This is a genomic window from Aeromonas sp. R5-4, assembly GCF_040908215.1.
GTDB lineage: Bacteria > Pseudomonadota > Gammaproteobacteria > Enterobacterales > Aeromonadaceae > Aeromonas > Aeromonas veronii.
The window spans coordinates 57,672-173,014 of the sequence record NZ_JBFODG010000001.1 but is presented as its reverse complement, the minus strand read 5'-3'; the positions used below and the strand labels follow the sequence as shown (position 1 = coordinate 173,014).

Here is a 115,343-nt window from a genome sequence, read left to right as displayed (position 1 = left end):
CGGGTGATCGTGGCTGGCTTGCAGAAAGTACGACCGGGCGCCGTGGTCAATCCCGCCGAGCAGGGTGCTGATGCAGCGTCTGCTCAAGCTGCGTCCAACACCCCGGCCAACAAGTAGGATGGAGTAGTCGCCTCATGGCTCGATTTTTTATAGACAGACCCATTTTTGCCTGGGTGATCGCGCTGGTGATCATGCTGGCGGGCAGCCTGGCCATCATCAAATTGCCGGTCGCCCAGTACCCGAGCATTGCGCCGCCCGCGGTCGGTATTTCCGCCAGCTATCCGGGCGCATCCGCCAAAACGGTGGAAGACTCGGTGACCCAGATCATCGAACAGAACATGACCGGGCTGGATCACCTGCTCTACATGTCCTCTCAGTCTGACTCGGCGGGGCGGGTGTCGGTGACCCTCACCTTCCAGCCGGGGACCGATCCCGATATTGCCCAGGTTCAGGTGCAGAACAAGCTGCAGCAAGCGATGTCGCTGCTGCCGCAAGAGGTGCAGCAGCAGGGGATCCGGGTACAGAAGACCTCCAGCAGCTTCCTGATGGTTGCGGCGTTCATTTCCAGCGATGGCAGCATGAACAACGACGACCTGGCGGACTATGTGGTCTCCAATATCAAGGAGCCCCTGAGCCGTCTGGACGGGGTAGGGGATATCACCTTGTTCGGTAGCCAGTATTCCATGCGGGTGTGGCTCGATCCCAACAAACTCAACCGGGTGCAGATGACCCCGGGGGATGTGCAGGCGGCCATCAAGGCGCAGAACGCCCAGGTGGCCTTCGGCAAGCTGGGCGGTACTCCGTCGCTGGAAGATCAGCAGTTCACCGCCACCATCATGGGGCAGACCCGTCTCTCTACCGTGGAGCAGTTCAACGACATCCTGCTGCGGGTGAATCAGGATGGCTCCAAGGTACGGCTGAAAGATGTGGCCCGGGTCGAGCTGGCGGGCGAAAGCTATGACGCCGATGCGCTCTACAACGGCCAGTCCACCGCCGCGGTCGCCATCAAGCTGGCGACCGGCGCCAACGCGCTGGATACCGCCGAGAAGGTGCGTGCCAAGCTCAATGAGCTGTCGGATTACTTCCCGGCCAACATGGAGATCGTCTACCCCTACGACACCACGCCGTTTGTGAAGATCTCCATCGAGGAGGTGGTGCAGACCCTGATCGAGGCGATCTTCCTGGTGTTCTGCGTCATGTATCTGTTCCTGCAGAACTTCCGCGCCACCCTGATCCCGACCATCGCGGTGCCTGTGGTGCTGCTCGGTACCTTCGGGGTGATGGCGGCGTTCGGCTTCTCCATCAACACCCTCACCATGTTCGGTATGGTGCTGGCCATCGGCCTGCTGGTGGATGACGCCATCGTGGTGGTGGAGAACGTGGAGCGTCTGATGAGCGAGGAGGATCTCTCCCCGCTGGAAGCGACCCGCAAGTCGATGACCCAGATCACCGGCGCGCTGGTGGGGATCGCGTTGGTGCTCTCCGCCGTGTTCGTGCCGATGGCTTTCTTCGGCGGCTCGACCGGTGCCATCTATCGCCAGTTCTCGCTGACCATCGTCTCGGCCATGGTGCTGTCGGTGTTGGTGGCGTTGATCCTGACCCCGGCGCTCTGTGCCACCCTGCTCAAGCCGATGAAACATGGCGAGTTTGGTGCCAAGCGCGGCTTCTTTGGCTGGTTCAACCGCGCCTTTGATGCGGGTACCAACCGCTATCAGAGCGGCGTGCGCAAGGTGATCAAACAGGGCGTGCGCTACAGCCTGATCTACGGTGCCATGCTGGCGGTACTGGCAGTGCTCTTTATGCGGATGCCCACCTCCTTCCTGCCGGAAGAGGATCAGGGGGTTATCATGTCCATGGTGCAACTGCCGGTGGGGGCGACCAAGCAGCGCACCGAGGTGGTGCTGGCGGATATGCGCGACTACTTCCTGAAAAACGAGAAGGATAATGTTGACTCCGTACTGACCGTATCCGGCTTCAGCTTCGCCGGTAGTGGCCAGAATGCGGGTATGGCCTTTATCAAGCTCAAGGACTGGAGCGAGCGCAAGAGCCCGGATCGTAGCGCCAATGCCATTATCGGTCGTGCCATGGGCTATCTGTTCAGCATCAAGGAGGCGCAAGTGTTCGCCTTCAACCTGCCTCCGATCCCGGAGCTGGGGACGGCGACCGGTTTTGACTTCTTCCTGCAGGATCGCGGCGGTATCGGTCACGACAAGCTGATGGCGGCGCGTAACCAGCTGCTCGGCATGGCGGCGCAGGATCCCACCCTGGTGCGGGTACGCCCGAACGGGATGGAAGATACGCCGCAACTCGACATCAAGATTGACTACGAGAAGGCGCTGGCGCAGGGGCTCTCCATCGCGGATATCAACAACACCTTGGCTACCGCTTGGGGCTCGTCCTACGTCAATGATTTCGTTGACCGTGGCCGGATCAAAAAGGTCTACATGCAGGCGGATGCCCCCTTCCGGATGAACCCGGAAGATCTGAAACTCTGGTATGTGCGCAACAGTGCCGGTCAGATGGTGCCCTTCTCCGCCTTTGCCAGCACCGAGTGGAGCTTCGGCTCGCCGCGTCTGGAGCGTTATAACGGCGTGCCAGCGATGGAGATCGTCGGTGAAGCGGCGCCTGGCAAGAGTACCGGTGATGCGATGGCCGCCATCGAGCAGATGGTGAAACAGCTACCGGAAGGGGTGGGTATCGAGTGGACCGGGCTCTCCTTCCAGGAGCGTCAGGCCGGTTCACAGGCACCTGCGCTCTACGCCATCTCCTTGTTGGTGGTGTTCCTCTGTCTGGCAGCCCTCTACGAGAGCTGGAGCATTCCGTTCTCGGTGATGCTGGTAGTACCGCTCGGGGTTCTGGGGGCCATTGTGGCTGCCACCCTTCGCGGATTGGAGAACGACGTCTACTTCCAGGTTGGTCTGCTCACCACCATCGGCTTGTCGGCGAAAAACGCGATTTTGATCGTGGAATTTGCCAAAGAGCTCTACGACAAAGGGATGGGCTTGGGTGAGGCGGTGGTGGAGGCGGCACGCCTGCGTCTGCGTCCGATCCTGATGACCTCGCTCGCCTTTATCCTCGGGGTGCTGCCGCTGGTGATCAGCTCCGGCGCAGGTGCCAGCAGCCGCAACGCCATCGGTACCGGCGTGATGGGGGGGATGATCAGTGCCACCGTGCTGGCCATCTTCTTCGTGCCGCTCTTCTTTGTGTTGGTGATGCGTTACTTCACTAGCCACAAGAGTAAAGAGGCGTGCATGGCTGCAGCAGTTGAGTCAAAAGGTGACTGATGGCATGCAGGTTTAGCTAATCTGAACAGAGTCCAATAAATCGCCAGCCAGCTTTGGTTTGGCTGACAATCAAACAGGGCAACCCCATGGGTTGCCCTGTTTTTTGTGAAAAATGTAAGCAAAAATTGCGTGGTTGTAATTGAAAAAGCGAGGTATGAGAAGGCGTTTCGCGCTCTTGATGTTGTGATGAGCCTCAAGTTGCCCCCATCACAAATTACTTTCAACTGTTCATCCTTGGGAAAAACGGGATAGAATTCCCTATAAAATCGGGCTGGTGCAGTGTGCCAACTCGCGGCGTGCCCGTGAGAGGGGGTTGCGATCAACGCTGCCAAGACATAACGATGCTGGAGGCATGATGACCAAAGGCGTGAGCAATATGATAAAAAGCAGCAAGCTGGGGGCTGTAACCCAGGGGCGGTAGCCATGATGTTTACCTGTTATCAATGTAACTTTTGCTTTGTTTAAAATGTCAGATCCCCGGATCTCGGATATTGAGTGAATTTTAGACATTGCCTCAACTCTTCAGCGTTTTACTCCATTTCAGTCCGCACCTATCACATATCAACTCTTTGCAAGAGATAACATATCTATGAAAATTCTCGTTACCGGTGGCGCAGGCTTTATCGGCTCTGCTGTAGTGCGCCATATCATCCGTGATACCCAAGATTCCGTTATCAATCTCGATAAACTCACCTATGCTGGCAATCTGGAATCCCTGGCCGATGTATCGACAAGCGAGCGTTATGCGTTTGAGCAAGTGGATATCTGCAACCGTGCCGAGCTGGATCGGGTGTTTGCCCTGCACCAGCCGGATGCGGTGATGCACTTGGCCGCCGAGAGCCATGTTGACCGCTCTATCACAGGTCCTGCTGACTTTATCGAGACCAATATCGTCGGCACCTATATGTTGCTGGAAGCGGCTCGCGCTTACTGGAACGGTCTGGATGAGGTACGCAAGGCGGCCTTCCGCTTCCACCATATCTCCACTGACGAGGTATATGGTGACCTGCCCCATCCGGATGAAGTGGCTGCCAATGAGCCATTGCCGCTCTTTACCGAAACTACTCCTTATGCCCCCAGCAGCCCCTATTCTGCCTCCAAGGCTTCCAGCGACCATCTGGTGCGCGCCTGGCGCCGTACTTACGGCCTGCCCACCATCGTCACCAACTGCTCCAACAACTACGGCCCTTACCATTTCCCCGAGAAGCTGATCCCGCTGGTCATTCTTAACGCGCTGGATGGCAAACCGCTGCCGGTCTATGGCAAGGGCGACCAGATCCGTGACTGGCTCTATGTGGAAGACCACGCGCGCGCGCTCTACAAGGTCTTGACCACGGGCTTGGTGGGGGAGACCTACAACATCGGCGGTCATAACGAGAAGCAGAATCTGGATGTGGTCCACACCATCTGCGATCTGCTGGACGAGATGGTGCCGAAGGCGGGCTCTTATCGTGAGCAAATCACCTATGTGGCGGATCGCCCCGGTCACGATCGCCGCTATGCCATCGACGCCAGCAAGATGAGCAGTGAGCTTGCTTGGCAACCGCAAGAAACGTTCGAGTCGGGCATTCGCAAAACCGTGCAGTGGTATCTGGATAACCAGCAGTGGGTGAGTAACGTCAAGAGCGGTGCCTACCAATCCTGGATTGAGCAGAATTACGGGGAGCGTGCCTGATGCATATCCTGCTGTTTGGCAAAAACGGCCAGGTAGGCTGGGAGCTGCAGCGTGCACTGGCCCCGCTCGGGCGCATCACTGCCGTTGATTTTGACTCCACCGATTATTGTGGCGATTTCAGCAACCCGGCAGGGGTGGCCGATACGGTACGTCTGGTCAAGCCGGACGTGATTGTCAACGCCGCGGCCCATACCGCAGTCGACAAGGCGGAGAGCGAGCGGGAGTTTGCCGAGCTGCTCAACGCGACCAGTGTAGCGGCGATCGCCAAAGAAGCGGAAGCATTGGGTGCCTGGTTGGTGCATTACTCCACCGACTATGTGTTCGATGGCAGCGGTGAGCGCCCCTGGGTTGAAACCGATGCAACTGCACCGCTTAACGTCTACGGCGAAACCAAGCTGGCGGGTGAACAAGGTGCGTCCCTCTGCTCCCGTCATCTGATCTTCCGTACCAGCTGGGTCTATGCCGCCCGCGGCGCCAACTTTGCCAAGACCATGCTGCGCTTTGGCAAAGAGCGTAGCGAGATGTCAGTGATCAATGACCAGTTCGGCGCACCGACCGGCGCCGAGTTGCTGGCTGATTGCACCGCCCATGCGATCCGTATTGCGCAGAGTAAACCCGAGGTCGCCGGGTTGTACCATCTGATTGCCTCTGGTACAACAACCTGGTTTGACTACGCCCAGCTGGTGTTTGCCAAAGCCAGAGAGGCCGGCATTGAACTGGCAGTGACGCAACTCAACGCTGTGCCGACCAGCGCCTTCCCGACTCCGGCCAAACGCCCTCATAACTCCCGCCTTGATACCGGTAAATTCCAGCGCACCTTCGATCTGGTGCTGCCTGACTGGATGGTCGGGGTAGAGCGTATGTTGACCGAGATCCTCGGCAAATAAATCACTGGTCAGGGGGGAGTGACTGCCTCCCTGGCTGGCAGGGATAAAACATAAAAGGCATGGCCACAAGCCACCCTTTTCTTTTGCAATTTAAAAATAAGAAACAAGCATCATGACCAAACGTAAAGGCATTATTCTGGCCGGTGGCTCGGGCACCCGTCTCTATCCGGTCACCATGGCGGTGAGCAAGCAGCTGCTGCCCATCTATGACAAGCCGATGATCTACTATCCGCTTAGCACCCTGATGCTGGCGGGCATTCGTGATATTTTGATCATCAGCACGCCGCAAGATACTCCCCGCTTTGAGCAATTGCTGGGTGATGGCAGCCAGTGGGGTCTGAATTTGCAGTACAAGGTGCAGCCAAGTCCGGACGGGTTGGCACAAGCCTTTATTCTGGGTGAAGAGTTTATCGGGTCAGACCCCTGTGCGCTGGTGCTGGGGGACAACATCTTCTACGGCCACGACCTGCAGAAACAGTTGGAAGCCGCAGCGGCCAAAGAGAGTGGCGCTACCGTCTTTGCCTACCATGTGCATGACCCCGAGCGTTATGGGGTGGTGGAATTTGATAAAGAGGGTACCGCTATCTCTCTGGAGGAGAAGCCACTGGAGCCCAAGAGCAACTATGCGGTGACCGGCCTCTATTTCTACGACAGCAGCGTGGTGGAGATTGCTAAGAGCCTGAAGCCATCGCCCCGTGGTGAGCTGGAGATAACCGATGTAAACCGTATCTACCTGGAACAAGGCAATCTGTCGGTGGCCATGATGGGCCGTGGTTATGCCTGGCTTGATACCGGTACCCATGAAAGCCTGATTGAGGCGAGTAATTTCATTCAGACCATCGAGACCCGTCAAGGGTTGAAAGTGGCCTGCCCGGAAGAGATTGCCTATCGGAAGAAATTCATTGACGCAGAACAAGTGAAACGTCTGGCGACGCCACTTGCGAAGAATGCCTATGGGCAGTACCTGATGAAGCTCATTGCCAGAGCCTGATGTATTCAATAGATAATGGCTCGGTTCATTTCTCTCTAGCATCATAACTTGTGGGTAATCAAATGAATGTAGTTAAGACATCTATTCCTGACGTGCTCATCTTTGAACCACGTATATTTGGTGATGACAGAGGTTTCTTCTTCGAGAGTTTTAATCAAAGAGTCTTTGAAGAGGCGGTAGGGCGAGTGGTGGAGTTTGTCCAGGATAACCACTCACGCTCGAGCCGGGGCGTATTGCGTGGGCTCCATTATCAGCTGGCCCCCCATGCACAAGGGAAATTGGTGCGCTGTGTCGCCGGTGAAGTGTTTGATGTCGCGGTGGATATCCGAAAAGACTCGTCAACTTTTGGGCAATGGGTTGGTGTCAACCTCAGTGCTCAAAACAAACGACAGTTATGGATCCCCGAAGGGTTTGCACATGGTTTTCTCACCCTTAGTGAACACGCCGAGTTTCTCTACAAGACTACAGATTACTATCAGCCCACTGCTGAGCGCAGCATCTTGTGGAATGATATCACCTTGGCCATTGCTTGGCCTGAGATCGGAACGTTTCCAACCCTGTCGTCTAAAGATGCGTTTGCTGCTGCGTTCACTGAGGCGGAGCTTTGTTAGTTATTGCGCCCTGCGGGGCCGCTTTCGAACGCTGGTTGCTTATCTATTATTTGGTGAGCAAATAAAATAATCTCTTGTTATCAGGAAACTAGTTTAGAAATAATCTATTAAATGCTTTTTGGGGTTAGTTGAAATTAAACGCTCTATTTATTCAATGGGTTAAGTTAATGGATCTATGAGTTATGACTTGCTTGGAACTCTTTAGGTACAACCGCGTCCTTTTTGAATGATGAGTACTGTAATAAATCCAATGCCGGATTTGCCGATGTTTTATAGGACGTGTCATGAAGATTGGTGAGAGACTGATCGCCAATAGAGCGATCGGGCGCGAAGACTTAGAGCGAGCCTTGGAAGTACAGCGTCAGGCCGGCGGACGTCTAGGTTCCATCCTAGTCAGGATGGGGGCTGTCTCTGAAGATGCGGTATTGCGATCGCTGTCAGAGCAGTTGGGTTATCCCTGTGTCGAGCCTTCTCACATGCCTGCTCCCTTGGATATCTATCAGTGCCTGCTGCCTTTGCCGGTCAGGTTGGAGTGGTGGCTCGATAACGATGCTCTGTTGTGGGAGGTGGACGGTCAGCTGCAGCTCGTTGCAAAAGATCCGTTAGAGACGCAGCTGCAGGATCTCATCGCCTACCTGTTTGCGGGGCGCCCGGTGCAGTACTGGCTGGCTCGAACCCAGGACATCGACACATTGGTGGACCAAGTCAGACGTGAGAGTGCCGTCACCGACCTGTTCAGTAACAGCGAGCATTCGCTACAGGCTTTGATCGAAGAGGCGCCGGTCGTGGAGCTGGTCAATAACCTGCTGGCACAGGCTGTCGACAGCGGTGCATCCGATATTCACGTTGAGCCCGAAGAGCTGCGCTTCACGGTACGCATGCGAGTCGACGGCGTGCTTCATACTCATATGGTGCAACCGGCCGAGCGTTACCCGGCGATAGGGTCACGGATCAAGCTGATTGCCGGATTGGATATTGCCGAGAAGCGCTTGCCACAGGATGGCCGTATCACCTTGCGCCTGAGTGGTCAGGATATGGATATCCGTGTCTCGACGGCACCGGGTGTTCATGGTGAGTCGATCGTGATGCGTCTGCTGCCCAAGAACAGGGGAACGCTGTCGCTGGAAAAACTCGGGTTTGAGCCTGACCATCTCAGTTTGCTGCACAGCTGGTTGGCCTGTCCCAACGGGATCGTGTTGGTCACAGGCCCGACGGGCTCCGGTAAATCCACCACGCTGTATGCCGCGCTCGAAGCCATGCGCGATGGCAGCAACAAGATCATCACGGTAGAAGACCCTGTTGAGTATCAAGTCTCGGGTGTGACCCAGATCCAGGCGCACAACGAGATTGGTTACACCTTTTCCCGTGCACTGCGTGCCATCTTACGTCAAGACCCCGACACCATCATGATCGGTGAGATCCGGGACTTAGATACGGCTCAGATAGCCATTCAGTCAGCCCTTACCGGTCACTTGGTGCTCTCAACGTTGCACACCAACGATGCCGCCTCAGCTTTTACCCGCCTAGTTGACATGGGGCTTGAGCCCTTCCTGGTGGCGGCGTCGGTCCGCGGTGTTCAGGCACAGAGGTTGGTTCGTCGCCTCTGTGAGCAGTGTGCCGTTGATGATGACCATCCGCTCTTGCCACAAGGGTGGTCAATCAGCCAACCAGCGTTTGCTGCCGCTAATTGGAAGAAAGCGATGGGATGCTCGCACTGTCATCATACTGGTTATCGTGGGCGATTGGGGATTTATGAGCTTGTTGCCCTAGATGGTGAATTGCAACAGCTGGTCAATCGACAAGCTCCCCTTCAGGAGATCAAGTCGCTGATCCGGCAACAAGGCCAGCGGACACTGTTTGAAGATGGCCTGATCAAGGCCAGCAGGGGATTAACCAGTATTGAAGAGGTGATGCGGGTCGCCTATGTGGAACATGACTGATGATTTTTCAATATGAAGGCGTAGACGCGCAGGGCAACAGTCTGAAGGGAGAGCTGGAGGCAGTCCATCATCATGCTGCATTACGCCAGCTCAGGGACAAGGGGATCATCGTCATTGAGCTAACTGAACAGGCGGTAGTGGCTCGTGCTCCCTGGTTTACTCCGCGCTTGACCCGTGCCCAGTTGCTGCAGGCACTCCATGAGTTGACCACCCTGATCACTTCTGGGGTGACGCTCTCAGAGGGGATCGATGCCCTGATTGAGGGGGGACACCATCCTCAAATTGAGCAGGCATTTCGCATCATGGGCAGGGCTTTACAGCAGGGGGAGAGTTTTTCCGCAGCTCTTGCCCAAAGCAAGTTACCGCTTCCCGACTACCTGTTTCATCTGGTGAGAGCGGGTGAGGCCACTGGCGAGTTGGGTGAGGCGCTCAGTCGCGCTTTGGAGAAAATGCAGTTTGATCAACGAACCGGCAATGAACTGCGTAATGCCTTGACCTATCCCATCGTATTGGTACTCGCAGGCTTGTCTGCGGTCGTGCTGATGTTTGCCGTGGTGGTGCCTAAATTCACTGGCATGTTGGGTCACGGTAAGGTGACGTTGCCCTGGTTGGCCGAAATGGTGCTCTCGACAGGGGAGTGGTTTAACGCCAACTGGGATCTGCTGCTTATTGCACTCATCCTCTGTATAGCTGGCTTGGCCCTGGCGTTACGCTCGCGCGATGTGCGGCAACGTCTGCTCAACGGTGTGTCACGCCTGCCAGTAGTGGGGGAATGGCTCTACCAGAGCGATGTTGCCAGCTGGTCTTATACCCTGGCGGCGATGCTGGGATCCCGGGTCGAGTTACTGCAGGCGCTAGAACTATCGCGCGGCTCTTTTCGCATTCCGTTTCGTCAGCGTGGGATGGGAGAGGTGATCCGTCTGGTGCGCTCGGGCAAGAGCCTGTCGGAGTCTCTCGCCGAGACGCGATTGATCGCTCGCTCCGGGGTCAATCTGGTGCGGGTCGGAGAGAAAAGTGGCCGTCTTGCCGAGATGTTCTCCTCGCTGGCCGCCATGTATGAGGAGAACAGCAAGAACCGCATCAAGAAGGTGCTTGCGTTGATCGAACCCCTTGCCATTCTGCTAATTGGCTCTATCATCGGCGTCATTATTCTTGGCATCATCCTGGCCATTACCAGTGTGAACGAAATGGCCGTATAGTAACTCTGAGGACTCTTCATGCAATCCCAACGTTTCTCCCGCCACCAAGGCGGTTTTACCCTGATCGAGCTCTTGGTCGTGCTGGTCATTCTGGGCATGCTGGCCGGTTTGGTGGGGCCGCGCCTCTTCTCTAACGTGGATAAATCAAAAGTCAAAACGGCAGAGACTCAGGTCAAGATGCTGCGCGGGGCCTTGCAAACTTATCGCCTCGATGTGGGGAGCTATCCCACAACAGAACAGGGGCTTGTCTCTCTGATGAAGGCCCCAGCCGATGTGCCAAGCTGGCAGGGACCCTATCTGGAAGATCAACTCCCTAAAGATCCCTGGGGCCGTGACTACGTCTACAAGAGCCCTGTCAGCAACCTGCAAGGTTTTGCCCTTTATTCCCTCGGTGCCGATGGCAAAGAGGGGGGGGACGGTATGGATGCAGAAGTCGGCATATTGGAGAAGTAAGAATGCCGCAACGGGGTTTTACCCTGCTTGAGCTGCTTGTGGTGTTGGTGTTGGTTGGCATGATAGCGGGGATGGTAGGTCCCCGTTTTATCGATCTTGCTGAACGTCTGCGTCATCGCAATGAGTGGCAGACACTGCAGCAACGCATCAATGGTTTGCCAATGGAAGTACAGCTGAGCGGACGTGGCATGGCGTTGCAGGAGTTGCCATTGGTGCTACCGTCTGGCTGGCAGTTCAAAACGGAGTGGCCGGTACGTTATTTGTCCAATGGCGTTTGCCTAGGTGGGCAATTGGAGTTGTTACAAGATGAAGAGGTTAAGCGCCGGATCGTGCTTACGCCTCCCTATTGCCAATGGGAGGGGCAGGCATGGTAAGGCAGCATGGATTTTCGTTACTTGAGGCAATCGTTGCCTTGACTATACTGGCCGGCGCATCAATGGCGCTGTTTGGGTGGATTGGTGGAAGCCTCAGACAACTAAGTCGCTCGGAGTTCTATATCGAGTCAACGCCAGCTCTGACCAGCGCACTTGAATACTTGAAGTTTCAAGACTTGGCCTCAAAACCTTCAGGTGATTTTGTCAGTGGCGATCTATTGGTGCATTGGCAGGCGGTTGCGATTGAAAAGGATATTGCCGGCGTCCAGGGCAGTAACTTCTTACTCTCGCTCTATGATGTCGAGTTGCAGGTCCGAAAAGGACCGCAGAGCCTGCCGCCTCTGAAGACCCGTGTTGTCAATTATCATCGCTTGCCCGGTATTGCTGAGCGCCAAGATGTCAATTAGCCACCAACGGGGGATGACCCTGCTCGAGTTGCTCGTGGTGATGGTTTTGCTGGCTGTCATCTCGACCCTGCTAATGCAAGGCCTGTCCGTCACACTGTCGACCTATGAGAAAATCCAGCGACGGCAATATGAAGGTGTGCCACGCATGTTGGCGTCTTCCTGGTTTGTTCAGTCGGTCGCGGCGATGGAGGCCAGGTTGGATGTAGACTCTCAGTTTAAGGGCAATGCGTCGAGCATGAGTGGCATGTCACACTCCGCTCTGGTGAGCCGTAATGGCCAAATACAGCCTGTGACTTGGCGCATCAATCAGATGCCCGATGGCCGGGTTTCGCTTCAATATGAGCAGCCTGGGATTGCTTGGACGTTGGCGAAGTGGCCAGCGGGTACCAAGGCGCAGTTTCTATATCGCGATCACGATGGTACACCGCAGAGACTTTGGCCACCCTCCGAAAAGCTGGCATCTCTGGTGCCCGATGGCCGAGTGCCCTCTGCCGTGCTACTGGAAGTAACGGCTCCTTCTCACCCCCCTTTACGTTGGTATGTCTCTCTTACTGGGAGACGGCTTCCCAGAATGGACTATCGAGACTTGTGATATCGCATCGGCTTACCCATAAAAAAGAGCAGGGCTTTGTTCTGATTGCAGTGTTAGGCCTGCTCATGGTCATGAGTCTTGTTGCTGCCTTTGTCGCGGCATACGCCGAGCAGCGCACGCAGCAAGCTATTTATCTTCGTCAAAGCTGGCAGACTAAGCTGGACCAGCAGTCAACCATAGCGACGCTGCTGCATCTGGTGGCGACCCGTCCCAGAGTAGCCCAGGGATATGCGCTTGCTTTACCCGTAGATTTGAATCTGACCGAGCAAAATGAGCTGGCTATCGCTGCCGATAGTCGTGTCTATCAGGGAATAGGCAAGAGCCAGTTTGCGATTCAGGATGAAGGGGCGTTGGTCAGCCTGCTCGACCCGGATCGCGATCGCTGGCATGCACTGCTCAAAGAGAGAGGGCTTGCCCCCATCGAAGCCGATCGAGTGCTCGACCAGCTCCAGGATTACACCGATCAGGATGATCTGCGGCGACTAAATGGTGCAAACGATGCGGACTATCTGGCGAAAGGTTTACTTAAGCCTACTCATCGACTGATGATTGGGCCTGGGGAGTTTTTCAATTTGCTGGAAGCAAACCAGTGGTCTTGGGCGCCGTCGTTGTTACCTATGTTGACGACTCGAAGCGGACAATTGCTCAACCTTAACACTATGCCTCTTGAGGTACTTGGGTCATTGAATGGGATTGATAGAGAGACGGCTGCAATGTTGGTGTCACTGCGCCAACAGCGGCCTTTTTCATCTCTGGCCGATGCCAATACCAGAGTTGGTAAACTTCTCCCTCTCACTGATGAACAGGTCCCTGGTATTGTATCTATTTATACCCGATTGATGGTGTGGAGTGGTGATAACGAGTGCAGACAGCAAAAATGGATTGGGATATCATTGTCGCCCTCTTCAACACAGGCGCCTTGGGAAATAGATTATGCCTTTACCTTTGACCATGAGCAGAGTTGTGGAGCGCCTCAGTCGTTGGTGGTGGCACCGCTATTCCCAACCCCAGTGGCGGGTTGATCGCCTCACTGTCACTACTGAACGATATCCTGGCTGGCGACCACGCGTTATCGTCGCTCGCTCTCTGTGTCTCTATTATTGCTGGGATTTAAATTCTGTCCCTCACAGCCGCCGTTCTAAAGCTTTGTATCAACAGGTGTCGCTACACTCGCCTTTTTTGTCGCCCGGCTATCATGTGCATTGGAAAGGCGGGGTTGCCCAGACTTGGATATGGGATAAAGAACGCCTGCAACCTCGCCTGCCGACTAATTTTCAGGGCAACATTATTCCGGAAAGCATGCTCTCCCCGGAGATCGAGAATGGTGAACGTTGGCTGCAGGGCATCGATGGATGTGAATGGCAACTATGGCGTGATGGTGTTTTAGCCGAGAGTCGCCTAAGTGAATGTCGCGATAAGGCGGTCACTGACTGTGATTACAATCTGCGTCTCCCATTACAAGGGGCCGAACGTACATGGCTGATGATGTGTTTGACGGCGGCAGTGGCTATGTTGTTGCTAGCGAGCCTAATGTTGCAAGGCGGGATGGCGCTGCGCCATTGGCAGACATTGACACAGCTGGAAGAAAAGCTATCTGCCCAGGATGAGTCTGCCGTTATGGAGAAACAGGCTCGCCTGAGAGCAGAGCGGCTACGTCAGCGGCTGCTGGCGCAAAGATCGTTGCTGCAGCAAGAGAATAGTACACTACTCAATCGCCTACTTGAGCTGATGCCTACAACGGTGAGCAATCTCCAGCAACTGGTAATCCAGCCTGGTCGTATCGAGATGTCATTAAATGACAGTCATCCAGATCCAAGAGACTACGTGACACGATTTGATGGCATGCAAGTGGGAGCAATAATGCTGCGTAATGTGCAGATCCAACTCAATAGCAATGGGCAAGGTGTTCGCTTTACTGCAGAGATAGATAGAGTCACCCCTGCGGGGAGAGCTCGCTCATGAGTCTGCAGCTACAATGGCGCCAGCTTGTGGCAGAAAGTAAAGAGCAGTGGGACACTAACTCAAGGGTTCGTTATGGAACCATGGTGATCGGTTTGATCTCTTTGCTCTGGCTTAATCTGGTGATGAGCGATCTGCGTACGGATCTGCAGAGCCATGAAGCCTCGGCCCTCAACCAGCTGGCTGAATATCAACAAAGCTCCGGTAATGAAAGTTGGCCCGAACGGCTCGAGCAAGTACGTAAGGAGCTTGATGCTACATCCCGTCACTTTGGTCGAGCTCAGAGTGAGGCATTGGCCCGCGCCGACTTGCAGAGTCGTATTGCTGCACTGCTCAAGGAAAATGGTTTGGCCCAGGGCCAAATTGAAGTCTCGAGCGCACCGTCTGCCGATGCTGTAATGGCGTTGACGCCGCTACAGCTGAGGATCAATGGCAGGGCCAAGGCTTTGGGGCTGCTCAAGGTGATCAACCAACTCGAACGCACTGATCCTGTACTGCGTGTTGAAAATTTAACCATTAGTAATCAGGTAGGAGATGAACTGATTTATAACCTTATCGCTACCGTTTGGTTCCATCCCTTCGGAGCAACACCATGATAGTCAGGCAGAAGCATCTCATGGTAATGAGCCTGAGCTTTCTGTTTTCCGCCTTGCCACTAGGTTATTTCACTGCACCTGAAGCGGAAATTGAGAATAACCTGGCAGCCATTCGCTGGCAGTTACCTACGGCGTTACCCGCTCTAGCCGTAACGACACCTGACCCATTGAGTTTATCGAGATTCTGGCCTGTCGAACCTTTGCCAGATGTAGCCAATAGTGCTCAAAAAGAGCGCCGACAAGGTCTGGCTGCAGAAGCAACTGAATGGCGTCTGGTCGCCGTGATCCGTCAGGGAAGTCACCCCCAGGCTCTGGTGCTCAGTCCAAAAAACAAGCTGTTGACGGTGTCGGTGGGTGCCGAGCTTGACCCACAGCAACAAGTGACTGGCATTGAGCCGGATCGAGTGAGATGGACAACCAACACGGGCAAGCAGGGGTCCTTGGTTCTCTACCCTAAACCATAGGCAGCTCAGGCTAATACAACACAACTCTAATTCATGGCATAAAAATAATATGGATCTTCTGTTTAAATCCGATTCCCGTGCAAGACTTTATCCCCTGAAGACAGCTGCGCCCCGATTTACACTGCTCGCGCTTTCTTTGGGCATGCTGGCAGGCTGTACGATCAATACCGATCCGACGGCGCTGCCCAAGCCGATCCGTGAGCCACAGTCGCAATTGGTTATAAATGAAACATTACAAAATGAGCAGGCGCAGGACCCTGCTCAACGTAAGCGAGATCGCTTCGGTGTGACCCCCAACCAACGTCAGAGTGTGAGGGTCATTACCCCTGATGACTCAACTCTGGGAGAGGCGCTTCAGGGTGATGCCATCAGCATGAACGTGAACAATTTTCCGTTACCAGCCTTTATCAACGAGGTCTTTGGCAACCGGTTGGGACTCTCGTTCACAATGACTCCTGAACTGCAGAAGAAAGGCGATCTGGTAACGCTTCGCATGAGCGATCCCCAGCCGCCAGCAGTGCTGTTCAATACGGCGCGCAATGTACTCGCTGATTATGGAGTAGAAGTCAAGTTACGCGATGGCCTCTATACCTTCGGTGTGGCCCAGACCGTGGCTAATGATGCCTTGCCAATAATGGTGAGTGGCGGTGCATTGCCTGATGTTCCCATGTCCCATCGGCCGGTGTTTCAAATAGTGCCGATGAAGGTGGTTCGCAGCGATCAGATGGCCGCATGGCTCGCGGAAATGTTTGCGAATTCGCAGCTAAAGATAAAAGATGATCGCGTTATCAATGCCCTGATGCTGCGAGGTCCGGTTGAGCTGGTTAAACAGGCGAGCGAGGCAATATCTCTGTTCGATCAGCCAGCGCTCAAAAGTAGCCACAGCTTGGCCATTAGCCCTGTTTATTCAGATGCCGAGCAGCTGGGTAATGCCCTCATGAAGGTGCTGCAATCAGAAGGGTATGATGTCTCTGACTCTCCGCCGTTTGGTGGCGTCTTGGTTTTGAAGATGAAAGAGTTGCAGCGCATCATCGTCTTTGCTGCCGAACCTCGTGTGCTCAGTCATGTTCGCCAGTGGGTCGAGGTGCTGGATCGCGAATCCCAGGAGAAGGTTGAAAACGGGCTCTTCATTTATCAGGTACGTAACACCCAAGCCGCTGCGATTGCCACCATGTTGGGGGCACTCGGTTATGGGGCTAACATTCCTGCCACCGGGGTTAACAGTGGCAACACCGTGAGTGCAACTGGCGAGCAGAGTGGGACCGGTAGCCTTACTGCTGCTTCGCCGGCTACATCGACGCCGACTAGCATCGCCGCCAAGGGAGACCAGGGGAGCGTTGTGGTAGATGGCAACCGCAATGCCCTTATCTTCAAGGGGAGTGGCCGTGAATGGGTAACATTGCGTCCGTTGTTGGATGAGCTGGACAAGCCGGTGCCTTCCGTGATGATTGACGTACTGCTGGCCGAAGTGAATCTGAATGACAAAGAGGGACTTGGGGTTGACTGGAGTAATATCCACACCGATTTGGGCGCCAAAGACCTGATCATCGGCACGGCCAACGGGATAGGCAACAGTGGGCTTAACCTGACACTCAACAGCGCTGGTCAGACCCGTGCCAAGCTCAATGCCTTTTATGAGAACAAGCAGGCGGTTATTCGCTCAAGTCCCAAGTTGATGGTTCGCAGCGGGGAAGAGGCGAGAATCGAGGTGGGTAATGAAATCCCTGTGGTGACTGGGACCAGCCAGTCAACAGATAACCCGGATGCTCCCATCAACAAGACAGTGCAATATCGCAAGACCGGTGTGATCCTGACCATCAAACCGACGGTACAGGCGAGTGGCGTTGTTGATCTGACGATTAGCCAGGAGCTTTCGGAGCAGGCGGATACCTCCACCAGCACCGATGCCCTTAGCCCAACGATCATGAATCGCAAGGTTAATACAGCCCTGACCCTCCGTGATGGCGGCTCTGTGATGTTGGCGGGACTGATCTCCAGCACCAAAGGTGAAGGGGATACCGGCGTTCCTTTGCTAGGGGATATTCCCTGGATCGGCAGTTTGTTCAAATCAAAAAGCAATAGTCAGAATCGTACCGAACTGGTGGTGATGATCATCCCCTATGTGCTTCGTGATTTTACTGAGGCTCAGAGTTTGACCGAACGCTACCAGCAGCAGCTCGAGCTGAACAACGCACCGACACTGCAGCGTCGCTTCTTGCCCGGCATGGAGCCGAAAGAGGAAACGCAGCCGGTAGGGCAGTAAATATAACCATACCGCCTGATATGATGTCACCGGCACAGTAATCCCGGCCGAGCTTGTTCATCACCAAAGACCCCCTCCAGCATTGGAGGGGGTCTTTTTTTATCTCTCTTCGCCCAATTTGCAAGGTATGGGTGTTGTTGATGTGGCTATAGAGGCTGTTATAGGCATGTCAGGAAGGCTGCTTTATATAAGAAGGGTTTCCAGGTGACGAAGCACCTCCTTGGCAGGCGCCGTGTGTGTGCTGAACCGCGATATATATGGTCATGTCGCGCTGGTGTCGGGCGGCTGCCTCAGCGGCATGCTACAGATGCGGCACCTTGAATTGCTCATCAGTGGCTATTCGCCGCGAAGGCTACTTGTTGATTGAATAGCCTGATGCAAGCCGCATTGGGGGGCCATGGTACGGTTTGATACAAAAAATGGCAGGTTAAAGGATTGTTGATTTCGTTTGGGGGGCTAAGGCAAGCCATCTTGAGGGGGAGGAGAAAAATGCGGCCTTTTTGCCACTAATTATTTTTTTGTCATTTTGCAACCCCGTTAATTAATTTTCGTGATAGAAGCCTCAATAGCGGTGGGCGTACGAGTCTGTATAGAGAGATTGCGTATGGTTTCCATTGAATACACGCATGAGATGAACCGGATCGCATTGAAACCTTGTTGCTGATTTAGTAATCAGTAAGGGTGTCAAAAGAGGTTAACTTTGTGTGATTTTTCCCACGCTTTGGTGCGTTTGGCGCTTTTATGCGCAGCCAAGCCGCTGACAGCGCTTGATTATTTTGCTGCGACAGATATGATCAACAGGCTTTTAAGCAATAGAGCCTCATTTTTCCTGTGCTTGATTCTTCTTTCCGGAAAAAGGGCATCAGGCTGGAAAACAGGTTTTAGTCTTACCTGAGGGAGCTCGGGTTAAACTAGTTTAATTTTGGAGAATGATTCTAATGAAAAAGACACTGATTGCACTGGCCGTTGCTGGTCTGAGCTTCAATGCTGCTGCAGTTGATCTGAATGCTGCTGTTTCCGATGCTGCTACTTATGCATCTGAAATTACCCTGCCTGCCAAGCTTAATGACGCGGCTAACAAACTGGACGTAAATGTTCAGATCGGTTTCTCCGCTACTGCTAACGTTAAACGTTACGTGCGTATCGACCTGACCAACGCAGAGTTTGAAACTGCCGTTGTCGCCGCTGATGTTGCGACCCTCGCCCTTGACGGTGGTAGCCCTGCCGCGCCAATCGCTCTCGCTCCTTCAGTATCTGCTGGTGGTAATAAAGGTGATAAATTTGTCATCGTTGAAATCACTCCAGCTCTGGCTCTGAAAAATACCGATGTTTTGGTATTCAAACTTGCTGATATCAAAGCACTGGGTGGCGACGCATCTGTTCAATACCGTCTGTATGAAACTGGCGTTGCTGCTGCGGCTGGTAACAGTGAAACCCTGGCTGCCAAATCAGGCAAGCTGTTTGGTTTTGCTTCTGGCTTGGTTGCCAAGGTTGACACCAAAGGCGCCAAACGTCTCATCGATGTGACTCAAGAGTCCAAGTTCTTTAAAGATGAAACTAATGCCAATGTTCAAGGCCTGAGTGCTAACGAAATCGGTTCAATCAAGATTGAAAAAGCCGCCAACGTATATAGTGCTCTTGGTGCGCCGATCGAAATTGCTGACATGGTTAACACTGCCAAGCTGGAAGTCGCAGGTAACTTCTCTGCTGGTCTGAAAGATAACGATAACAAGCTGGTTGCTGGTGCAACTGTATTTGCTGGTATCGACGCTGCTGATACTACTGTTACCGATAGTAAGGCAACATTTGTGTTCGACCCGTCTGCAAACTATGCCGGTGCTCTGACCTTTAACGTAGACAAAGTTACTGCCATTGAAGCTCAGGATATGACTGTCAAGTTTGTGCCTGTTGCAAAAACTGGCTACACCATGTCAACTGTTGATCTGGGCGTGATCGGTACTCTGGCCAAGAATGGCTCCAGTGCTATCGCTAACCTGGTACTGGCTCCGGATACCTCCTACACCAACCTGGTGCGTATCTCCAACACCTCCGGTATCGCTGGCAAGTTCTTTGTTACCGCGTTTGCTGATGACGGTAAGAGCGTAACCTTCCCGCTGTCTGACGTAGCTGGCCAGCCGGCTTCTCTGGCTGCCGGTGCTTCTACTCAGCAGATGAAAGTGGCTGATATCTATGCTGCCGCTCAAGCCAAAGGTCTGGCTCTGACTGGCGACAAGAAACTGCGCCTGAAAGTAGAAGGTGAAGTAGGTTCCCTGAGCCTGCAGAACTACACCGTCTCCAAAGACGGCAACGCACTGAACACCATGAACGCATTCTAATCGTTCCTGATGCCAAAGCGTCGAGCGGGCAGCGTAAGCTGCCCGTTTTTTTTGGGTGATTTTCAACCGTCGTCAGTGGATGTCGCACCCCATGATTGGTGAAGGGATGCTGCGCAAGGATGGATAGTCTCATCTGGCAGGTTATGTTATTATCGCGCCGCCTCGGTTTCAGCCGGGGCGCAGTTTTTTAAAGGAGTCCTCATGATCCGAGATGACAGCATTCATCCGCGTCGTTTACTTGCCTGCTGGTCCCAACGCCATCTTATCGCTACCTTGGTGCGACGCGAGGTTGCCAGCCGATATCGTGGTTCACTGTTTGGCAATTTGTGGGCGCTGTTTACTCCACTCTTTATGCTGGCTGTTTATACCTTTATTTTCAGCGTGGTTTTCAAGGCACGCTGGAGTGGTGGCAGTGATTCTCGCAGTGAGTTTGCCCTGGTGTTGTTTGCCGGCTTGATGGTTTTCAACCTCTTTTCCGAGTGTTTTAATCGAGCTCCTCGTCTTATCCTGGAGAATGTCAACTACGTCAAGAAGGTAGTATTCCCTCTCGATATCCTGCCTTGGGTTGCATTGGGCAGTGCCATGACCAACCTGCTGATCAGTTTTCTGGTATGGATTGCATTTTATATGATTGCCTTCGGCATGCCGTCTGTCACCGCATTGCTTTTCCCCATTGTGATTTTGCCGCTGGTATTTTTGGTCATGGGCATCTCATGGGCGCTGGCTGCAATGGGGGTCTATTTGCGAGATCTCTCGCAACTGGTCGGGGTGATCAGCACCATCCTGATGTTCCTCTCGCCAATTTTCTACCCTGTTGAGGCGCTGCCGGAAGAGTATCGCCATTGGTTGAATGTCAATCCACTAACCCCGGTGATTGCACAGGTGCGTGATGTTCTCTATTGGGGAAAATTGCCTTCTTGGGAGTCATACGGCATGACATTGATTGCCGGTATGGCGGTAATGTATGCAGGATTTGCCTTGTTCCAGAAAACGCGTAAGGGGTTTGCCGATGTGCTCTGACAAAGTCGCGATTGAAGTGCGTGGTTTGAGCAAGTGTTATCAGGTTTATGAGCAACCGGTCGATCGACTCAAACAGTTTGTCATTCCTCGCTTATCCCGCTTGTTTCGTGGTGCTGCCAGACAATATTTTCGCGAGTTTTGGGCGCTCCGGGACATTGATTTCACGATTAAAAAGGGTGAGACCGTTGGGATTATCGGCCATAACGGGGCCGGGAAATCCACGCTGCTCCAGCTGATCTGCGGCACCCTTAATCCATCTCATGGTGAAGTTAACGTCAATGGCCGTATTGCCGCCTTGCTTGAGCTGGGGGCTGGATTTAATCCGGAGTTCAGTGGGCGTGATAATGTCTATCTCAATGCCAGTGTCCTGGGATTGAGTAAAGAGGATATTGATGCAAGGTTTGATGAAATTGCTCGTTTTGCCGACATTGGCGATTTTATGGAGCAACCCGTCAAGACCTATTCCAGTGGTATGTACGTGCGTTTGGCGTTTGCGGTACAGGCGTGTATAGATCCTGAAATTTTGATCGTCGATGAAGCGCTGGCAGTTGGCGATATCGGTTTCCAATACAAGTGTTTCAAGCGTATGGAGGCCCTGAAAGCGAAGGGGGTAACCATTTTGATGGTGACCCACTCAACAGGCAGTATCCTGGAGTATGCCGATCGTTGTCTGGTAATGGAAGGTGGGCGCCTGATTGGTGATACCACTGATGTGCTAGCTGCGGTGATGGCTTATGAAAAAGGGATGATCCTGTCGCAGGAGCAAGCCGATACCTTGGCATTGCCAGACATTGAAAGTGATGGCGATTGTCCATCGCAGTCAGTCTTACTTGAAAAGCAAAAGAGTGAGGCCAATCTGGCGCTGGGTGAGAAGCGATTTGGTTCTGCCCGTGCGATTATCGCCAGCCTGACCATTGTCAAGGCGGATGGTACACCTTTTCATGAAGAACCCCTTGTGAAATCAGGTGAAACACTGACGCTACGTTTTGAACTCTGGTCGAGCCAGAGCATTGAAGATGTGGCATTGGGACTCTCATTAAGCCGGGCCCAAGGTGGTGACATTTGGGGTGATAGCAATATTGCCGCTGGTCACCCCATAACCTTGAAACCCGGTCGCCAACTGGTGACTTATCAAGTGACCTTGCCAATTAATAGTGGCGATTATTTGTTGCACTGTGGTCTGGCATCCCTCAAGGGAGGGGAGCGTGAGGAACTTGATCAGCGTCGGCCGATGCAGGCAATAAAGTTCTGGTCTTCCAGAGAGCTGGGCGGCGTCGTACACGCGCCTATTACCGTTCTGGCCTGAATTATTCGGAGTTATCCATGCTGGCTGCTTTTCTACCTCCTTATCCTTTTCGCGCCCAAGCTGCACCTTATCTTTGGTGCTATTACCGTTTACTTTGTGAGTGGGCTGATGAATCTGCTTTCTTCATCACTGGGCGTGATTATGTCCGCGCTCCTAGTGATTGGGACGGTCGCTGGGAATGTGATCAGGCGGTACAATCTCGGTTGGGATATTCCTTGCCAGTTAACGCCATGCCTGAGCAACATCATTACGCATGGCTGAATGAAAATAGATTTGATGATTGGCTGAATAAGCTCAATGGTAATCCCATAGAGGCGTTTCGGCGCTTCTTGTGTGAGCGCGATGCGGCTTTTGAGCGTGAACTGGAGGGGTTACTGGATACAGCTCCGGCTGAACTTGAAGCCATCGTCACTATATGTAATGTCGCTTCACTGGAGGCTGTGTGTGCTGCCCGTGGTATTCCTGTCATCCATATTGAATTGGGCCCACTGCGTGGCCCCTTGTATCGTGAGACCGGGTATGTCGATTTTCGCGGTGTCAATGGCAACTCTGAGTCAGCACAACGTTATTCCCTCTGTGATGATTGGCAATTGTCACTCACAACACGAGAGCTATTGCATTTTTTCTTGACTCATCCCGAAACTTGCCAGAGTTTGCCTGCTCAAACCACTTATGAATGTGGGGCGGTGTTGCAAGTTGAAGACGACTCTAATCTGGTCGCTTATGGCAATGGAATGAGCAATCTCGCACTGCTTGCTGCAGCACGTCAGAAAGTGGCAGCAAATGGTCTGCTTGTTCGTACCCATCCTGGAAGTCCATTTGCGCTTAAAGATGCGCATATTAATCTCGATAAGTCACCTAATAGTCTATATTTTGTTGCTTTGTGTCGACAGATATTAACTATCAACTCTAGTGTAGGACTGGAGGCGCTTTTACTAGATAAGTCACTCACTGTCTGGGGTGATAACTCTTACAATTTTATATTGGAAGCAGATGATGAAGCTGAACGTCTAAGACGGCTTAGTTTCTATCTATTTGGATATTTGGTGCCTTTCTCATTGCAATTAAAACCTGCATATTTACGCTTTCGATTGGGCCAACCTGAACAACACGATATAATTCTTTGTCATGTGAGCGAATACATGCAACAAGATCACCTTGATCCAAAAATATTTGACGGTCTACCCTCTTCGGTTCAAGCTGCAGTTTCTATACAGTTTGCCAATCTTGCTCGTGAGCATCAGGCTGATGCTCGGGCATGGCAAGAGCGTAATGCTGAATTGGCAGCTGCGTTGTCTGAACAAGCAGAGTTACATGCCAAGCATCTATCTGATTATGAAGCTGAGATTACTCGTCAATATCAGGAGTCTCTTTCTATCATTGAGAGACAGCAGCAAAGTATTGATGAAGCACAACAGCAGGCCACTAAACAAAAGGAAATGTTCTCTGAGCGATTGGTAACTATCTCTGAACAAGCCGAGTTTTCATCTCGCCAAGTCAATGCTCTTGAAAATCAACTTCAGCATCAGGATGCGCTCTTTCAAGCTTGGCAACAACAAGTGACAACCAGTTTGTCCTGGCGGATAACAATGCCTTTAAGAGTGATGGGTCGGTTGATGCGTGGTGATGTTGTTGCATTACAACATGGCTGGCGACAAGTATGCAGCGAAGGTGGCCGGCGTGGCAAACTGGCGCGAATGATCCGCCCGTTAGTGCATCCTATGATTATTCTTGCCAGAGACCCATCATTATTAATGAAAGGGTGGCGTAGTTTGCGACATAATGGAGTCAGAGAGACGTTACATCGCATTAGTCATGTATTGGGTCATCAGTCTCACTATGCCATGCCAGAGGTTATTTCTCTGGGAGATAAAGATACTGCTGAGTTAGTTATTCTAACAACTACGCATTGTGGTTATCTTGCCGAATTGATGTGTGCAAGTTTGAAGAAAGTGAATATTCAGGCTGTAGTTCAATATCAAATGCCTGAAGAAGGTTACTTGGATGTCTTGCATATCGTCATCTGTCCACAGATGTTCCCTGTTTTACCTGGGCAATATATCGCTTATCAACTTGAGCAGTCAGTAAGTTCTCGTTGGTTCACTGACGATTACCTTGCTCGTCTGGAAAATTCCCTGGCCATTTTCGACTACTCTTTAAAGAATATTGCCTTTTTGCAAGATAAAGGATTGAGCTATCGCCAGATCTATCATCTGCCTGTGGGTTTTCTTCCGCGCGAGCTTGCCGACTCGGTTCCTGAGACGGTTGATGTGTTATTTTATGGTGATATTAATAATGATAGACGTAGAGCCTATGTTGCGGAGCTAAAAAAGCATTTTTCAGTGAAAATCATCAATGATCTTTTTGGTGATGCGTTGTATGCTGAAATGGCAAAAGCAAAGGTGATTGTTAATATTCATTATTATGAAGGCGCGCTACTGGAAACAACCAGAATATACGAGTGTTTGTCGCAAAATAAAATAATTGTATCTGAAGAAAGTGCAGATATGGATGAGTATTCTGAACTGTTACCTTTAGTTGACTTTGTTCCTGTGAACGATATTCAAGCAATGGTGGAAAAAGTTGAGCATTGGGTCTCCAGTGATGTTGCCAGAAAAGAGCGAAATAATGAAATAAGAAAAGGCTGTGCTGACATGCCTGATATGTTTTCCTATTATTTCTTGAGGTTGTTTTTAGCACACGACCTTATCACTTATGATGATTTTTATAAGGCTGTGGGACATGTCATTCAGTTTGATACAGATATGATTTGCTTAGGTTTACCTGAGACGACAGCCCGAAAAGTGGATTTTGAAAAAGATAATCACTATGGTATTCAGTATATTCCGGGCCTGAGACATCGACTTGGATGGATAGGATGTGGATTAAGTTATAAATTCCTCATTAATAGGGCGAAAGATCTCAATTTTCCACAAATTACTATCTGTGAAGACGATGTTCTCCTTCCAGATGATTTTTCGAGCAGACTTAATGAGATTAAAAAATATTTATCTGGAAAAGAAAACTGGGATGTATTTGCTGGTTTGATTGCTGACTTGCATGATGATGTTAAAATATTAAATATCGAAGATGTTGACAATGAGTGTTATGTTCATATAGATAAAATGGTAAGTATGGTCACAAATATTTACTCGAATAAATTCTATGATAAGCTCTTGGCTTGGGATAGCTGTAATCACGATCCACAAAGTAATACCATTGATCGTTTCATTGAGCAGCATGATGATGTTCACACAATTGTGACATCCAGATATTTAGTTGGTCATAAAGAAGACCTGAATTCTACTTTGTGGGGTATATCAAATATGACTTATAAAAAATTAATACAAAATAGCGAAAATAAGTTGCAAGATAAAATTGCGGCTTATAAAGCCAACTAATTATGTTGAGCCATATTGAAAAAGAAAATCACTGGCTCGACATTTGTCGAGCTAGTGCTATCCTTTTAGTGTTGCTTTCACATGGTCGTCGTCTATTGTTTCCTGTTTTTCCAGATGCTCAACTTTTTAAGTTTGGTGGTTTTCTCGGGGTTGAGATATTCTTTGTATTATCTGGTTTTTTAATAGGCTCAATTATTATAGAAAAGAGTTCTAAAAGTGATAGCCGTTGGCGCTGGATTCCTAAATTTTGGGGGCGTCGTTTTTTACGGACCTATCCCAACTATTTATTGTTCTTACTCTTAAATTGGCTGATTATTGACACATGGCGACCTGAATCGGTACCAGAATTATGGCGTTATATGACATTTACGCAAAGCTTGTTATCGCCCCATCCTGGTTTTTTTGGTGAGGCTTGGAGCTTGGTAGTTGAAGAAATTTTTTATTTTTTTATACCAATACTAATGCTTTTTACTTGGCAAGGTTCTCCTGTGCGGACATTGTTGGTTACTCTTTTTATATTGCTAGTGTTTTCTTTGATGATGCGCATAATATTTGTGTGTTTAGAGCCTGGTTTAACATTTAATCAAGTCAGATCGACAGCATTATTACGTCTTGATTCAATTATGATTGGGGTCTTAACCTCTTATTTTTATTACCATGGTAAACTATGGCGAGATATAACAATTAAGGCAGCACCTTTCTTAGCTTTGTTGCTAATACCCGTTATTATTATCTCGATGCAGCCAGATGAAGTTATGGATGACAGCTTGTTATTAAAAATTTTATTATTTCCAATAGCGAATCTCGCTGCTGCTGGTCTGCTTGTTTTTGGTATTAACTTAAGGGTTAATAATTTATTCTATAGATTTGTAAAGCCAATTGCCAGATGGTCATATTCTGCGTATCTCGTAAATTTATTAGTGTTAAGTGCTATGGGTTTCTATTTGCCAAATGTGACTGAGGATACTGCTATTTTATATTGGCTTGGTTTTATACTTGCTACGCTAATTGTCTCGGCGGTTATTTATAACGTTTTTGAACGCAATATTTTACTGTGGCGTGATCACTGGATTAAATAGCATGTGCCAATATCATTTATCTATTTCCGTGGTTGCTTATTGCACTGAAAAGTCAATGATAACAACAACTTTCAAAAAATTACAGAGAGCAGTAACTGATGCTGGGGTTGTGAGTTCCTTGATAGTTGTAGACCACTCACCATCGAGTGATTTTGCTATTAAAAATGAAGATGTAAGCAAGAGTTTTATAGATGATCATGACTTGATTTTTGCACAGTCAAATCCAGGGTTTGGGGCTGGTCATAACCGTGCATTACAGACTGATGCTAAATATCATCTTATCCTGAACCCAGATCTTGAAGTTGCTCCAGATGCACTGAAAAATGCGTTTGAATTTATGGAGCAACATCTGGATTGCGGATTATTGACGCCTTTCGCTACATGGGAAGATGGTGAGGTACAACGGCTTTGCAAACGCTATCCAACCGTATTTGATTTACTGTTGCGTGGTTTTGCACCCGCGTTTGTGAAGACGTTATTCCAGACGCGCTTGGCGAAATATGAGATGGCAGATCAGCTCAACAATCATGACGTGCTGTGGGACCCACCGATTGTCAGTGGTTGTTTTATGCTGTTCCGCACAGATGTTCTGCAGCAGCTCGGAGGGTTTGACCCTCGGTTTTTCCTCTATTTTGAAGACTTTGACATCAGTTTGCGGGCAGGAAAGATCAGTCGGATTGCTTATGTCCCTCAGGTGAAGGTCGTTCATCACGGTGGGCATGCATCCCGCAAAGGCTGGCGCCACATCTGGATGTTTGGGCGTTCCATGGTGACTTTCTTCAATATTCACGGTTGGCGTTGGTGGTAATGGCAGATATCAAAAGTACAGTCTTGGTCACAGGTGCCAACGGATTTGTAGGCAAAGCGGTCTGTGAACACCTGATTAGATGTGGAGCCAATGTGAAAGGCGCGGTGCGAAGTCACCCGCTGGCTTCTTACCATGTTCAGGCTCCCTCTCTGACTGCGGATGCCAACTGGACAGCCCAATTGCAACAGGTGGATGTGGTTGTTCACTGTGCTGCCAGGGTGCATGTGATGTCGGATACAGCGACAGATCCCCTGGCAGCATTTCGAGCGGTGAATACAGAGGGCACCCTCACGCTTGCTCGGCAGGCGGCAGAGGCCGGTGTAAAGCGCTTCATCTTTATCAGTTCGATCAAAGTGAATGGCGAGCAGACCGAGCCAGGCAAGCCATTTGATGAGAATGTGCAAAGTCCGCCAGAAGATCCCTATGGACGCTCGAAGTATGAGGCTGAGCAGGGGCTGATGGCACTCGCGAAAGAGAGTTGTATGGCTGTAACCATCATTCGTCCTCCTCTTATCTATGGAGAAGGAGTGAAGGCTAACTTTGCCAGTATGATGACGTGGGTGCGCAAAGGGATCCCGCTCCCTTTTGCCCGTTTGACCAATGCGCGTAGCCTGTTGGCGTTACCTAATCTGTGTGACTTCATTGCCCATGCGATGGCGCACCCTGCCGCAGTGAACCAGGTCTTTTTAGTCGCAGATCCTGTCGCAGTGTCGACGTCTCAGTTGTTGGTGGCGATTGCAGAAGCAGAAGGAGTTAGCTGTCGGCTCTTTTATCTCCCACCAGGAGTAATAAGAGTGCTTGGACGCTGTTTGGGGATTGATGCCAAGCTACAACGGATTTATGGCTCTCTGGAAATGGATACCAGTAAGGCTCAAAGCCGATTACAATGGTCGGCATCCTATTCGCTCTCTCAGACCCTATCTCTGATGTCGTCGATCCATAGTGAGTCGTCTTGATGCTGGCATTTGTTTTGTTGTCGATATTTTGTCTGTTTCTTTCAATCACCATGACCGGCCTGCTCAGGCGTTACGCCCAGACCCGCTTGCTTGACCAACCCAATCATCGCAGTTCGCATCTGGTGCCTACCCCGAGAGGCGGTGGAATGGCTATCGTGATGACCTTTCTGTTGGCAGCCCCGCTGTTTGTCACCCTGCTCCCACTGCCCTCCACGGTATCCCAGAGCAGCTTCGCATTGATATGGGTTGCGGCTCTTGGCATTGCACTGGTTGGTTTTATCGATGATCATATATCTCTCAAGCCCCGAACCCGCCTGATTGTGCAGAGCATGGCGGCAGCTTTGGTGGTATCTGCGGTGAATGGCTTGTCAGAGTTGACCATCTTTGGCTGGCAGCTTGATCTTGCCTGGTTTGGTTACTTGCTGGCCTGGCTTGGGGTGATCTGGTTTATCAACCTGTACAACTTTATGGATGGCATCGATGGCTTGGCGGCCAGCGAGGCCGTTGTCGTCTGTCTGTTCATGGCGTTATTTCACTATCTGGTTGGGGGAGAGTGGTCGTCTGCCAGTTTGATCCTGCTACTGGGAATTTCTGCGGCGGGCTTCCTGTGCTGGAATTTTCCACCTGCCAGGATCTTTATGGGGGATGGTGGCAGCGGATTTCTTGGCTTGATGCTGGCTTCCCTGATGCTGCTGGATGCCGTTTCTGCACCTCAATTCCTGTGGGGCTGGCTCGTCATGCTCGGGGTATTTGTGGTTGATGCAACCTGGACGTTGCTGAATCGTTATCGTCTGAAATGTCGTCTGAGCGAGGCGCATCGTACTCATGGCTATCAATATCTGGCGAGACGTTGGCAAAGTCATCGAAACGTGACATTGGCTGTGCTTCTTATAAATAGCCTATGGCTTGCGCCGATCGCTGTCATGATTGTATTGGGCCAGCTCGATGGTGTGATCGGTCTGGTCATTGCCTACTTGCCGTTAGCCTTTCTTGCGTATCACCTGAATGCAGGAGTACCAGAATGAGAAATGAGCTTTTACCCGGAGGGGGTTGGCTACTGACTTGCCTGGGCTCCTTATCACGAGCCAGTAAGCGTGTCATCTCTGTCGCCGTTGATATGCTCTTGATCACCATGACCTATTGGGGAGCGTACTGGATCCGGCTTGAACATAACTGGCCCATCGATAGCCCTCATCACTGGGCACTGCTTGGCGCAATTATCGTTGTCAGCATCAGTTTGTTTGTACGGCTGGGGCTCTATCGCGCAGTACTCCGATATGTCAGCTTTCGGGTCTTATGGACAATCTCGCTAGGGGCATTTCTTTCAACCTGTTTCTTTGTTCTCTCTGCGTTTTACTTTGATATCTTTCTGCCCAGAACGGTATCTGTTATCTATCTCTCCTTTTTGGTGCTGCTGGTCGGTGGTGTGCGGCTGTTTTTCCGGGCGCTGCTCAATACCACCCGTCTGGCTCGTACCCAGGTATTGATCTATGGAGCGGGTTCTTCGGGTCGACAGCTGCAAATGGCCTTGTTGCAAGGTAATGAGTTTTATCCCGTCGCCTTTATTGATGACGATCCCGCTAAACAGGGATGCGTGATCCAGGGCTGTACCGTTTATCACAGTGCTCAGTTACCAGCCCTGATTGACCACCATGGGGTACAGAAGATCTTGCTGGCAATGCCGAGCAGCACCAGAGCGCGTCGCCAGGAGGTGATCAATGCACTTGAGCCCCTCTCTTGCGAAGTGCTCTCCATCCCTGGGATGGCCGATCTTGTCAATGGCTCGGCTCGCATAGATCAGCTCAATGAGGTTTCCATCGACGATCTGTTGGGCAGAGACCCGGTAGAGCCGGTGACAAAATTAATGGAAGCCAATATCACAGGAAAAGCGGTTATGGTGACAGGTGCCGGTGGCTCTATTGGTTCTGAGCTATGCCGCCAGATCTTGCGGTGTCGGCCATCCACCTTGGTACTGTTCGAACTATCCGAATACGCCCTCTATGTCTTGCACAAAAACCTGCGGGAGCAGTGTCATCGTGAAGAAATCGAAACGGATCTGGTGCCGTTACTGGGGTCAGTGCAGCGCCAGCATCGCCTCAAGACTGTGATGCAGAGTTTTCGGATCCAGACGGTCTACCATGCAGCAGCTTATAAACATGTCCCGCTAGTCGAGTTCAACATCATTGAAGGAGTGCGCAACAACGTATTTGGAACACTGTATGCTGCACAGGCTGCCATTGAGGCTGGGGTCGAGACATTCGTGCTGATCTCCACCGACAAAGCCGTGCGGCCGACCAATACTATGGGCGCCAGCAAGCGTATGGCCGAGTTGATCTTGCAAGCCTTGACCCGTGAAAAGCATCAAACCCGTTTTTGTATGGTGCGTTTTGGCAATGTGCTTGGATCTTCGGGTTCTGTGGTACCGTTATTCAGACAGCAGATAGATAAAGGAGGGCCCATTACCCTTACTCATCCCGACATCATCCGTTACTTCATGACAATACCTGAGGCTGCCCAGCTGGTGATCCAGGCTGGCGCAATGGGGGAGGGGGGCGACGTATTTGTTCTCGATATGGGGCAACCGGTACGGATCATGGAGCTGGCGAAGCGCATGATACGCCTGAGTGGTCTGACACTGCGTGATGAGCAGCGGCCCGATGGTGATATTGCCATCGAGGTGACGGGGTTACGGCCGGGTGAAAAGCTCTACGAAGAGTTACTGATTGGTGATGATGCCAGAGGAACCGAACACCCCAGGATCATGGTGGCACAAGAGAGTTGGCTGCCTTGGTTTCGTCTGAGGCCCTTGCTGGCTTCGCTGGATGAGGCTTGTCACCGTTTTGATCACCAACAAGTACGTGACATTCTTATGTATGCCCCTGCGGCCTTTGAGCCAACTGATGGGATTTGTGATCTTGTGTGGCTAGCGAAGCAGCAGCATACAATAACGGAGAACATCGTGAAGCTACCGGTACACAATGTTCATTTTTTGCTGGCTAGAAATTGAGTTACCTGTTTCTATAATGAGGCAACTTGGATGCGATTAGGCCAGATTGTGGCATTTTATCGAGAATATGCCGCAATTATTACTAATGTTAGTATTCTATTATTTGAAAAAATGGTGACCATTGGGTTGGTTTTTTTTTGCGAGGGGGTAATTAGTCATCTACTCGGTGTGTCATTATATGGGAAATGGCTATATTCGCTCAATGCCGTCATTTTATTGTCATCAGTTACATTGATTGCCGGCTCGGAAGTTGTTGTTCCGGCGTTAGTTCGGCATCCTCATTTGCGTTGGAAGATACTATCTTCAGTATTTGTTTTTCGTCTACTTTTCGCTTTGGTTGCTTTGTTTGTCACATTAGTCTACGCAAATTTTATTGTCGCAGATCAAGATGTAAGATTAATGCTGATGCTATTGGCACTGTCGCTCATTTTTAATGAACCATTTTCAGTAATAGCCAACTACTATCAAGCTACCACAAATATAGGCATTGTTGTTGCAATTCGTCTTGCAATTTTATTATTAAGAGTGCTTTTGGTCAGCCTCGCTCTTGTATTTTCATCTTATTTCATCATCTATTCAAGCCGGGCAATAGAAGCAATGTTTTTAGCTATGTCTCTGAGTTGTGTTATTTATTTTAGAGGTGGCATCTGGGACTGGCATAAAAAAGTGGCAGTGATAATGTTAAGTCGAGGTGGGGCGCTCTGGGTACCATTAATGCTGATGCTGATTTATATGAGGATTGATCGCTTTTTCATCGAGCATTACTTAGGGTATGAACAACTAGCCATGTATGGTGTAGCTAGTCAAATGCTCGAGCAGGGAGTACTTTTACTTGGTATAGTTGTGCAGTCTATAGCGCCAATGATGTTATATGGGCGCAGAGTAAAAAAAATACATACGGTCTGTTTAGGACTGTTATTAGTTGCATGTATCTTGCAATTAATGGGTTGGTTATGGCTACATGAAATTGTTTATTTTATATTTGGAAAAGATTATGAGTTAGCTGCAGAATTAGCTATTATGATGTTGCCTGCGCTTTCTTTTTTCGCTGTGGATAGCGTTTTAATGCAACGATTATACCGTGATAAAAAATATTTATTGATAATGTGCAAGTGGTTCTCTCTATTAATTATAAGCATATTCAACTATTGGCTGTTGCTAAAAGTATTTCGCTCCGATGACATTTATATCGTTTACATAACTAATGCTTTTTTGTTGATGGCTGCGACGATGTCGATATACTTCATTCATCAATATAAAGGTTGCGTGTGTAAGGTCGTGCAATGATAACAATAATGACGCCAACTTATAACAGAGCATATGTTTTACCAAGGTTGTATGACAGTTTGTGTCAGCAGACAAGACGGGACTTTGAATGGCTCGTAATCGATGACGGTAGCACTGATGGTACCGCCGAGCTTATTTTTAATTATAGAGTTAAATCTGACTTTCCAATCAATTATTTTTATAAAGAAAATGGAGGGAAACATCGCGCTATAAATGAAGGTGTGATTCATGCGACCGGTGAATGGATTATTATTGTGGATAGTGATGACTTATTAACTGGTGATGCTCTTGTCAAGCTATATGATGTTATGAATCATATTGGATCGGAATTTGTTGGGATGTGTTTTAGAAAAGCAACATTATCTGGTCACATAATTGGTATCTCTGGTACAGCATGGAACAAGTCAATGGTAATGCAGCCTATCATGGCTGGGCATATATTAAAAGGTGACTTGGCTTATGTTTTTCGCACTAATGTTATGCGCGAGTGTCTTTTTCCAGAGTTTCCGGACGAAAAGTTTGTACCAGAGTTATATATATGGAATAAAATTTCCGATATAGGTAAGATAGTTTTTTATGTAGACCAAGTAATATACTTGTGTGAATATCTTCCTGATGGCTACACCTCAAATTTTAAAAAAAATCTAAGAAGTAATCCATGTGGTTTTGGTTTGTTTTATCGAGACCAGGTGATCCGAGATACTCGATTGTCCGGCAAGGTCAAAGCATGTGTCAGAAGTCTCCAGTGTATTCTTTACTGTTGGTTGAAGAAATAGCATGAAAATTGCGATGGTAATCACAGGCCTTGGTATGGGAGGCGCTGAACGACAATTGTGCGATTTGGCAGATCAATTTATTAGGTTGGGCCACCATATATTAATTATCTCGATGACCGATGAAATTATAAATCGCCCACATTCGACTGCAGTAGACATCGTTTCACTGCAGATGAGGAAAACTCCACTTAGTGTTTTCAAAGCATACTGGCAGGCGATCAGGTTACTTAATCAATATAAACCGGATGTAGTGCATAGCCATATGGTGCATGCAAATATTTTTGCTCGGTTATTACGATTATTTGTATCATTTCCGAAGCTTATCTGCTCTGCGCATAGTGTTAACGAGGGGAGAGGGTGGCGTATATTGGCATACCGGCTTACCGAAAGGTTATGTGATCTTAACACAAATGTAAGCCAAGAGGCAGTTGAGGATTTTATTAAACAAGGTGCGGTATCTGCTGGGCGAATTAAAGTCATGTATAATGGTATTGATACGGAACGTTTTTATTTTAACGCCATAGTCAGAAATAAATTACGCACTCAGCTTGGGATTGATGACAATAACATATTGTTAATTTCGGTAGGTAGACTGACCGCTGCCAAGGACTATAAAAATTTGCTTGTTGCATTTGCGATGTTATCTTCGAGATTCAGTAATGTTAAGTTGGTCATCATAGGTGAGGGTGAGGAAAAAGAATGCTTAACCACAATCGCTAGCGCACAAGGGATTAGCGAGCGAGTTCATTTCTTGGGGCTGCGCTATGATGTTGAAGATTGGATGAGTGCAGCAGATATATTTGTGTTGTCATCAGCTTGGGAGGGGTTTGGTTTAGTTCTGGCTGAGGCTATGGCTACTGAGCGGGTAGTGGTTGCCACCGATTGTGGTGGAGTGAGGGAAGTGGTTGGCTCTGCTGGATTGCTTGTCCCCTCTAAAAATAGTCAGCAGCTATTTACCGCGATTGAGCAGGCTATGATGCTCTCGCCGCTTGAGAGAGAGGTGATGACCAAGGAGGCTCGGACTCGGGTTATTAACCATTATTCAATAGAGACTATCTGTCTGCGTTGGTTAAATTTGTACAAGGACTACACATGAGCAAACATCTTTGTATGGTGAGCAATACAGCGTGGTCAATGTGGAATTTTCGCCGCGGATTATTATCTGCACTTATACAACATGGATATCGCATAACCATTGTTGCGCCACCTGATAATACAGTTTTTTCGCTCTGTGATTTGGGGTGTTCATTTATACCGTTGGCACTATCCCCTAAAGGAGTCAACCCAATTGTTGAACTAAAACTAATATTTGATTTCGTAAGAATATATAGGAGAATTAATGCGGATTTAATTATCCATTATACGGTAAAACCAAATATATATGGTTCTTTTGCTGCACATCTTTGTCGCACACCTGCCTTGGCTATAACCACTGGGTTAGGATATGCTTTTATGAATGATGGTTGGGTGCCTAAAGTAGTAAGATTGCTTTATAAATTCGCGTTTAAATATCCTAAGCTAGTCATTTTCTTAAATGAAGATGATCGCCTTGAATTTGTATCAAGACAGTTGGTATATGAAAGAAAGACTCTGTTACTACCTGGCGAGGGTGTTGATTTGAGTTTTTTTTATCCTTCAGCGAAATTTGCTGAAGATGACTCGGTTAGTTTTTTGCTCATTGCGCGGTTGTTATGGGATAAGGGGATTGGAGAATATGTAGCAGCCGCAAAGCAGATTCACATTAGTCATCCAAACATAAAGTTTAAATTGTTAGGCGATGTTCAGGCTGATAACCCAAGAGCGATCGGATATGCACAGTTGCATGAATGGGTCAATGAAGGTGTGCTGGAATATCTCGGTACTACACATGATGTTAGGCCTATCATAATGGAAAGTGATTGTATTGTGTTACCTTCTTATCGCGAAGGATTGCCAAGAACTATGATCGAAGCTGCTGCAATGGCAAAGCCAATTATTGTTACTGATGTCCCTGGATGTAGAGATGTACTGCTACATGAGAAAACCGGGTTACTCTGTCAAGCTAGAAATGTTTCATCATTGGCTGATGCGATGATGACATTCATACGAATGACTACAGCTCAAAGAACCTTGATGGGTAATGCTGGGAGGCAATTTGTCAGTGCCAGATTCGATGAAAAAAAAATCATTGGCATATATTTTGATATATTGGCTCAGCATATCGATGGCGTTCACCCCTGTGGTTGATGACTAAATGAGTTTTTCATGATAAATAACAGCTATTATCCATATGGTGGTCGTTGGTATGACCTTGTACGGTTTAATTATACTATAATGTTCTTTTTTACATCTTTGGTATCAACAGTACTACCTGCATTTTTGTTTTGGGGAGGGGACTTTTGGAATATCCTTGATGATGTAAAGATAAATTCACTTTTAGGCATCTTTATAACATGTATTACGGCTGGTTTTTTCCTGAGTCGAGTGCTTTGCTATCCTGGAGTTAATGCCTTATCATATATGATTCCAACAGTAACTGCAGTGTATGGTATATTATTCGGTGTGTTGCTTCTGTTTCGTCTTGAGTATAGTAGACCAGTAATTATAAGCTCGTATATATTGGCTTTAGTCTCTTGCTGGATTATTTATGACTTAGGGGTACGATCTGGCAAAGTTAAGTATTCTATCATCCCGGTTGGCAATTATCAGAAACTGTGTGCCTTGACTGCTGTTGAATGGAATATTCTTCACAAACCTGATATATCTCTGTTTTGTGGTAATGCCGTAGTTGCTGACTTTCACTCATCTGATTTGACGAGTGAATGGCAAAAGTTATTAACTGATTTCGTTTTGTTAGGGATACCAATCTATCACAGCAAAACTATATATGCATCATTAACAGGCCGAGTCAGCGTAGAGCAATTATATGAAAATGACTTGGGTTCTGCTATTCCCTCGTTGTTTTATTTCTTTTTAAAAAGACTTGCTGATTTTTTGATTGTTATAATTGCAATTCCCTTTTCTATACCGGTGATAATTATAACGGCAATTTTGATAAAACTGGAAAGCCCCGGCCCTGTTTTCTTTAAGCAAAAAAGAGTTGGGTTTGGTAATAAAGATTTTGTAATATATAAATTTCGTAGTATGCATGACAGTTCATCATTAGACAATGCATGTTTTGCTCAGGAAGCTGACAAACGGATTACTCGTGTTGGTCATTTTATTCGTAAATATAGAATTGATGAGCTCCCGCAATTTTTAAATGTTCTTAAAGGGGATATGAGCTTGATTGGTCCACGACCTGAACAGCGTTTTTTTGTAGAGAGGTTTGAGTCTGAGTTACCATTCTATATGTATCGTCATATGGTCCGTCCTGGTATAAGCGGATGGGCTCAGGTTATGCATGGCTACTCAGCTGATACAGATAGTGCTCGTATAAAATTAGAATATGACTTTTATTATATTAAGAATTTTTCGCTTTGGCTTGATCTATTAATAGTAATCAAAACTATGAAAACAATGCTGACAGGGTTTGGGGCTCGTTGAGTATACGGAAATAATATATGAGCAGCTTGTATTGGATTTTATCTTCATCATATTGGTTACTTGGAGTGCATTTTTTTATGCACAACCCCGGAGGCGCAGGGCTGTATCTGCCCTTTAACGCATGGGGATGGGTGTTTACCTCGTTGGCTATTGGATTGGGATTGTGGCAGGTGACGTTACGCCAGTGTCTGATCTTTTCTCCATTGCAGGCTGGCTTATGGATAGGGGCACTCTTGATGCTGCTCCCCATGCTCTATCTCGGGTTTGCGCTCAAGGATTATGCCATCCCCAGATTACTGGGGCTTTTTGCTGGTCTGTTGTTTTTGTTTGGGCTCTATCAATGGTGCTTTAATCGGTTACAGCGTGATCGCTTGCTCTACCTCATCCTGATTGCGATCGCAATCGAAGCTACTCTTGGTCTGGTGCAGTACTATCTGTTGACGCCAGGTAACTGGATTGGCTATGACACTAAAGCCAATCGCCCTTACGGGATTTTTCAACAGCCAAACGTGATGGCGACGTTTATGGCAACTGGCCTTGCCCTTGCTATCTGGCTGGAATTACGCCGAGAGGGTGGTCGATTGCTGATGGCGTTGCGTTATGGCGTCATTCTATCAGCAGTACTGCTGCTCGTTGTTTTGCAATCCCGAGTGGGGCAGTTAGGCGGTCTGCTAGCACTGTTTTTACTGATGCCTCAGCTTTATCGACAGCGACTGCTATGGCGGATATTGGGTCTGGTTATTTTGGCTGTAGCGATTGGTCTGTTATCACAATATTGGCTGGCTGGAGCAAAGCGCGGATTAGAGATCTACCAGTCCGGTGGTATGCGCTCTATTTACTGGCCCTATGCTGCCAAACTGATTGCACAGGCTCCCTGGAGTGGTTGGGGATACGGCAGTTTTGAATCTGTTTTTCTCCATCACTATATGGCTGATAAAGCGCTGAATCCGTCCATGGTGCAGATTGAGTACAATCTTGACCACCCCCACAACGAGTTTCTCTATTGGGCTGTTGAGGGCGGTATTGCACCCATGGTCGGCATGGTGATCATGGGAGGTGCATTATTATGGCGTCTGGCGAGTGTGCGCTGGGTGCATGCCATGGGGCTGCTTGCCTTGGTTACCCCAATATTGCTTCATACCCAGACGGAATACCCTCTCTACCATGCGATCGTGTTATGGTGGCTGTTGCTGACGCTGATTTATATCATCGATACCGAAATTGAGGAGACCAACCTGGCGAGTCAGGGTTTCTCATCATGGTGGGATATGGAGTGCCGCCCATGGTTGTTACTGCGATTTATGGCGATCGCTATCCCGCTGCTGGTCGTTCCCTTTATGCTTACAGCCATTCACACCGCATGGGTAGTCACCAAATATGAACGGGGTGGGTATAAAGAGCCGACCTTGCTACTTGATATCGTCAATCCCATGGCCTGGTTGACCCGAGTCGAGTTTGATGTGAACTCAGTTCGTCTGATGGTGGGCTTGCAGACAAATAACAAGACCGAACTGGAAGCTTATCTGGAGTGGGGGCAGGCATTCGTACGCCATACACCGCGTGCCAACATATACGCCAATATGGTGATCGCGCTTAATGCATTGGGTCGTACAGAGGAAGCCAATGCGATGCGAGCTGAAGCACTTAAGCTCTATCCAACCGAGCCCCTTTTAACTGGGTCTGCTTCACAGGCAGTGATTACCGGTGTTGACCAATCAGGCAAGAATATAACCAAAAATAAATAGTGCTATTTGGATACATAGAAAGCCAGCCCTTAAAAACGGCTGGCTTTTTTATTGTTTACCTTCTGGACGGCCAGTATCCGAACAGTCTGTTTTCGGACGCATACCTCTGTCAAGCGGGCTACAAAAAGCATATTTGAAATGTCATGTTTCGCTCTCAACCAATTGATTAATATGTAATTTTATTGATGGTGTCGAATGGGTTGATAGTCAATTAGGAGTATCCCCCTCATCATCGGGTGAAGGGACAGGTTCTAGACGTGCTCATTGCTAAACAGATAGGCATAGTCTTGTCACATGATGTTGAACGTATGGTAGAAATGTGCGCTCAGGCTTATAAAGCAGGTTACATAGCTCGTTTGTTGGATGCTGAACTGGAAATTAATGAGTCTTGAAATACCGATGTTCTTGAACGCAAGATGGTAATCACCACTCTACCCAGAAGATCTGCATTCCAGCCAGTTTGTTATTGATAGTGGCAAGCATTCGATCTTGATGGTGAAATTTAAGAAAAAAAGAACGTTAATATAGAAAAACTGTATGTTCTCGCGAATTGTCCATGCTATTCTGAAACAGTTATCCCTGTAACCGACTTTTTTGTGAGGAAATAATGAACGAGTTTCTGAAAGTTCTGCTGAACATTCGCAGTTTGCGTGCGGCTATTCGTGAGCTGCCGTTTGAGCAACTGCTGGAAGCTAAAGAGAAGTTTGACCTGGTTTACCAAGAGCGCGCCGATTCTGTTGAACAGGAGCGTGCTGAACAGGAAGAGCGTCAGCGCAAGCTGAATGAATTCACCGAAATGCTGCAGCAGGCTGGTATTGATCCTCGCGAGCTGCTGGCAACTGCCGCTGCTCCGGCTGCTGCGACTGGCGCAGCCAAGAGCAAGCGTGCTCCGCGTCCGGCTAAATACAAGTACGAAGAAGATGGCCAGGAAAAAACCTGGACCGGTCAAGGCCGTATGCCGAAAGCCATTGCCGCTCAAGTAGCACTGGGTAAAGACCTGAACGATTTCCTGATCTAATTCGTCAGGTTCAGAGATTGAATAATGCCGCCTTTGAGCGGCATTATTTTTGCCGTTTTGCTCGTGGTTATCCAATCTGCCCCTTCGCCCCATTGTTATCTACATCCTCGCTTGTATCCTTTTTACCGTCGTTTCACTTTACTGTTGCTTTACTCAATATCACTCATTGTTTGCGATTAATTTTGTCGTGCAGAATTAACTGCGTGATATCGCTATTTGTATGCGTCGTGCAGATATGCGCTTCGGATATGTCTCTCACGATTCACGGGGCGCCGCTCGGCGAGAGTCGAGCTCTCTGCTGATGGAATATCCGGTAATCGTTATCTCCACAGGGTGCGTGAGGGATAGAGAGAGCCGCAAGGTATAGCCGGGATATTCAGGGTCGCCGATGCATGTAATTGGCTGCGCTGCCATGACTGCCCCTGATAATGGGCAATGAAGTTCGGCTGCAGTGTGGGAGAGGAAATTCTGTATGGTCTATGGCGATGATATTCCCCACTCTGTAGGCAGAGTGGGGAATAGCCAGGTGAAGCGCTATCGGGGCGTCACGCTATCGCTGCCACCCAGGGCGCGATAGATTTTGGCAGTGGTGGTGAGCTGCTCTTTTTGCTGGGCCAGCAGGCTCTGCTGGGCATCCCACAGCCGGTTCTGCTCATCAAGCCAAGCCTGTACACCGGTCGCTCCCGCCTGGAAGCGAGCCTTGGCCAGGCGTTCGGCCTCCCGGGCATAACTCAGCTGCTCCTGCAGATAATCGAGTCGCTGCTGGCCATAGTGGCGGGCGGCCAGATTGTCTTCCACTTCCACCAGTGCGGTGTAGAGCTGTTTGCGAAACTCGGTTTCAGCAATCTGGTAATCCAGCTCTGAGCTTTCGATGGCGAGCTGGGTGCGGTGGTATTCAAGGAAGGGGAGGGCGAGGCTGGCCCCTAGCGTGCCGACCGGATTTTGCAGCACCTGCGCCAATCTATCGGATGCGGTGCTGGCACTGCCGGTCAGGGTCAGGCTGGGGTAGAAGCTGGTGCGGATCTCGTCCCCTTTTGCCAGCGTCTTGCGCAGCCGCAATTCGGCCGCTTTGACATCGGGGCGGCGAGCCAGCACATCGGCCGGAATACCCACCGCAAGTTCTGGAATGGTCTGGGTTGCAAGGGAAGCGGGTGCATACTCCAGCGGCCCGCTGCTGCGGCCCAGCAGCAGACGCAGGGCATTGCGAGCCTGCTCCTGCTGCGCCTTGAGTGAGGCCAGCTCAGCCTGTTTTCCTGCCAACAGTTGGCGTGCCTGCGCCAGATCGAGCCGGGTGATGGCGCCTGCCTGGTATTTGGTCTGGGTCAGCAGCTCGGTACGGGTCAGGTTGGCCAGCTGCTGTTCTCCGAGTGCGATGGCAGAGCCGAGATAGCCGAGCTGCCAATACTGCTCCAGGGTATTGCCGATCAGCAGTAGTCGGGTGCTGGCGAGATCCTGCTCGCTTGCTGCCGCCTCCCAGCTTGCCTGATCCCGCACCGAGGCAAGTTTGCCCCACAAATCCATTTCGTAACTGAGGCTCAGCGAGGGGCCCAGACTGTTGGTGTCTTTGCCGGTTTTCAGATCCTTGTTGCCACTGGCTGCGATAGTGCCATTGACCGAGGGGGTGAGGTTGGTATCGGCCTGCTCGGCGCCCAGTCTGGCGCTTTTGAGTTTGAGGGCCGCCACATGCATGTCCGGGTTGGCGGCCAGTACCGCCTCGACCAGTTTGTCGAGCTGGGGATCATGAAATTCCCGCCACCAGAGGCCAGCCTGCGTAGCCAGTTGGGCGCCCTCTGCCTGTTGCCATGCAGGGGCGATCGCCAGCTCGGGTCTTTGATAGGTGCTGTGCTGACTACAGCCGCTGAGGGCCATGCAGAGAGCCAGCCAGGAGAGTTTGTGCATTGTTATTCCCTCGCCAGTGCGACAACAGGGTCGAGCCGCGCCGCATTGCGTGCCGGCAGGTAACCAAACAGGATCCCGATGAGTGACGAGCAGCCAAAGGCCATCAGGATGGAGAAGAGCGAGAACTGCATCTTGATGGAGTCCACCAGCAGTGAAAAGAGCGCGCCAATACCGAGCGAGAGGCCGACGCCGAAGATCCCTCCCAGCAGGCTCACCATCACGGCTTCAATCAGGAACTGCTGCAGAATATCCGACTGGCGGGCGCCTACTGCCATGCGAATGCCGATCTCGCGGGTGCGCTCCACCACCGACACCAGCATGATGTTCATCACGCCCACCCCACCGACGATCAGCGAGATAACTGCGATGGCCGAGACCATCAGGGTCATGGTGGCGGTGGTTTTTTCCACCGATTTGATGATGCTGTCGCTGCTGAAGGTGAAGAAATCCTTCACCCCGTGGCGCTTGGTGATCAGCTCGATCACCGCCTGCTCGGCCAGTGCCGGTTGTACCCCGTCCTTGACTCGTATAGTGATCTGGCTGAAGTGGTGCTGCGAGATGAGGCGACTCATCACCGCACTGTAGGGTAGCCAGATATTGACCGACTGGCTGGTGGGGCCGAAGCCGGTCTCCTGCGAAACCACACCGACAATCCGCACCGGCAAGGTGCCGACCAGTACCACCTTGCCGACCGGGTCCTCCTTGCCAAGCAGGCTGGTGATACTCTTCTTGTCCACCACGGCAACGGCAGCACGCTGCTGGATATCTTGCCACTCCAGTAAGCGACCACTGACCAGCGTCATCCCCTTTACCTTGAAATAGTCGTTACCGACCCCGGTCACGTTGCCGCTGTTGGTCTTGTTGCGATAGCGCAACTGGGCGGAGCTGCCTATCTCGGGGCTGGCGCCCGCAAGATAGGGTTGCCCCAACAGGGCATCGAGATCCCCCTTGTTGAGGGTCTGGATGCTGGCCATCTTCTCATCGCCCCATCCTTTACCCGGGAAGATTTCGATGGTGTTGGTGCCCATCGCATTGATCTGGTCGATCACCTTGGCGCGCGCCCCTTGCCCCAGCGCCACCACACTCACCACGGCGGCGATGCCGATGATGATGCCGAGCATGGTGAGGAAGGTGCGCATCCGGTGGGCGAGCATGGCATGGATCGCCATCCGTCCCGCTTCCCGATAACGATCCCAGTCGTGGCCCATGGCACCTTTAGTGGGCACTATTTTTTGAGGGGCTGTGGTTGTGGCGGTGGTTGGAGCCAACACGGCCGTTTGGCTGGGGCCGCTATCTTGTTCAATCCGACCATCTTTGAGAGTGATGATCCGGTCGGCATGGCTGGCCACGTTCATATCGTGGGTGACCAGAATGATGGTGTGGCCCTGAGCGTGCAGCTCCTTGAGGATCGCCATCACCTCCTTGCCGCTCTGGCTATCCAGTGCGCCGGTTGGTTCATCGGCGAGGATTACTTCGCCGCCATTGGCCAGCGCCCGGGCGATACTGACCCGCTGCTGCTGACCGCCAGAGAGTTGGCCCGGGGTATGGTGACTGCGATCGGCCAGACCCAGTCTGCCCAGCAGCTGACGCGCACGTGCCTGGCGATCCGGGCGGCTGGTACCGGCATAGACAGCCGGGATCTCCACGTTGGCGGCGGCATCGAGATGGGGCAGCAGGTGGTAGCGCTGAAAGATAAAGCCGAAGTGGTGGCAGCGTAGTCGGGCCAGCGCCAACGCATCCATGGTGGCGGTGTCCTGACCGCGAAACAGGTACTGGCCGCCGCTCGGGCTATCCAGACAACCCAGCAGGTTCATCAGGGTCGATTTGCCGGAGCCAGACGCGCCGACAATGGCGATCATCTCTCCTGCCGAGATGGTGAGATCAAGAGGGTGGAGCACGGTGACTTCGCTGTCGCCACTCTGGTAGCGTCGCTCGACCCCTTTCAGCTGGATCAACGGCAGCTGGTTCAGGGGCTCACTCATAGCATCACCGCCATCTCATCATTGTCGGCGGGGGCACCGTGATTGAGCTGCACCTCCTCCTTCTCGCTCAGCCCGCTGATCACCTCAATGCGGATCTCATCCTTCATACCAGTCTTGATATGGCGGGTTTCGGTTGTTTCATCGTCCTTGATCACGGTGACTTCATACTCGTTGTCACCCAGCGACTTGCCGAGAGCGGTTTGCGGCACAGTGAGCACCTGCTTGCGCTCGCCGAGCACTATGGTCACCTGGGTGGTCATTGCGACCCGCAGGGTATGGTCGGGATTGGGCACATCGAACAGGGCGTAGTAGTAAACGGCCGCATTGCTGGTAGTGGTACCGGTTGCAGCCTGATCGTTGATGTTAGTGGGCGCTAACTCCACGGCGCGAAGCGTACCCTGATAGCGGGTATCCGGATCGCCGATCAGGGTGAAGTAGACCGGCATGCCGGCTTTGACCTTGGTGACATCGGCTTCGGAGATCTGCGCCTTGACCGTCATGGTCTCGAGGTTGGCCAGCTTGAGTACGGTCGGTACCGTCTGGCTGGCAGCCAGGGTTTGGCCCTGACGGGTCACAATGCTGATGACGGTGCCATCCATCGGCGCCAGGATCTTGGTGTAGCCCAGCTCGGTCTTGGCCCGATCAACCTTGATCAGGGCATTGTCGATATTGGCCTGGCTGTTTTGCAGCTCGGCGCGGGTGACCGCCAGCAGTGCCTCGGCACTCTCCAGATCGGCTCGTGAGCTCGCCTCCTGCTTGAACATCTGCTGCTGGCGCCGCCAGGCGAGCTCGTTCTGTTTGAGTTGCGCCTGCTTGATCTTGAGCTGGGCGCGGTTGCTGGCAAGCTCCGCCTCGGCCGTCTTGAGGTTGTTCTGGGCAATCAGGGGATCGATCTCGGCCAGCAGGTCTCCCTGTTGGACCTGATCACCGGCCTCGACGGCCAACTTGGTAACCTGACCGGAGACCTGAGCCCCCACATCCACCTGCTCCACGGCCTGCAGCACACCACTGGCCAGTACGGTCTGGGCAATATCCTCGCGGGTCACCTGAGCGGTCAGCATCGCCTTGGGTGGTTGACTGGGCCAGAGCAGCCAGCCGAGGAGCACCACGGCGATCAGCATGGTGATGGCCAGGGTTCTCTGCTTGGGGGTTATGTTCATCGATCACCTGAATGGAAACTGAAAAGATTGTGCGCGGCGATTATCCTGCAGCAAAGCCCTGATAAATAACAGCCGCAAATATGTAAGCAAAGTTATGGCGTTAACTGTCAATAAGCCGTGAAAGGAGTAAGCGAGAGACTGCAGTGGTGAGCAAGATGGTCAGCAAGAGGGGGGAGTGCGACTGGCGGTTGCGATGAAAAAGCCCTGCGCAGTGGCAGGGCTTGGGAATAGGTAATGACGAGTGAGGATCAGGCCTTGGCCAGCAGATCCATCACCCAGGGCAGACCCTGCTTCTTGCGGCTGACAAAGCCCGGGTGGTAGCTGGACTCGGCCGGTACTTTGGCGTGCTCGGTAAAGTAGATACGGCTGGCTGCGGCTGTCAGGTCAGTCACCATCAGCACGAAGAAGTCGAGCCCTTCGCTTTCAACACGGTGTGCCATCTCTTGCTGCAGAGTTTCGATCTGGTCGGCAAGCTGTTGTTCGCTGCCCACTTCAATCTGGCTCATGATGAAGTTCAGACCTTCGGCCTGGAATGCTTTCTCATCCTGCTGCAGCAACTGCGCAGGAGTGAGACCGCTCAGATCGGTTTTCGCCATCAGCAGCTGTTGACCAAACTCGGCCAGCGACACCTCGGCCAGCGGCGCAAGACGCTCGCAGGCGATCTTGTCCTGCTCGGTGGTGGTTGGCGAGGTGAGACAGAGGGTGTCGCTCATGATGGCACCCAGCATCAGGCGAGCCTGGCTGCGGGTCACAGTGCCTTGCTGGCTCAGCAGATCGAAGGCGATGGTGCAGGTGCAGCCGACGGCCCGGATCCATGCATCCAGCGGAGACTGGGTGACCAGAGTGCCGAGACGGTGGTGATCCACCAGGCCCAGTACATTGGCTTGTGCCAGTGTGGCAGGGCCCTGTTCCAGATCACTGAAATCCACCAGCCAGACATCTTCACCGGTCAGATCTTTGGTCAGCAACTCGGGTTCGCTGACGCCAGCCTGCTCCAGAATAAAACGGGTTTCGGTGCGCAGGTCACCCAGACGCCATGGGGTGGCCTGACGGCCCTGGCCATTGAGCCAGTCGGTGATAACCAGCGCACTGCAGATACTGTCGCTATCAGGATTCTTGTGACCAAAAACGTGGATCATAGACAAAGCCTCACAATTGGATACCCATAAAGGGGGGCAACACTATGCGAAATCCGCTACATGAAGGCAACCGGATCCACGCCCATGTTGCTGCCAGCTTCGCCTAACTCGCCATTTTATTGATCTGGGTCGGTAATCCTGACGCGAGTTCAGTTATCACAGTTGGCTATTGGCTATTGGCTATTGGCTATTGGCTATTGGCTATTGCTGACTGTGCAGGCTATGGCACTCGTCCATGCCTGCGCAGTCAGCATGTCTGGTCAGCGCTATCAGTCGCCATCACTGCAAATGGGCTTTATTGCCTGATTTAGCGACGCAGCAGCTCGCGGGCATTGGCCAATGTGTTGTCGGTGATCTGGTCGCCACCGAGCAGGCGTGCCAGCTCATTGAGACGGGCGGTCTCATCAAGGGCACTCATTTGGGTTTCGGTGGTTTTGCCATCGGTATGCTTGCTCACCACCATATGCTGGTGGCCGTTGCCTGCCACCTGAGGCAAGTGAGTGACCACCATCACTTGAGTGGACTCGCCGAGCTGGCGCAGCAGGCGACCCACCACGGCGGCAGTCGGGCCGCTGATCCCCACATCCACCTCATCGAAAATCAGGGTCGGAGTGGAGATCTTGCGGGCGCTAATCACCACGATGGCGAGACTGATGCGCGACAGTTCACCGCCTGAGGCCACCTTGCCAAGCGGCTGGATCGGTTGGCCCGGGTTGGTGGTGACCATAAATTCCACCTGATCTATACCCAGCGGAGAGAGGCTGCTCTGGGCATCGGGGCGCACCTCAATGGCAAAGCGGCCATCGGGCATCGCCAATTCGTGCATGCTGCTGGTCACCTTGGCGCCCAGCTCCTGGGCGTAACGCTGACGGCTCTGACTCAGGGCTTCGGCGGCCTGGACAAAAGCCTGACGGGCCTCGGCCAGCTCATCTTCCATCCCCTCTAACCGCTCTTCATCGGAGTTGAGGCGAGCAAGATCAGAGGCCAGCTCCTGATGGTACTGAGCCAGATCTGCCGGTTTGACATGGTGCTTGCGGGCCAGATTGATCGCCTTGGAGAGGCGGGCCTCCAGCTCGTTAAAACGCTCGGGATCCAGTTCCAGCCGATCGAGGTAGCTACGCAGTTCGCTGTGGCTCTCCTGCACCCCAATCAGGGCTTCGTTGAGCATCTCGAGCACCGGCGTGAGGCGGCTGTCCATGCTGACCAGCCCCTCGGCCCGATCGACGGCCGATTGCAGCAGCCCTGCGATAGTGGTCTCTTCGTTGTCATAGAGCAGATCGAGGCAAGCGCCGCACTCCTGCATCAGCTCGGTGCCGTTGGCGAGACGCTGGTGCTCCTCCTCTATCTCTTCAAACTCCCCCGGCTGCAGGGCGAATTCGTCCAGCTCCTGCACCTGATACTCGATCAGTTGGCGACGGGCCTCCCGCTGCTGCTGCTCGGCCTTGAGCCGGTTGAGCTCGTTTTGCAGTTGACGCCACTGCTGATAGTGCTGGCGCACCTCATCGAGCAGCAGATGGTGGCCGGCGTAGCCGTCGAGCAGGGCGAGCTGGTAGTCGGGTTTGAGCAGCATCTGGTGGGCATGCTGACCGTGTACGTTGACCAGCAGCTGACCCAGATTCTTGAGCTGGGTGAGGGGGACGGGCACGCCGTTGATATAGCTGCGTGAGCGGCCCTCGGCGGAGATGACTCGCCGGACGATACACTCACCTTCGTTTTCCAGTTCGTTGGTGGCGAGCCAGGCGCGGGCGGCCGGGTTGTTGTCTAGCAGGAAGCGGGCGCTGACCTCGCTTTTGTCGCTATCGGGTCGCACCATGCCGGCTTCGGCCCGCTCTCCGAGGCAGAGACCGAGAGCGTCGATGGCGATGGATTTACCGGCACCGGTCTCACCTGTGATGCAGGTCATGCCCGGTTGCAGATCGAGTTCGAGAAACTTGACGATGGCGAAGTTGTTGACGGTCAGCTGGGTCAGCATGGTCTCATCCTGTATAGGTCAACATTACTGTGTATGCATCCAGTATATACTGGTCTTATATACAGTAAAGAGGGCACCGTCATTTTTAACAAAGGAAAGCCGCGCCAGTGCGGTATGGCTATGAAAATGCGGTACTGATATGAGAGTGCGGGGGACGTTGCTACGACAGAAATGAGAAAGGCGCCAATTCAGGCGCCCTCTCTGGCAATGCCGTTGTCGGTCAGCGCCGATTAAAACAGCTTGCTGCCCCAGCCGAGCTTGTTGCGCAGCACGTGGAAGTAGCTGTAGTCGAGGGGATGCACCAGATGAAGCTGGTGGTGGCTCTTCTTGATCAGGATCTCGTCCCCTGGGTGGACCGCCAGCGTCACCTGGCCATCACAGCTGACCTGCATGGCATCGTCCTGATTATCCGGCGAGACCAGCAGCCGTACTTCGCTGTCGGCATCGAGCACTATGGGGCGACTGCTGAGGGTATGCGGGAACATGGGCACCAGCGTGATGGCGTTGAGCTTGGGGGTGAGGATGGCGCCGCCCGCTGACAGGGAGTAGGCGGTGGAGCCGGTCGGGGTGGCGACTATGATGCCGTCCGAACGCTGGCTATACATAAAGCTGCCATCGATATAGACCTCGAACTCGATCATGTGGGCGATCTTGCCCGGGTGCAGCACCGCCTCGTTGACCGCAAGATTGCTCGACTTGCGCTCGCCGTGGCGATAGACCGAGGCCTCCAGCAGGAAGCGGTGTTCGCTCTTGTAGTGACCGGAGAGCACCTGCTCCAGCGGCAATAGATAATCTTGCGGCGAGAGGTCGGTCAGAAAGCCGAGGTTACCCCGGTTGACCCCGATCACTGCCACATCGAAGCGCGACAGCACCCGTGCCGCCCCCAGCATGTTGCCGTCACCGCCGACCACGATGGCGAGATCGGCCTGCTGGCCCAGTTGCACCAGATCCATCACGTTTTCATCGAGGATGCTCAGGGTCTGGGCGACCCGGCTCTCCACTAGTACCCGAAAGCCGCGGGCGGTCAGGTATTGATGCAGGCCGGTCAGCGTCTGGTTGGCCCCCTCATGGTGGGGTTTGCCAATCAGGGCGATGGTTTTGAACGGAGAATCCATAGTCAGTCAGATCTGGGATGGGTATTGCGGGCCAGTATACAGTGCTTTGCTCCGCTTGTGACGCTCTCCCGTGTGACGGGGCCGGCTATCCCCTTGAGGCTACTGGTTAAACGGTGAGCGGTAACCCGGATAAACCGACGGTTGCGGCTATTCAGCAACCCTGATTGCCCTTTACCCCTTGAAAGCCGGGGATGCATCCCCATAATAGCGCCAACATAGTCGGTCTGTTGTCGTCCGGTCGCTCAACCAGACGTCAGGGCCCTCATAAGTAACCCCGGAATTGGAGATGTCATGAACCACGAAGAGCAAAAGGTTGAAGCGATGGAGCAAGTGGAAGCCCAGCCAGTCGAGCCGACCGATGTAGACAGTGAAGTGACAGCCGAGCAGGCCCGTATTGCCGAACTGGAAGCGCAGCTGGAAACCGCCATCCAAAAAGCGGCGGAAGAGCGTGAACGCGCCCTGCGTACCGCCGCCGAGATGGAGAACCTGCGTCGTCGTACCGAGCTGGATGTGGAGAAGGCGCACAAATTCGCTCTGGAGAAGTTCGCCAATGAACTGCTGCCGGTGCTGGACAACCTTGAGCGAGCCATCGAACTGGCCGACAAGGAGAACGAAGCCCTTAAGCCGATGATCGAAGGTGTCGAGCTGACCCTCAAATCCATGCAGAGCGGCGTGGCCAAGTTTGGTCTGGTAGCGCTCGACCCGATCAACCAGCCGTTTGACCCCAACGCCCATCAGGCGATGAGCATGGTACCGAGTGCCGATGTGGCGCCGAACACCGTCATTGCAGTGATGCAGAAGGGCTATGACCTCAACGGTCGGGTGATCCGTCCGGCCATGGTGATGATCGCCAAAGCGGTCGACTGATTGGCTGTGGGTGCCCGAGCCCGCCCTGTGGCGGGCTTTTTGTTTCGCAGTGCAGCACCTGTTCATCTTGCCCGGTTTTACGGCTCAACGTGACCGCGCAACCATGACAAAGGGTGTGGTTTTTTAGGGTTGGGGCTTGAAGCTGCGTCTGGCGACCCCATATAGGTAGCAAGGCCGCGGCGGCACAAAAAATTTGATGCCGGGAGCTTGAAAGCCAGATAGGCAGCCCCCACCTAGCCGTTAACGCATTAAGGCGAGTTCCTCGCCAGTTTATTCAAAGTATTTGGAGATTCGTCAAATGGGTAAAATCATCGGTATTGACCTGGGTACTACCAACTCCTGCGTCGCTATTCTGGATGGCGACACTGCTCGCGTGATCGAGAACGCAGAAGGCGATCGTACTACTCCGTCCATCATTGCCTATGCCGATGATGGCGAGATCCTGGTTGGTCAGCCGGCCAAGCGTCAGGCCATCACCAACCCGAAAAACACCCTGTTCGCCATCAAGCGTCTGATCGGTCGTCGTTTTGAAGATGAAGAAGTGCAGCGTGACCTGAAAATCATGCCGTACGCCATCGCCAAAGCTGACAACGGCGACGCCTGGGTTGAAGTGAAGGGCAAGAAAATGGCACCGCCGCAGATCTCTGCCGAAGTGCTGAAAAAGATGAAGAAGACCGCTGAAGACTACCTGGGCGAGCCGGTAACCGAAGCAGTTATCACTGTTCCGGCCTACTTCAACGACGCCCAGCGTCAGGCTACCAAGGATGCCGGTCGCATCGCCGGTCTGGATGTAAAACGCATCATCAACGAGCCGACTGCTGCTGCTTTCGCTTATGGCGTGAACAAGGTCAAGGGCGAGCGCAAGGTTGCCGTATATGACCTGGGTGGCGGTACTTTCGATATCTCCATCATCGAGATCGACGAAGTCGAAGGCGAAACCACCTTCGAAGTACTGGCGACCAATGGTAACACCCACCTGGGTGGTGAAGACTTCGACAACCGCGTTATCAACTACCTGGTTGACGAGTTCAAGCGTGAGCAGGGCATCGACCTGCGCAACGACCAGCTGGCTCTGCAGCGTCTGAAAGATGCCGCCGAGAAAGCCAAGATCGAGCTCTCTTCTGCCCAGCAGACCGACGTCAACCTGCCGTACATCACTGCCGATGCCACCGGTCCGAAGCACATGAACATCAAGGTAACCCGCGCCAAGCTGGAATCCCTGGTAGAAGACATGGTGAAGGACTCTCTGGAGCCGGTTCGTGTTGCCCTGAAAGACTCCGGTCTGGCAGTTGGCGAGATCGACGACGTGATCCTGGTTGGTGGTCAGACCCGTATGCCGCTGGTTCAGAAGACCGTTGCCGAGTTCTTTGGCAAAGAGCCGCGTAAAGACGTCAACCCGGACGAAGCCGTGGCCATGGGTGCTGCCATCCAGGGTGCCGTACTGTCCGGTGACAAGACCGACGTACTGCTGCTGGACGTTACCCCGCTCTCTCTGGGTATCGAAACCATGGGCAGCGTGATGACTGCGCTGATCGAGAAGAACACCACCATCCCGACCAAGAAGTCCCAGGTGTTCTCCACTGCCGAAGACAACCAGTCTGCCGTGACCATTCACGTGCTGCAGGGTGAGCGCAAGCGCGCCAGCGACAACAAGTCTCTGGGCCAGTTCAACCTGGAAGGCATCCGTCCGGCTCCGCGTGGTCTGCCGCAGATCGAAGTGACCTTCGACATCGATGCCAACGGTATCCTGCACGTCTCTGCGAAAGACAAAGAGACCAACAAAGAGCAGAAGATCACCATCCAGGCTTCCTCTGGTCTGTCTGATGACGAGATCGAGCGCATGGTACGTGAAGCCGAAGCCAACGCGGCCGAGGACAAGAAGTTTGAAGAGCTGGTACAGGCTCGCAACCAGGCTGATGGTCTGGTCCACTCCGTACGCAAGCAGATCACCGAAGCCGGTGAAGCCCTGCCTGCCGACGACAAGACCAAGATCGAAGCTGCTCTGAGCGAGCTGGAAGTTGCCATCAAGGGTGACGACAAGGCTGCTATCGAAGCCAAACAGCAGGCTCTGCTGGAAGCATCCCAGAAGCTGATGGAAATTGCCCAGCAGCAGGCTCAGGCCCAGGGTGCAGCCGGTGCTGATGCCGGTCAGTCCTCCTCTTCTGCCAAGGCTGACGACGACGTAGTCGACGCCGAGTTCGAAGAAGTGAAAGACGACAAGAAGTAAGCCCTACCCAGATGGGCGAAGTCCGCTTCGCCCATCGGCTTGGTCAATGAATTCACGGGCGTTGGGTAACCAACGCCCGTCTGCGTAACCACAGGATGAGTATGTCGAAGCGCGATTTCTACGAAGTACTGGGTGTGGCGAAAGATGCCGACGATCGCGAGATCAAGAAGGCGTACAAGCGCCTGGCCATGAAGTATCACCCGGATCGTAATCAGGGTGATGCCGCATCCGAAGAGAAGTTCAAAGAGGTCAAGGAAGCCTACGAGGTCCTGACCGATGCCAACCTGCGTGCCCGTTACGACCAGTATGGCCATGCCGGTGTCGACCCGAGCCAGGGTGGCGGTGGCCACGGTGGCTTTGGCGGCGGTGCCGACTTCGCCGACATGTTTGGTGACGTATTCGGTGACATCTTCGGCGGTGGCCGTGGTGGTGCCCGTCGTGGCCCTGCCCGTGGCTCCGACCTGCGTTACACCATGGAGCTGACGCTGGAAGAGGCGGTGCGCGGGGTCTCCAAGGAGATCAAGGTGCCGACTCTGGTTCACTGCGAAGTCTGTAACGGCTCCGGTGCCCACACCGGCAGCAGTGCCCAGACCTGCCCGACCTGCCACGGCTCCGGCCAGGTGCAGATGCGTCAGGGCTTCTTCGCGGTACAGCAGGCATGTCCGCACTGTCACGGCCGCGGCAAGATCATCAAGGATCCGTGCCGCAAGTGCCACGGTGAAGGTCGCTACCAGCGGACCAAGACCCTGTCGGTGAAAATTCCGGCGGGCGTCGATACCGGCGATCGCATCCGTCTCTCCGGCGAAGGGGAGGCAGGGGAGGCAGGGGCTCCGGCAGGGGATCTCTACGTACAGGTGCACGTCAAAGAGCACGAGATCTTCGTGCGTGACGGCAACAACCTCTACTGCGAAGTGCCCATCAGCTTCACCGCAGCTGCGCTGGGTGGCGAGATTGAAGTGCCGACCCTGGATGGCCGCGTCAAGCTGAAGGTCACTCCGGAGACCCAGACCGGCAAGATGTTCCGCATGCGCGGCAAGGGCGTCAAGTCCGTGCGCTCCGGTCAGGTAGGGGATCTGATGTGCAAGGTGGTGATCGAGACGCCGGTCAACCTCACCGAGCAGCAGAAAGAGCTGTTGCGCCAGCTGGACGAGTCGTTCAGCGGTGCCGCTGCCAAGACCCACAAGCCGAAATCGGAAGGCTTCTTCGAAGGGGTGAAACGCTTCTTCGACGATCTGACCAGCTGATTTCAGCGACCCGAATAAACAGAGCCGGCCTTGTGCCGGCTCTTTTTTTGCCCGCCGTTTCGCCAGGATCCGCCCTATTGAGTGGATCCTGATGAGGGATCCTCCTCACAACTCCCGCCAATTCCTGCTGTACAAATGTTATCCCGCTCACACTGTTGCTGAAACGGTTTAGTTGCTGTATTGAGTTAGCTAAAGCGGTTTAGCTATGCTCCATCTGTCGATAACAACAGCGCCCGTCCGGGCCACAGATGACAGGTGAGGAAGATGATGATGTTCAAGAGCAAGTTGGCGCTGGCGGTAGCGCTGGGATTGGGGATGAGCAGCCCGCTGTGGGCGGCGCAGGCGAGTATCGCAGGTGAGAGTGTCGAGGCCAGACTGGCGGCGCTGGAGGCACGGGTGCAGGCGGCCGAAGCGAGAGCCGAGGCGGCAGAGAGCCGTGCCAGTCAGGCGGAAGTGAAGGCGAGCGCGGCCAGCGAGCAGGCGCAGGTGGCTGACAACCGCAGCCAGAAGGTGGATGAGAAGACAGCAGGCGCCCAGGGTTTCGAGTTTCATGGTTACGCTCGCTCGGGCCTCTTGGTCAACAGCAATGGTAACGGCGGGCGCGGCGGCCCCTACCTCACCCCAGCCGGTTCGGTGGGCGGGGCAGTGGGTCGCCTTGGCAACGAGGATGACACCTACATGGAGGCCAACTTGCTGAAGACCCAGACCTTCGAGGATGGCAGCTGGGCCCGCTACAAGCTGATGCTGGCAGACGGGGTGGAGACCAGCAACGACTGGACCGCCAGTGATTCGAGCCTCAACACCCGTCAGGTGTTTGCCGAGATCGGCAATCTGGCGAGCTTCGACGGCCCGTTCAAGAATGCGGTGCTGTGGGCGGGCAAGCGCTTTGACCGCGACAACTTCGACATCCACTGGCTCGACTCCGACGTGGTGTTCCTGGCCGGTACCGGCGGCGGCGTCTACGACGTGCAGCTTGCCGATAGCTGGAAGGCCAACTTCTCCCTCTATGGCCGCGATTACGGCGACATCAGCGCCAGCGGTCTCTCCGATATCGAGAGCTACATCCTCACCATGAACAACCGCGTCGGTAACTGGCAGTGGATGGTGAACGGCCTCTCGGCCAAGGACAATGACGCCCGCATCAATGACAAGGGGGCGGGCAGCGAGGCGGCGGACAAGGGGGCACACACCCTGCTGGCCTACCACGGCGAGAGCTTTTTTGGCCTCAACCCCGGTTTTGCCAAGGCAGCGGTGCTGTACGGTCATGGGTTGGGGGCCGAGGTCAAGGGGCTGGGCTCTGACAGCGAGCTGTTGCCGGACGCCGATGCGGTGCGGGTCGCCGTGTTTGGCGCTACCGATCTTAATCCGCGCTGGCGTTTTGCCCCGGCCCTGCTGGCCGAGCAGAGTCAGGATCGCTACGTGAAAGGAGACGAGTACCGCTGGCTCACCTTCAATACCCGGGTGGCGCAGGTGCTGAGCCAGAACGTCGAGCTGGTCTACGAGGCAGCCTGGCAGTACATGGATCTCGACCCCAAGGGCTACAAGGGACGCCAGGCGGTGAACGGCAACTTCACCAAGCTCACCTTTGCCCCCACCTTCAAGGCGCAGACCGCCGGCTTCTTCGAGCGGCCTGAGCTTAGGGTGTTCGCCAGCTGGATGGACTGGTCCTCCGAGCTCGACAACTACGCCAGCGACGATGCCATGGGCCAGAGCAACTTCACCGCCGGTGGCGAGTGGAACTTTGGCGTACAGATGGAAACCTGGTTCTAGTTCGTTATCCCGATCACAAAAATGGCAGCCGGTGCCGAGATCTGTTGGTTGGCTAAAACGGTTTAGCTGATAATGCCAGCCAACAGAACAGAGTTCGGGTTTGACCGTGGATCCGATGCAGCAGTGGAGTAGCAAGGTGACGAATCGTGTGTGGGTAATGGGGGATGCAGTGGTGGACTTGATCCCGGAAGGGGCGTTGCACTACCTCAAGTGTCCGGGTGGCGCGCCCGCCAATGTGGCGGTTGGCGTGGCACGGCTGGGCGGCGATGCGGCCTTTATCGGCCGGGTTGGTGCTGACCCGTTCGGCCGCTTTATGGCCGACACCCTGAGCGGGGAGGGGGTGGATATCGGTGCGCTACGGCTCGATCCTGACCATCGCACCTCTACCGTGCTGGTGGCACTGGATGATGAGGGGGAGCGCAGCTTCACCTTTATGGTGCGCCCCAGTGCCGACCAGTTCCTCACCCCGGATGAGTTGCCCCGCTTCGATGCCGATCAGTGGCTGCTCACCTGCTCCATCGCGCTCGCCAACGAGCCGGTACGCACCAGCTGCCTGCAGGCCATGGCGGCCATCAAGGCGGCTGGCGGGCGGGTCTGCTTCGACCCCAACCTGCGCCCCGAGGTGTGGGGCAACCCCGCCGAGATGCTGCCGCTGGTGCGTCAGGCAATTGCACAGGCGGATGTGGTCAAGCTCTCCATCGAGGAGCTGCAACTGCTGAGCGGTGAGGATGATCTGGCCGCCGGGCTCGCCACTCTCTCTGGCCCGGCGCTGGTGCTGGTGACCAGAGGGGCGGCCGGGGTGGTGGCGCGTCTGGGTGGCGAGCTGCTGGAGTGGGTGGGGCAGAAAGTGACGCCCATCGACACCACGGGGGCGGGGGATGCCTTCGTCGCCGGTCTGCTGGCGGCGCTGGCCGGGCGCTCGTCGCTGCCGACGCTGGCCGAGTTGCCCGCCATTCTGGCTCAGGCTCACGGCTGCGGGGCGCTCGCCACCACCGCCAAGGGGGCCATGACGGCGCTGCCGACACGCTCCGAACTGGATGCCTTTTTGCGATCAGACGCAAGCGGCTGTTGAGCTGAGGCTAGAAGCCCGGCTCGACAGCCCCTACTCTCATGTGACAAGGGCCCGCCAGCGTGGCGGGTCATAAGAGGAAGAATATGAATATCAGTGCGATAGCCAAGGATCTGGTGCCCCTGCTCGGGGGCAAGGAGAATATCGTCAGCGCTGCCCACTGCGCCACCCGGCTGCGGTTGGTGCTGGCCGATGACAGCAAGGTAAACAAGGCCGCCATCGACAAGCTGGAGGGGGTCAAGGGGTGCTTTAGCAACGCGGGCCAAATTCAGGTGATCTTCGGCACCGGTCTGGTCAACAAGGTCTATGCGGAGTTTGTGGCGCTGACCGGTACCGGCACCGCCAGCAAGGCGGAGCTGACCGACATGGCGGCGGCCAAGCTCAACGTGGCCCAGCGGTTGGCGCGAACCCTCTCCAACATCTTCGTGCCGATCATTCCGGCCATCGTCGCCTCGGGCTTGCTGATGGGGCTGCTCGGCATGGTGCGCACCTACGGTTGGGTCAATGCCGACAGCGCCCTGTTTGTGATGCTCGATATGTTCAGCTCGGCGGCATTTATCATATTGCCCATTCTGATCGGCTTTACGGCGGCGCGGGAGTTTGGCGGCAATCCGTATCTCGGGGCGACCCTTGGCGGCATCCTCACCCACCCGGCGCTGACCAACGCCTGGGGCGTGGCCGGTGGCTTCAAGACCATGGATTTCTTCGGACTGGATGTGGCCATGATCGGCTATCAGGGCACCGTCTTCCCGGTACTGTTGGCGGTCTGGTTTATGTCCCATCTGGAGAAACAGCTGCGCAAGCGCATCCCGGATGCGCTGGATCTGATCCTCACGCCGTTCCTCACCGTCATCATCACTGGTTTCGTGGCGCTGCTCTTTATCGGCCCGGCGGGTCGGGTATTGGGGGATGGCATCTCGTTCGGTCTGAGCGCCCTCTATGAGCAGGCTGGCTGGTTGGCGGGGCTGGTGTTTGGTGGCACTTACTCGCTTATCGTCATCACCGGCATTCATCACAGCTTCCATGCCATCGAGGCGGGATTGCTGGCCAATCCGCAAATTGGCGTCAACTTCCTGTTGCCCATCTGGGCCATGGCCAACGTGGCACAGGGGGGGGCTTGCCTCGCGGTCTACTTCAAGACCCGCGATGTGAAGATCAAGGCCATTACCGTGCCGGCGGCCATGTCGTGCCTGCTGGGTATCACGGAAGCGGCGATCTTTGGCGTCAACCTGCGCTACATCAAACCCTTCCTCGCCGGTCTGTTTGGCGGGGCCTGCGGCGGCGCCTACGTGGTGGCGGCCAAGGTGGGGATGACGGCGGTGGGGCTGACCGGTATTCCCGGCATGGCCATCGTCCAGCCGATGAGCCTTATTCATTACATCATCGGGTTGGTGATCGCCTTTGGCGCCGCCTTCGCCGCATCCTACCTGCTCAAGTACAAGGTGGAGTGATGAAGGAAAGCGATCTTCTCAACCAGATTGTCCGGTCGTTGCTGGCCGGACAGCTCAAGGCGGCGGCCGATCCCCATCGGCCCCGCTGGCATCTGGCAGCCCCGGTGGGGCTGCTTAACGATCCCAACGGTTTTATCGAGTACGACGGGCGCTACCACCTCTTCTACCAGTGGAATCCGCTGGGCTGCGAGCATCGCAACAAGGGCTGGGGCCATGTCACCTCCACCGATCTGCTGCATTGGCAGCACGAGCCGGTGGCGCTGTTGCCCACCGAAGCCTATGAGAGCCACGGCTGCTATTCGGGCTCTGCGGTGAGCGACGAGCAGGGGCGTCTGACCCTTATCTACACCGGCAATGTCAAATACCCGGATGGCCGTCGTACCGCCTATCAGTGTCTGGCCCGCGCCGACAGTGAGGGAGGCTTCGAGAAGCTGGGGCCCGTGTTGGATCTGCCCGCAGGCTACAGCGGCCATGTGCGCGACCCCAAGGTGTGGCACGACGGTAAACAGTGGCTGATGGTGCTGGGAGCCCGCACCCTGGATGACAAGGGGGAAGTGCTGCTCTATCGCGGCGACACCCTGCAAAGCTGGCAGCGGGTGGGCCCCATCGCCGGCAGTGGGCACGGGGGGCTGGGTGAGTTTGGCTATATGTGGGAGTGCCCGGATCTCTTCCCGCTGGGGGAGCGCCATGTGCTGATCAGCTGCCCGCAGGGGATTGTCCCGGCAGGCGAGGACTATCGCAACCTCTACCAGTGCGGCTGGCTGGCTGGCAACTTCGACGGCGAGCGCTTCGAGCACGGGGCTTTCCACGAGCTGGACCGGGGCTTCGAGTTCTATGCACCGCAAACCACCCGAGACAGTCAGGGGCGCCGCTTGCTGATTGGCTGGCTGGGACTGCCGGAGGAGAACGAGATGAGCCAGCCCACCATCCCCTATGGCTGGATCCACCAGATGAGCTGCCCGCGGGAGCTGTTCTGGCAGGATGAGTGGCTCTGCCAGCGGCCGGTGGCGGAGCTTGCGGCATTGAAGGGAGAGTTGACCCGTTTCGAGGGGACGCTCGGCGAATTTCCGGGGGTGGCCATCGACTCGGCCTGGCTCGATCTGGATCTTTGCGGTGAGGGGAGTCTCTGGTTCGGTGCCGTGGCCGAGCTGGTGTGGCAGCCGGGGCGCCTCATTTTGCGGCGTCAGAACTGGCAGATCGGAGCGTGGGAGACCCGCAGCAGCCCATGGGCTGGCGGGCGGATCACCGTGCTGTGTGATCGCTCCAGTCTGGAGTGTTTCATCGATGAGGGGCGTCACAGCCTGTCGGCGCGCTACTTCCCCGGGGAAAAGCCGCAACTTTCATCAGGTAACGGCGATGATGGCTGCAAAATTTGCCTCAATCACTGGCCGCTGTCGGCGTGCCTAGTACAATAGCCCGGTTCTAGTCAGCCGGGAGGCCAGGTGGAGAAGAAGAAACGGATCACGATTGCCCAGATCGCCGAACTGGCGGGGGTGTCCAAGGCGACCGCCAGTCTGGTGCTCAACGGGAAGAGTGCGGAGTACCGCATTGCCGACGATACCCGCAAGCGCATTCAGGCAGTGGCGGAGGAGTGTCACTACCTGCCGAGCTTTCACGCCCGCTCCCTGCGTGAGACCCGCAGCTACACCTGGGGGCTGGTGATCCCCGATCTCACCAACTTCGGTTTTGCCCGCATCGCCCGCGCCCTCGAGGCCCACTGCCGGGAGGCGGGCATCCAGCTGCTGATCGCCTGCTCCGAGGATGATCCCGCCCTCGAGCAGCGGGTGGTGGACAACCTCATCAGCCGTCAGGTAGATGGGCTGATTGTCGCCTCCAGCGGCCACAGCGATGACATCTATGCCCGCATCCACGATCGCCTGCCGGTGGTGCAGCTCGACCGCCACATCGGCGAGTCGCGCTTGCCCATGGTGATCTCCGATGCCTGCAAGGCCACCGCCGAGTTGGTGCGGGACATGGCCAGCGAGTGCGGCGAGGAGATCTACTACTTCGGCGGTTTGCTGGATCTCTCCCCCAGCCGTCACCGGCTGGCGGGCTATGAGCTGGGGCTCCATCGTGCCGGTTTTGAAGCCGATGCCGCCCGGGTGCGTCATCGCGACTATCAGCCGAGCTCCGGTTATCAGCTGATGGCTGAGCTGGTGGCCGAGCTGGGAGCGCCTCCTAGGGGGCTCTTTACCGCCTCCTTTACTTTGCTGGAAGGGGTGCTGCGCTACCTCAACGAGGCAGGGCTGATGGAGACGGGCATGCGCCTGTGCACCTTCGATGATCACGACCTGCTCGACTGCATTCCCATGCGCATCGACTCGGTGGCGCAGGATTGTCCGGCGCTGGCCCTCGCCGCTTTCGAGCTGATGCAGCAACTGATAGCGGGCAGTCCTCCCGCACAGACCGCCCAGGTGATCACCCCCAGGGTGCGCTGGCGCAGTCGCCGCTAGCCACTCTTCGCCCATCCATATGAAAAAGCCCCGCCATTGCTGGCGGGGCTTTTTGCTGTGGGCGGATTGCTCGTTCCTCTGACCAACGGCTCAATCGGTGGTACTGGTGCGCCAGAACACCTGCTTGATATGGGGGTGGATGCCGAGTTTCACCATCAGGGCATCCAGCTCGTCGCCATCGATGGAGGTAGCCAGCAGCACCGCCGAGATCTCCAGATCCCCCTCGCCAAACGGCTCGATGTCGAGCTCGCTCAGGGGGTAGTTGGCCTGCTCCAGCATCTCTTCGAGCCAGTGCAGCACCTCTTTTTGATGTTCGCGCTGGGTCAGCGCCGTCACCTTGTAGGTCACTTCGGTGTCGGTATTGTCCACCGGGCGGCGGTTGATCTGATTGACCAGCGGTCGCAGCAGGGTGTTGGCGGCGAGCACGAACAGGGCGCCCAGAATTGCCTCCATGGCCAGCCCGGCGCCACAGGCGGCACCGACCGCAGCGACACCCCAGAGAGTGGCGGCGGTGTTGATGCCGCGGATATTGCCCGACTCGCGCATGATGACGCCGGCGCCGAGAAAGCCGATGCCGGAGACGATATAGGCCACCACATGGACCACGTTGTAGTTGCCGCCGTGCAGGTCATAGATACGCTGGGCCAGACTGACGAACAGGGCGGCCCCTACGGCGACCAGCACGTTGGTGCGCAGGCCCGCGGTACGTTGGCGGTACTGGCGCTCCAGCCCGACCAGACTGCCAAGCACAAAGGCGAGCAGCAGGCTGGCCAGGGTGTCGAGCAGGGAGAGCATGTCAATTTGTTGCCACATCTTCATGGCGTACTCCTTCTGATAAGCGCTGGCTTGGCGCAATCCATGATGAAACGCCGAGAGGCGGATGGATCAGGGGATGATTGCGCGGATGGCCAGCAGAAAAACAAAAACGCGGCGTCCCGGGGCGCGAGCATCATCATATGCCCTGACGCTCGGAGAGGACGCAACAAGCGGGGCCAGCGTGGCTGGCCCCTTTCACTGTGGTTAACGCAGGTGTGCGGTCAGTTGAGTTCAGGATCGCAGTCGATGCGCGGGCGCAGTTGCCAGCGCACCGGATGTGCCACCCCGACCTGATGAACGAACTGCACCAGATAGCGTCGCTGGGGCGGGGTGCACTGCAGGTTGAGCACCAGCTCTCGCCCGCCGCCGCGACCCGGCTTCATCGATTGCATCGGTTGCAGCCCCGCCGGTTGCAGGGTGTGGTTCACCATATCCAGCACCTGTTCCATATCGGCGCGATCCTCACAGCGGATCTGCAGCCGGTAGTGGTGCTGACGCTGTTTGCCGCCCAGCCAGCGTGGCAGCATGCCACGGCCGAGCCGGCTCAACAGGGGGTGAGCACGGGTAGCAACAGAACCTGTTGCGACCGCGCGATCCGCAGCCGGTTTGATTGAGATAAAACGCATAGCAGCCTCCTTGTGGGAAGCAGAAACTATGCAGGCATGGCGACCGTGGCGGTTGGCCTCTGGTTGCCAGACGTCAAGTGTAAAAAGGGAGAAGAGGGGAGTGGATTTCCGCTTCTCGCAGGGTTGCGAGCATGCGGCAGAGAAAGACCTGCGGCTAGCTCGCGACCTTGGTACCGACGATGAGGGTCGGTCTACAACTGTCACTTGATGAGTTGCCCACTGATGGTCTCCGCTATTGATAAGAGGCTCGAATGATAGCCGAGGCGGCAGGCAGGGTAAACCCCGCGCCGCTTGCAGCAACATCTTGAAACATAATCGAAAGCCCCGTTTTGCCGCGCAGGGCCGTAAAAAGAGACCCGGCGAGGGCCGGGTCTGCGGGGTCATTCGGTCTTGTCGATGCCAAGGTATTTGAGCATCAGTTTCTCGTAGATGGGCTCGGTATCGCCCACCTGCATTTTGTGCAGGAAGTATTTCTCGAAGGCGATCTTGGCTAGATGAACCCACTTTCCTTTCTTGAACCAGGCGACGTTGCGCGGCGGGATCTGCGGCATGGCGACGAAGGCGGCACCTGTGTCCCCCATGTCCGCCAGACAGATGGCATTCCACACCGCCTTGGTCACCGGCGGCTGGCCGCTGAGCTCCGCCTTGATGTTGTGGCTCAGGGTGCGCACCATCGCCTCAATCATATAGCCGGTCTTGGGCACCCCGGTCGGTACCGGCGTCTTGTGCGGCGGTGCAATGGCGATGCAGACACCGGCGGCGTAAATCTGCGGGAAGGCGGGATTGCGCTGGTGTTCGTCGACGATGACAAAGCCGCGGGGATTGACCAGCCCCTCGATGCCCCGCAGCGGCGCAATGCCGACAAAGGCGGGCAGCATCATGGCGTGTTTGTAGGGCAGGGTGTGGGTGCGCTTGATGTTGCCCTCATCGTCCAGCTCCTCCACCGTCATCTGGCCATCTTGCGCCGCCACGGTGCGGGCATTGCAGATCCACTGCACGTCGCGCATCCGCAATTCGCTCTCCAGCATCCCCTTGGAGTCCCCCACGCCGTTGAGACCAAGGTGGCCGATGTAGGGCTCGCTGGTGACAAAGGTCATGGGCACATTCTTTCTCACCTTCTTGTCGCGCAGGTGGCGATCGAGGATGAATGCGTACTCGTAGGCGGGGCCGAAGCAGGAGGCGCCCGGCATGGCGCCGACAATCACAGGGCCGGGCTCATCGACCAGTGCGCTGACACTGTGGCGGCACTCTTCGGCGTGGGAGAGGGTACAGACGCTGGTGGTGCCACCGGATTCGGGGCCAGCCCCCGTCACCTCGTCAAAGGCGAGGGCCGGGCCGGTGCAGATTGCCAGAAAGTCGTAACGCAGGGTCTGGCCATCGGAGAGGGTGAGCTGCTGCGCCGCCGGTTGCAGCTCGGTCAGGGCGGCATGGATAAAGCGGATCCCCTTTTTCTTCACATGGGGTTCGATGGGGATCTAGGTCTCCTTGCGCTCCCGCCACTGGACGGCAATCCAGGGGTTGGAGGGGGTGAATTCAAAGTCCGGCTTGTCATTGATGAGGATCACCTCATGCTGCTTGCCCAGTTCGGCCTTGAGTTCGTAGGCGGCAGACATGCCCCCGAGACCCGCGCCGATGACGATTACCGTTGCCATGTTCAGCCTCCTGCGTTTATTACACGCTCATGTGAGCCGGGTCATCCGACCCGTTTATTTAAATCCTATCCGTTTGAGGATCATCGCTGCCGGACAGAAACCGGTGAATGCGCTCTGGATCAGGTTGACCCCGACAAAGGCACTCAACCAGACAAAGCCCGGATGAACCCAGGTGGTAAGGATCAGCGAGAGCAGCAACATGCAACCCGCGACGATTCTGACTCCGTTATCTACTGTCATGGTCTTTCTCCCTCCATACTTTAGATGTTGCTAATTTAGTGTTGTTTTATACAATAGAACAAATATCAGCAATTGCTAATTTACTCTTATGAGCCAATTCGACGAGATGAACAGACATGCGACAGCCGCCGCCTCCCTGCTCAAGGCGTTGGCTCATCCCGAACGCCTGATGGTGCTCTGCCAGCTGGTGGAGGGGGAGAAGGGGGTCGGGGAGCTGCTGGCCCATAGCCAACTCGGGCAGTCGGCCTTCTCCCAGCAACTTTCGGTATTGAAGCGCTACGGCCTGATCCGTTCGCGCAAGGTCTCCCAGCAGATCTACTACTCGCTGGTGAGCGAGGCTGCCGCCGATGTGTTGGGCGCGCTGCAAACCCATTTTTGTCACTCAGAAAATAAGGAATCTTGATGATGGAAAGCCAATGGCTGCTCTCTTTGGGCGGCGGCATGCTGGCGGGGCTGTCGGCCCTGATCCTGATGTTGTTCAACGGCCGGGTGGCCGGCATCAGCGGCATTCTGGCCGGTGCGCTGCAACACCGTGCACCGTGGCGGGTGCTGTTTCTGCTGGGGCTGGGGGCGGGCGCCTGGTTGGCGCTGACTCTGGGTTGGGCCAGTATGCCCGCATTCACCACCTTGCCTGGTTGGCCGGTGGTGCTGCTGGCCGGTCTGCTGGTCGGCATCGGTACCCGTCTTGGCAATGGCTGCACCAGCGGTCACGGCATCTGTGGTATGGGGCGGCTCTCCCTGCGCTCCATCGTCGCCACCCTGACCTTTATGGCGGCAGGCTTTATCACCGTCTTCGTCACTCATCATCTGCTGTAAGGGGCTGATTGCCATGAAGTTGCTGACAAGTTTGTTTGCGGGTGTGTTGTTCGGACTGGGGATGGCCATCTCCGGCATGATGGATCCCGCCCGGGTCACCGGTTTTCTCGATCTGGCCGGGGCCTGGGATCCCAGCCTCGCCTTCGTGATGGGAGGGGCCCTGCTGGTCTTTATGCCGGGTTATTTTTTGCTGGTGAAATCCCGTCGCCAGAGTGTGCTGGGGGAGCCCATCGTTGCCGTACCAGCCCCTCGGCTGGAGCGCAGGCTGATCGGCGGGGCCGCGCTGTTTGGCATCGGCTGGGGATTGGTGGGTATCTGCCCGGGGCCTGCTCTGAGTCTCATTTCCAGCGGGCAGCCCATGATAATGTTGTTTATAGCGGCCATGGTGGCCGGGATCTTGCTGTTTGACAGAGGGCTGGCTAGGGTGCTGACCAAGGCGCCAGCTCGGGGAAAAGGGAAGGTGCGCCAGTCTCATACCGCCTGATCCCGTGAAGTGACAGATTACGCCAGGGAAGGAGAGTAATGATGGAAAAGATCCGGTTGCTGGGGATCACCTTGTTGGTGATGACATCGCAGGCCATGACATCCCCCCGGGCCCTTGCCGCTGAAGGGGAGCCAGAGCCCCCGTTGACAGTGGCGCCACAGCCGGTGACCGACTGGCTGACGCTGGATGGCACCGTCAGTGCCATCAATCAGGGGACGGTGGCGGCCCAGACCAGCGGCCGGGTCTCCCGCATGCTGGTGGATGTGAACGATCAGGTGCAGGCGGGGCAGCCGCTGCTGGAGATTAGCGGCAAGGAGCAGTTTGCCGCCGTCACGGGGGCCGAGGCGCGGCTGGCTCGGGCGCAGGCTCAGCAAGTGGAAGCCGAGCGCCAGCTCGCCCGCTTTCAGGCGCTGATTGCCAAGGGGGTGATCACCCGCGCCCAGCTCGACAATGCCCAGGCGACGGATCGCGCCGCCCGCGCCGAGGTGAACGCTGCCGATGCGGCCCTCACTCAGGCCCGTGAGGCCTACGGTTATACCCGCATTCTGGCCCCTTACGCCGGAGTGGTGACCAAACGGCTGGTAGAGCTGGGGGAGACTGTCGCCCCCGGTACCCCGCTGCTCTCCGGCTTCTCCCTCGACACCTTGCGGGTGGAGGTGGAGTTGCCCCAATCCGCCCTTTCGCTGGCTCGTGAGCCTGCGGATATGCAAGTGCTGCTGCCGGATGGCAGGGCCGTTACCCCGGTCAAATTGACCCGCTTCAACTATGCCGACAGCCAGAGCCACGCCTTCAGGTTGCGCCTCGACTTGCCGCCGCAAACCGCCGGGGTATTGCCCGGCATGTGGCTCAAGGTGCAGCTCAAGCAGGGTGAGCGTCAAGTGTTGCAGGTGCCGGATCGCGCCCTGCTGCGGCAAGGTGAGTTCAACGGCGTCTATCTGCAGCAGCCCGCTGGCTGGGCCCTGACGCCGGTGCGGGTCGGCCATTGCGTCGAAGGACAGTGCGAGATCCTGGCCGGGCTGCAAGCCGGTGACAAGCTGGCTCCCGATGCCTGGGCGCTGCAGCAGGAGGTGGCCCATGAGTAGCGAGCTGAACGGCAACAAGGAGAGGCTGGGGCCTGCCGGTCGGCTGGCTGCGCTGTTTCAGGGCTCGGCCATCACGCCGCTGCTGGCGCTGGTGGGGCTGTTGCTCGGCCTGTTTGCGGTGCTGGTGACCCCCAAGGAGGAGGAGCCGCAGATTGATGTCACCTTCGCCGATGTCTACATTCCCTTCCCGGGAGCCACTCCGGCTGAAGTGGCCTCTCTCGTCACCACCCCTGCCGAGCAGGTGGTTTCCCAGATAAAGGGAATTGATACCCTCTACTCTTTTTCCCAACCCGATGGCGCCCTGCTGGTGGTGGTATTCAAGGTAGGGGTAAGCCGCGAGCAGGCCATCGTCGATCTCAACAACCAGCTCGACTCCAACCGCGACTGGTTGCCACAGGGGATCGGAGTCGGTCAGCCGCTGGTGAAACCCCGGGGGATCGATGATGTCCCCATCGTCAGTTTGACCTTATGGAGCAAAGAGGGGAGCAAGCAACTGGGGGCACCCGAGCTGACCCGGGTCGCCCATGAGCTTGAGACCGAACTCAAGCGTATTCCTGGTACCCGCGATATTTACACGCTGGGCAGCCAGAGCGCCGTGTTGCGGGTGATGCCGGATCCGGTGGCCCTCAGCGCCCACGGCATCAGCTGGGGCGAGCTGAGCCAGCGACTGGCTGCCGCCAATCAGGTGGGCCCGACACAGGCCATCGAGCAAGATAACCGGGAGATCAAGGTGCAGGTGGGGCAGTTCCTGCAAAGTGAGCAGGAGGCTAGAGAGCTGGTGGTTGGGCTGCACGACGGCAAGCCGGTCTATCTGGGGGAGGTGGCCAGGGTCTCTCTGGGTCAGGAGACTCCGACCAAACGCAGCTGGATGGGGCTGGGGCAGGCCAGTTATCCGGCGGTGACCCTGGCCATCGGCAAGCAGCCGGGCCAGAACGCGGTCGATGTGGCCAAGCGGGTGGAGGCGCGGGTCGAGAGTTTGCAGAACCGGCTTATCCCGGCAGGAGTCGAGGTGACGGTGACCCGTGACTACGGCGTCACCGCCGAGACCAAATCCAACACCCTGATCGGCAAGCTGATTTTTGCCACCACGGCGGTGGTGCTGCTGGTGCTGGTGAGCATGGGCTGGCGCGAGGCGCTGGTGGTGGGCGTTGCCATCGTCATCACCCTGGCACTGACCCTGTTTGCCAGCTGGGCCTGGGGCTTTACCCTCAACCGGGTGTCGCTGTTTGCGCTGATCTTCTCCATCGGCATTCTGGTGGATGACGCTATCGTGGTGGTGGAGAACATCCACCGCCATCGCGGTTTGGGCAAGGGGTCGCTCAAGGAGCTTATTCCGGGGGCGGTGGACGAGGTGGGGGGGCCGACCATACTGGCGACCCTGACCGTGATCGCGGCCCTGTTGCCGATGGCCTTTGTCAGCGGCCTGATGGGCCCTTACATGAGCCCCATCCCCATCAATGCCAGCATGGGGATGCTCATCTCCCTGCTGGTGGCCTTCATCTTCTCACCCTGGCTGGCGAGCCATTTGCTCAAGGGGGAGGTGCACGGTGCCCACGGCGAGGCCAAGGCGGGTCTTTTTCACCGGCTGATGACCCCTTTCCTGATCGGTGATGGCGCCAAGCGCGCCAGACGCAAGCTCTGGCTGGCGGTGTTGCTGCTGGTCGGGGCGGCTACCGCCATGCCGGTGGTGCAGTGGGTGGTGCTCAAGATGCTTCCCTTTGACAACAAATCTGAATTTCAGCTGGTGCTCGATATGCCGGAGGGGGCGACCCTGGAGCAGACCGAGCGCACCCTGCTGGCGGTTGGGCGGGAGCTTGCCAAGGTGGAGGAGGTGAAGGATTACCAGATCTACGCCGGCACCGCCGCCCCCATCAATTTCAACGGGCTGGTGCGCCACTACTTTATCCGCAGCGGCGCCAACGTGGGGGATATTCAGGTCAATCTGGTGGACAAGCATGAGCGGGAGCGCAGCAGTCACCAGATTGCCCAGTCGGTTCGGGAGCCGCTGCAGGCCATCGCCAGTGCGGCAGGGGGCAACCTCAAGGTGGTAGAGGTGCCGCCCGGCCCGCCAGTCTGGTCCCCCATAGTCGCGGAAGTGTATGGCCCGACGCCTGCCGCCCGTGAGGCAGCCGCTCGCGCCGTACAGGCCCGCTTTGTGGCCACCGAGGATCTGGTGGATGTGGATATCTATCTGACCGACCCGCAGCCCAAGTGGCGGCTGGTGGTGGATAGCAGCAAGGCGGCCCTGCTCGGGGTCGATCTCGGGGATCTTGTGAACACCCTCAATGGCGGGGTGGGTTATCAGGATGCCAGCTGGCTGCAGGGTCACGGCGCCAAGTATCCGGTGCCGATCCGTATCGAACTGGCTCCCGGTGACAAACGGGATCTGGCGGGCGTGCTGGCCCTCAAGGTGCGCAGCCAGAGCGGCCAGCTGGTGCGGGTCTCCGAGCTGGTGAGTCGCCGTGATGAGGTGGCCCCCAGCTATATCATGCACAAGAACATGCAGCCCATGGTGATGGTGGTGGCCGACATGGGTGGCCATACCGACAGCCCGCTCTACGGCATGTTTGCCGCCGGTGCCGACATCGATCTGCCCCAGTATTACGTGCAGCAGCCCGACAAGCTGGGGGAGGTGTCGCTGTTGTGGGACGGGGAGTGGAAGATCACCTACGAGACCTTCCGCGATATGGGCATCGCCTACGGGGTGGGGATGATCCTCATCTATCTGCTGGTGGTGGCCCAGTTCCGATCCTATCTGGTGCCACTCATCATCATGGCTCCTATTCCGCTCACCATCATAGGGGTGATGCCGGGCCACGCCCTGCTGGGAGCCCAGTTTACCGCTACCTCGATGATCGGGATGATCGCCCTGGCCGGGATCATCGTACGCAACAGCATCCTGCTGGTGGACTTTATCGAGCAGCAGCGCAGCGCCGGAGTGGCGTTCGAGCAGGCAGTGATCGAAGCGGCGCAGGTGCGGGCCAAACCCATCATGCTGACGGCGCTGGCGGCGATGATCGGGGCTCTGTTTATCCTTGATGATCCCATCTTCAACGGACTGGCCATCAGCCTGATTTTCGGGATCCTGGTCTCCACTTTGCTCACCCTGGTGGTGATACCCTTGCTCTATTATGCCCTGCTCTCCCGACGCACATGACGGGAGTCACTAGCGAAAGGATGCGCGATGAAGAGAGGTTGGTTGTGGTGGGGAAGTGGCGTTGTGGTGGCGGTGGCTGCTGTGGCATGGTGGTGGCGACCGCAGCCGACGCCGATCAGGCTGGCTGAAGTCGGGCGGGGGGATGTGCTGGTCACCGTGGTCAACACCCGGGCTGGCACCATCAAGTCGTGTCAGCGGGCCGGACTCAGTCTGCCCGGTGGCGGCGTGGTGGAGCAGATCGCCGTCAAGGCTGGGGAGCGGGTGGCGCAGGGAGATCTGCTGCTGACCCTCTGGAGTGACGACATTCACGCCGATCTTGCCCGTGCCCGTGCCCAGCAGGCCCTTGGCAAGACCCAGCGCGAGGAGCGTTGCAGCGAGGCGGCCTACTACGAGCGGGAGGCTAACCGGCTGGCCACCTTGCTGGCCAAAAACCTCACCTCCCGCACCCTCGCCGAGCAGGCCCAGAATCTGGCCGATACCCGCCGCTATGTCTGTCAGGCATCCCGTCAGCAGGAGCGGGTCGACGAGGCGCAGGTCGCCCAGGTGGAGGCTCGCTTGAGCGAGCGCCGCCTGCAGGCGCCGTTTGCCGGTGTGGTGGCGGAGGTCAACAGCAAGCTGGGCGAATACATGACCCCCTCACCGCCCGGAGTGGCCATGCCTCCGGTTATCGATCTCATCGACGATCGCTGTCTCTATGTTTCAGCCCCCATCGATGAGGTGGATGCTGCCCGCCTCAAGGTGGGTCAGTCTGCCCGGGTACTGCTCGACGCCATGCCCGGGCGCGATTTTGCCGCCACCGTCACCCGCATCGCCCCCTATGTGAAGGAGCTGGAGAAACAGGCCCGCACCGTCGAGGTGGAGGCGGCGCTCACGGCCCTGCCCACCGATGTGCCCCTGCTTATCGGCTACAGCGCCGATCTTGAGGTCGAGGTGACCCGCGCTACCGATGTGCTGCGGGTAGCGGCCAGCAGCCGGGCCGACGATGGCAGTGTGCTGCGGCTGGAAGGGGATAAGCTGGTGCGGGTGGTGCCCCGTTGGGGCGTGGAGAACTGGAACTGGATTGAGGTGGCCGAGGGGCTCGCTGCCGGTGATCGGCTGGCAGCTCAGCCCGGACAGATTGTCGGGGAGGGCCCTTTCAGCGCCGCCACGGAGCAGACGGATGAGTGATCTCATTCGCCTTGATGCCGTCAGTCGTCGTTTCACTCTGGGGGGGAGCGAAGTGGCCGCCCTCGATCGCGTTTCCCTGCGGGTTGCCGAGGGGGAGTATCTGGCGGTGATGGGCCCCTCGGGCTCCGGCAAATCGACCCTGCTCAATGTGCTGGGGCTGCTGGATCGGCCCGATGAGGGGCGTTACTGGCTGGGAGGGGAGGATACCGCCACCCTGTCAGAACCGGCGCTGGCCCAGCTGCGCGGCCATCGCATCGGCTTCGTGTTCCAGTCGTTTCACCTTATCTCCCGCCTCACCGCCCGTGAAAATGTCGAGCTGCCGCTGATGCTGTGCGGGATCGCTCCCGCCGAGCGCCATCGCCGCAGCCAGCAGTTGCTGGGGGAGCTGGGGCTGGAGAACCGGGCCGGACACCGCCCTGCCGAGCTCTCCGGTGGTCAGCGTCAGCGGGTAGCCATCGCCCGGGCCATGGCGATGGAGCCACGGCTGATCCTGGCCGACGAGCCCACCGGCAATCTCGACTCCCGCTCAGGGGAGGAGGTGATTACCCTGCTGGAGGGACTCAACCGGGAGCAGGGTATTACCTTGGTGGTGGTGACCCACGACCCGCGCCTCGGTGATCGGGCTGGCAGGCGGATCCTGATGAACGATGGCCGTATCAATACCGATAGTGGCGGGGGGTGAATGCGGCGGCCTGATGTGATCCGCTTTGCCGCCGTGGCCCTGCTGCGCCAGCGCTCACGGGCGCTGGTGTTGATCCTGGCGGTCAGCTTGAGCGTCACCTCGGTGCTGCTGCTCACCGCGCTGGGGGAGGGGGCGAGGCGCTATGTGGCCGACCAGTTTAGCTCCCTTGGCAAGGATCTGCTGGTGATGTTCCCGGGCCGCAAGGAGACCACCGGCGGGCTGCCGCCGGTCACCGGCAACAGTCTGCGGCAGATCACTCTCGATGATATGCACTACCTTGGCCAGCATCAGCCAAACGTGCGGCTGGTGCCGCTGGTGATGGGCTTTGCCGAGGCCAAACAGGGGGCGCGGCTGCGCCAGACCATGCTGCTTGGCAGCAGCAACGGGCTGCGCGATACCCACGGGCTGGAACTGCTCTCCGGCCGCTGGCTACCGGGGGATGCCGCAGAGGATCGCCCGGCCGTCCTGCTCGGGGCCAAGGTGGCCCGTGAGCTGTTCGGTCAGGTCGATCCGGTCGGACAGTGGCTGCGTTTTGACAATCGCCGCTTTCGGGTGGTGGGGGTCTTCACCAGCCAGAGCAGCAATCTGGGGATGGACATGGCCGAGGCCGCGCTGATCCCGGTCGGTAGCGCCATGCGGCTGTTCAATACCGAGGGGCTGTTTCGGCTGCTGATCCAGCCGCTGGCGGGGCAAGCCGTGCCGCCGCTGGTCAAGCGACTGGAGCAGCTGATGCAGGCGCGCCACGGGGTGCTGGATGTGACCGTGGTGCGCCGCGACGCCATGCTGGCCACCTTCTCCACCATTCTCTCGACTCTCACCTTGGCAGTTGCCGGCATAGGCGCCATCAGCCTGCTGGTCTCCGGCATCATGATGATGAATCTGGCGCTGATCAGCACCCGCCAGCGCACCGGCGAGATCGGCCTGCTCAAGGCGCTGGGGGCCGACAGTCGCCAGATCCGCCAGCTGTTTTTGTGGGAGGCGCTGCTGCTGAGCGGCAGTGGCGCGCTGTTTGGCACTGTGTTGGGCTATGCCTTGGTTGGCCTCGCCGGAGTGATTTGGCCCGGATTTCCGGCGGCAGTCCCTCTGCTCGCTACTTTCTGCACCATACCTGCGGCCCTGCTGACTGGGCTGTTTTTTAGCTGGCTGCCCGCCTCCCGGGCGGCACGGCAAGATCCGGTCAGCAGCCTGCGCAGCGGGCAGTGGAGCGGTGGCTGATACGCGCCGCTGATCTGCTGTTCTGGCTCTGGCGCGCCTTGCTGGCTGGGCGCAGTCGCAGCCTGCTGTCGGCGCTCGGCATTGCCATCGGGATCGCCTCGGTGACCCTGCTCACCGGCATCGGCGAGGGGCTCAGGCTCTATCTGCTCGACAGCTTCTCCCAATTTGGCACCCGGCTGATCGCCGTGACCCCGGGCAAGACCGAAACCGCCGGCGGCCCGCCCGGTATCCTCTCCAGCAGCCGTCCCCTGCTGCTGGAGGATGCCGATGCCCTCGCCAGATTGGCAGGGGTAGAGGCGGCGCTCCCTGTGGTGCAGGGGCAGGGGGAGGTACGCAGCCGCGGGCTCACCCGCAGCACCGCCATTCTGGGCACAGGTCCGGCGGCACTCTCCGGCTGGCGGCTCACCCTGGTGCAGGGGCGTTTTCTGCCCGCGGACGACAGTGCCATGCCCCGCGCCTATGCGGTGCTGGGTGCCAAGGTGGCGGCTGAGCTGTTTCCCGGTGGTGATGCGCCGGGCAGTCTGCTGCGCGCCGGTGATCGCCGTTTTCGGGTGGCCGGGGTGCTGGCCCCCAAAGGGCAATTTCTCGGCTTTGATCTGGACGACATGATCTATCTGCCCGCCGCCCACGCCCAGGCGCTGTTCAACAAGGAGGGGCTGCAGGAGATCGACGTCATCTATCGCGCCGGGCAGACGGAGGCCGACATCACCGCCCAGATCCGGCGAGTGCTGATCGCCCGCCATGGCGCCGAGGATTTCACCCTCACCTCCCAGCAGGACATGCTGACCAGCCTCGACAAGATCCTCTCCATCATCAAGCTGGCGGTTGGCGGGCTCGGCATTATCTCGCTGCTGATCGGGGCGGTCGGTATCTTCAGCATCATGAGCATCGCCCAGCAGGAGCGGATCCCCGAGGTGGGTCTGCTGATGGCGCTGGGTTGCCCACGGCGGCGCATTCTATTGTTGTTCCTGCTCGAAGCCGTGGTGCTGGCGCTGCTGGGCGGGGCCATGGGGCTGGCCCTGCTCGGCGGGCTCAAGCTGCTGCTTACCCTGCTGGCGGCCGGCTTGCCGCTCACCCTCCATCCTCTCTATCTGCTGCTGGCGCTCGGTTGCTGCGCCCTGGTGGGTCTGCTGGCCGGGGTCGCCCCCGCTTTGCGGGCGGTGCGTCTCGACCCAGTGGTTGCCCTGCGCGGTGACTAGGCCGACCCTTTCGCAAGAGGCGCGTTGCGCTCGGGTCTGAACAGGGGGGACTAGGCGACCCCCTCCGCAACCGACAGGCTGCGTTCAGATCTGAATAGGGGGAAGTAGCGGCGATCCGCCTGACTCATGTGGCCGACCACCAGCTCCTGAATGATGAAGTTGAGCAGTTCGTCGTTGCCCAGCGTCCCCGCTTTGGCGGCGTGCAACAGCTGGCCTGCCTTGTTGAGCAGGCGCTGGTGATCCTGACGGTGGCTGACGAGTTCCTCGTAGTCGATCTCCGCCAGCATCAGCTCTTCAAAGGCGAAGTGATGGCGGGCCATGTCGAACAGGCTCTCCAGACTCTCCAGAAACGGGGCCGGATCCTCGTGCTGATCTTTCATCCGCTCCAGCAGCCGGTTGGTCAATACGAAGAGCTGGCGATGCTCGGCATCGATGCGCGGGTGACCGCACTCGTGGCCGGGTTGCCACAGCAGTGCCCCCTGCTCGGGATCAAGGCCTTCGGTATAGAGGCAGACCCGGCCGCGGCCGCGATTCTTCGCCTGATACATGGCCTGATCGGCGTGGTGCATCAGGGTCTTGGCATCCTCCCCGTGCTCGGGATAGAGCGCCAGCCCGATACTGCTGGAGATGAGCAGCTCCTGTCCCTCCAGCTGGAACGGATGGCGCAGCTGCTGGTGCAGCTTGTCGGCCACCGCCAGCACTTCGTCGCCACTCTCCGGCAGCAAGATAACGAATTCATCGCCCCCCAGCCGTGCCACCAGATCCTGTTTGCGCACGCAGTGGCTCATCCGCTCGGCCACCATATTGAGCAGAATATCCCCGGTCTCATGGCCGAAGGTGTCGTTGATCGGCTTGAAGTGATCGAGATCGATAAACATCAGCGCCAGCGGACGGGGCGTCTCTTGCTCCATCAGCTCCTTGAGCCGTTGTTGCAGCAAGCGGCGATTGGGCAGCCCGGTGAGGGGGTCGTAGAAGGCGAGGCGGCGCATCATCTCCTCTCGCGCTGCCCGCTCGGTGATATCCCGGGTGACCCCGAGGATCGCCTCCGGCTGGGCGTTGTGGTTGCCATGGAGGGTGGTGATGGTCTCGGTCGCCACCAGATGGCCATCCTTGTGGCGCAACTGGGTGCGAATGACCCGGCGGGTCTGGTCATGTTCCCCCCGCTGCCAGGCCTCCAGGGTGGCGGAGATCTCCTCGCGCAGCAGCTGCCTTGAGGCATCCGGCAGCAGCTGTTTGAGGGGCAGGGCAAACAGCTCGGGGGCTTCGTAGCCGCTCAGAGGGGCGATGGCCGGGCTGACATAGCGAAAGCGCAAGCTGGCGGCATCCATGGTCCAGATCACATCGGCGCTGTTCTCCGCCACGAAGCGATAGTGCTGCTCGCTCTGGGCCAGTTCACGGGTCAGCCGCTGGCGATCCCGCGCCTCCTGGCGCAGGCGCAGATAGAGGTGCAAGAAGATGCCGAGCAGGGTCATCAGGGTAAAGGTGATGAGCATGGCCACCGCCACGCTCTTGTCGAGCAGTTGCCGTTGCTGGCGCAGCCGCTCCTGCGCCGGGTCGTAGATAAAGCGGTCGAGGTTGGGCAATACCGTGAGCATGCCCGCCTCCAGATAGGTTTTGGCGATCTGCAGCCAGCGCTCCTGTTGCATGTAGCCAGGTTCGATCAGATCCGGCTGCATCAGCTCTCTGGTTTCGCGCGCCTCGAACTCCAGCTGTTCACGGCCAGCCCCGGTCGGGTACTGCTCCATGATGAGGTTGATCATCTCGTCGGGGTGGTCCATCGCATAGCGCCACCCCTTGAGGCTGGCCTGCTGGAAGGCGTAGACCCGATCCTGTCGGGTGATCAGCTCCCGCTCGGAGGTAAACAGGTTGTCGCCGTAGAAGTCGAAGTCGATGGTGCGCGGACTGAAGACCCGATAGGGGATCCCTTTTTGTTGCAGATAGAAGGGCTCGGTAGTGCTGTAGGCGCTGATGGCATCCACCTTGCCCGCCAGCAGTGCCTGAATCCCCTGTTTGTAGGGAAGGGTGACCCAGTCGCGGCTGCGGGTCTGGTGGGAAAGGTAGGTCAGCAGCTCGTTGGAGCCCGGCTCCAGCATCAGTCGCTTGTTGGCCAGATCGGCCGGGTTGCGAATATCTGGCCGATCCAGCGTGAGCAGAACCAGCGGCGAGTGCTGCAGCAGGGCGGCGAGCACCACCACCGGGCGACCGGCAGCCCGATCCAGCAGCAGATCACTGCCGCTGATGCCAAACTGGGCCTTTCCCGAGATCACCTCGCTGACCACATCGGTGCGGGAGTCCGCTTCGCGCAGGGTGACATGCAGACCGGCCTCCCGATAAAACCCTTTGGCGATGGCCGCGTAGTAACCGGCAAACTGGAACTGGTGTTGCCACGGCAACTGGACGATGACCTGCTCGCCGGCTCGCACGGGGGAAGAGGTCAGGGTCGCGATGACCATACTGACCAGCATTGGCAGAAACCAGCTGAGGGGCTGGCGGGGGGCTGCGTTCTCCGTCATACAACGTTTCTCTCGGGAGCGATGTCTAGGCTAGATTCAAGCAATTTTGTGTCACCTGCAAGGGGAGAAAAGGCGTTTGCAATGGGGTATAGGGGGGTTGGGAAGTCATTTTTGTGTCGTTCATCACACGGGATGGATACATGCCGTTTTTTTGCAAGTTATGTGACCAATAAGAGAGTCATATGGCCTATCTAAGTGGTCGCATTCTAGCCACTTTTTCCCGTTTTTATCGTTGTCATTGTGGCTTGACTGCATTTTTTCCGTGGTTGCACGTCAAGCTGTGTCGTTATATCAATAGATACTTTTATGGGGCAGTCAGGTGTGACGCAAATGTATCGCGGCTGCTGCGCACCGGTTAATGTGCGACAGCTCAGTGATGGTACCCCGTCAGTGTTATCATGCTGCCCCCAGTTCCGGATAAGGTCTTTTTATGTCCCGCTTGCGTCTGCTTCTCTCCGACTCTCACGATCCCCTGTTCAATCTGGCCGTTGAGGAGTGCATCTTCCGCCAGATGGACCCCGGTCAGCGGGTGCTGTTCCTCTGGCGCAACGCCAATACCGTGGTGATCGGTCGTGCCCAGAATCCGTGGAAGGAGTGCAACACCCGCCGCATGGAAGAAGACGGGGTCACCCTGGCGCGTCGCAGCAGTGGCGGCGGCGCCGTGTTCCACGACCTTGGCAACAGCTGCTTCACCTTCATGGCGGGCAAGCCGGAGTATGACAAGAGCGTCTCCACCGCCATCGTGCTGGACGGGCTCAAGCGACTGGGGATCGAGGCCTTTGCCTCCGGTCGCAACGACCTGCTGGTGGGCACCCCGGACGGGGAGCGCAAGGTATCGGGTTCGGCTTACAGGGAGACCCTGGATCGCGGGTTTCACCACGGCACCCTGCTGCTGGACGCCGATCTCGGCCGCCTTGCCAACTACCTCAACCCCGACCCCAAGAAGCTGGCGGCCAAGGGGATCACCTCGGTGCGCAGCCGGGTGGCCAATCTGTGCGAACTGCTGCCGGGGATCGACCATCAACAGGTGAGCAAGGCGCTGCAGGAGGCCTTTTTCCACCATTACGGCGCGCGAGTTGAGCCCGAGCATATCTCCCCGGAGCAGATGCCGGATCTGCCGGGCTTTGCCGAGACCTTCGCCCGCCAGCGCAGCTGGGAGTGGAACTATGGCCATGCTCCGGCGTTCAGCCATCTGCTGGAGGAGCGGTTCAGCTGGGGTGGGGTTGAGTTGCACTTTGATGTGGAGAAAGGGGTCATCACCCGGGCGCAACTCTTTAGCGATACTCTGGAGCCGGCCCCGTTTGATCTGCTGGCGGCCGAACTGGCGGGTTGCGGCTATCGACCGGACGCTGTCGCCGCGCGCCTGCAGCCCTGGCTGGCGGCCTTTCCGCAGCAGCAGAGCGAGCTGGCGGAGTTTGCCGAGTGGCTGTTGGCCTCCCTGCGTTGAGGGGAGCGCTGCACTGATGGCGGTCTGGTAGTAAGGACTCTGTCAGCCAGGATGGGAGCAAGATCACGAAATATAAAGAGGCGCCTCAAAGGCGCCTTTTTGCCAGCCCTTGTCATGGCTGATACATGACAAAAAGTAGGGTAGGCCATTAGATATTGTCACTGTTGGCCCCGCTGGTACAGGGGTATAACGGCCGCACATTTGCTGTACTAATGGTATAAAAATGAGTGACTTAGTTTATCTGCAAGACGAAAGCGTCAATGCCGTCCACCCCGATTTCTCCGCCCGTTTCGCCACCGTCAAAGCCAACTTTTTCTCGCGCAATCCCGATCTCTGGCCCGTTTTTCGCGAACCCGGATTTGCCACCCTCAACGAATTTCGGGCCCGTGGCCTGGCGCCGGATGCCCGCCTGAACGCCTGGCCTGATGGCCGTGCCCGCCTGGCCGATCTCTGCGAGACCATGCCGGTGCCCGCCACCATGCGCACCCCGGGCGAGCCGATGGCCGAGTTGCTGTTTGCCGCTGCTCTATCGAAGGATTGGGAGAACCCCTCCAGCGTCGAGAACGTCATCACCATGTCGGCGGATCCCGCCATCTACGGTGCCCAGCTGGGCATTCTGGCCAACCCCAATCTGGTCTACTCCGAATACGCCGGGGTCGCCGAGGAGCTGGAAAAGAAGGTGGTGCGCCAGATTGCGCTGCTGGCAGGCTATGACCCCGAGCGGGCCACCGGCATCTTCACCCAGGGGGGGACCTTCTGTAACCTCTACGGCTACCTGCTCGGCATTCGCAAAACCTTGCCGGAGGCCAAGCACAAGGGGCTAGGCCACTATCAGGATTACCGCATCATCAACTCCCAGGGCGGTCACTACTCCAACATCACCAACCTCTCCCTGCTCGGGGTCGATATCGAGAACAAGACTATCCGCATTCAGGTGGGGGAGAACAATGACATCGATCTCGACCACCTCGAGCGCACCCTGACCGCCTGTTTTGCCCTGAAACACGTGGTGCCCACCATCATGCTCACCATGGGCACCACCGACACGTTCGGGGTGGATCAGGTGAAACCCGTGTTCGAGCTGCGCAATCGCCTCTGCGAGCAGTTCGAGGTGGCGGTCAAGCCCCATATCCACGTCGACGCCGCCATCGGCTGGTCGATGATCTTCTTCCTGGGTTACGACTTTGCCGCCAACCCGCTCGCCATCAACAGCGCCACTCTGGCGGGGATCGAGCGCAACGTGGCGCGCTTTGCCGAGCTCAAATATGCCGACTCCTTCACCGTCGACTTCCAGAAGTGGGGCTATGTGCCCTACACCTCCAGTCTGGTGATGATCAAGGAGCAGGATGACCTCAAGGCGATGGAGAATGACCCGGAGAACTTCTCCTACTTCGAGCGGGACATTCAGGGCCAGACCCACCTGCAATCCACCATCGAGTGCTCTCGTGGCGCGAGTGGTCTGTTCGGTGCCTATGCGGCGCTCAACTATATGGGGGTGGAGGGGTATCGCACCGTGTTGGCCCACTGCCTGCAAAATGCCAACTACTTCCGCTTCCGGTTAAGCCAGCTGGGCAACGTCAAGCTGGTGGCGCAGGAGAATCAGGGGCCGAGTGTCGGCTTCAAGATCTACAACCCCGAGTGGGTGAGCGATCCGGAGGCCGAGTTCGCCTTCGAGCTGGCGCGTTCCAGCGATCCTGCCTACAAGGCGCGGCTGCAGCGCAACACTGACTACCACCGCAGCCTGTTCAAGGGGCGTGGCAAGGTGGGGCTCTACACCAACTGGGTGGAGGCGGTGGCCCACTCCGACTATGACGCCCGCGGCAAGTACTCCTACATCGCCGGGGAGAAGGCGGTCTTTATGAATCCGGCTTGCACTCGCGAGCAGATCGACGCCTTTATCGACCATATTCGCGGTTGATGGATGTTGCCCTGACAGTCGAGCACGGCCTGTGATGGCAAGAGGCGGTCAGGGTACCTCGCCAAGAGATAAACAAAGGAAAGGGCAAGCCAATTGGCTTGCCCTGCTGTTTTTGCAGCACTGTGCGTAAGTAGTGGGGAAGGCCGTGCTCAGAGGGCCAGCAGTTGCTCATTCTCGACAATCTCGCACCCGGCGGGCAGTTTCGAGAGGGCGATCATGGCGCGAGCCACCTGACTGGCCTCGATGGCGCGCCAGCAGGCGAGTTTGCCCACCAGCAGTGGCCGAAACAGCGGGTAGATGGTCTGAAAGATCTGCTCGGAGAGGCGCGGTGGCTGGCGATCCCCGAGCAGCATAGCGGGCCGCACGATGGCGAGCCGTGGCCAGGATTGGGCCAGTAGGGCCTGCTCCATCTCCCCCTTGGTACGCGGATAGAGAGCCGGGGACGATGCACTGGCCCCCATGCTCGAGACCACGATAAGGCGCTGACAGCCGTGACGGCGGGCCAGCTCGGCAAAGGCGACCACATAGTCGAGATCGACCCGGCGAAACGCCTCGGCAGAGCCTGCCTCCTTGCGGGTGGTGCCGAGCGCACAAAAGGCGATATCCACCGGGCGGGAGAGGGTGACGCTGGCCAGATCATCAAAATTGACCGGCAGCCAGTGGTGCGCCTCCTTGCCCGGCTTGCGACAGAGCAGGGTCAGTTCATGTTCGGCAGGCAGTTGCTGCACCAGTTCGCGACCAATCAGGCCGCTGGCTCCGGCAATCAGGATCCGGCTCATGGGGATTCTCCCTGTGTCATTCGATGGTGTTGATGCCATGGTGGCTGCTCATCAGCATCAGTCAATTTGCGGGCAGCTGCAATGGTGAGGTATTGGGCAGGATAAATGGAGCGGGAGCAGATAAAACAAAACCGGCGCGAGGCCGGTTTTGCGGGATATCAGAGCGGGGTATTGAAGGCCGCTGGCAGCGGGAAGTCACCCGTTACCGTGGTGAGCCTGTCATTGGCGAAGGTGACGGTGAGCTCTTTACGCTCCTTGTCGCCGTGGCCCGGCTGGAATTCATAGAGGTAGTACCAGGTGTTGGGGTCAAAGCCGTCACGCAGCATGGGGGTCCCCAGTACATAGCTGACCTGCTCGCGGGTCATCCCCTGGCGCAGTTTGTCGACCTGTTTTTGTTCCACATAGTTGCCCTGGGGAATATCGATACGATAGACCAGGCTGCAACCGGAGAGGGTGAGGGCGGTCAAAGCCGCGGCAATCAGGTGTTTCATCCGCATATCGAGTTCAGATCATCCATACAGTCTTTTTGGCTCGGCAAATCATACCGACTCCCTCCACGGAAGTAAAAAGCCATTGATCCATCAGCCAATAAAAAGGGTCGCACTGCGACCCTTTCTGGCAATCCGCTGCTGTCACATCGCCGCGCGGAAGATGGCGACGATCTCTTCGTGGCTCGCCTGTTTCGGGTTGGTGAAGCCGCAAGCATCTTTCAGGGCGTTGCTGGCCAGGGTATCGAAGTCATCGGCCTTGACGCCGAGCTGCTCCAGACCGGCCGGGATCTTCACATCCAGCGCCAGCTGCTTGATGGCGGCAATGGCAGCGGCGGCGCCCTGCTCGTCGTTCATGGCGCTCACATCCACCCCCATGTAGCGGGCCACATCCTTCAGACGAGCCGCGCTCACCTGGGCGTTGAACGCCTGAACGTGGGGCAGCAGCACGGCGTTGCAGACACCGTGGGGCAGGTCGTAGAAACCGCCCAGCTGGTGGGCCATGGCGTGCACATAGCCCAGGCTTGCGTTGTTGAAAGCCATGCCGGCCAGGAACTGGGCGTAGGCCATCTGCTCGCGGGCATGCAGGTCATCGCCATGGTGAACGGCGGTGCGCAGGTGCTTGGCAATCAGCTCGATGGCCATCACGGCGCTGGCATCGGTCACCGGGGTGGCGATGGTGGAGACATAGGCCTCGATGGCGTGGGTCAGGGCATCCATACCGGTGGCGGCGGTGAGACCGGCTGGCTTGGCCAGCATCAGCTCGGGGTCGTTGACCGACATCAGCGGGGTAACGTGCTTGTCGATGATGGCCATTTTCACGTGGCGCGCTTCGTCGGTGATGATGCAGAAGCGGGTCATCTCGGAGGCGGTACCGGCGGTGGTGTTGATGGCGATAAGCGGCAGTTGCGGTTTGGCGGAGCGATCCACCCCTTCGTAATCCTTGATGCTGCCACCGTTGGCGGCGACCAGCGCGATACCCTTGGCGCAGTCGTGGGGCGAGCCGCCACCCAGCGAGATGACACAATCGCAGCCGTTGGCCTTGATCATGGCCAGACCCGCTTCGACGTTGCTGGTAGTGGGGTTGGGTTTGGTCTCATCGAAAACAGCGCTTTCAATACCATGTTCAGCCAGCAGGGTGGTGAGCTTGGCGACCACGCCGATCTGGTTGAGAATTTTGTCGGTGACGATCAACGCCTTGCGATAGCCGTAACCCTTGATATCGGCGGCTGCCTCTTGCAGACAGCCGGCACCCATCAGGTTGATTGCGGGAATATAGAATTTGAATGTAGCCATGATGGACTTCCTATAGTTAGCCATTAAGTGGTAGTTGAGAGTTAGGCTACCATCTAGAAAGGGATACAAAAGCATCTTATTTACAACTTTACGGGGTCGATCACGAGTCGTTAATTAAGCGCTGAACCAGGCTTGACTTTCCCGCATCTGACTCGATTAGCAGAAAAACGTTTGTCAATTATTTCATTGAGTTAGCAAACGTTTTGCGCAATGTTTGTCACTGTCAATGCGTGGAAGTGTGAGGCGCTTCAAGGAATTGGAAAGCGCTTTCGACCATAGTTGGCGCCTCCCCGAAGAGGGGGGTAAAGGCTTGAAAGTATCATAAAGAATCATCTTAACTTGTGCCCTGACCATGCTGGCAGGGGGCAACCAGAAGAATCATCTTAACTTGTGCCCTGACCATGCTGGCAGGGGGCAACCAGGAGTCCAATATGTCTGATGTATTTCACTTGGGTTTGAAGAAAGCGGATCTGCAAGGCGCCACCCTGGCGATCGTCCCCGGTGACCCCGAGCGCGTGAAGCGTATCGCAGAGCTGTTGGATAACCCGGTGCACCTGGCCAGCCATCGTGAATTCACTACCTGGCGCGGCGAGATGGACGGCAAGGCCGTGATCATCTGCTCTACCGGTATCGGTGGCCCGTCCACCTCCATCGCGGTAGAAGAGCTGGCCCAGCTTGGCATCCGCACCTTCCTGCGTATCGGCACCACCGGCGCCATCCAGCCGCACCTGAACGTGGGTGACGTGATCGTGACCACCGGTTCCGTGCGCCTCGACGGTGCCAGCCTTCACTTCGCACCGATGGAGTTCCCGGCTGTTGCCGACTTCGACTGCACCACCGCGCTGGTGAACACCGCCAAAGAGATGGGCTCCAAGCTGCACATCGGTGTGACTGCCTCCTCTGACACCTTCTACCCGGGTCAGGAGCGTTACGACACCGTATCAGGCCGTGTAGTGAGCCGTTTCCAGGGTTCCATGAAAGAGTGGCAAGCCATGGGCGTGCTGAACTATGAGATGGAGTCCGCAACCCTGCTGACCATGTGCTCCAGCCAGGGCCTGCGTGCCGGTATGGTGGCTGGCGTTATCGTCAACCGTACCCAGCAGGAAATCCCGAACGCCGAGACCATGGCGAAGACCGAATCTGATGCCATCAAGATCGTATTGGGCGCTGCCCGCAAGCTGATCTGATAGCACCACAAAGAGTGGGGGGTGGGGGCCGTTGCGAAAGCGCGGCCCCTATCTTTATCCGCCGTTTGCCGCTTTTCCTCTTCCGTCACCCCTTTCACTGATTCCATCGCACTTGCGCTGGTTGTCTCTACTTATTGCTCCTAAAAAGGCGCTGCACAGCGGATCTGCATCGGCTCGCCGCTCACCTGATGAGTAAAATCCAGCTCGCTGGCGTGCAGCATCAGCCGCGGCGCCTGTTCGCAGCCGGGGGGAAGCAGGCCACCATAGAGATCGCAACCGAGAATGGGATGACCCAGCAGCTGACTGTGGATGCGCAGCTGATGGGTGCGACCGGTCTCCGGCACCAGTCGTACTCGGGTCAGTGGCACGGTCTGTCCCTGCATCTGCTGCGCCAGCCGCTCAATCACCCGATAGCGGGAGCGGGCGGGTTTGCCGCTGGCGGCGCAGATCTTCATCAGCGGGAAAATCGACGGATCCTTGGCGATGGGGGCGTCGATAACCCCTTCGTCGTCAATCAAATGACCGCACAGCAGGGCGCTGTAGGCCTTGCTCACCGCCCGCTGGCTGAACTGTTGGCAGAGCTGGGCGTTGATGGCCTTGTTTTTGGCCACCACCATGATGCCTGAGGTGCCAAAATCTAGGCGATGCACCAGGGTGCAGCCTGGGAAATCCTGCACCAGTCGATAGTGAACCGAGTCGAGGTTCTGCGGGTTCTTGCCTGACAGACTCAGCAGGCCGCTTGGCTTGTTGATTAGCAGCAGGTGTTCATCCTCGAACAGGATCTCGATGGTGGCCTTGCAGGGCGGGGCGATAAAGGTGTCGACGATAACGGACATAGGGCACACGGGCTGGAAACGGGGGACGATCATACCCGAACCGGCGCGGCCGGGCGAATGGGCGGTGCGCTGCCTCGGAAAATGAACGGCATGACGCCATGCAAACTTTTGATAGTGAGCCGTGTTGAGCTAGGTGGCGTGCCGTGCAAACCGCCCAGGTCAGCAACAAGGCCCCGTTTTGTGACCCCTTCCCGAGTTCATCCGAGGCTTGCTTGTTAAGGTATGGCTCCCTGTTATGTTGTAAGGACTCATCCCATGGCACTGCCCGTTATTCTCGATTGTGATCCCGGCCACGACGACGCCATCGCCCTCATTCTGGCGCTGGCCAGCCCTGAACTGAAGGTGCTGGCGGTCACCACCAGCGCGGGCAACCAGACACCGGACAAGACCCTCAACAATGCCCTGCGCATCCTCACCTTGCTGGGGCGGGACGATATTCCGGTGGCGGCCGGGGCGCCGAAACCGCTGGCCCGGGAGCTTATCATCGCCGACAACGTCCATGGCGAATCGGGTCTCGATGGCCCCAAACTGCCGGATCCCGCTTTTGCCCCGCAAGCGATGACGGGGATCGAGCTGATGGCCAGATGTCTGCGCGAGAGCGCGGAGCCCGTGACTCTGGTGCCGACCGGCCCGCTCACCAATATCGCCCTGTTGCTGGCAGCTCACCCGGAGCTAAAGGTCAAGATCGCCCGCATCGTGCTGATGGGGGGCGCCGCAGGGGCCGGCAACTGGACACCAGCGGCGGAATTCAATATTTATGTGGACCCGGAAGCGGCCGATATGGTCTTCAAGTCGGGCATCCCCATCACCATGTGCGGCCTCGATGTGACCCACGAGGCGCAGGTAATGGACGAGGATATCGAACGGGTACGCGCCATCACCAATCCGGTGGCCCAGTGTGTGGCCGGTCTGCTCGATTTTTTCATGATCTACCATCGGGATCCCAAGTGGGGATTTGCTGGCGCGCCGCTGCACGACCCCTGTACCATTGCCTGGTTGCTTAATCCCGCCCTGTTCCATGGCGTGGAGTGCCGGGTCGATATCGAGACCCGGGGCGAGCATACCGTGGGGATGACGGTGGTGGATCGCTATGGTCTCTCCGGCAAACCAGCCAATGCGCTGGTGTTGCTGGGGCTGGATCGGGCAGGCTTTATCGATCTGCTGGTCGAGCGGCTGCGGGCCTTTGGCTGAGCGCCGATTCACTTTTTGCAAGAAGGGGCAGGGAATGTGGAAGAGAGGCTTGGTGCTGCTGGCCGGGTTGCAACTGACAGGCTGTGCGACGCCATTCGAGCGGATGTGGCAGGGGCTGGCGACCTGTGAATTTACCGATCTCTATGTGGATGAGACGGGCAGGCCCGCCAATCTACAACTGGCCAACTACACCCCCTACAAGGTGAGCGACGGCTTTGCCTGGTACAAGGTGCACGAGGAGCTGCACGGCTTGCCGGTGGTCGGCTTTATCGTGCCCGCTTCCAGCTTCGAAGTGCATGCTCTCTTTGTCGATACTCCCATCGCCAACGCTCGCCGGTTGACCCACAACGCCTACGGCAGCGAGTTTAGCGACGAGCAGCAGCACGATGAAGGCTCCGCCCCTTTGCTGCTGCGCGATCCCAACAACCCCAAGCGCTCCATCATCGATTGCACCAAGGGGGAGTCTGACGAGGAGTTGCAGGATTCGGCCATGCCCGAGTAGGGCGACCTGCCACACTATCGGCATGGAAATCGGCCTGGAAATAGAGGGGCCAGCCTTGTCGGCTGGCCCCTCTATTTATTTAGTGCAGAGTGATATTGCAGAGCGGTTTCCGGATCAGGGATAGCTCAGCGTCTCTTTGATAAGCGGCAGCTGGGCCTTGATCCACGCTGGATTGCAATAGGGTTCCCCAGTCGCAGGCCTGACTCGACGTCATTTCAGGGATAGCTCAGCGTCTCCTTGATAAGCGGCAGTTGCGCCTTGATCCATGCCGGATTGATGGGACCCCAGTCGCTGATGCGGTAGTGCCCCTGCAGGTGGCGAGCCCCCTCGGTCTGCTCGAAGGCGCAGCTGATATCGAGTTCGGCAAGCGCGCTCAGGGTATCTTGCGCAGTGCGGCGCGGCATACCGGTCGCCTCCATGATGGCGGGCACCGTATCCGTGCCCTGGCTGATCAGCCAGGCCACGTAGAGCCGCCGGTAGAAGCTGGTGCGGGTTTTACTCGGCTCACTCATATCTCGTCCTCAAGACGATCGAAATAGCGCCAGGTCGCAATGGCCGCTTTGCCCATCACCAGTGCCCAGAGGCCGAACCAGAACCAGCGGAAGAAGCTCCAGGTGGAGGCATCGGGTTCGGTGCTCTCGATCTTGGTGACGTTGGGGAACATGGAGAACATGTTGATGCGCCAGCCGTAGGAAGTAATGATGGCCAGGCGCTTCTCGAACTCCATCGATTTGGCCTTGGCCTGCACGTCGGCGGCGTTGAACTTGAAGTAGAAGGGCCAGCCCCACTCGGTATCTTCATTGCGGAACACCCGGATCTTCTCGCCGGGACGCTCGGTATAGATGTAGTAGACGTCGGTGGTGGGGCCGTCAGCCGGGTTCTTCTGGCTGATGGGGCCATCCTTGTCGGTGCGCTTTACCTCGACTCCGGTGATGGTGGCGATGGTGTGCTCCGGCAGGTAGTAGTCGAGCCAGGCGGCGGAAATGAGGGCGATGAGCCCCAGGGCGATAAAAGCGGGTTTCTTGAATCTCAGGCTCATGGTGTGCTCACGTGAGGGGGAGTAACGTGCCTCTACCATACCGATATTTGACGGGGCAGCCCAGCCCCTTATGGCACCACTGGCCAAAAAATGGCGTTTAAAACAGGGACAAACGGATTGCCCCATGAATCAAAAAGGCCCTCGCGGGCCTTTTTCTCTTGTTCACTTCGTGTGCTTACAGCTGGAATCGGGAGAGCTGCTTGCGCTGCTGCTCGGCGAGCTGCGAGAGTTCGTTGCTGGCACTGGCGCTCTGGCTGATACCGGCGGAGCTCTGGCTCACGATCTCGTGAATATTGGTGATGTTGCGGTTGATGTCGGCGGTGACGCAGGACTGCTCCTCGGCGGCGGTGGCGACCTGGGCGTTGGCGTCGTTGATCTGGCGCACGGCACCGGTGATGCCGCTTAGCAGATCCTGCACCTGAGCCGACAAGCGCTGGTTATGGCTGAGGATCTCTAGGGTCTCCTGCACGCCGTTGTTGGCGGACTGGGACTGGCCCTGCAGCCGCTCGATGATGGCCTGGATCTCCTTGGTGGAGTCCTGGGTACGGGCTGCCAGCATTCTCACCTCGTCGGCCACCACCGCAAAACCACGCCCCGTTTCACCGGCACGGGCCGCTTCGATGGCGGCATTGAGCGCCAGCAGGTTGGTCTGCTCGGAGATCCCCTGGATCACTTCAATTACCTTGCCGATCTGCTCGGACTGGGATTTGAGCTGGGCCACGATGGCGGCGGCATCTTCCAGACTGCCTGCCATCCGGCTGTTGGCGGCGATGCTTTCGGTAAAGAGGGCGAGCCCCTGTTCGACCCGGCCATTGGCATCCCGCGCCAGCTCGTCGGCGATGGCTGCATTGTGGTTGACGTTGTCAGCGGTGCTGGAGAGTTCGGTTACGGCGGAGGCGACCTGTTCGATCTCGCTGTGCTGCTGCTTTGCATTGGCCTCGGACTGGGTCATCACGGCGGCCAGCTCGGTGGCGGCGGAGGCAACGCTGTTGCTGATCCCGGTCAGGTTCTCGATGGTGTTACCAAGTTGCCCCAGAGTGAGATTGATATCTTTGGCCAGACGGGTCAGCTCGTTGTTGCCCTCCGCTTTGGCGCGCACGTTGAAGCGCCCTTGCGCCACGGCGTGCATCACCTCTTGTAGCTGACTGATGGGGCTGACGATGCGCCCGGAGAGGACCCAGCCACAGATCAGCGCCGCCAGCAGGGTACCGGCGGTGAGCAGCAGGGTACGCAGCAGGGTGGCGTCGTAGTGGGCCTGCTCTTCGGCCAGCTCTTGCTGGATCAGCTGGTTGATGTGGGCGGACATGCTGTCGATCTGCTTGATCAGCTGTTCACCCAGCTCGCGGAAATGGAGGCGAGCCGCCTCGTAGGCGACCGGATCGCCGCCACCCTGATGTTTTTGCGCCAGCAGCGGCAGCATGTTGCTGCGGGTATGGCTGAGGTAGGCCTGCAGGGCGGCAGCGACCTGCCGGTTATCCTGCTCGGCACCGGGGAGCACCAGACGGCCGAGGATGGCGTTGATCTCCTGCTCGGCGCTGTTGAGGTTTGCGGGCAGAGCGGCAAACAGCTTGGCATCGTAGAGGCCATAGATGGCGCTGGTGCGCAGCCGGTAGGTGGCGTGGATCAGTTTGGCAATATCGTCCTTGTGCTGGACCACGGTCTGGGTCGTCTCATCTATGTCATTGATGGCTTCATCCAGACCCTGTTTGCTGATGGCGATCATCACCATCATCAGCAGGCTGGCCAGCAGCAAAGGTATCAAGACCTGGACACGTATTGATAGATTATTCAATGACATAAATGGCTCTAATCCGGAATTGGAGGAGCCGACATATTACACATGCACGTCAGGAGCTGTCACAGGCTTTTATTGCTGAAATTTGCTGAAGAAAAGGTTTTTTCTTGTGAGAAAGGAGCCATTTAGGAATGATTGAGCGCTTTATCCCCTGAATATGTGGTACAACTGGCTGGGTTGTGTCAATCCTGTCCCGTTTTCGTGATTTCCCGCTCTCGTCATATGGAGGTGTGTTGTGTCCAGCTGGATCGATCCGGCCATTCTGGCTCTGTTTATCCCGACCTTTTTCTTTGTCTCGGTGACCCCCGGCATGTGCATGACCCTGTCGATGACGCTGGGGATGAGCCTGGGGGTGCGCCGTACCCTGCACATGATGTGGGGGGAGCTGATCGGGGTCGGGCTAGTCTCGGTGCTGTCGGTGATCGGGGTGGCAGCCATCATGCTCAACTATCCGGGGATCTTCGCCGCCTTCAAATATGTGGGGGGCGCCTATCTGGTGTGGCTTGGCATCCAGATGTGGCAGACCAAGGGGAAGATGGCCATTCCGGCGGATCTCTCGGCCGGTCAACAGACCAGCGCCATGGGGCTGGCGCTGCAGGGCTTTGTCACCGCCATCGCCAATCCCAAAGGGTGGGCCTTCATGATCTCCTTGCTGCCCCCCTTTATCTCTGCCGAAAAGCCGATGGCGCCGCAGATCAGCGCGCTGGTGGCGCTGATCCTGGTCATCGAGTTCTCCTGCCTGCTGCTCTACGCCAGCGGTGGCCGCACTCTGCGCCACTTCCTCGCCAAGAGCGGCAACGTCACCTTGATGAACCGCATCGCAGGTACTCTGATGCTGGGGGTGGGAGTCTGGCTGGCGCTCGGGTAAGAGCTGTCAGTGACCCTCGCCAGAAAAGAAAAATGCCACCGATCGGTGGCATTTTTTATGGGCGCCGGGTGGCTCAGTGAGGCTTGAAACGCTCGACCCAGGGGTTGGCGGTGAGGCCGTGCAGGATGACGCTCAATATGATGGTGCAGAGCACGGTGGCGATGATGGGGCGCTGGCCAATCAGGGCTGGCTCGTTTTGCAGCACCATCACCGCAAAGACGATACTGGCAAGGCCCCGCGGCCCGAACCAGCCGATAAAGAGCTTGAGCTCCGACTTGAGGCCGGTACCGATGAGGCTCAGCCAAACCGGCACCATCCGCAGCAGGGTGAGGCTGGCAATGGCATAGAGCCAGTATTGCCAGTGCAGCAGCTCCGGCAGAATGGGCATCAGGGTCGCGCCAAACATCATCCAGATCACCACGGAGAGCAGGTCGCCGTAGCCTTCGCAGCTGTCCATATAGGCGTGCTTGTGTTCGCCGAGGCGGTGGCCGATAAAGAGGCCGCCGACAAAGGCGGCGATAAAGCCGCTCCCCCCGAGAGTCTGGGCCAGCGCAAAGCAGAGCAGGGCCAGCCCCGGCATGGTGAGCTGGCGCCAGAGCGGCAGTTGCCAGCCGTTGAGATAGGAGATTTTCAGTAGCCGGATGGTGAGGCTGGTCAGCACAAAGGCGACCAGCAGACCAATGCCGATCTCCTCCAGCATCAGGGTGATGGCCAGGGTGGCGGTGCCTGCGTGCTGCTCGGTGGGGGCGATAAGGGCCAGCAGCAGAAGCAGCACCGGTACGCAGATGCCGTCGTTGAGGCCGCTCTCCTGATTGAGCCCTTCACGCACCGGTGCCGGCACCGCGGGGTTGCTTACCACCGCCTTGCCGAGCGCCGCATCGGTGGGGGCAAGAATGGTGGAGAGGATCGCCATCTCCAGCAGTGGCAGGTCGGGGAAGATCCAGTGGCCAAAGAGGGCACCACAAAGCAGGGTGAGGGGCAGGCCAATCAGCAGTAGCCGGATGGGGAGCTGGCGGTTGGCCAGCAATACCTGCCAGTTGGTGTTGGCGGCATCGTTGAACAGCACGATGACCAGCGTCAGCTCTGCCAGCAGCTTGATGCCTGCGCTGTCGATAGAGAGGGAGAGCAGCTCCAGCCCGCCCGGCCCCAGCAACCAGCCGGTCAGCAGAAAGAGCAGGGGGCCGTTGACCAGTTTTGATTCAAAGCGCCCCGCGATCAGGCTGTAGACCAGCAAGAAGGCGGCGATCACCGCCAGATTCTGGTAAAGCAGGTGTGCATCCATACAACCTCCTTTCTGCCCCCAGCAGGGGTGGTTTAATCGGTCAGGCAGTCGGGGTCGAACACATACTCCCCGTCCAGCCAGCGCACGATTTCGTCTACGCAGGATTGGTCGCGAAACGGCAGATAGCGCGCCTTGAGGGTGGCAATCTGCTCGGGGGTGAGCTGTGCCAGCCCCAGATCCTGAAACAGCGGCAGGTCGGCCTCGATCATTGCCGAGATCTGCGGGCCGCAGGTGGCGTTGAGGGCGGCATGCAGCGCCTTGTCGGGGTCGTACTGCTTGCCGAGGCGGTAGCTCATCGGCAGGGTAGCGAGGGGCAGGGCGGAGAGTGCTGCCTGCTTCATCGGGTTGACCGCATGGCCGGCGAGCAGATCCGCCAGCTCGGCGGGGCGGTTCTCGAAGGCGCGCAGGTGCAGGTAGCTGCTCGCCTTGCTGCCATCGTTAACCGGGTAGTTGTCCCACAGGAAGGGCTTGCGGCTGAGCAGTTCGGTCACCTGCTTGAGGTGACTGGCTGGATATTCGCTGGAGCAGACCTTGGGGCCGGTCCAGAAGATCTCGAAACGGCGGTCGAGCTGTTCGCCAAGCTCCTCCAGATAGCGGGGAGGCATGGCGCCAAACACCTTCTCCAGCACCGGATCGGTCGAGTAGTAGCTGGGGCAGAAGATGAGGCGGGTCGCCTTGCTGTGGGCCGTGATATCGTGGGCGATGGTGAGCTGGTGACGGGCCAGATCCGGGGTATCCCCTTTCATGTCGTCAAACAGCACCGCCAGAATATCGGGCTGCAGCATCTCGTCGATGAGGCGCACTTTTTCAAGCAGTGCCGGGCGCTGCCGCTCGTAGTCATGATGAGCCCCCATGGGGCTCAAGCCCACCCCGAAGGCGAGTCCGTTGGCGCGGCACTGGCGCGCCAGCTCGGCGAGATCTGCCAACTGCTGCTCGGGCCAGGGGAGGGCCCAATGCTTGCGCAGATAGCCATCCTCTTTCGGGGCGTAGATATAGAAGCCGTAACCGTGGCGTGGCAGCCACTGGGCGTAGCGGGCGCGGGCCTGCCAGCTCCATCCCTTGCCAAAAAAGCCTTCAATGACCCCCAGATTGGCTGCGGGGGGCAGGGGGCCGGACAGCAAACTTTGATATGGCATAACTCTCTCCCTTCTTGCTGGGGACTTGATACGGGACGGTCGGTCAGACCGGGTCCTCTTCCTGAAAGCGCACCCCGATCTTGCTCGGCACGCTCTCGTCCATTTCGGCCACGGTCCAGATCAGGCCCTGCCACTCGATGTTGTCACCGACCACCAGATTATCGCCCAATTGACTGGCAATAAAATCGCCCAGTGTCTGATCCGCCACCTCGTTCACATCCAGCCCGTAAAGAGGGGCGAGGTCCACCAGCCGCGCGGCTGCTTCCAGCAGGAAGTCACCGAAGAAGCGGGGGCCGAGATCTTGCTCTGGTGCCTGACTAAAGAGCTGGCCGAGGGCGGGGAGGTCGCGCTCGTGACCGATGACGCAAAGGATGTCATCGGCCTGCAGACAGGTACTGCCCGAGGGGTGGAGCAGCTCACGGCCACGAAACAGGGCGCAGATCCGGGTGCCGGCGGGCATCTGCAGATCCCGCAGTGGCGAGCCGATGCACCACTTCTCCTCCCCCAGCTGGTAGACGAAGGTCTCCCACTGGCTGTCGAGATCGATCTCGAGCCCGGAGCGGTTGATGGGCGACGGTGGTGCCGGCACCTCCACTCGCGCCAGCCTTGATGCCAGCGGTAGCGAGCTGCCCTGCAAAATCAGCGAAACCAGCACCACAAAGAAGGCGACGTTGAAGTAGAGCTGGGCGTTGGGCAGCCCCGCCATCATGGGGAACACCGCCAGAATGATGGGCACGGCGCCGCGCAGACCGACCCAGGAGATAAACCAGCGCTCGCGGGGGGCGAAGTTCTTGAACGGCAGCAGCCCGATCCAGACCGACACCGGGCGGGCAAACAGGATCATCCACATCGCCAGCGCCAGCGCGGGCAGGGCGATGGGCAGCAGCTTGTGGGGCGAGGCGAGCAGCCCCAGCACCAGAAACATGCCGATTTGGCTGAGCCAGGTCAGACCGTCCAGCACCGACAATGTGGTGCTGCGACTGCGCAGGGCGAGGTTGCCGAGCAACAGACCGGTCAGGTAGATGGCGAGAATGCCGCTGCCACCGACCGCCGTGGTGAGGGCGAAGATCAGCAGGCCGCCGCTGACGGTGAGCAGCGGATAGAGTCCCGGCGCCAGACGGGCTGTGTTGATGAGGCGCCACAGCAGCCAGCCGCCACCAAGGCCAATCCCGGCGCCAAGACCAAACTGCTTGACCAGTTGCAGCAGCAGGAAGCCCCCATCCAGCCCTTGCTGGGCGGTGGCGAGCACCTCGATGAGGGTGACGGTGAGAAACACTGCCATGGGGTCGTTGCTGCCTGACTCTATCTCCAGCGTCGCGCTCACCCGCTCGTTGAGACTGCGCCCGCCAAGCAGGGAGAAGACCGCCGCCGCATCTGTGGAGCCGACGATGGCGCCGATCAGCATCCCCTGCATCAGGTTGAGATCAAACAACCAGGCAGCGGCGAGACCCGTCAGGCCTGTGGTGATGGCCACCCCGACCGTCGCCAGCGACAAGGCAGGCCAGAGTGCCACCCGAAACGAGGAGACCAGGGTGCGCATGCCGCCGTCGAGCAGAATGATGGCAAGCGCCAGGTTGCCCACCAGATAGGCGATGGAGTAGTCAGCGAAGTGGATGCCACCTGGGCCATCTTCACCGGCCAGCATGCCGACGGCGAGGAAGATAACCAGAATGGGAATACCGAGGCGGGAAGAGAGGGCGCTCAACAGTACGCTGGCTCCCACCAACAGGGCAGCGACAAAAAAGAAACTGTTGATGGTAGCGGCATCCAAGGGCGAACTCCTTCCTGGTAATGTGCAAAGTAGGCACATTATATGCAGTTAGGCCCCCCTTGTGTGGCTTATTTGTGCATCAATTTGCACTTTCTTACATTTTTCATCCCTTTTTTCAGCATGGTCGCGCCATATTCTGACTGTGACGGGGTTAACGAAAGCGGAGTCAAAGGAGCGTCGATTTCAAGGATGCGCAGGGAGGAGAGGGCGGGGAAAAGCGAAACGGCACAGCAGAGGGAGAGGGGAGCACAAGGGCGCTCCCCACGGGATGGGGCGGGATTCAGTCGTCCTCGTCATCCTTAACTTCGCGGATCTTGTCCTTGTAGTTGGGCAACTGCTTCTCCAGCCGTTTCATGTCTTTGATGGCATTGAGAAACAGCCCGAGCAGGAACAGCAGCGGCAACCCTATCCACAGCCAGAGATTCATGGGATTTTCCTTTCGTCAGGACAGGTGGTGACATAACGGGCCAAAATTTCATCAAGGTTGGCCAATATGGTCGACTTGCCTTCAATATCCGCCTGTTGCAGGCAAAGCGCCAGTGCCGCGGGATCGAGTCGCTGCTCGTCGGACTCCAGCGAGAAGCTGATATGCCAGGGCTCGTAGGCGACCCCGCTCTGTGCCCCGACCGGTTTGGCATAAGGGAGGAAGAAGCCGAAGTCGCTCATATGGTCGCTGAGCCACTCGCTGAGATCCGCAAACCAGCCCCCGGCTTCATACTCCCACGGCTCCAGTGCCAGTTTGGTATCGGCAGGCAAACAGTCCGGGTCGTAGATATCGAGATCGGTCCCCCAGTGGTGACGGCTGGTGCCGGGCAGAGCGCTCCAGCGCAGGATGGCGTGCAGCCGCTCTGTCTCGCAGAGTTGCAGGGCATCGATGGGCTGGCTGTTGGCATCGAGCAGTGGCCGTTCGCCGCGCCACTTGCCATTCCAGATGGCGAGCTGGCGCTCGAAGCTGCGCCAGCTGGAGGCCGCCTGCAGGTTGAACCCCTCATAGGCGGCCGCAACCTGCATGTCGTTGAAGGCCGCCGCGGTGGCGGCGGTCAGACGATGGGGGCCGCGCCCCACCAGAATTAGGTGACTCTCGTCGAGCCCCAGCAGTTGTTCCTGCGTCATGCCAGCAACCTCTCGAGCACCCCTTGGTACATGTCGGCCAGCAGATCCAGATCGTCCGCCTTCACGCACTCGTTCACCTTGTGAATAGTGGCGTTGACGGGGCCAAGCTCAATCACCTCGGCGCCAGTGGGGGCGATAAAGCGCCCGTCGGAGGTGCCGCCGGTGGTGAGCAGGGCTGGCTGCTGGCCATTGACCGCCTCGATGGCAGAGACTGCCGCCGCCAGCAGTTTGCCGGTGTCGGTGAGGAACGGCTGGCCGGAGAGGGTCCAGCTCAGCTGATAATCGAGGCCGTGTTTATCCAGCAGCGCTTCGACTCGCTTGCGGATATCCATGTCGGTCAGTTCGGTACTGAAGCGGAAGTTGAACTGTACCTGCAGCTCGCCCGGAATGACGTTGGAGGCGCCGGTGCCCGCCTGAATGTTGGCTATCTGGAAGCTGGTGGGGGGGAAGTAGGCGTTGCCCTCATCCCACACGGTGGAGGCAAGTTCCGCCAGCGCTGGCGCGGCTTTATGAATGGGGTTGTCCGCCAGATGGGGGTAGGCGACATGGCCCTGCACCCCGCGCACCAGCAGATCGCCGGTGATGGAGCCGCGGCGGCCATTTTTCACCACATCCCCGACCACGGCGGTGGAGGAGGGTTCGCCGACGATGCACCAGGTGATCTTCTCGTTACGCGCTTCCAGGGTGTCGATCACCCGGGTGGTGCCATTGATAAAGGGCCCCTCCTCATCGGAGGTAATAAGGAAAGCGATCGACCCGGTGTGATCCGGATGCTCGGCTACGAAACGCTCGACCGCCACCACCATGGCGGCCAGCGAGCCCTTCATGTCGGCGGCGCCACGGCCATAGAGCACGCCATCCCTGATGGTCGGTTCGAACGGCGGGGTGTGCCATTTCTCCAATGGCCCGGCGGGCACCACGTCGGTGTGACCGGCGAAGCAGAACAGTGGCCCCTCGCTGCCACGGCGGGCCCAGAGGTTGGTGGTGTCCTCAAACACCATGGGCTCGATAACAAAGCCGAGTTTGGCGAGGCGCTCCGCCATCAGGGTCTGGCACCCTTCATCCAGCGGGGTAACGGAGGGGCGGCGGATCAGATCCTTGGCCAGTGCGATGACATCCGACATCAGTTGTCCTTAGTTGTCCTTAACGGGAGAAGAGGGATTGGTAGTGATCGGCCTTGAAACCCAGGGTCAGTTCGCCGTCACGATCCAGCAGCGGGCGCTTGATCATCGCCGGATGCTCCAGCAGCAGGGCGCGCGCCTTGGCGGTGTCGAGCCCCTGTTTGGCCTCGTCCGGCAGGGCGCGGAAGGTGGTGCCGCGGCTGTTGAGCAGCGCTTCCCAGCCGAGCTTGGCCAGCCAGTGGTCGAGATCGTCCGGGTTCAGGCCATCGGCGCGATGGTCGTGAAAGCGGTAGTCGATACCGGCCTCATCCAGCCACTTGCGGGCTTTCTTGATGGTGTCGCAGTTCTTGATGCCATAGAGGGTGGTGGCCATGGGGAGTCCTTCTCTTGTGGGCGCTAGCCGTGGCCGCGCCCGAAAATCCGAATCAACAGAGTGCAAGGGCCCGATTCTGGCATTGTGGCGATCCCATGGCAACGCTGATGGCACCGTCGGGAGGGCCGGGAGGAGGAAAAGCGGGGAGCCAGATAGCCAGAACGCGCCGGGTGGCGCGCTCTGGAGAGGCAGAAGAGTGTCTCTTCTGTGCTGCCAGGGCAGCTGGTATCAGTGCAGCGGATGCCAGGGGTGATCAAAGACCCGGGCGCGCTCCCAGGGGGCGTCGGGCAGACTGGAGGAGAGGCCGCTGTATTTGCCCACATCGTCCACCACGATGGCGGAGAGGATTGGCAGATGGTTTTCGGTGCAGTACATGCGAACGCGCTGCAGCAGGGTGCGCAGTTCGTCCTGACGCTGCTCCAGTCCGGCCAGTTTGGCCAGTTTGGAGTAACGAATGGTGGTGCGTTCCTTTGCAGACTCGACGAGGATATCCCACAGCTGATAATCGCAGGTCGAGACACCTGCGGTGGCTTGGTTTGTCATAACTCTCTCCGGCGCGAAATGGTCGCTATGTGTCGAAGCGCATCTTCGCCAGTTCGGCGCCGTCATATGTTGATCCAACGCAAAAAAGAGGGGAGTCGCGTCACACAATTCCCGGATATGGGGTGATAAAGGTTTTCCGGTAGTTGAAATAACGAAAAATTGTTACATGGCCGACATATTATGCTAATGAATCACGGTGACGGCACCTTTATTGATAGGGATCAAAGGCAAACAGTGGTCAGATCACTAGATTTCGCTCTTCGATAAATTTATCAGGAGTGAATATTGGAACTTTTATTCGTCTTGCTCGTTCTGGTCGCCGTGGTCTACGGCATCATCAAGGATTACAACCCGCAGGCGGTGCTGGCGCTGGCGGGCATGGCCATTTTTGCGGTGGCCTACTGGCTGGGGCTGCACCCCATTCTCCCCGCTGACAAGAGCACCGGTTTCGCCCTGTTCGACCTGTTCGAAGTGTTCAAGGGGATCTTCTCCTACCGCGCGGCGGGCCTCGGCCTCACCATCATGGCGGTGGCGGGTTTTGCCACCTACATGTCCCATATCGGGGCCTCCCAGGCGCTGGTGCGGGTGGCGGTCAAACCGGTGGCGGGCATCCAGTCCAGCTACCTGATGCTCTCCATCTGTTATCTGGTGGCGGTCTTTGTCTCCCTGTTCGTTACCTCCGCTACCGGCCTTGGCCTGCTGTTGATGGTCACCATGTATCCGGTGATGCGCAACCTCGGCATCAGCCCGGCCTCCGCCTGTGGCGTCATCGCCACCTCCCAGGCGTTTGAAATTGGCCCAACCCAGACCAACGCCATCTTCTCTGCCGGTCAATCCGGTATGGATCCGACCAGCTATTTCGTCGACTACCAGATCTGGCTGGTGGCCCCCATGCTGCTGGTGACCATGGTGCTGCACTTCTTCTGGCAGCGTCACTGCGATCGCAAGGATGGCTGGGATCCGGCGCTCCATCGCGGCGATCACGCCGAGCTGGACGAGCAGGGCACCGAGAGCGTGCAGGCGCCCACCTGGTATGCCCTGCTGCCGATCATCCCCTTCGTGCTGATGATGACCTTCTCCAAGCTGCTGGTGAGCGACATCAAGATGAGCGTGGAGGTGGCCATGCTGCTGTCGGTCTTTATCGGCATGCTGTGCGAGCTGCTGCGTAGCCGCTCGGTGCGTACCGCGTTTGCCGGGCTGTCGAGCTTCCTCGATGGCATGGGCAAGGTGTTTGGCCCCGTGGTGGCGCTCATTGTCTGTGCCGAGCTGTTTGCCGAATCCCTCAAGGCCATCGGTGCCATCGATACCCTGCTGCACTCTGCCAGCAATGCCGGTATCGGCAGCGGTCTGATGACGCTGGTGATGGTGGCGCTGATCATGGTAGCGGCGGTCATCATGGGCTCCGGCAACGCGGCGTTCCTCAGCTTCTCGACCCTGGCACCGGCGGTGGCAGCCAAGTTTGGCGTACCTGCGGTAACCATGCTGCTGCCGATGCAGCTCGCTTCCAGTATCGGCCGTACCGTCTCCCCCATCGCGGCTGTGCTGATCGCCTGTGCGGGGATTGCCAAGGTATCGCCCTTTACCGTGGTCAAGCGCACCAGCGTGCCGATGGCGGGGGCGCTGGTGACGGCGCTGGCCCTCAATTATCTGCTGTTCATGTAGTGATGTGGGTTATGTAGTGGTGTTTGGAATTTACCGGTCGGGCGGGTGGCATGGCTGCCCGCCTTTTTCTCACTGTGTCGCATTGTTGCAATAGACGATCGGCCATCAATGCTGATTGTTGCATGGAGAAGATAATGACAGTTGTAAAGAGCCCGTTTTCCCTCGATAGCTATCTGGCCGATTTGGCCCCGCTCATCAACCTCGATTGCGGTACTCGCACCCCGGCCGGGGTAGCGAAAGTGGCCGACATCATGACCGAGAAATATGAGGCCATCGGCTGGCAGGTGACCCGCCACCAGTTCGCTGCCGAGTGCGGCCCCTGCCTCGAGATCACCAATGCGCCGGGTGCCGATCACTACGACGTGATGCTGTGCGGCCACATGGATACCGTCTTCCCCGAGGGGACGGCGGCCAAGCGCCCGCTGAAAATCGAAGGCAATCAAGCCTTTGGTCCCGGCGTCTCGGACATGAAGAGCGGCCTGCTCTCTATCTGGTATGCACTCAAAGAGATGGATCCGGCATTGCTTGCCAAGCTCAAGGTGCTGGTCTGCTACAACTGCGACGAAGAGATTGGCTCCCCCTGGTCCAAGGATTGGCTGGTGAAAAAAGCCAAACAGAGTGGCTGCGTGCTGGTGGCCGAGGCAGCCCGTCCCAATGGGGATCTCATCAGCGCCCGCAAGGGCAATGCCAAGTACCGCATCACCTTCCACGGCAAGGCCTCCCACGCCGGTTCGGCCCTCACCGAAGGGGTCTCTGCCATTACAGAACTCGCTCATTGGGTGCTGGCCATCAACGAGCAGGTCAACATGACCACGGGCACCACCATGAACGTTGGCGTGGTACAGGGCGGCACCGGTGTCAACGTGGTGCCGGACTTTGCCGAGGCGATCGTCGATCTGCGCTTCTGGAGCAACGAAGAGGCCGCTGCGGTGCACGACCGGCTCACCTTTATGGCCAACAACCCCTTCCTCGCCGGTTGTCGGGTTGAGGTGGATCGCCAGACCTTCAAGCCTGCGATGCGCCCGAGTGGTGACACCGAGGCGCTGATGGCGCTGGTGGAGGCGGCAGCCAAAGAGGAAGGTATCCCCTTCAACTGGCTGGAGGCCGGTGGCGGCTCGGATGCCAACTTCACCGCAGCAGCAGGTGTGCCGTCCCTCGATGGTTTCGGCCCCATGGGGGGCGGTTTCCATTCGGAGGCGGAATTCCTGCTGCTGGAGAGCATCGAACCGCGCATCCGCCTGCTGCAGCGGGTGCTGGGCAAGCTGGCGAAATAAGCCGGTTTATCCCTTGTTCGGGTCGTCATGGCCCGCTCAAAACTGGTCCGCTCAAATCCAAATGGGAGGCTGTTGCCTCTCGTTTTTTTATCTCGATTTTTCGCGCGCTAAGTGAGTTGGCTGCTTGCTTGAGGCCGTTACCCCTGTGGCTCGGCCAGATAGGCCAGATGATCCTGCCGCGCCACCTGCCAGCCATCGAGGCGCAGCGGGGCGGCAAAGCCCGGGCCGTCAGTCACCATGGTGTGGTATTCCCCCTGCTCGCCGCAGGCATCGAAGCCCTCGCGCTCGGCCAGTTGCTGCAGATCGCTGAGGGTGGCGGCATCGAGGGTGCGTCCAGTCCACTCGGGAGCCAGCACCCGGGTATCGACGCAGGAGAGGTGGGCGACGATGCCGCGCGCCAGCATATCCGCCAGCAAGGCTTGACGAGATTGCTGCCAGAGCGGGGTGTGGACGGTGAGACCCAGCGGCTGGCAGCGTTCGCGGATCCAGTTTGGTGCGCCCCCCACGCTGTCGATATCGCCGGTGACTACGCCATCGAGTTGCCACTCCTCCTTGAGCCGTGCCAGTGCCCGCTCATAACCGAGATCGAACGGTGCCTCTATGGTGACCAGCAGATGGGGCAGCCCGAGGGCTTCCGCCTGACGGCGCACCAGCGGCAAGGGGTGAGCGAGAAATCGGGGTTCTGGCGGCGCAAAGGTGGCCAGTGCCATCACCTGATGGCCCGCTTGGCGAGCATGACAGAGGGCCAGCATGGCATCTTTGCCACCGCTCCAGAGCAGGATGACGCGAGACATGGATGAGATTCCGGTGGTGAACGAGGGGGCATGCTACCCAGCGGCGGGGGCAGAGGTAAAGGCATGGTGTCCGGAAATGGCGGCGGGGAAAGGGTTGGGGTAACAGAGCGGGAAAAAAGCAGGCCCCCGAAGCGGGGGCCTGTATTGCAATGGCGTGGTAAACGCCGCTGCGATTAGAGCAGGATGCTGGTCAGGATAAAGCCCAGCGAGCAGGAGGTCACCACCCCGATCAGCCCCGGAATGATGAAGCTGTGGTTGATGATGAACTTGCCGATGCGAGTGGTGCCGGAGCGGTCGAAACCGATACAGGCCAGATCGCTCGGGTAGGTCGGCAGCACGAAGTAGCCGTAGCTCGCCGGCAGGAAGGCGATCAGCAGCTTGGGTTCGACACCCAGCGCCAGACCCATGGGGGCGATGGCGGTCAGGGCGGCGGCCTGGCTGTTTACCAGCTTGGAGATAAGGAACAGCACCAGGGCGTAGGTCCAGGGCTGGGCCTGTACCACATGGGCCAGGGTCTCTTTGAGCAGGGGCATGTGAGCCTGGAAGAAAGTCTCACTCATCCATGCCACCCCGAATACGGAGAAGATGGCGACCATACCTGCCTTGAAGACGGCGCCGTTGGCAATCTCGCCCGGCTTGACCTTGCAGCGCATCAGGATGATGGCACCGGCGATCAGCATCATCATCTGGATCACCAGGTTCATGGAGAGCGGGCCGGTCTTGTCCTTGATGGTGAACACCGGACGCAGACCTTCGTTGGCGCCGAGCAATACCACGGCAGCGATGGCGGCGAAGAAGATCCAGGTAGACCAGTAGGCCTCTTTCGGGAACTTGGTATTGAGCAGGGTTTCACCACCGCCGTAGATGAAGGCACGCTGCTCCGGGTCTTTGATCTTGGCCTGGAACTCTTCGTCCTTGTCCAGATCCTTGCCGCGACGCAGGCTCCACAGGGCTGCCACGATGACACCGGTCAGGGAGGAGGGGATGGCGATCATCAGGATGTCGAGCAGGCCGTAAGCCTGACCGATACCGTGACCGGCCGCCAGAATGGAGACCATGGAGACCACGGCAACGGAGACCGGGGAGGCGCAGATCGCCATCTGGGAGGCAACGGAGGCGACAGCCATCGGGCGCTCGGGACGGATGTTCTTCTGCAGCGCGATGTCAGCGATGATGGGGAACATGGTGTAGACCACGTGGCCGGTACCGCACAGGAAGGTGAGGGTCCAGGTCGTGAGCGGCGCCAGGATAGTGATGTATTGCGGGTGACGGCGCAGCAGACGCTCGGCCACTTGCATCATCAGGTTGAGGCCACCGGCAGTCTGCAGGGTGGCGGCACAGCCGATCACCGCCAGAATGGTCAGCATTACCTGAACAGGCGGTTCGCCAGGCACCAGGCCGAAGACGAAGGTCAGCAGGAAGAGACCGATACCACTGATGAGACCGAGTCCCATACCCCCAAAGCGGGTACCCAGCAGCAAGCAGCCGAGTACCACCAAAAATTCCATCAAGATCATTCCGTTACCTCGTGTGATTCAACCCATATTGCCGCGGGTAGCCTGAACCATGAATTGTCATTGTCTGTTTTATTTAGCCCAAAAGGGTTAGTTGTTATTCTGCTCCCCTGAAAAAGTGAAAAAATTGAGTTACTTCAATAACTCGATGAATTTTTGATTAAACCACTTAAAAACCACGTACTAACAAAAACATCATTTTTGTCACCGGGTGGTATCACTCGGGGCCAAGCCATTGGGTAGTCATGGTGGCAGCACAGTTTGGCAACAGGGCTGCAGGGGAGGGGCATAAAAAGGGCTCGATTGCGGCAGAAGAGGGTGAAAAAGCCAGCGCTCAGGCTATTTTTGCCAGCAAGGGCTGACTTCAGCGGGTTGGCTCACTTGGCCGCAGGTGCTTGCTGCAGATAGCGGCGCTGATAATCCTCGCTCAGCTTGGCAATATCCAATCTGGCAATGGCCTGTGCCACCCGTTGCTGCAACGCCTGTTGATCGGGACGAAACATGATGTGCAGGCTCTTGTGTTCGAGGATCTTCGGGTGAAACAGCAATCCGGCGCTTATCAGCTTGCGATCATGGTTGATGAGCCAGTGGAAGACATCCCGGTCGATCACCGCCAGATCGAGCCGGTCGCGCTGCAATTTGCGCAGGTTGAGCAGGTCTGCATCGACGGCGGCAGTGTTGAGGCGCTTGCTGGCCATCAGGGCATCGAATTCACGGGTGTTGACGTACCCCTCCACCACGCCGATCCGGTAGGAGGCGAGATCCGTGAGCTGCTGCCAGGGGATGGGGGGGCCTGAGCGCTGCGCTATGCCCAGCACGCTGTCGCCTACGCTGGGGGAGCTGCGCCACAGAGTGGGCAGGGTGTCGGAGAGGTACTCGGGAAAATAGCCGCTATAAGGCTGGGTCGGGTCGGCCGCCAGCCGCACCGCCCGCTGCCAGGGGTAGAAGTCGAATGTCACTTCCAGTCCCGCTTCGGCAAAGGCGCGTTTGACGATATGACCGGTGAGGCCGCCATCGGGCAGGCTCTGGCTGGTGTAGGGGGGCCACTCCAGGGTGGTCAGCCGAACAGGCTCGGCCCACAGTTGAACAGGCATGCAGGACAGCAATAGCGAGAGCAGCAGGCGATATCCCATAGGCGACGAGTTCCTTGTGCCGGTTGATCCTGAGTATCACCCATAACGGTGACAATAAAAAAGCCGACCCGCAGGTCGGCTTTTGCAATGCAGTGGCAAGATGCCGCTGATCAGAACTCGGCGGTACGCGGAGTTCGCGGGAACGGGATCACGTCGCGGACGTTGCCCATGCCGGTCACGTATACAACCAGACGCTCGAAGCCCAGACCGAAGCCGGAGTGCGGCACGGTACCGAAGCGACGCAGGTCGCGGTACCACCAGTAATCTTCCTTGTTCAGGCCCATCTCGGCCAGACGGGCATCCAGCACGTCCAGACGCTCTTCACGCTGGGAACCACCGATGATCTCGCCGATGCCCGGTGCCAGTACGTCCATCGCGGCAACGGTCTTGCCGTCGTCGTTGAGGCGCATGTAGAAGGCTTTGATATCTTTCGGGTAGTTCTTCACCACCACCGGAGACTTGAAGTGCTCCTCGGCCAGATAGCGCTCGTGTTCGGAGGAGAGATCGATACCCCAGGAGACCGGGAATTCGAACTTCTTGCCGCAGTTTTTCAGCACTTCGATGGCGTCGGTGTAGTCGATCTGGGCGAAGTCGGAGGAGACGAAACGCTCCAGACGGCCGATGGCATCCTTGTCTACGTGCTGGGCGAAGAACTCCAGATCGTCGCGACGCTCGGTCAGTACGGCGTTGAAGACATACTTCAGCATGGCTTCGGCCAGTGCGGCGTTATCTTCCAGATCGTTGAAGGCCACTTCCGGCTCAACCATCCAGAACTCGGCCAGGTGGCGGCTGGTGTTGGAGTTTTCAGCGCGGAAGGTCGGGCCGAAGGTGTAGACCTTGGAGAGCGCGCAGGCATAGGTTTCGGCGTTCAACTGGCCGGATACGGTCAGGAAAGCCTCTTTGCCGAAGAAATCTTCGTTGTAGTCCACCTTGCCGGCGTCGGTGCGCGGCAGGTTTTCCATGTCCAGAGTGGAGACGCGGAACATCTCGCCGGCACCTTCGGTATCAGAGGCGGTGATGAGCGGGGTCGCAACCCAGAGGAAACCCTCTTCGTGGAAGAAGCGGTGGATGGCTTGCGCCAGGCAGTGACGAACGCGGGTCACGGCGCCAACGATGTTGGTACGCGGGCGCAGGTGGGCCTGTTCACGCAGGTATTCGATACTGTGGCGTTTGGCAGCCATCGGGTAGGTGTCCGGATCTTCGACCCAACCGACTACCTTCACCTCGGTCGCCTGCAGTTCGAAAGCCTGGCCGCTGCCCTGAGAGGCGGCAACCACGCCGGTCACTTCCACGGAGCAGGCAGTGGTCAGACGCAGCACTTCATTCTCGTAATTGGCCAGGGTATTGGGGACAACTGCCTGTACCGGATGGAAACAGGAGCCATCGGAAATGGCCAAAAATGAGATCCCCGCCTTGGAATCACGGCGAGTCCGGATCCACCCTTTGACAGTTTGGGTGGTGCCGACCGGATACTTACCGGCCAGCACATCTACTACGGATGCGTGCGTCATCGAAATATTGTCTCCAGCTTGTTCTTGCAGCGCTATTTGCAACACTAGGGAGTCTGGCCCGGGCACAGATGGCCCACCGTGGCAGACTAAGCCGTCAATCTTACCCGCGCGGGTTTGATAAACAAGCAAAAATGTCGGACTCTGGTGGGGTTTTCGGCATGGTTCACTCAACAAGAGTGTCACGGACGCAGGAGAGGTGGGTGAAAGATCGGCGGCATGGGCCAGATTGGCTGACACGGGTGTTACAGGGGCTGGTGATGCTCTGCTGGGGCGGCTTTATCGTGCTGCTCTCCCTTTACCACTATGCCCGTCCCGAAATTGCCTACGGTTTTCTGGTCTATGGCGGGATCGAGGTGCGCGATTATTGGGACCCTGCCCTTACCCCCTGGCTGGTCTACGGGCTCTGGAGCTGTTGCGCCCTGACGCTGGCGGTGTTGCTGCTGGAGCGCAAGCGCAGCCGCCGTCAGGATGACTCCCGGCATGTCAATCTGGCCATCCTGCTATTGGTACTGATCGCCAGCTTGCTCTTCTACTACGTCGGTTAAGCGTTCGTCTTAGCGGGGCTGATCCGGCTCCTGCCTGCTGGCCTTGGTGCGTTTGCCGAGCTGTCGCTCCACGCTGTCGAGCATCTGGTTGTAGGCCACCGCCACTCGGCCAATCTCGTCGCCGTCATCTCCCTCCAGCCGGTGGCCGAAGTCGTGCAGGTCGGTGGCCTCTTCCATGGAGCGGGTCAACTGGTTGAGAGGGCGCACGATCCAGGTGCGGATGACCCAGAGGGTCAGCAGCAGTCCCATCCCGAAGATGCCGGTGAGGATCAGCGCCGAGGTGAGGATATTCTGCTCGACCCGGGTAAACAGCGAATCGAGGGAGTAGTCAAAGCGCACCGCTCCAAGCACGGTATTCTCCGGCACCAGATGACAGCTGGTGCAGTCGGTGCCGCGAAAATCCTTCTTGGCCAGCAGCGGTCGGGTGACCACCAGACGGCTGTGCATGCCGTTGTGCACCACCTCCAGACTCCCTTTGCCCACCAGAGCCAGCTCATCAAACTCATCCTTTACCTGTTCGGTCTCCCGTCCCGGCCCGAACTGTTTGCTCACCGCGTCGCCACGGACGATGCGGGCATCCTCCACATGGGCATGGTCGAGAAATTTGCCGCGCAGGGTATCGCGGGCATCCATCTTGCCGGTCAGCATCAGCATGTTGAGGCCGTCGAAATAGGCTTCGGTCTGCTCGCGGCTCTGCTCCTTGATGAGGGTCAGGATGAGATCGCGCTCGCGCACCGCCTGATAGGCTGCGGAGAACACCAGTACCATGGAGAAGATGAAGAGCAGGAAAAAGTTGATTTTGGCAGCAATGGAGAGGCGCATGAGCAGTCTTTCTTGATGGTAAAACCGCAGCAGTTTACCCCTCTTGGGGCCTCAGGTCTGGTGTTTTGCTCACATTACGGCAAGTGAAACTGCACTGAAGTGGATAAAGTTGCCCTCTTTATATATCAAATGCGGGTAGCCAAACGGGCGGCAGCGATGGCCGCCCGCTATATGAATTAAAACTCGCCCTCGGTGATGGCCTGACGGATGGCGCCGGTCAATACCCGCAGCTCTTCGGGGGTAATAACGAAGGGGGGCATCAGGTAGACCAGCTTGCCAAAGGGGCGGATCCAGGCACCCAGTTCGACAAACTTGCGCTGGATGCGCGCCACATCCACCCGCTCTTTCATCTCCACCACCCCGATGGCGCCGAGCACCCGCACATCCGCGACCGCCGGGTGCTGGGTCAGCTCTACCAGTTCTGTTCGCAGCTGATGCTCGATGGTGCGCACCCGCTCCTGCCAAGGTGAGGCCAGCAGCAGATCGATAGAGGCGTTGGCCACCGCGCAGGCAAGCGGGTTGCCCATAAAGGTGGGGCCGTGCATAAAGACGCCCGCCTTGCCGTCACAGATGGTGCGGGCGACATGCTCGGTGGTCAGGGTCGCCGAGAGGGTGAGGTAGCCGCCAGTGAGCGCCTTGCCCAGACACATGATGTCGGGGCTGATCCCCGCCCAGTCGCAGGCAAACAGCTGGCCGGTGCGGCCAAAGCCGGTGGCAATCTCGTCAGCAATCAGCAGCACGCCGAATTCGTCGCACAGGGCGCGTACCCACTGCAGATAGCGGGGGTGATAGAAGCGCATGCCGCCAGCGCCTTGCACTATGGGCTCAAGCACGATGGCGGCGATCTCCTCGTGATGATCGGCCATGAGTGTGGCCAGCTCCACCACGCACTGCTCGTCCCACTCGGCGTGGAAGCGGCAGCTGGGTGCTTCGACAAAATGGTGCTCGGGCAGGAATCCCTTGTAGAGCTCGTGCATGCCGCCATCGGGATCGCAGATGCTCATGGCGCCAAAGGTATCGCCGTGATAGCCGTTGCGCAGGGCGACAAACTTGGCTCTGGGCGTCCCCTTGGCGTGCCAGTATTGCTGCGCCATCTTGAGCGCCACTTCCACTGCCACCGAGCCGGAATCGGCCAGAAATACCCGATCAAGCCCCTTCGGAGTGATCTCCACCAGCTTGCGGCAGAGCTCGACCGCCGGAGCGTGGGTGAGGCCGCCAAACATCACGTGGGACATCTTGCCGAGCTGGGCGGTGGCGGCGGCGTCCAACTCCGGCACCTGATAGCCGTGCACGCAAGCCCACCAGGAGCTCATGCCATCCACCAGTTCGCGGCCGTCGCTGAGGGTAAGGGTCACCCCTTTGGCGCTGGCCACTTCATAGCAGGGCAGGGGGTGAGTGAGGGAGGTATAGGGGTGCCAGATGTGGTGCAGGTCGAATTCTTGATTGGTCATTTGTTGTTCTGTTGTCAATTGTTTTGATCTGGTCGGTGTTGACAGTCTACGCGTGCTCTCTACACTAGCCAACAATTTCAGCCACTTGGCACTGCGCATCACCTTGAGCGCGCGGGCCCGGCGGCGGGTTTTGTGGCCGTCCATCCCAAGATGGCGGGCGCAGGATCCCACTAATAACAACCGGAAGCCATGTATGAATGCTCTCACCGCGGGCGGTCACGCCCTTCGTCATGACTGGACCCTCGCCGAGGTTCAGGCCCTGTTTGCCCTGCCGTTCAACGATCTGCTGTTTCAGGCCCAGACCGTCCACCGCGCCCACTTTGACCCGAATGAAGTGCAGGTGAGCACCTTGCTCTCCATCAAGACCGGCGCCTGCCCGGAAGATTGCAAATACTGCCCCCAGAGCGCCCGTTACCACACCGGGCTTGAGGCCGAGCGGCTGATGGAGGTGGAGAAGGTGCTGGAGCGGGCCCGCGAAGCCAAGGCCAACGGCTCGTCACGCTTTTGCATGGGGGCCGCCTGGCGCAACCCCAAAGAGAAGGACATGCCCTACATCATCCGGATGATTGAGGAGGTGCGCGGGCTCGGCATGGAGACCTGCATGACGCTCGGGATGCTCACCGCCGATCAGGCGGCGCGTCTTGGCGCTGCGGGGCTCGATTACTACAACCACAACCTCGATACCTCGCCCGAGTTTTACGGCGAGATCATCTCTACCCGCACCTATCAGGATCGACTCGATACTCTGGAGCATGTGCGCGGTGCCGGGATGAAGGTCTGCTCCGGCGGTATCGTCGGCATGGGCGAGCAGGCCAAGGATCGGGCGGGCCTCTTGATGGCGCTCGCCAACCTGCCGCGCCACCCGGAGAGCGTGCCAATTAATATGCTGGTCAAGGTGAAGGGCACGCCGCTGGAGGATCAGGAGAACCTGGACCCGTTCGAATTTATCCGCACCATCGCCGTGGCACGGATCATGATGCCCGCCTCCCACGTGCGCCTCTCCGCCGGGCGGGAGAAGATGAACGAGCAGATGCAGGCCATGTGCTTTATGGCCGGGGCCAACTCCATCTTCTATGGCTGCAAACTGCTGACCACCCCCAACCCGGACGAAAACAGCGATATGCAGCTGTTCAAGCGGCTCGGCATTCGCCCTGCCCAGCGGGCCCAGAAGCCGGATCAGGTTCAAGAAGAGGAACTGCTGGCCGAGGTGAGTCGCCAGAGCGAGCCCACCGAGATGTTTTATGACGCCACCCGCCCCCGTGCAGGGGCTGCGCGGTCATGAACGGCCCTGCAGTAACGGGCCCTTTTGTGTTGGGCACAGCGCTGGCCGAGCGCGAGCAGGTGGGTCTGCTGCGCAACCGCATCGCGACCGACGGGGCGAGTGGCGGGCGGCTCAGGGTTGCAGGGCGCGAATACTTCAACTTTTCCGCCAACGACTATCTGGGACTGGCGGATCACGGCGCCATCAAGGCCGCCTTCAACGCGGGGATTGAGCGTTATGGCACGGGCTCCGGCGCCTCGCCGCTGGTGACCGGTTACAGCCGTGCCCACCAACAGCTTGAGGAGACCCTGGCCGAGTGGCTCGGGGTGGAGGCGGTGCTGCTGTTCAACTGCGGTTTTTCGGCCAATCAGGCGGTGCTCAAAGCCCTGCTCGGCAAGGAACATCTGCTGTGGCAGGACAAACTCAACCACGCCTCTTTGCAGGAGATGGGCAGCCAGCTCCCTTGCAAGATGAAGCGCTTTGCCCACAACGATATGGCGGCCCTTGAACGGCAGCTTGAGCCAAATCGCGGGCTCATCGTCTCGGAGGGGGTGTTCAGCATGGACGGGGATCAGGCCCCCTGGGGTGAACTCGCGGCATTGGCAGCCCGGAGCGGCAACTGGCTGATGATCGACGATGCCCACGGCCTCGGCGTGCAGGGGCCCGAGGGGCGCGGCACTCTGGCTGCGCAGGGGGTTCCTCCTGCCAGCGTACACATCCAGATGGGCACTTTTGGCAAGGCGCTCGGGGTTGCCGGTGCCTTTGTCGGCGGCAGTCGCGAACTGGTGGAGTATCTGGTCAACTTCGCCCGCCACTATGTCTACAGCACCCATATGCCCGCCGCGCAGGCTTGCGCGGTCAGCAAGAGCATCGAACTGGTGCGCGCGGCTGATGAGTCCCGCGCCCATCTTGGCCAGCTGATCGCTCGCTTCCGGCAAGGGGCAGAGGAGTTGGGTTGGCAGCTTGGCGCGAGCAACACCCCCATCCAGCCGCTGCTGGTGGGGGAGAGCAGTGTTGCCCTGCAACTGGCAGAACGGCTGCGCGAATGCGGCGTCTGGGTGAGCGCCATCCGCCCGCCCACTGTGCCGGTCGCTACGGCCCGGCTGCGCATTACCCTGAGCGCGGCTCACCGCGAGCAGGATGTGGATCGCTTGCTCGATGCCTTGGGGGTCTGCCCTGCTGTGACAACGGTTGGGGAGGCTTGCCATGGCTGAGCGTTTTCAAACGGTCGACAAGGCGCAGCTTGCTCGCCGTTTCGGCGCCGCCGCTCGTCATTACGATGCCCATGCCCACTTTCAGCAAGAGGTGGGTCAGGCGCTGCTGGAATGGATGCCAGACAGGCTGGTTGGCACTGATCTGACGGTGAGCGGGCTGGATCTGGGCTGCGGCACCGGCTTTTTCTTGCCCCAACTGGCGAATTGTTGTCACCAGCTGGTGGGGCTGGATCTCGCCCCCGGCATGCTGGCGCAGGCCGCCTTGCGTGACAGCGGTGCTCGCCTGCTCTGCGGCGATGCGGAGCAGCTTCCTTTCGCCGATAACACATTCGACTGGGTTTTCTCCAGTCTGGCGTTGCAGTGGTGCGAGCGTCCGGCCCAGGCTTTTGGCGAGCTGCTGCGGGTGGTCAAACCGGGCGGCCAGATCTTTTTCTCGACCCTGCTCGATGAGTCGCTCTGGCAGTTGCGAGCCGCCTGGCAGCAGCTTGATGGTCGCGCCCATGTCAATCGCTTCCTCAGCCTGCCACAATTGGAGCAGGCGCTGGCGAGCGCCGGGGTATCTGCTCCCGAGCTGTGTTGTATCACCTGGGATCTCGCCTATCTTGAATTGCCGCAGTTGTTGCGTGATCTCAAGGGGATTGGGGCCAATCAGGTCAATGACAATCAGGGGAGTGCCGCCCCGGCCGGTCTGAGCGGTCGCGCCAGATTGCAGCAGCTGGCGCAGGCGTATGAAGCGTTTCGCCAGCCAGATGGCAGGCTGGTCGCCAGTTATCGGGTGTGCCTCGGCCGTCTCGGCAAGCCTCGCTGAGCGCCGGGAATCGCATTGTGTGCAGGGTAGTCAACGGGCCCTGCCAAGGAGAGAACCGTATGAAATCATTCTTTATCACCGGCACCGATACCGATGTGGGCAAGACGCTGGTGGCGCGCACCCTGCTGCGCGAATTTAGCGCACAGGGAATCAAGTGCGCGGGTTACAAGCCGGTCTCGGCCGGATGTGCCCGCACTCCGGACGGGCTGCGCAACCTGGATGCCGTTCTGTTGCAGGAGGCAGCGAGCCTGCCGCTGCCCTATGAGGTGGTCAATCCGTTCGCCTATGAGCCGCCGATTGCGCCCCACATCGCCGCCAGCGAGGCGCGCCAGCCTATCACCATGCAGGGGTTGAGCGAGGGGCTACGCAAGATTGAACAGGCCGGGGCCGAATTGGCGGTAGTGGAAGGGGCGGGGGGCTGGTATCTGCCGCTCGATCGCAAGCATCTGCTGTCGGACTGGGTCAAGCAGGAGAACATGGCGGTGATCATGGTAGTGGGGGCCAAGCTGGGTTGCCTCAACCATGCGTTGCTCACCTTTGCCGCCATTCGCAATGATCAGCTGCCGGTGGCGGGGTGGGTAATTAATCGGCTCCATGGTTCCATGAGCCATTATCAGGAAAATCTGGACACCCTGAGGGGCTTGCTGCCAGCCCCCTTCCTCGGCGAAATTCCGTTTATAAACAATCCGCTTGAAGCCGATTTGCAGGGGCGCCTCGATATCTCGCCGCTACTTTGACGGCATATTCAGCGAACATTCATCGAATCTCCCTAGAATGTCGACATTAACATGATCAGGTGGGGATCCCGAGTGATCCCCGGTCATGTCCCTTATCTTCACAAGGAGTCTATATGAAGCGAATTATGCTATTCCTGGTGACCAACCTGGCCGTCATGCTGGTGCTGGGGGTGGTACTCAATATCCTGTTCTCGGTTCTGGGGATCAACAAGTCCAGCATTTCCGGGCTGTTGGTGTTCTGTGCCGTGTTCGGTTTTGGGGGTTCCTTTATCTCCTTGCTGATGTCCAAGTGGATGGCCAAGCGCAGCTATGGTGTCCAGGTCATCGAGCAACCCCGTAACGAGACCGAGCACTGGCTGGTGAGCACTGTGGCCCGTCAGGCCCGCGAAGCGGGTATCAAGATGCCGGAAGTGGGGATCTACGACTCTCCCGAGATGAACGCCTTTGCGACCGGCGCCCGCCGCGATGATTCGCTGGTGGCGGTCTCCTCCGGCCTGCTCTACAGCATGAGCCGTGACGAGGCGGAAGCGGTACTGGCCCACGAGGTTAGCCACGTGGCTAATGGCGACATGGTGACCCTGACCCTGATCCAGGGTGTAGTGAACACCTTCGTGATGTTCTTCGCCCGGATCGTGGCTGGCGTGATCAGCAACTTCTTCAGCTCCAACAATGAGGAAGAGAGCAGCAGCACCGGCGGTTTTGCCTACATGATCACCGTGTTCGTGCTGGAGATGCTGTTCGGTATTCTGGCCTCCATCATCGTCATGTGGTTCAGCCGTCAGCGTGAGTTCCGTGCCGATGCCGGTGCCGCCAAGCTGGCCGGTCGCGACAAGATGATTGCCGCCCTTGAGCGCCTCTCCCGCGGTGCCGAGCCGCAGCTGGAAGGCTCCATGATGGCCTTTGGCATCAACGGCAAGCGCTCCATGAGCGAGCTGTTCATGAGCCACCCGCCTATCGAGCAGCGCATCGCCGCCCTGCGTGGTTGATCGATACTGAATGACGGGGGATGACCCCGAATAAAAAACGGCTGCCTTCGGGCAGCCGTTTTGCTTTTCAGCGTTCTTTAAAGCTTGAAGTGCCCCATTTCCTGGCGCAGTACCCGTGACAGCTGCTTGAGCTTTGCCGCCTCTTGGGACACGTGGCGGGCGGCATCCCCCGATTGCTCGGAGAGAGAGGTGATGTTGCCGACGGTAGAGACCACCTCGTTGGCGGCGGTGGATTGCTCGCGCAGGGTGTGGCTGATCTCCCCCATCAGGCCGGTGAGGTTGGAGGCGTGGCTCTGGATGCTGGCGATCGCCTCGCCGGTCTGGTTGGCCAGCGTGACCCCGCGAGAGACGTTGTTGACCGTGTTCTCCATGCTGCGGATGGAGGCATCCGCCCCGCTCTGGATTTTGCTAATCATCCCGGTGATCTGCTGGGTTGACGCCGCCGAGCGACTGGCCAGATTGCGCACCTCGTCGGCCACCACCGCAAAGCCGCGACCCTGTTCACCGGCCCGCGCCGCCTCGATGGCCGCGTTGAGAGCCAGCAGGTTGGTCTGATCGGCGATACCGCGGATCACCCCGATGATCTCCGAAATCTGCTGGGTATGGCCGTTGAGCTCGGAGATGGTGCTGGCCGCATCCCCCACAGTGGTGGAGATATTCTCGATGCTGCCAAGCGTCTCTTTAATGACCCCCGAACCCTCCTCCAGGGTATTGGCTGAGACCTTGCTCAGCTCGTCGGCATGGGTGGCGTTGTCGGAGAGGTGACTGATGCTCACCACCAGCTCCTCGATGGCGGCGGCCATGGTCTGTGTGCTGGTTTGCTGATCGGTGGCAAACTGGGCTGTCTGCTCGGCGATCTGGGCGATGCTGTCAGCAGAGTGGGACAGCTCCTCGGTGGAGTGGGAGACCTTGGCGATGATCCCCTTGAGGGTGGTCTGCATGCCGCCGAGCAGACCGATCAGGCTCTCTTTCGATCCTGGCGGCACCTTGATGGGGCGCGAGAAGTCCCCTTCCGCCATCATATGGAGATCGGTCTTGAGCTGTTCGACCGAGGTGCCCACCAGATCGAGCAGGGAGCGATAGGTGCGCCAGAGGAAGAACATCAACACCAGACCGAGGGCGATAAAGAGATAGCGCAGCATATCGGTATTGGCGATGGCGCTCTCGACCGCCTCATGGTTGCGCTGCTCCATCATCACGTAGAAGTCATCGATGGGGGACATGATGCGCCCTTTGTTCTGGTGATAGGCCTTATCATGCATCATGGCGATGGCTTTTTGCTGGTTGGCAACCAGGTCGCCATCGCTCTGCTGCACCAGTTTGAAGGCGGCGACCTCGGTGTTGACCAGCGCATCCGAGTTGTTTTTGGCCTCGTTCAGTTTGGCGAGCTCACCGTCGGTGAAACCGGCATCCTTCATCAGGTCGATCAGGCCACGGCGAACATTGCTGTCGGGGCGGGGATTCTGGCCGTTGGCGGCGACAAAGTCCCAGTAGATACGGTTGTAGCCATCCGGCCTCGGCTGTTCGCCGTTGCGAATGGCCAGGATCCGCATGTACTGCTGCTCGTAGGCTGGATCCTTGGTGATGACGTAGGTGCGCCCGAGTCGGGTCAGATCATCGGAGGATTGGCGCAGTTCGTCGGCCAGCAGGTAGGAGACATATTGTTGTCGATAACTCTCTTCCAGTTGTTTACCCGCCCAGCTGTAGGCGAAAAACACCAGTGACAGCAGGATCAGGGTGATGACTGATAGCAGCAGGTTGAGCTGAAAGGCGGGCTTGTTCTGTTCCATGGTATGGGCGTCCTTTCCCTATGGCTGAGTGTCGTATGGAGCATCGCCAAGTCAATGGCTGGCAAGGCTTTTTGCTCTGAGAGTATAGGAAGGGAAACTCACTGATGAAGGCCGTGGGGACAAATTAAGGGCGGATCAGCTGAACAAGTGTGGATAAAGATGACCGGGGTCAATTCCCCGGTCATCTGGGGTGGCGTGAGTTAATGCGGCCCGATCACCCGATCATAGGATGTCAAGGTCAGTGAGCGGCACGGCGCAGCAGGCAAGGATCTTGCCCTCGGCCCGCTCGGCGGCGGTGATGGCGGGGGCGTCGGGGTGATCCACCTCGCCCGAGATCAGCGTCTGTTTGCAACTGCCGCAGATTCCGGCGCGGCAGCTCCATGGCAGCTCTACACCTTGCTTGTTGGCCTGATCCAGCACAGTGCCCTGATTGTTGCCGGTAAAGGCTTGGGCGCCGATACGCAGTTGTACCGCCTGATGGGGGCGGGCCACCGAGAGAATGGCGCCGCCAAAACTCTCCTGTTTGATCCGTGCGGCAGGTACGCCGCGCGCTGCCACTTTTGCCGCCGCATCGGCCATAAAGCCGTGGGGGCCACAGATAAAGACCTCTTTTTCGGCCAGCCCTTTGATCAGTTGCAGATGCTCATCATTGAGTCGTCCTTGCAGCCCCTGCCAGTGATTGTCCGGCTGGCTCAGGATAATGGTGAGTGTCATGCCCTGCTGCGCCATGGCGTGCAGTTCGCTGGCGGCGGGAATGTCCGCTTCGCTGCGGCACTGGTGCATAAAGTGAACCTCTTCCAGCTCCCCGCGAAGGGCCAGGGTGCGGGCTATCGCCAGCATGGGGGTGACGCCGGATCCTGCGGAGAGCAACAGGAGGTTGCGCTCGGACCCTAAGTGAAACTCGCCTGCGGGGTTGGCGGCCAGCAGCCGATCACCCACCTGCAACTGCTGGTGCAGCCAGTGGGAGATGCGGCCACCCTCCACCTTTTTGACGCTGATGCTGTAACGCTCCGGGTGATCCGGCGTGGAGCTCAGGGTATAGCGCCGCAGGATCCGTTCATTTTTGATATCGAGACTGATGGGCAGATGCTGGCCCGGCAGGTAGTCGGGCAGGGGCTCGCCATCGGCTGCTTCGAACCAGAAGGTCTCCAGATCCCGCGCCAGCGGTTCGCGGGCCACGCAGACCAGCTCCCGCTTCTT

The 115,343-nt window shown here is 57.2% G+C and carries 99 protein-coding genes (2 of these 99 cut by a window edge); 64 read left to right on the top strand and 35 right to left on the bottom strand.

Annotation, left to right across the window (positions count from 1 at the left end; genetic code table 11):
• From AB5Y83_RS00730 to AB5Y83_RS00570, 33 genes are all read left to right on the top strand, one after another.
• A protein-coding gene (locus tag AB5Y83_RS00730) for an efflux RND transporter periplasmic adaptor subunit (protein ID WP_368174510.1) crosses the window boundary here: on the top strand, nt 1-117 show its 3' end. It extends 1,077 nt beyond the left edge of the window; the window shows 117 of its 1,194 coding nt (coding positions 1,078-1,194); its start codon lies beyond the left edge, outside the window; its stop codon occupies nt 115-117.
• Between the two features lie 17 nt (nt 118-134).
• On the top strand, nt 135-3,284 hold the full coding sequence (locus AB5Y83_RS00725; protein WP_368174509.1) for an efflux RND transporter permease subunit: 3,150 nt from the start codon (nt 135-137) through the stop codon (nt 3,282-3,284).
• 589 nt (nt 3,285-3,873) lie between these two features.
• On the top strand, nt 3,874-4,959 hold the full coding sequence (gene rfbB / locus AB5Y83_RS00720) for a dTDP-glucose 4,6-dehydratase (RefSeq protein WP_021231191.1): 1,086 nt from the start codon (nt 3,874-3,876) through the stop codon (nt 4,957-4,959).
• Nucleotides 4,959-5,846 carry a dTDP-4-dehydrorhamnose reductase gene (gene rfbD, locus AB5Y83_RS00715; protein WP_139400862.1) on the top strand — a complete coding sequence of 296 codons (888 nt, stop codon included), beginning with the start codon at nt 4,959-4,961 and terminating at the stop codon, nt 5,844-5,846. The genes rfbB and rfbD overlap by 1 nt, the downstream gene beginning before the upstream one ends.
• Before the next feature lie 112 nt (nt 5,847-5,958).
• Entirely contained in the window at nt 5,959-6,837 is an 879-nt protein-coding gene (gene rfbA, locus AB5Y83_RS00710) for a glucose-1-phosphate thymidylyltransferase RfbA (protein WP_139400860.1), read from the top strand.
• A gap of 62 nt (nt 6,838-6,899) precedes the next feature.
• Entirely contained in the window at nt 6,900-7,448 is a 549-nt protein-coding gene (gene rfbC / locus AB5Y83_RS00705) for a dTDP-4-dehydrorhamnose 3,5-epimerase (RefSeq protein ID WP_021231188.1), read from the top strand.
• A gap of 284 nt (nt 7,449-7,732) precedes the next feature.
• Nucleotides 7,733-9,388 carry a GspE/PulE family protein gene (locus tag AB5Y83_RS00700; protein ID WP_139400858.1) on the top strand — a complete coding sequence of 552 codons (1,656 nt, stop codon included), beginning with the start codon at nt 7,733-7,735 and terminating at the stop codon, nt 9,386-9,388.
• Nucleotides 9,388-10,587, top strand: a complete 1,200-nt coding sequence (locus AB5Y83_RS00695) for a type II secretion system F family protein (RefSeq protein ID WP_236395526.1) — start codon at nt 9,388-9,390, stop codon at nt 10,585-10,587. The genes AB5Y83_RS00700 and AB5Y83_RS00695 overlap by 1 nt, the downstream gene beginning before the upstream one ends.
• Before the next feature lie 18 nt (nt 10,588-10,605).
• Nucleotides 10,606-11,040, top strand: coding sequence for a type II secretion system major pseudopilin GspG (gene gspG / locus AB5Y83_RS00690; protein WP_005302859.1), 435 nt, complete (start codon nt 10,606-10,608; stop codon nt 11,038-11,040).
• Nucleotides 11,041-11,042: 2 nt separating this feature from the next.
• Complete coding sequence (locus tag AB5Y83_RS00685) at nt 11,043-11,414, top strand: prepilin-type N-terminal cleavage/methylation domain-containing protein (protein WP_139400853.1); 372 nt, start codon at nt 11,043-11,045, stop codon at nt 11,412-11,414.
• Nucleotides 11,408-11,821: a type II secretion system protein J gene (locus AB5Y83_RS00680; RefSeq protein WP_139400851.1), complete on the top strand. Its 414-nt coding sequence runs from the start codon at nt 11,408-11,410 to the stop codon at nt 11,819-11,821. Before AB5Y83_RS00685 ends, AB5Y83_RS00680 begins: the two co-directional genes overlap by 7 nt.
• Nucleotides 11,811-12,413 carry a prepilin-type N-terminal cleavage/methylation domain-containing protein gene (locus AB5Y83_RS00675; RefSeq protein ID WP_139400849.1) on the top strand — a complete coding sequence of 201 codons (603 nt, stop codon included), beginning with the start codon at nt 11,811-11,813 and terminating at the stop codon, nt 12,411-12,413. The genes AB5Y83_RS00680 and AB5Y83_RS00675 overlap by 11 nt, the downstream gene beginning before the upstream one ends.
• Complete coding sequence (locus AB5Y83_RS00670; RefSeq protein ID WP_368174508.1) at nt 12,410-13,435, top strand: general secretion pathway protein GspK; 1,026 nt, start codon at nt 12,410-12,412, stop codon at nt 13,433-13,435. The genes AB5Y83_RS00675 and AB5Y83_RS00670 overlap by 4 nt, the downstream gene beginning before the upstream one ends.
• The gene (locus tag AB5Y83_RS00665; protein WP_368174507.1) at nt 13,377-14,375 is read left to right on the top strand and encodes a hypothetical protein; all 999 of its coding nucleotides are present in this window, start codon (nt 13,377-13,379) and stop codon (nt 14,373-14,375) included. The genes AB5Y83_RS00670 and AB5Y83_RS00665 overlap by 59 nt, the downstream gene beginning before the upstream one ends.
• The gene (locus AB5Y83_RS00660; RefSeq protein ID WP_279489107.1) at nt 14,372-14,968 is read left to right on the top strand and encodes a GspMb/PilO family protein; all 597 of its coding nucleotides are present in this window, start codon (nt 14,372-14,374) and stop codon (nt 14,966-14,968) included. Before AB5Y83_RS00665 ends, AB5Y83_RS00660 begins: the two co-directional genes overlap by 4 nt.
• Complete coding sequence (locus tag AB5Y83_RS00655) at nt 14,965-15,432, top strand: hypothetical protein (protein ID WP_368174506.1); 468 nt, start codon at nt 14,965-14,967, stop codon at nt 15,430-15,432. Before AB5Y83_RS00660 ends, AB5Y83_RS00655 begins: the two co-directional genes overlap by 4 nt.
• 49 nt (nt 15,433-15,481) lie before the next feature.
• On the top strand, nt 15,482-17,695 hold the full coding sequence (locus tag AB5Y83_RS00650; RefSeq protein ID WP_139400842.1) for a secretin N-terminal domain-containing protein: 2,214 nt from the start codon (nt 15,482-15,484) through the stop codon (nt 17,693-17,695).
• 938 nt (nt 17,696-18,633) lie between these two features.
• Nucleotides 18,634-20,031: a hypothetical protein gene (locus AB5Y83_RS00645; RefSeq protein WP_368174505.1), complete on the top strand. Its 1,398-nt coding sequence runs from the start codon at nt 18,634-18,636 to the stop codon at nt 20,029-20,031.
• A gap of 201 nt (nt 20,032-20,232) precedes the next feature.
• Nucleotides 20,233-21,051, top strand: a complete 819-nt coding sequence (locus tag AB5Y83_RS00640) for an ABC transporter permease (RefSeq protein ID WP_139429716.1) — start codon at nt 20,233-20,235, stop codon at nt 21,049-21,051.
• A complete protein-coding gene (locus AB5Y83_RS00635; RefSeq protein WP_139400836.1) occupies nt 21,041-22,357 on the top strand; it encodes an ABC transporter ATP-binding protein in 1,317 nt (438 codons plus the stop codon). The genes AB5Y83_RS00640 and AB5Y83_RS00635 overlap by 11 nt, the downstream gene beginning before the upstream one ends.
• Nucleotides 22,358-22,374: 17 nt before the next feature.
• Nucleotides 22,375-25,758 (top strand): glycosyltransferase family 25 protein, encoded by a 3,384-nt coding sequence (locus AB5Y83_RS00630; protein ID WP_368174504.1) that lies wholly within the window; start codon nt 22,375-22,377, stop codon nt 25,756-25,758.
• A gap of 2 nt (nt 25,759-25,760) precedes the next feature.
• Entirely contained in the window at nt 25,761-26,837 is a 1,077-nt protein-coding gene (locus tag AB5Y83_RS00625; protein WP_279489113.1) for an acyltransferase, read from the top strand.
• A 1-nt stretch (nt 26,838) separates the two neighbouring features.
• Nucleotides 26,839-27,645 (top strand): glycosyltransferase family 2 protein, encoded by an 807-nt coding sequence (locus AB5Y83_RS00620; protein ID WP_139400832.1) that lies wholly within the window; start codon nt 26,839-26,841, stop codon nt 27,643-27,645.
• Entirely contained in the window at nt 27,645-28,601 is a 957-nt protein-coding gene (locus tag AB5Y83_RS00615; RefSeq protein WP_139429718.1) for an SDR family oxidoreductase, read from the top strand. The genes AB5Y83_RS00620 and AB5Y83_RS00615 overlap by 1 nt, the downstream gene beginning before the upstream one ends.
• The gene (locus AB5Y83_RS00610) at nt 28,601-29,626 is read left to right on the top strand and encodes a glycosyltransferase family 4 protein (protein WP_368174503.1); all 1,026 of its coding nucleotides are present in this window, start codon (nt 28,601-28,603) and stop codon (nt 29,624-29,626) included. The genes AB5Y83_RS00615 and AB5Y83_RS00610 overlap by 1 nt, the downstream gene beginning before the upstream one ends.
• Nucleotides 29,623-31,608 carry a nucleoside-diphosphate sugar epimerase/dehydratase gene (locus AB5Y83_RS00605; protein ID WP_139400826.1) on the top strand — a complete coding sequence of 662 codons (1,986 nt, stop codon included), beginning with the start codon at nt 29,623-29,625 and terminating at the stop codon, nt 31,606-31,608. The genes AB5Y83_RS00610 and AB5Y83_RS00605 overlap by 4 nt, the downstream gene beginning before the upstream one ends.
• A 30-nt stretch (nt 31,609-31,638) precedes the next feature.
• A complete protein-coding gene (locus AB5Y83_RS00600) occupies nt 31,639-32,895 on the top strand; it encodes an oligosaccharide flippase family protein (protein WP_368174502.1) in 1,257 nt (418 codons plus the stop codon).
• Between the two features lie 8 nt (nt 32,896-32,903).
• On the top strand, nt 32,904-33,671 hold the full coding sequence (locus tag AB5Y83_RS00595) for a glycosyltransferase family A protein (protein ID WP_236395515.1): 768 nt from the start codon (nt 32,904-32,906) through the stop codon (nt 33,669-33,671).
• Nucleotide 33,672: 1 nt separating this feature from the next.
• Nucleotides 33,673-34,767, top strand: coding sequence for a glycosyltransferase (locus AB5Y83_RS00590; protein WP_021231165.1), 1,095 nt, complete (start codon nt 33,673-33,675; stop codon nt 34,765-34,767).
• On the top strand, nt 34,764-35,897 hold the full coding sequence (locus AB5Y83_RS00585) for a glycosyltransferase family 4 protein (protein ID WP_031227807.1): 1,134 nt from the start codon (nt 34,764-34,766) through the stop codon (nt 35,895-35,897). Before AB5Y83_RS00590 ends, AB5Y83_RS00585 begins: the two co-directional genes overlap by 4 nt.
• 18 nt (nt 35,898-35,915) lie before the next feature.
• On the top strand, nt 35,916-37,196 hold the full coding sequence (locus AB5Y83_RS00580; RefSeq protein WP_368174501.1) for a sugar transferase: 1,281 nt from the start codon (nt 35,916-35,918) through the stop codon (nt 37,194-37,196).
• Nucleotides 37,197-37,213: 17 nt separating this feature from the next.
• Entirely contained in the window at nt 37,214-38,941 is a 1,728-nt protein-coding gene (locus tag AB5Y83_RS00575) for a PglL family O-oligosaccharyltransferase (RefSeq protein WP_031227806.1), read from the top strand.
• A 607-nt stretch (nt 38,942-39,548) separates the two neighbouring features.
• Entirely contained in the window at nt 39,549-39,959 is a 411-nt protein-coding gene (locus tag AB5Y83_RS00570; protein WP_005344269.1) for an H-NS family nucleoid-associated regulatory protein, read from the top strand.
• A gap of 534 nt (nt 39,960-40,493) precedes the next feature.
• Here the strand turns inward: AB5Y83_RS00570 and AB5Y83_RS00565 are convergent.
• The 6 genes from AB5Y83_RS00565 to nadK all read right to left on the bottom strand — a co-directional run bounded on the left by AB5Y83_RS00565 (nt 40,494) and on the right by nadK (nt 49,226).
• Complete coding sequence (locus AB5Y83_RS00565) at nt 40,494-41,858, bottom strand: efflux transporter outer membrane subunit (RefSeq protein WP_362787711.1); 1,365 nt, start codon at nt 41,856-41,858, stop codon at nt 40,494-40,496.
• A gap of 2 nt (nt 41,859-41,860) precedes the next feature.
• Nucleotides 41,861-43,840 (bottom strand): MacB family efflux pump subunit, encoded by a 1,980-nt coding sequence (locus tag AB5Y83_RS00560; RefSeq protein ID WP_368174500.1) that lies wholly within the window; start codon nt 43,838-43,840, stop codon nt 41,861-41,863.
• On the bottom strand, nt 43,837-45,000 hold the full coding sequence (macA, locus tag AB5Y83_RS00555) for a macrolide transporter subunit MacA (RefSeq protein WP_368174499.1): 1,164 nt from the start codon (nt 44,998-45,000) through the stop codon (nt 43,837-43,839). Before macA ends, AB5Y83_RS00560 begins: the two co-directional genes overlap by 4 nt.
• A 248-nt stretch (nt 45,001-45,248) precedes the next feature.
• A complete protein-coding gene (locus AB5Y83_RS00550; RefSeq protein ID WP_005338046.1) occupies nt 45,249-46,139 on the bottom strand; it encodes a manganese-dependent inorganic pyrophosphatase in 891 nt (296 codons plus the stop codon).
• Nucleotides 46,140-46,446: 307 nt separating this feature from the next.
• A complete protein-coding gene (gene recN / locus AB5Y83_RS00545) occupies nt 46,447-48,111 on the bottom strand; it encodes a DNA repair protein RecN (protein WP_368174498.1) in 1,665 nt (554 codons plus the stop codon).
• A gap of 230 nt (nt 48,112-48,341) precedes the next feature.
• A complete protein-coding gene (gene nadK, locus AB5Y83_RS00540; protein ID WP_005338038.1) occupies nt 48,342-49,226 on the bottom strand; it encodes an NAD(+) kinase in 885 nt (294 codons plus the stop codon).
• A gap of 291 nt (nt 49,227-49,517) precedes the next feature.
• On the opposite strand from nadK, the gene grpE reads away from it, so the two are divergent.
• The 8 genes from grpE (at nt 49,518) to AB5Y83_RS00500 (ending at nt 60,307) form a co-directional block, all read left to right on the top strand.
• Nucleotides 49,518-50,093: a nucleotide exchange factor GrpE gene (gene grpE / locus AB5Y83_RS00535; RefSeq protein ID WP_005338036.1), complete on the top strand. Its 576-nt coding sequence runs from the start codon at nt 49,518-49,520 to the stop codon at nt 50,091-50,093.
• A gap of 298 nt (nt 50,094-50,391) precedes the next feature.
• Nucleotides 50,392-52,320: a molecular chaperone DnaK gene (gene dnaK / locus AB5Y83_RS00530; protein ID WP_042053028.1), complete on the top strand. Its 1,929-nt coding sequence runs from the start codon at nt 50,392-50,394 to the stop codon at nt 52,318-52,320.
• Nucleotides 52,321-52,421: 101 nt separating this feature from the next.
• The gene (gene dnaJ / locus AB5Y83_RS00525; protein ID WP_005338032.1) at nt 52,422-53,564 is read left to right on the top strand and encodes a molecular chaperone DnaJ; all 1,143 of its coding nucleotides are present in this window, start codon (nt 52,422-52,424) and stop codon (nt 53,562-53,564) included.
• A gap of 264 nt (nt 53,565-53,828) precedes the next feature.
• Nucleotides 53,829-55,334: a carbohydrate porin gene (locus tag AB5Y83_RS00520; RefSeq protein WP_279487366.1), complete on the top strand. Its 1,506-nt coding sequence runs from the start codon at nt 53,829-53,831 to the stop codon at nt 55,332-55,334.
• A gap of 115 nt (nt 55,335-55,449) precedes the next feature.
• A complete protein-coding gene (locus AB5Y83_RS00515; protein ID WP_368174497.1) occupies nt 55,450-56,406 on the top strand; it encodes an aminoimidazole riboside kinase in 957 nt (318 codons plus the stop codon).
• Nucleotides 56,407-56,489: 83 nt separating this feature from the next.
• Complete coding sequence (locus AB5Y83_RS00510; RefSeq protein ID WP_042657031.1) at nt 56,490-57,854, top strand: sucrose-specific PTS transporter subunit IIBC; 1,365 nt, start codon at nt 56,490-56,492, stop codon at nt 57,852-57,854.
• On the top strand, nt 57,854-59,269 hold the full coding sequence (locus AB5Y83_RS00505) for a glycoside hydrolase family 32 protein (RefSeq protein ID WP_368174496.1): 1,416 nt from the start codon (nt 57,854-57,856) through the stop codon (nt 59,267-59,269). The genes AB5Y83_RS00510 and AB5Y83_RS00505 overlap by 1 nt, the downstream gene beginning before the upstream one ends.
• A gap of 27 nt (nt 59,270-59,296) precedes the next feature.
• Complete coding sequence (locus tag AB5Y83_RS00500; RefSeq protein WP_201942162.1) at nt 59,297-60,307, top strand: LacI family DNA-binding transcriptional regulator; 1,011 nt, start codon at nt 59,297-59,299, stop codon at nt 60,305-60,307.
• 90 nt (nt 60,308-60,397) lie between these two features.
• On the opposite strand, the gene AB5Y83_RS00495 is transcribed toward AB5Y83_RS00500, so the two are convergent.
• From AB5Y83_RS00495 to AB5Y83_RS00475, 5 genes are all read right to left on the bottom strand, one after another.
• Complete coding sequence (locus AB5Y83_RS00495; RefSeq protein ID WP_064338374.1) at nt 60,398-61,126, bottom strand: MgtC/SapB family protein; 729 nt, start codon at nt 61,124-61,126, stop codon at nt 60,398-60,400.
• A 218-nt stretch (nt 61,127-61,344) separates the two neighbouring features.
• Nucleotides 61,345-61,749, bottom strand: a complete 405-nt coding sequence (locus AB5Y83_RS00490; RefSeq protein ID WP_005359258.1) for a hypothetical protein — start codon at nt 61,747-61,749, stop codon at nt 61,345-61,347.
• Between the two features lie 380 nt (nt 61,750-62,129).
• A complete protein-coding gene (locus tag AB5Y83_RS00485) occupies nt 62,130-63,206 on the bottom strand; it encodes an NAD(P)/FAD-dependent oxidoreductase (RefSeq protein WP_368174495.1) in 1,077 nt (358 codons plus the stop codon).
• Between the two features lie 18 nt (nt 63,207-63,224).
• Nucleotides 63,225-63,401: an FAD-dependent oxidoreductase gene (locus AB5Y83_RS00480; protein ID WP_368174494.1), complete on the bottom strand. Its 177-nt coding sequence runs from the start codon at nt 63,399-63,401 to the stop codon at nt 63,225-63,227.
• A gap of 54 nt (nt 63,402-63,455) precedes the next feature.
• Complete coding sequence (locus AB5Y83_RS00475; RefSeq protein ID WP_005344304.1) at nt 63,456-63,641, bottom strand: DUF2892 domain-containing protein; 186 nt, start codon at nt 63,639-63,641, stop codon at nt 63,456-63,458.
• 88 nt (nt 63,642-63,729) lie between these two features.
• On the opposite strand from AB5Y83_RS00475, the gene AB5Y83_RS00470 reads away from it, so the two are divergent.
• Genes AB5Y83_RS00470 through AB5Y83_RS00430 form a run of 9 tightly spaced genes read left to right on the top strand, consistent with a single transcriptional unit; the run spans nt 63,730 to nt 73,443 of the window.
• Nucleotides 63,730-64,044 carry a helix-turn-helix transcriptional regulator gene (locus AB5Y83_RS00470; protein ID WP_005338008.1) on the top strand — a complete coding sequence of 105 codons (315 nt, stop codon included), beginning with the start codon at nt 63,730-63,732 and terminating at the stop codon, nt 64,042-64,044.
• A complete protein-coding gene (locus tag AB5Y83_RS00465; RefSeq protein ID WP_041202268.1) occupies nt 64,044-64,457 on the top strand; it encodes a YeeE/YedE family protein in 414 nt (137 codons plus the stop codon). Before AB5Y83_RS00470 ends, AB5Y83_RS00465 begins: the two co-directional genes overlap by 1 nt.
• A gap of 13 nt (nt 64,458-64,470) precedes the next feature.
• Complete coding sequence (locus tag AB5Y83_RS00460; RefSeq protein WP_368174493.1) at nt 64,471-64,941, top strand: DUF6691 family protein; 471 nt, start codon at nt 64,471-64,473, stop codon at nt 64,939-64,941.
• A 41-nt stretch (nt 64,942-64,982) separates the two neighbouring features.
• On the top strand, nt 64,983-66,023 hold the full coding sequence (locus AB5Y83_RS00455) for an efflux RND transporter periplasmic adaptor subunit (RefSeq protein ID WP_107684171.1): 1,041 nt from the start codon (nt 64,983-64,985) through the stop codon (nt 66,021-66,023).
• Entirely contained in the window at nt 66,016-69,180 is a 3,165-nt protein-coding gene (locus AB5Y83_RS00450; protein ID WP_368174492.1) for an efflux RND transporter permease subunit, read from the top strand. The genes AB5Y83_RS00455 and AB5Y83_RS00450 overlap by 8 nt, the downstream gene beginning before the upstream one ends.
• A gap of 27 nt (nt 69,181-69,207) precedes the next feature.
• Nucleotides 69,208-70,347, top strand: a complete 1,140-nt coding sequence (locus AB5Y83_RS00445) for an efflux RND transporter periplasmic adaptor subunit (RefSeq protein ID WP_368174491.1) — start codon at nt 69,208-69,210, stop codon at nt 70,345-70,347.
• Nucleotides 70,340-71,029, top strand: a complete 690-nt coding sequence (locus AB5Y83_RS00440; protein ID WP_368174490.1) for an ABC transporter ATP-binding protein — start codon at nt 70,340-70,342, stop codon at nt 71,027-71,029. Before AB5Y83_RS00445 ends, AB5Y83_RS00440 begins: the two co-directional genes overlap by 8 nt.
• Nucleotides 71,030-72,244: an ABC transporter permease gene (locus AB5Y83_RS00435; RefSeq protein ID WP_076492371.1), complete on the top strand. Its 1,215-nt coding sequence runs from the start codon at nt 71,030-71,032 to the stop codon at nt 72,242-72,244.
• On the top strand, nt 72,229-73,443 hold the full coding sequence (locus AB5Y83_RS00430; protein ID WP_368174489.1) for an ABC transporter permease: 1,215 nt from the start codon (nt 72,229-72,231) through the stop codon (nt 73,441-73,443). Before AB5Y83_RS00435 ends, AB5Y83_RS00430 begins: the two co-directional genes overlap by 16 nt.
• 50 nt (nt 73,444-73,493) lie before the next feature.
• On the opposite strand, the gene AB5Y83_RS00425 is transcribed toward AB5Y83_RS00430, so the two are convergent.
• Nucleotides 73,494-75,956: a diguanylate cyclase gene (locus AB5Y83_RS00425; RefSeq protein WP_368174488.1), complete on the bottom strand. Its 2,463-nt coding sequence runs from the start codon at nt 75,954-75,956 to the stop codon at nt 73,494-73,496.
• 430 nt (nt 75,957-76,386) lie between these two features.
• On the opposite strand from AB5Y83_RS00425, the gene AB5Y83_RS00420 reads away from it, so the two are divergent.
• Together AB5Y83_RS00420 and AB5Y83_RS00415 are read left to right on the top strand one after the other, a co-directional pair.
• A complete protein-coding gene (locus AB5Y83_RS00420) occupies nt 76,387-77,403 on the top strand; it encodes a lipoate--protein ligase A (RefSeq protein WP_368174487.1) in 1,017 nt (338 codons plus the stop codon).
• A gap of 223 nt (nt 77,404-77,626) precedes the next feature.
• Entirely contained in the window at nt 77,627-79,321 is a 1,695-nt protein-coding gene (locus tag AB5Y83_RS00415; RefSeq protein WP_110302826.1) for a pyridoxal-dependent decarboxylase, read from the top strand.
• Between the two features lie 149 nt (nt 79,322-79,470).
• On the opposite strand, the gene AB5Y83_RS00410 is transcribed toward AB5Y83_RS00415, so the two are convergent.
• The 3 genes from AB5Y83_RS00410 to yiaY all read right to left on the bottom strand — a co-directional run bounded on the left by AB5Y83_RS00410 (nt 79,471) and on the right by yiaY (nt 81,884).
• Entirely contained in the window at nt 79,471-80,100 is a 630-nt protein-coding gene (locus AB5Y83_RS00410) for an NAD(P)H-binding protein (RefSeq protein ID WP_368174486.1), read from the bottom strand.
• Nucleotides 80,101-80,258: 158 nt separating this feature from the next.
• Nucleotides 80,259-80,597, bottom strand: coding sequence for an outer membrane protein assembly factor BamE (gene bamE / locus AB5Y83_RS00405; protein WP_005337980.1), 339 nt, complete (start codon nt 80,595-80,597; stop codon nt 80,259-80,261).
• A 135-nt stretch (nt 80,598-80,732) separates the two neighbouring features.
• Nucleotides 80,733-81,884 carry an L-threonine dehydrogenase gene (yiaY, locus tag AB5Y83_RS00400; protein ID WP_005337978.1) on the bottom strand — a complete coding sequence of 384 codons (1,152 nt, stop codon included), beginning with the start codon at nt 81,882-81,884 and terminating at the stop codon, nt 80,733-80,735.
• A 431-nt stretch (nt 81,885-82,315) separates the two neighbouring features.
• On the opposite strand from yiaY, the gene udp reads away from it, so the two are divergent.
• A complete protein-coding gene (udp, locus tag AB5Y83_RS00395; RefSeq protein ID WP_005337975.1) occupies nt 82,316-83,071 on the top strand; it encodes a uridine phosphorylase in 756 nt (251 codons plus the stop codon).
• A 140-nt stretch (nt 83,072-83,211) separates the two neighbouring features.
• Here the strand turns inward: udp and AB5Y83_RS00390 are convergent, their stop codons facing one another.
• Complete coding sequence (locus AB5Y83_RS00390) at nt 83,212-83,940, bottom strand: RluA family pseudouridine synthase (RefSeq protein WP_368174485.1); 729 nt, start codon at nt 83,938-83,940, stop codon at nt 83,212-83,214.
• A 222-nt stretch (nt 83,941-84,162) separates the two neighbouring features.
• Between AB5Y83_RS00390 and rihA the strand changes: the two genes are divergently transcribed.
• Together rihA and AB5Y83_RS00380 are read left to right on the top strand one after the other, a co-directional pair.
• Complete coding sequence (gene rihA / locus AB5Y83_RS00385) at nt 84,163-85,098, top strand: pyrimidine-specific ribonucleoside hydrolase RihA (RefSeq protein WP_368174484.1); 936 nt, start codon at nt 84,163-84,165, stop codon at nt 85,096-85,098.
• Between the two features lie 34 nt (nt 85,099-85,132).
• On the top strand, nt 85,133-85,600 hold the full coding sequence (locus AB5Y83_RS00380) for a hypothetical protein (protein WP_368174483.1): 468 nt from the start codon (nt 85,133-85,135) through the stop codon (nt 85,598-85,600).
• Nucleotides 85,601-85,815: 215 nt separating this feature from the next.
• Here AB5Y83_RS00380 and AB5Y83_RS00375 read toward each other — a convergent pair whose 3' ends face one another.
• The 3 genes from AB5Y83_RS00375 to AB5Y83_RS00365 all read right to left on the bottom strand — a co-directional run bounded on the left by AB5Y83_RS00375 (nt 85,816) and on the right by AB5Y83_RS00365 (nt 88,437).
• Nucleotides 85,816-86,112, bottom strand: a complete 297-nt coding sequence (locus tag AB5Y83_RS00375) for a helix-turn-helix domain-containing protein (protein WP_005344341.1) — start codon at nt 86,110-86,112, stop codon at nt 85,816-85,818.
• On the bottom strand, nt 86,109-86,639 hold the full coding sequence (locus tag AB5Y83_RS00370; protein WP_005344342.1) for a DUF1523 family protein: 531 nt from the start codon (nt 86,637-86,639) through the stop codon (nt 86,109-86,111). Before AB5Y83_RS00370 ends, AB5Y83_RS00375 begins: the two co-directional genes overlap by 4 nt.
• A 175-nt stretch (nt 86,640-86,814) precedes the next feature.
• Entirely contained in the window at nt 86,815-88,437 is a 1,623-nt protein-coding gene (locus AB5Y83_RS00365; protein ID WP_368174482.1) for a methyl-accepting chemotaxis protein, read from the bottom strand.
• 232 nt (nt 88,438-88,669) lie between these two features.
• On the opposite strand from AB5Y83_RS00365, the gene AB5Y83_RS00360 reads away from it, so the two are divergent.
• Nucleotides 88,670-89,302 carry a LysE family translocator gene (locus AB5Y83_RS00360; protein WP_368174481.1) on the top strand — a complete coding sequence of 211 codons (633 nt, stop codon included), beginning with the start codon at nt 88,670-88,672 and terminating at the stop codon, nt 89,300-89,302.
• Between the two features lie 73 nt (nt 89,303-89,375).
• Here the strand turns inward: AB5Y83_RS00360 and AB5Y83_RS00355 are convergent, their stop codons facing one another.
• The 8 genes from AB5Y83_RS00355 to AB5Y83_RS00320 form a co-directional block, all read right to left on the bottom strand.
• On the bottom strand, nt 89,376-90,584 hold the full coding sequence (locus AB5Y83_RS00355) for a cation:proton antiporter (RefSeq protein ID WP_368174480.1): 1,209 nt from the start codon (nt 90,582-90,584) through the stop codon (nt 89,376-89,378).
• Between the two features lie 32 nt (nt 90,585-90,616).
• Nucleotides 90,617-91,720, bottom strand: a complete 1,104-nt coding sequence (locus AB5Y83_RS00350) for a beta-N-acetylglucosaminidase domain-containing protein (protein ID WP_368174479.1) — start codon at nt 91,718-91,720, stop codon at nt 90,617-90,619.
• 43 nt (nt 91,721-91,763) lie between these two features.
• Nucleotides 91,764-93,491, bottom strand: coding sequence for a potassium/proton antiporter (locus AB5Y83_RS00345; RefSeq protein ID WP_368174478.1), 1,728 nt, complete (start codon nt 93,489-93,491; stop codon nt 91,764-91,766).
• A 280-nt stretch (nt 93,492-93,771) separates the two neighbouring features.
• Nucleotides 93,772-93,918 (bottom strand): hypothetical protein, encoded by a 147-nt coding sequence (locus AB5Y83_RS00340; protein WP_005337933.1) that lies wholly within the window; start codon nt 93,916-93,918, stop codon nt 93,772-93,774.
• The gene (locus AB5Y83_RS00335; RefSeq protein WP_100654124.1) at nt 93,915-94,604 is read right to left on the bottom strand and encodes a M15 family metallopeptidase; all 690 of its coding nucleotides are present in this window, start codon (nt 94,602-94,604) and stop codon (nt 93,915-93,917) included. Before AB5Y83_RS00335 ends, AB5Y83_RS00340 begins: the two co-directional genes overlap by 4 nt.
• On the bottom strand, nt 94,601-95,728 hold the full coding sequence (gene dapE, locus AB5Y83_RS00330; protein WP_368174477.1) for a succinyl-diaminopimelate desuccinylase: 1,128 nt from the start codon (nt 95,726-95,728) through the stop codon (nt 94,601-94,603). The genes AB5Y83_RS00335 and dapE overlap by 4 nt, the downstream gene beginning before the upstream one ends.
• 19 nt (nt 95,729-95,747) lie before the next feature.
• Entirely contained in the window at nt 95,748-96,098 is a 351-nt protein-coding gene (locus tag AB5Y83_RS00325) for an ArsC family reductase (protein ID WP_108570390.1), read from the bottom strand.
• 228 nt (nt 96,099-96,326) lie between these two features.
• On the bottom strand, nt 96,327-96,641 hold the full coding sequence (locus AB5Y83_RS00320) for a hypothetical protein (protein WP_033112827.1): 315 nt from the start codon (nt 96,639-96,641) through the stop codon (nt 96,327-96,329).
• Between the two features lie 285 nt (nt 96,642-96,926).
• On the opposite strand from AB5Y83_RS00320, the gene dcuC reads away from it, so the two are divergent.
• A complete protein-coding gene (gene dcuC / locus AB5Y83_RS00315) occupies nt 96,927-98,303 on the top strand; it encodes a C4-dicarboxylate transporter DcuC (protein ID WP_107684152.1) in 1,377 nt (458 codons plus the stop codon).
• Between the two features lie 134 nt (nt 98,304-98,437).
• Nucleotides 98,438-99,577: a M20 family metallopeptidase gene (locus AB5Y83_RS00310; protein WP_236288615.1), complete on the top strand. Its 1,140-nt coding sequence runs from the start codon at nt 98,438-98,440 to the stop codon at nt 99,575-99,577.
• A gap of 137 nt (nt 99,578-99,714) precedes the next feature.
• On the opposite strand, the gene AB5Y83_RS00305 is transcribed toward AB5Y83_RS00310, so the two are convergent.
• From AB5Y83_RS00305 to asnS, 4 genes are all read right to left on the bottom strand, one after another.
• The gene (locus AB5Y83_RS00305; RefSeq protein ID WP_368174476.1) at nt 99,715-100,371 is read right to left on the bottom strand and encodes a hypothetical protein; all 657 of its coding nucleotides are present in this window, start codon (nt 100,369-100,371) and stop codon (nt 99,715-99,717) included.
• Nucleotides 100,372-100,544: 173 nt separating this feature from the next.
• Nucleotides 100,545-101,888, bottom strand: coding sequence for an anaerobic C4-dicarboxylate transporter (locus AB5Y83_RS00300; protein WP_005337916.1), 1,344 nt, complete (start codon nt 101,886-101,888; stop codon nt 100,545-100,547).
• Between the two features lie 374 nt (nt 101,889-102,262).
• Nucleotides 102,263-103,018 carry a substrate-binding periplasmic protein gene (locus AB5Y83_RS00295; protein ID WP_368174475.1) on the bottom strand — a complete coding sequence of 252 codons (756 nt, stop codon included), beginning with the start codon at nt 103,016-103,018 and terminating at the stop codon, nt 102,263-102,265.
• 110 nt (nt 103,019-103,128) lie between these two features.
• Nucleotides 103,129-104,529: an asparagine--tRNA ligase gene (asnS, locus tag AB5Y83_RS00290; RefSeq protein ID WP_043818544.1), complete on the bottom strand. Its 1,401-nt coding sequence runs from the start codon at nt 104,527-104,529 to the stop codon at nt 103,129-103,131.
• A gap of 200 nt (nt 104,530-104,729) precedes the next feature.
• On the opposite strand from asnS, the gene AB5Y83_RS00285 reads away from it, so the two are divergent.
• A complete protein-coding gene (locus tag AB5Y83_RS00285) occupies nt 104,730-105,074 on the top strand; it encodes a hypothetical protein (RefSeq protein WP_005359354.1) in 345 nt (114 codons plus the stop codon).
• Between the two features lie 9 nt (nt 105,075-105,083).
• On the opposite strand, the gene AB5Y83_RS00280 is transcribed toward AB5Y83_RS00285, so the two are convergent.
• Nucleotides 105,084-105,896: a HAMP domain-containing protein gene (locus tag AB5Y83_RS00280; protein ID WP_075115475.1), complete on the bottom strand. Its 813-nt coding sequence runs from the start codon at nt 105,894-105,896 to the stop codon at nt 105,084-105,086.
• 176 nt (nt 105,897-106,072) lie between these two features.
• The gene (bioA, locus tag AB5Y83_RS00275; protein ID WP_368174474.1) at nt 106,073-107,347 is read right to left on the bottom strand and encodes an adenosylmethionine--8-amino-7-oxononanoate transaminase; all 1,275 of its coding nucleotides are present in this window, start codon (nt 107,345-107,347) and stop codon (nt 106,073-106,075) included.
• 193 nt (nt 107,348-107,540) lie between these two features.
• Here bioA and bioB point away from each other — a divergent pair, with 193 nt between their 5' ends.
• The 5 genes from bioB (at nt 107,541) to htpX (ending at nt 112,353) form a co-directional block, all read left to right on the top strand.
• Entirely contained in the window at nt 107,541-108,629 is a 1,089-nt protein-coding gene (gene bioB, locus AB5Y83_RS00270) for a biotin synthase BioB (RefSeq protein ID WP_124929797.1), read from the top strand.
• A complete protein-coding gene (gene bioF / locus AB5Y83_RS00265) occupies nt 108,626-109,822 on the top strand; it encodes an 8-amino-7-oxononanoate synthase (protein ID WP_236366742.1) in 1,197 nt (398 codons plus the stop codon). The genes bioB and bioF overlap by 4 nt, the downstream gene beginning before the upstream one ends.
• A complete protein-coding gene (gene bioC, locus AB5Y83_RS00260; RefSeq protein WP_368174473.1) occupies nt 109,815-110,630 on the top strand; it encodes a malonyl-ACP O-methyltransferase BioC in 816 nt (271 codons plus the stop codon). The genes bioF and bioC overlap by 8 nt, the downstream gene beginning before the upstream one ends.
• Nucleotides 110,631-110,689: 59 nt before the next feature.
• Nucleotides 110,690-111,367: a dethiobiotin synthase gene (gene bioD / locus AB5Y83_RS00255; RefSeq protein ID WP_005337893.1), complete on the top strand. Its 678-nt coding sequence runs from the start codon at nt 110,690-110,692 to the stop codon at nt 111,365-111,367.
• 113 nt (nt 111,368-111,480) lie between these two features.
• Nucleotides 111,481-112,353: a protease HtpX gene (gene htpX / locus AB5Y83_RS00250; RefSeq protein WP_005337890.1), complete on the top strand. Its 873-nt coding sequence runs from the start codon at nt 111,481-111,483 to the stop codon at nt 112,351-112,353.
• Between the two features lie 77 nt (nt 112,354-112,430).
• Here htpX and AB5Y83_RS00245 read toward each other — a convergent pair whose 3' ends face one another.
• Both AB5Y83_RS00245 and AB5Y83_RS00240 read right to left on the bottom strand, forming a co-directional pair.
• Complete coding sequence (locus tag AB5Y83_RS00245; RefSeq protein ID WP_139732452.1) at nt 112,431-114,143, bottom strand: methyl-accepting chemotaxis protein; 1,713 nt, start codon at nt 114,141-114,143, stop codon at nt 112,431-112,433.
• A 222-nt stretch (nt 114,144-114,365) separates the two neighbouring features.
• Nucleotides 114,366-115,343: the 3' portion of an MOSC N-terminal beta barrel domain-containing protein gene (locus AB5Y83_RS00240; protein WP_368174472.1), read on the bottom strand. 873 nt of this gene lie beyond the right edge of the window; 978 of the gene's 1,851 nt are visible here — the last part of the coding sequence; its start codon lies beyond the right edge, outside the window; it ends in the stop codon at nt 114,366-114,368.

Bases quoted from the DNA above. Each gene is read 5' to 3' on its own strand.
- AB5Y83_RS00725 (WP_368174509.1), top strand. From the start codon at position 135: ATGGCTCGATTTTTTATAGACAGACCCATTTTTGCCTGGGTGATCGCG.
- rfbB (WP_021231191.1), top strand. From the start codon at position 3,874: ATGAAAATTCTCGTTACCGGTGGCGCAGGCTTTATCGGCTCTGCTGTA.
- rfbD (WP_139400862.1), top strand. From the start codon at position 4,959: ATGCATATCCTGCTGTTTGGCAAAAACGGCCAGGTAGGCTGGGAGCTG.
- rfbA (WP_139400860.1), top strand. From the start codon at position 5,959: ATGACCAAACGTAAAGGCATTATTCTGGCCGGTGGCTCGGGCACCCGT.
- rfbC (WP_021231188.1), top strand. From the start codon at position 6,900: ATGAATGTAGTTAAGACATCTATTCCTGACGTGCTCATCTTTGAACCA.
- AB5Y83_RS00700 (WP_139400858.1), top strand. From the start codon at position 7,733: ATGAAGATTGGTGAGAGACTGATCGCCAATAGAGCGATCGGGCGCGAA.
- AB5Y83_RS00695 (WP_236395526.1), top strand. From the start codon at position 9,388: ATGATTTTTCAATATGAAGGCGTAGACGCGCAGGGCAACAGTCTGAAG.
- gspG (WP_005302859.1), top strand. From the start codon at position 10,606: ATGCAATCCCAACGTTTCTCCCGCCACCAAGGCGGTTTTACCCTGATC.
- AB5Y83_RS00685 (WP_139400853.1), top strand. From the start codon at position 11,043: ATGCCGCAACGGGGTTTTACCCTGCTTGAGCTGCTTGTGGTGTTGGTG.
- AB5Y83_RS00680 (WP_139400851.1), top strand. From the start codon at position 11,408: ATGGTAAGGCAGCATGGATTTTCGTTACTTGAGGCAATCGTTGCCTTG.
- AB5Y83_RS00675 (WP_139400849.1), top strand. From the start codon at position 11,811: ATGTCAATTAGCCACCAACGGGGGATGACCCTGCTCGAGTTGCTCGTG.
- AB5Y83_RS00660 (WP_279489107.1), top strand. From the start codon at position 14,372: ATGAGTCTGCAGCTACAATGGCGCCAGCTTGTGGCAGAAAGTAAAGAG.
- AB5Y83_RS00655 (WP_368174506.1), top strand. From the start codon at position 14,965: ATGATAGTCAGGCAGAAGCATCTCATGGTAATGAGCCTGAGCTTTCTG.
- AB5Y83_RS00650 (WP_139400842.1), top strand. From the start codon at position 15,482: ATGGATCTTCTGTTTAAATCCGATTCCCGTGCAAGACTTTATCCCCTG.
- AB5Y83_RS00645 (WP_368174505.1), top strand. From the start codon at position 18,634: ATGAAAAAGACACTGATTGCACTGGCCGTTGCTGGTCTGAGCTTCAAT.
- AB5Y83_RS00640 (WP_139429716.1), top strand. From the start codon at position 20,233: ATGATCCGAGATGACAGCATTCATCCGCGTCGTTTACTTGCCTGCTGG.
- AB5Y83_RS00635 (WP_139400836.1), top strand. From the start codon at position 21,041: ATGTGCTCTGACAAAGTCGCGATTGAAGTGCGTGGTTTGAGCAAGTGT.
- AB5Y83_RS00630 (WP_368174504.1), top strand. From the start codon at position 22,375: ATGCTGGCTGCTTTTCTACCTCCTTATCCTTTTCGCGCCCAAGCTGCA.
- AB5Y83_RS00625 (WP_279489113.1), top strand. From the start codon at position 25,761: ATGTTGAGCCATATTGAAAAAGAAAATCACTGGCTCGACATTTGTCGA.
- AB5Y83_RS00620 (WP_139400832.1), top strand. From the start codon at position 26,839: ATGTGCCAATATCATTTATCTATTTCCGTGGTTGCTTATTGCACTGAA.
- AB5Y83_RS00615 (WP_139429718.1), top strand. From the start codon at position 27,645: ATGGCAGATATCAAAAGTACAGTCTTGGTCACAGGTGCCAACGGATTT.
- AB5Y83_RS00610 (WP_368174503.1), top strand. From the start codon at position 28,601: ATGCTGGCATTTGTTTTGTTGTCGATATTTTGTCTGTTTCTTTCAATC.
- AB5Y83_RS00605 (WP_139400826.1), top strand. From the start codon at position 29,623: ATGAGAAATGAGCTTTTACCCGGAGGGGGTTGGCTACTGACTTGCCTG.
- AB5Y83_RS00600 (WP_368174502.1), top strand. From the start codon at position 31,639: ATGCGATTAGGCCAGATTGTGGCATTTTATCGAGAATATGCCGCAATT.
- AB5Y83_RS00595 (WP_236395515.1), top strand. From the start codon at position 32,904: ATGACGCCAACTTATAACAGAGCATATGTTTTACCAAGGTTGTATGAC.
- AB5Y83_RS00590 (WP_021231165.1), top strand. From the start codon at position 33,673: ATGAAAATTGCGATGGTAATCACAGGCCTTGGTATGGGAGGCGCTGAA.
- AB5Y83_RS00585 (WP_031227807.1), top strand. From the start codon at position 34,764: ATGAGCAAACATCTTTGTATGGTGAGCAATACAGCGTGGTCAATGTGG.
- AB5Y83_RS00580 (WP_368174501.1), top strand. From the start codon at position 35,916: ATGATAAATAACAGCTATTATCCATATGGTGGTCGTTGGTATGACCTT.
- AB5Y83_RS00575 (WP_031227806.1), top strand. From the start codon at position 37,214: ATGAGCAGCTTGTATTGGATTTTATCTTCATCATATTGGTTACTTGGA.
- AB5Y83_RS00570 (WP_005344269.1), top strand. From the start codon at position 39,549: ATGAACGAGTTTCTGAAAGTTCTGCTGAACATTCGCAGTTTGCGTGCG.
- AB5Y83_RS00565 (WP_362787711.1), bottom strand. From the start codon at position 41,858: ATGCACAAACTCTCCTGGCTGGCTCTCTGCATGGCCCTCAGCGGCTGT.
- AB5Y83_RS00560 (WP_368174500.1), bottom strand. From the start codon at position 43,840: ATGAGTGAGCCCCTGAACCAGCTGCCGTTGATCCAGCTGAAAGGGGTC.
- macA (WP_368174499.1), bottom strand. From the start codon at position 45,000: ATGAACATAACCCCCAAGCAGAGAACCCTGGCCATCACCATGCTGATC.
- AB5Y83_RS00550 (WP_005338046.1), bottom strand. From the start codon at position 46,139: ATGATCCACGTTTTTGGTCACAAGAATCCTGATAGCGACAGTATCTGC.
- recN (WP_368174498.1), bottom strand. From the start codon at position 48,111: ATGCTGACCCAGCTGACCGTCAACAACTTCGCCATCGTCAAGTTTCTC.
- nadK (WP_005338038.1), bottom strand. From the start codon at position 49,226: ATGGATTCTCCGTTCAAAACCATCGCCCTGATTGGCAAACCCCACCAT.
- grpE (WP_005338036.1), top strand. From the start codon at position 49,518: ATGAACCACGAAGAGCAAAAGGTTGAAGCGATGGAGCAAGTGGAAGCC.
- dnaK (WP_042053028.1), top strand. From the start codon at position 50,392: ATGGGTAAAATCATCGGTATTGACCTGGGTACTACCAACTCCTGCGTC.
- dnaJ (WP_005338032.1), top strand. From the start codon at position 52,422: ATGTCGAAGCGCGATTTCTACGAAGTACTGGGTGTGGCGAAAGATGCC.
- AB5Y83_RS00520 (WP_279487366.1), top strand. From the start codon at position 53,829: ATGATGATGTTCAAGAGCAAGTTGGCGCTGGCGGTAGCGCTGGGATTG.
- AB5Y83_RS00515 (WP_368174497.1), top strand. From the start codon at position 55,450: ATGCAGCAGTGGAGTAGCAAGGTGACGAATCGTGTGTGGGTAATGGGG.
- AB5Y83_RS00510 (WP_042657031.1), top strand. From the start codon at position 56,490: ATGAATATCAGTGCGATAGCCAAGGATCTGGTGCCCCTGCTCGGGGGC.
- AB5Y83_RS00505 (WP_368174496.1), top strand. From the start codon at position 57,854: ATGAAGGAAAGCGATCTTCTCAACCAGATTGTCCGGTCGTTGCTGGCC.
- AB5Y83_RS00495 (WP_064338374.1), bottom strand. From the start codon at position 61,126: ATGAAGATGTGGCAACAAATTGACATGCTCTCCCTGCTCGACACCCTG.
- AB5Y83_RS00490 (WP_005359258.1), bottom strand. From the start codon at position 61,749: ATGCGTTTTATCTCAATCAAACCGGCTGCGGATCGCGCGGTCGCAACA.
- AB5Y83_RS00480 (WP_368174494.1), bottom strand. From the start codon at position 63,401: ATGGCAACGGTAATCGTCATCGGCGCGGGTCTCGGGGGCATGTCTGCC.
- AB5Y83_RS00475 (WP_005344304.1), bottom strand. From the start codon at position 63,641: ATGACAGTAGATAACGGAGTCAGAATCGTCGCGGGTTGCATGTTGCTG.
- AB5Y83_RS00470 (WP_005338008.1), top strand. From the start codon at position 63,730: ATGAGCCAATTCGACGAGATGAACAGACATGCGACAGCCGCCGCCTCC.
- AB5Y83_RS00465 (WP_041202268.1), top strand. From the start codon at position 64,044: ATGATGGAAAGCCAATGGCTGCTCTCTTTGGGCGGCGGCATGCTGGCG.
- AB5Y83_RS00460 (WP_368174493.1), top strand. From the start codon at position 64,471: ATGAAGTTGCTGACAAGTTTGTTTGCGGGTGTGTTGTTCGGACTGGGG.
- AB5Y83_RS00455 (WP_107684171.1), top strand. From the start codon at position 64,983: ATGGAAAAGATCCGGTTGCTGGGGATCACCTTGTTGGTGATGACATCG.
- AB5Y83_RS00450 (WP_368174492.1), top strand. From the start codon at position 66,016: ATGAGTAGCGAGCTGAACGGCAACAAGGAGAGGCTGGGGCCTGCCGGT.
- AB5Y83_RS00445 (WP_368174491.1), top strand. From the start codon at position 69,208: ATGAAGAGAGGTTGGTTGTGGTGGGGAAGTGGCGTTGTGGTGGCGGTG.
- AB5Y83_RS00440 (WP_368174490.1), top strand. From the start codon at position 70,340: ATGAGTGATCTCATTCGCCTTGATGCCGTCAGTCGTCGTTTCACTCTG.
- AB5Y83_RS00435 (WP_076492371.1), top strand. From the start codon at position 71,030: ATGCGGCGGCCTGATGTGATCCGCTTTGCCGCCGTGGCCCTGCTGCGC.
- AB5Y83_RS00425 (WP_368174488.1), bottom strand. From the start codon at position 75,956: ATGACGGAGAACGCAGCCCCCCGCCAGCCCCTCAGCTGGTTTCTGCCA.
- AB5Y83_RS00420 (WP_368174487.1), top strand. From the start codon at position 76,387: ATGTCCCGCTTGCGTCTGCTTCTCTCCGACTCTCACGATCCCCTGTTC.
- AB5Y83_RS00415 (WP_110302826.1), top strand. From the start codon at position 77,627: ATGAGTGACTTAGTTTATCTGCAAGACGAAAGCGTCAATGCCGTCCAC.
- AB5Y83_RS00410 (WP_368174486.1), bottom strand. From the start codon at position 80,100: ATGAGCCGGATCCTGATTGCCGGAGCCAGCGGCCTGATTGGTCGCGAA.
- bamE (WP_005337980.1), bottom strand. From the start codon at position 80,597: ATGCGGATGAAACACCTGATTGCCGCGGCTTTGACCGCCCTCACCCTC.
- yiaY (WP_005337978.1), bottom strand. From the start codon at position 81,884: ATGGCTACATTCAAATTCTATATTCCCGCAATCAACCTGATGGGTGCC.
- udp (WP_005337975.1), top strand. From the start codon at position 82,316: ATGTCTGATGTATTTCACTTGGGTTTGAAGAAAGCGGATCTGCAAGGC.
- AB5Y83_RS00390 (WP_368174485.1), bottom strand. From the start codon at position 83,940: ATGATCGTCCCCCGTTTCCAGCCCGTGTGCCCTATGTCCGTTATCGTC.
- rihA (WP_368174484.1), top strand. From the start codon at position 84,163: ATGGCACTGCCCGTTATTCTCGATTGTGATCCCGGCCACGACGACGCC.
- AB5Y83_RS00380 (WP_368174483.1), top strand. From the start codon at position 85,133: ATGTGGAAGAGAGGCTTGGTGCTGCTGGCCGGGTTGCAACTGACAGGC.
- AB5Y83_RS00375 (WP_005344341.1), bottom strand. From the start codon at position 86,112: ATGAGTGAGCCGAGTAAAACCCGCACCAGCTTCTACCGGCGGCTCTAC.
- AB5Y83_RS00370 (WP_005344342.1), bottom strand. From the start codon at position 86,639: ATGAGCCTGAGATTCAAGAAACCCGCTTTTATCGCCCTGGGGCTCATC.
- AB5Y83_RS00365 (WP_368174482.1), bottom strand. From the start codon at position 88,437: ATGTCATTGAATAATCTATCAATACGTGTCCAGGTCTTGATACCTTTG.
- AB5Y83_RS00355 (WP_368174480.1), bottom strand. From the start codon at position 90,584: ATGGATGCACACCTGCTTTACCAGAATCTGGCGGTGATCGCCGCCTTC.
- AB5Y83_RS00350 (WP_368174479.1), bottom strand. From the start codon at position 91,720: ATGCCATATCAAAGTTTGCTGTCCGGCCCCCTGCCCCCCGCAGCCAAT.
- AB5Y83_RS00340 (WP_005337933.1), bottom strand. From the start codon at position 93,918: ATGAATCTCTGGCTGTGGATAGGGTTGCCGCTGCTGTTCCTGCTCGGG.
- AB5Y83_RS00335 (WP_100654124.1), bottom strand. From the start codon at position 94,604: ATGACGCAGGAACAACTGCTGGGGCTCGACGAGAGTCACCTAATTCTG.
- dapE (WP_368174477.1), bottom strand. From the start codon at position 95,728: ATGTCGGATGTCATCGCACTGGCCAAGGATCTGATCCGCCGCCCCTCC.
- AB5Y83_RS00325 (WP_108570390.1), bottom strand. From the start codon at position 96,098: ATGGCCACCACCCTCTATGGCATCAAGAACTGCGACACCATCAAGAAA.
- AB5Y83_RS00320 (WP_033112827.1), bottom strand. From the start codon at position 96,641: ATGACAAACCAAGCCACCGCAGGTGTCTCGACCTGCGATTATCAGCTG.
- AB5Y83_RS00310 (WP_236288615.1), top strand. From the start codon at position 98,438: ATGACAGTTGTAAAGAGCCCGTTTTCCCTCGATAGCTATCTGGCCGAT.
- AB5Y83_RS00305 (WP_368174476.1), bottom strand. From the start codon at position 100,371: ATGTCTCGCGTCATCCTGCTCTGGAGCGGTGGCAAAGATGCCATGCTG.
- AB5Y83_RS00300 (WP_005337916.1), bottom strand. From the start codon at position 101,888: ATGATCTTGATGGAATTTTTGGTGGTACTCGGCTGCTTGCTGCTGGGT.
- AB5Y83_RS00295 (WP_368174475.1), bottom strand. From the start codon at position 103,018: ATGGGATATCGCCTGCTGCTCTCGCTATTGCTGTCCTGCATGCCTGTT.
- asnS (WP_043818544.1), bottom strand. From the start codon at position 104,529: ATGACGCACGCATCCGTAGTAGATGTGCTGGCCGGTAAGTATCCGGTC.
- AB5Y83_RS00280 (WP_075115475.1), bottom strand. From the start codon at position 105,896: ATGCGCCTCTCCATTGCTGCCAAAATCAACTTTTTCCTGCTCTTCATC.
- bioA (WP_368174474.1), bottom strand. From the start codon at position 107,347: ATGACCAATCAAGAATTCGACCTGCACCACATCTGGCACCCCTATACC.
- bioB (WP_124929797.1), top strand. From the start codon at position 107,541: ATGAATGCTCTCACCGCGGGCGGTCACGCCCTTCGTCATGACTGGACC.
- bioF (WP_236366742.1), top strand. From the start codon at position 108,626: ATGAACGGCCCTGCAGTAACGGGCCCTTTTGTGTTGGGCACAGCGCTG.
- bioC (WP_368174473.1), top strand. From the start codon at position 109,815: ATGGCTGAGCGTTTTCAAACGGTCGACAAGGCGCAGCTTGCTCGCCGT.
- bioD (WP_005337893.1), top strand. From the start codon at position 110,690: ATGAAATCATTCTTTATCACCGGCACCGATACCGATGTGGGCAAGACG.
- htpX (WP_005337890.1), top strand. From the start codon at position 111,481: ATGAAGCGAATTATGCTATTCCTGGTGACCAACCTGGCCGTCATGCTG.
- AB5Y83_RS00245 (WP_139732452.1), bottom strand. From the start codon at position 114,143: ATGGAACAGAACAAGCCCGCCTTTCAGCTCAACCTGCTGCTATCAGTC.